A 115,343-nucleotide genomic window follows, 5' to 3' on the forward strand; every position below is an offset into this window, starting at 1 on the left:
AGTAGTCTTAAATACTTAATTTTAATTTCAAATATTTTTCTAACTAGTTCTTTTCTCTATGTATTTATAATTTCTTCAATGGTCGAACTCCTTCTCAGTGCAGTGGAAAATTAGCTTTCTACTTATTTTTATTTTAAATTCAAAAAAGCCGCAAAACTCAGTGTTTATCCTATTTCCAAAGAAATTCTTTTCTATTCTACCTAGTTAATTCTCTGATGAAACATCATAAAAAGCGTCCCAAAAGCAGGCAATGCACTGCTTTTGGGACGTCTTCATATTTTTTAATGATGATTTTACAACAATCTCCGTAATTCTTCTTTGAAAATTTCATCTATTGTTTCATCTGTCAATATTTCTTCAGGGTAGTATACTTTATGATCTGTTTTTAAGCGTCCTGCTATAGCGTCAACAAGTAAGCTTTCCTGTGATAGCTCACGTACTTCGCCGTTTGCCATTTGTAGCATAATTGGTAGCTTTCCTATTGCTACACCTGGTTGATATAAATCATATGGTAAATCAGAGGTTGAATCGTGTACGAGGTAGTAGGCTGTGTCAATTCCTATTTGTTGAAATAATTGCTGTAAGCGAGCAAAGCGCTGTGGTTCTTTCTTTGGATTCATATTAATATAGCCAAATAACTTGCGATTAATGAAACGGGTACTTAAATCACGTAATATGGCATCGTCCTCCTGCATCCAAAATTGAATATACGTCAGCATAATGCTTTCGTCTAACGCAATATAATCTTCTACAGTAATCGTATTATTAAAAAATGGTTGAAAGTGAACAGGTGCATGCTTAAATTGATAATTTTCCTCACTCAAAACTTTCACACGCTTTAATATATGATTCAAAATGACTTCCGCGCTGCGTGATACAGGGTGAAAATAAATTTGTAAGTACATTTGATAGCGTGACATAATATAATCTTCTACCGCATGCATACCGCTTTCCTTAATAACTACTTGATTCATGCGAGGTCGCATTACTCGCAAAATGCGCTCCATATCAAAATGCCCATAGCTCACACCCGTATAGTAAGCATCCCGCTGTAAGTAATCCATGCGGTCGGCATCAATTTGGCTTGAAATTAAGTTGATTACAAGTTTATTTGGATATGTTTTTTCAATAACTTGTGCAACCTTTTCAGGGAAATCGGGAGCTACTTTAAGTAGTACAGCATTTACCTCTGTGTCACCTAGCAAAATCGCACGTGTAAATTCCTCATGGTCTGTTGCAAAAACATTTTCAAATGCGTGGGAAAATGGACCATGTCCTAAATCATGAAGCAGTGCCGAACATAGCACTAATAAACGCTCTGATGCATCCCATTCAGGCCTACCTGCAAAAATATCATCAACAATACGGCGCACAATTTCATAAACTCCTAGCGAATGGTTGAAGCGACTATGCTCTGCACCATGAAACACTAAATAAGTCGTACCAAGCTGACGAATGCGGCGCAAACGTTGGAACTCTCTTGTGCCGACTAAATCCCAAATGACTTGGTCACGCACATGAACATAACGATGTACAGGGTCTTTAAACACTTTTTCCTCAACTAATTTCGCCGTTGCATAGCTCATTTTGCATCCCTCCTTTATTCTAATTAGTCATATTTTATCATTTTCTAATAGGAACGAAAAAGTTGTAGCATCACCTTTATACAAAAAAGAGCTGGCGCACCAGCTCTTTTTACTTTTTCAACTTTGCCAGAACTTTTTCCATTAACTCGTCTTCAGTTAATGCAGCAACTGGTCTACTATTCACGAAGGTAAATGTTTTTTTACGGCCAGGACCGCAATATGAATGACAGCCAATTTCAATCGTTGCTTCGGGATCAATTTCTTTTAATTTCGGAATTAACGTTTTTAAATTAACGGCCTGACATTCATCGCAAACTCGAAATTCGTTTGCCACTAGAGTCAACACCTTTCTATTTTCGCTTTTAATCTACTAGCTATTTTAGCTTATGGCGGGGCTTGCATTCAAGCGAAATCCTAATTTCTCCGTCAAAGATTTGAAAATTTATGTAGCCTTTGCATAAATCATTTGGGATTTGGTCATGCTTAGTAATGAACAATCAAACTATGAACATTATAGGAGGTAAGATTAATAATGAAAGTAAGACAGGATGCTTGGTTAAAAGAAAACGATGAGCTATTAGCAGAGGCGGTGTTACGTCATGTAAAAGAAGGAAGCACACAGTTAAATGCCTTTGATGAAGTTGGTGATGCACTAAATCGAACAGCGGCTGCCTGCGGTTTTCGTTGGAATGCAGTTGTTCGAAAAATGTATGAGGAGCAATTAACAGAAGCCAAAAGAGAGCGTAAAGAGAGATTGCGAGCATTGGGCAACCCATCTCGTCGCCGTGCACAACATATACTCGTTACAGCAGATAATGGTGATGCGAAATCTATCCCTTTATCGACGCTATCTTTAGATATTGTTATTGCTTATTTAATGCGTTTACAGCATAGTGCAGGTGACGCCGAAAGCTCGAAGTGGCGTTACTTAGCAAACACAGCAACTGAAAAAAATCGCGAGCTAGAGCAGGAGCTCGAAATGCTTCGCAAGGAAAACATCGCAATTCGTGAGGACTATGAGCAGTTTGTCCAAATTATGAATCGTGCGCGCAGATTTGTGGCACTAGATGAGGAGGAAGAGCGTATTGCACCGATTTTTAAAATGGAGCGTAACGGCAATTTAATTTCTTCCATCGAAAATGATGAAATACAAATGTGAGTGGAGGCTGTCCAAAAAGCCATGCATAGCTGGTGTTTTGGACAGCTTGTGTTTTTGCTAATGAAAAGTGTGAGAAACACTGGCTTTAGCGCTGTTACCATTAAATAAAAAGTAAGCGAGGAAAAGCTTGATTGCAATGCTTTTTCAAAATAACATGGACTTTTCGGACAATCTGTTTTTTAGAAAATCGACAACGAAAAAGCAAGCACGCTGGTTTCAGTGGTCTGAGATTCGCCATTGTTTATTTGCACGGTTCCCGAATATATTTGCGGGTCCCATTTTATTTGTGATATGCCTATGCTATTGGCGATTTTGCTGCAATCTATTGGCGATTACTTCGATTCTATTGGCACTTTTGCTTGTTCTATTGGCGTTTCGCTATTTTTTGTGCTATACGCCGTTCATTGGTGGCTTGCCCTGTTTTGTTCGCGGTGTTTTCAATTTTATCAGCAACTTAGTACAATTTATCAGCGATTTTCTTGATTCTATTGGCGATTTGCTTTTTTGGTTGATACGACTTGCTCGCAGCTTTTATTTCGCCAACATGCTTTGATTACGTTGCAAGACACGCTGTAAATAGTACATATATAACTCATTTTCAGTTGACTTCAAAGGTGTAAGCACCCAGTTAATGCCTCTTTGTTGTAACATTTGTTGGATGCGCAAATTTAGATCAACGACCGTCATATTGGTACCTGTCAGTTCCTGTAATGATGCCATAACACTTGGTTCAATGCGAGGATATTGAAATTTTGTTTCTTCCTGTTGTAGGCTTCTTTCATAAAATTGTTTAATAAGCTCTGCTCGCTCACTCCCACTACCCTCTATACATAAATAAATTTGCACTGCGATGCCACCTTGCATACGCCTTTGTGAAATTCCTGCGAATTTCTTTCCACCAATACTTAAATCATAGGAGCCAGGACAATAGGAGCCTACTATTTCATATGCCTCAATATCCTCAGCAATTTCTGGAAGCAACATTTTAATAAATTGTACCATCATTTCGAATGCTGAATTAATTGATAATGGCTGTTCTTTTTCGCTAATAACAAGAGATATATTAAGTACACCTGGATCGAGCACAACTGCCAAACCGCCTGAATTACGTACAATCGGCGTGTAACCTTGCGCATTTAGCAAGTGCATGCCCTGCTCGATAAATGGTAGGCGATGGTCTTGGATGCCTAACACAACAGATTCCTTATGTACCCATGTACGAATGGTTGGTGTAGTCATTTGATGTCCGACTAAATGACAAAGTGTATCGTCCATGGCAAATGACGCTAACGGAGAGCGCGATTGTAAATTTGATTCATCTACTAGTCTCCACTCACAAGTTTGAAAAAATTGTTCCATAATTGTTCTCCTTAATCTCACAAATTCAACTATCCTCTAGCATACACGAACAAGTTGTCACTGAAAAGTCATGACGAAATCGTGACAGTTAGCACTTAGGAATGTCTTATATAGAGGAAGTTGTGCTAAACTAATAGAGAATGATTTTCAATTAAAAGGAGTGTTTGATAAATGAACGAAGCAGCGATTACGTTAGATGGCTGGTATGCATTACATGATTTCCGCTCAATTGATTGGGCCTCTTGGAAGCTTGTTTCAGTAGAGGAACGTACTGCAGCAGTTGAGGAGTTTATCGCCTATTTAGAGAAATTAAATGAGGCGGATATTGCCAAAACAGGTGCACATGCTTTTTATGCAATTGTTGGGCAAAAAGCGGATTTCATGCTAATGACATTGCGTGAAACGATGGATGAGTTACAGGAATTAGAGGCGGAATTCAATAAATTGGCGATTGCTGACTTTACAATTCCGAGCTATTCCTACGTATCCGTTGTAGAATTATCGAACTATTTAGCAGGCGAATCAAATGAGGACCCTTATCAAAACCCACATGTTCGTGCACGCCTGTATCCTGAGCTACCACGTTCTCAATATGTATGTTTCTATCCAATGGATAAGCGTCGCCAAAACGACGATAACTGGTATATGCTATCAATGGATGAGCGTAAAGCATTAATGCGCTCACACGGCATGATTGGTCGTGGCTATGCTGGTAAGGTGAAACAAATTATTACAGGCTCTGTCGGTTTTGATGATCATGAGTGGGGTGTAACATTATTCTCTGACGATGTTTTACAATTCAAGAAGCTTGTGTACGAAATGCGCTTTGACGAAGTATCAGCACGCTACGGTGAATTCGGCTCCTTCTTTGTCGGTAACATTTTAGATAAAGAAAAGCTTGCAAAGCTTTTAACTGTATAATTAATGTAAAGAGATGAGCGTCCAAAAAGCCGTGCAGTTGCCGGCATTTTGGACGCTTTCGTTGGTGTTACTTCAAAAAGTTCACTTGGGTAGAATTACAAGAGGATTCTTTAAAAACAGAGGAAACACTGGGCCTATAGGGTTTTTTCTGAATAAAAGTAAATAAGCAGAAATTAATTTTTTACTGTCTACGCAAGACGGAGTTGTCCGAAAAGTCCATTTTATTTTGAAAAAGCATTGAAATCAAGGTTTTCATTGCTCCCCTTTTATTGAAGGAGTACACCGCTAAAGCCAATGCTCCTCCCATTTTTAAAAGAAGCGTTTTCTGTTTATATGAATCAACATTTTGTGAAACATCATCGCTACTGTCCAAAATGCCGGCTATGCACGGCTTTGGACAGCCCCGTTCTTATATTTTGTTGTTATAGCTCATCTGGTGCTCGTAAAATAATGATAACCAGTTGAATAAAGAAGCCGATGCAAACAATGAGAATGAATAAATACCAATGGAGTGGTTGTTCGTAGTAGGCCGCGATTAAAAAGGCTAAGACGGCACTGAACAGTATGCTAAATAGGCTACTTATGTTCATCACCTCTTCTTCTCTTGTCCCACATAGCATATGCATTTTTTGCATAAGCAATACAGGCCATTGTACTATTTTTATTAATGCGAAAAGAAAGGTGTTAGCACTAGTTCAGATTTTTCAAGCTGTTTGGTGGAAGTCAACCTAAAACCGTCACGTGGTGCATTATGCAGGTCTACCTTAGAAATCTATGACATTCGCCGGGGCCTTGGCAAACACGATATTGGTCATCCCGCCATTATCTTAGTATGTGATGTTCTTAGACTGAGCCCCTCTATTTCATCGGTGTCCCGCCACTTGGTGAAATAGTTCTAATGCTTACCGCCTATAGAAGGTAGGGACTTCTATATCTGTCGCCTCGCTATCGGTACAGGAAACATGTACTGAAAGAAGTTAAAAAAATGCTATAATTTAATAGTGGTAATATTTTCATATATAAAGATTTTCCTCTATAAGCTTTTTCTAATTTACACAGGGTACAATATAAAAACAGGAACTATATTATTTAACACTTTTCGTACCCACAGCGTACATAAGCTGCCGATTACTGAATTGCTATAAATTTAATGGCTTATGCGAAAAACTTCTTTCGTTATTCTCAACTATCAATATATAAAAAATCACAATTCATATAAAAGGAGTTCTTAAATGAATTTAGGAGCAAAAGTTACACAAAAGCAATTAATGGATATTTTATTAAACGTGGCTGTCATACGCCCCGTATTTATTTGGGGTGCACCCGGTATTGGTAAGTCAGCACTTGTTGAAGAGTTTGCGAAGCAAGTCGGGTTGCCGTGCGTTTCACTATTAGGAAGTCAGCTTGCACCAGAAGATATTATGGGTGTGCCACAAATTATTAACGGGAAAACAGAGTTCTGCCCGCCTACAATGATTGCCAAAGACGAGCCGTACTGCTTGTTTTTAGATGAGCTGAATGCATGCTCACAGGAAGTTCAAAAATCTTTTTATAGTTTAATTCATGACAGACGTGTCGGGAACTATACCCTGCCTGAAGGTTCCATCGTCATCGGTGCAGGGAACCGTGCGCAAGATAGCGCCATTGTTAAAACAATGAGCTCCGCCCTTATTAATCGCATGTTTCATACACAGCTACAGGTTTCTCAAAAAGAATGGCTTGAATGGGCTATGGACGCTGGCATTCACCCAATTGTCATTGAATATTTACAAGTTCGACCAGATCATTTATGGAAGCAGCCACCTAAGCATGAGGAGCCATTTTCAACACCGCGTAGCTGGCATATGCTCAGTGACGCTTTATATGAATACGGCGATGAAAATCTAACACCCGAAATCATCGGTATTTTAGCAGAGGGTTGTATTACACCACAACACGCCATTCAATTTAAAGCCTTTTATAAGCAAACTGATACGAAGTACTACTTAAATCGAATTTTAGCCGGTGAAATGAAATTCCCAAGTGAGCCCGAGGACCGTGATATTTTATATTTCCTCGTCCAAAGCTTCCGTGCGCAAATTGTAAAAGAGCTCCCTGCTGCAAACGATAAAATTACTGCAGCACAACGGAATTTTGCACATCAAGCAAAATCACTTATTAAAGATTTAGCCACGATTAGCCATGAAATGGCACAGCTTGTGGTTATGACACAAGAGGACGAGACCAATTTGCCGAAATGGTTTATGACGGAAATTATTCGAGACTTACCGCGACTTGTGGAGCGAAAGGATAAATAATATGGCGAAGAAGAAATTGCAGCAAACAGCTAGTGATAAAAGTTTTTCTGAGGCGCTGATTTATTTAGATGAGCACCCAATGTTTTCGAGAATGTTCTATAGTACATATATTCATCGTGAACATGGCTATAATGTTTCCAATCAGAGCTATGCCTTTGTCACGCAGAACGGTCACATCTATTGCCATCCTACGAAAAACTTATCGAAGGAGGAATGGATTTATGTACTTGCTCATTGTATGTTGCACTTAGGTCTAGAGCATTTTAAAAAAATGGAGCATCCTGCTTTTTGGAATATCGCCTGTGATGTTAGTATTGCAAGATTTTTATACGATATGAAAATTGGTCGCGCACCGAATGGCATGACACCCCCAACAGACCATTTTTCGAAGGATGAACATGCTCTTTATAAGCATTTCGTAGCGCATGGGAATGTGGAGCCGCAATATATAGGATGGGGAACATCTGGACAAAATGAGCAAGATTTATTTCTAGAGGATGAAGGCTATTTCGGTTATAAAAATTGGGGATTCTTACTGGCAGAAGGAATAGCGGACGCTGTTAGTCGTGCTGTTGATGTGGCGAGTGGTGTGGCGACAAGCTTTAGTGGAAAAAATACTGAAAAATCTGCTGCTGAGCAAGCGAAATCTTGGTTTATTAGCAGCTTCCCCCTACTCGGTTCATTAGCCTCCACCTTCACCATTGTTTATGACCTACGTATTTGTCAAAGCCTCGATATATCAATTGCCGCAATTGATGTAAAAAATCAGGAGATTTTTATTAATCCTGCTGCAAATTTATCCATGCAGGAGCTACGATTTGTGATGGCTCATGAACTACTTCATGCTGGATTATGTCACCATGAGCGTCGCCAAGGACGAGATTCATATTATTGGAATGTAGCCTGTGATTATGTAATCAATGGCTGGCTTGTTGACATGAATATCGGCGAAATGCCTGAGATTGGTGCACTATATGACCCTGAGTTAAAGGGGCTAAGCGCTGAAACAATTTATGATACGATTGTGGCGAATTTACGGGTTTATCGTAAGCTTTATACATTTCGAGGCCGCGAAGGCAAAGATTTAATTGATGATGGTACAGTAGATTTTTGGAAAATGCGAGACGGATTAACGTTAGAGGAATTTTATAAAAACTGTTTAGCGCAAGGATTAGAATATCATATTGGACAAGGTCGTGGCTTTCTTCCAGCAGGTTTAATTGAGGAAATACAAGCACTCAGCATGCCACCTATTCGTTGGGATGTAGAACTAGCAAAATGGTTTGATCAATATTTTCAGCCAATCGAAAAAAGACGTACTTTTTCTAGACTGTCACGTAGACAAGCAAGCACGCCTCATATTCCTCGACCAAGCTATTCAATTCCTGAAGATGAGCTAGAGAGTCGTACTTTTGCAGTCGTACTCGACACGTCGGGCTCAATGGACAAAAAGCTACTAGCAAAGGCGTTAGGTACAATCGCTAGTTACAGCACTGCACGTGAAGTAGTAGCAGTTCGCGTGATATTTTGTGATGCAGCAGCCTATGATGTAGGCTATATGCGTGTGGAGGATATAGCGAGTTCGGTAAAAATTAAAGGACGTGGTGGAACAATTCTTCAGCCTGCGATTGATTTAATTCAGAAAGCTGAAGACTTCCCTAAAGATGGGCCCATACTTATTATTACTGACGGAGGTACAGACCGACTAAGAATTAGCAATCCTCACGCTTTTGTGTTACCGAAAGGGAGACGTTTACCCTTCATTGCTAAAGGCGAAGTTTTTTATATTGACTAAGTCGAGAGCGTCAAAGATTTTTGAAGCAATGAAAATATAACTTTTACCTATTCATTTTAAATTCAGTGTTTATACAATATGAAATTGCTGAATCAAATTAAACGTGGCTGTCCAAAAAGCCGTGCATAGCCGGCATTTTGGACAGGAGCGATGATGTTTCACAAAACGTTGATTCATATAAAGTGAACCTTCAATCAGTGGGGGCTTTGCCCCCCACTGATTGGTAGTTTCACCATTCGGGTTTTTACAGGCTGTTTGATCCCCCACTTAAACATCTTGTTTTTATCTGCTGTTTTGAAGTGGGGGTATTACAGCCTGTTAATACGCGATAAACAGAAAACACCTCTTTTAAAAATGGGAGGAACATTGGCTTTAGCAGCGTACTCCTTCAATAAAAGGGAAGCGATGAAAACATTGATTTCAATGCTGTGTCAAAATAAAATGGACTTTTCGGACAAGTCCACTCCATTCAGCATGTGCACTTTTCTACTTAGCAATACAGGCGATTCTACATATTTTTTACTAGTTGATGCATACATTAGTGTCAAAAGGGGGTTTATTGTATCGCTGTCGTTCCAACAACTACGGCACAAACAGCCTTACTTGCCCGTTTAATGCGGGCTGAGGCTGAGGGAGACGGGGAATTAGGGATGTTGATGGTTGGCAATGTCGGTGTTAATCGTGTGAGAGCTGATTGCCTAGATTTTCCTGATATCCGAACGATAGAGGATATGGTTTTTCAAAGTCCCGGAGGCTTTGAGGCAACGACGAAAGGTTACTTTTATCAACGAGCAAGACAACAGGATATTCGCCTCGCTGAACGTGTGATTCGAGGGGAAAGATTCCACCCTGCTACGCGTTCACTATGGTTTTTCATGCCAAGTGGCGATTGCCCTGCCCAATGGTATGGTCAGTGGAATTCAGGTCGCTTTAAATCACATTGCTTTTTCTCACCAACCGAAAGTGAATGTCAAACTATTTAAAATGAAAGGATGTTCTTTTGACTTATTACTGGACACCGCCAATGCAACAAATGCCATCATCACCTAGACGAGAGGAATCTTATATTGAAAACATTTTAAGATTGAATCGAGGGAAGCCAGGTGTGTTCTATTTTTCATTCGATAACGCTGTAAATGGACAAAATACAAAAGCAGTTCGTGGGGTTGTGGAGGCAGCCGGACGCGATCATGCCATTATACGGGATTTGAAAACGGACCACCGCTTCCTCTTTCCGATGATTTATTTTGATTATGCAGAATTCGATGAGGAACTAGCTTATTTTTCGCAAACACCGTAGGAAAAGCGTCTGAAATGCAGCGATTAACACTGCATTTCAGACGTTTTATTCACGTTCCATGAAAACTTTCTTTGGACATGTAATAAACACTGCTTTTAGCAGCCTTCAGCTAAGAATTAATTATGCCTCTGCGAGCTGTAGTCCAGATTTTTTCGAGCTAATTGGTGAAAGTTGACCTAAAACAGTCACATCCTGTAATACCCGCTGTTAAAGAGGAATTCAGTCTAAGAACATCGTATTGTCCTAAAGCCTGCGGCAGATGTCAAGGACTTTGAATTGCGCAAGCGCAATTCAAAATCCCGACGCAACTACGGCGAAGCGTAATTGATTGCAAGTGCTTCGTTATAAACGGAACTTTTGTATTTCTAGTTGCAGCTCCTGGGCATTTTCACTCAAGCTAATAGCAACATCGCTTACTTGCCCCATTGTCGCAGATTGTTGCTGCATTGCCGCCGCAACCATTTCAATGTCAGTAGCAGATTCTGTTGCACCATTTGCGATACTGTTAACGGATGCCGATACTTGCTCCGCGCTTGCTGAGAGTTGCTGAGATGTTGCTGAAATTTCCTCGATTTGTGTTGTCATTTCCATAATTGCTGAGCCGATTGCTTGGAATGCCTCCCCCGCTTCCCCGACAATACGCACACCATCCTTTACGGATAGTAAGGATTCGTTAACAGCCCCTTCTACACTTGCTGTATCCGTTTGAATTTCTGCTGTTAATACGACAATTTTATTCGCTGAATTTTTCGATTGCTCAGCAAGCTTACGTACTTCATCAGCAACAACAGCAAAGCCCTTTCCATGTTCACCCGCACGCGCAGCTTCAATTGCCGCATTGAGTGCCAATAAATTCGTTTGCTCTGTAATATCCGTAATCACCTTTGTCATATCGCTAATTTCTTCTGTTTGCTGTGCTAATTTTTGGACTAGCTCATTTACTTGAATTGTCGAATGATTAATCGTTTCAATTTGCTCCTTCGCATGCTGAACAATAGAGCCGCCGTTAGTAGCTGTTATGCGAGCATTTTCTGAGCTTGAATGCAAGTCTTGCGCAAATTCAGCAATTCGTTGTACACCAACCGCTGTTTCATCCATTGCACGCGCACTTTCATTTGCTGCATTTGCAGCGCCTTGCGCACTCTCTGATGTACTCGATACACGACGTGTTACATCAGCCGAAGTAGCTGTTATTTGCTCGGTGCTTGCTGATAACTCCTCTGCTGCTGCACTTAATTGGTCTGTATTTGATTGAACATTGCCAAGTAAGCTTTTCAAACTATTTTTCATCGTATTAAATGCGTTAGCTAGCTGACCGATTTCATCCTTTGTCTGCATCTGTAAATCAGGCTCTGTCAAATCACCCGATGCGACAACATTCGTTGATTTCGTAATACGAACTAAAGGTAATGTAATCGCTCGACGAATGTAAAGAATTGCAATAATGCTCACAATAATAATAACGACTAACACAATAATCGATATTATTTTTGACATATTCATTGCTACATCCGATGCATCAACAGCTTTTTTTAGCTCCTCTTCCTGATAAGTCAATATGCTATCAGAAAATGCAGTAATGTCTTTATTAGTTTGCTGCAAATCGTTAATAACTAAACCGATTGCAAGGTTTTTATCTCCCTTACGAATAGCCGCTAAATACTGCTCTGCAACGCCATTAAACGACTCTACGGATGCTGCTAAATCTGTATAGTAGCCGCGCATTTGCTCGCTAATAATCAGTCCCTCTAAACGCTCCATTTCTTCATTTAGCAATGTATTAAAACGCACAAAATTATCATCATTTGCTTGTGTATACTCAATTACAAGTGCTCGTGCAAACAAGCCCTGAGATGCACCAGCAAGCTTGATTTGGTCAATTGAACGCACCGTTGCAACCCGTACATCTAACGCTTCATCTACCTTCTTTTCAATATTTACTAAATTCAAATAACCAAGACCAGTAGAAGCTATTAACAATACGATAATAAGTAGAAATACTAAATTTAACTTTTTTCCTATGCTCATAATTAATTCCTCCATTAAATTTTAACTGCACGTTTTAGAAAATCTTTTTCATTGCAAAAAAATCTTAAAATCAATTTATTTTCCTTTAAATTACATTACTTACTTAAAAAAATAAAGTAGTATTTATTTTCACTACTTTTAAAGAAAAAATATATTTGCAATTCCTCTTTTTTGAATATAACATCTTTTTCCGAAAATTTTAATAGATTGTAAATCGAAAAAGCCGTTCAAAAATGAAATCTTTTTGAACAGCTTTTTACATTACGCTTTTTTTAATGTTGCGACAATAATTAGCACCCATGACGTTAAAAATAAGACGCCACCAATTGGTGTAACCGCACCTAAAACACCGATGCCTGTTAATGCTAAAATGAATAAACTGCCTGAGAAGAAGACAATGCCTAAATTCAAGCAAATCATTGCAATTTTTAATTGCTTTATTTCACCGAATATTTTAGCGCTCATTAAAATGCCAATGAGAATCAATGCTCCAGCGTGGAACATTTGGTATTGCACTGCTGTATCCCAAATGCCAGTGCTATAATCGTCTAGTATATCTTCTAAGGCATGCGCTCCAAACGCACCGAGTGCAACAGCTAAAAAGCCATGAATTGCACCTGAAATAATAGAACCTTTCATTCAAATAACATCCTCTCGTAAATTACTAAAAATCAAAAATAGAATGACCATTTGCATCGTTTTCACGCAATGGAGTTGACTGCGTAGGCAATTGCGGTGTCCCCATTGCTATTTGTGCTGGCATTTGTGGCTTGCCATCTGAAGTCAATACGACTTCACATAGCGCGCGTACCGCTGTTAATTGCTCGCGCATTTCCTGTTCAGTTGCTGCATTTTTTGCTTGCATGACATGTTGCTCTAATTGCTTCAATAACACATCATATGATATCATCGCTTGTCCTCCTGCTTCGGTGTATATTTTAAACAGTCCATTCCAGAAGATCGCCTCACAACAGCTGAAGGAATTTGTTTTGTTTTAAAGCCATATGCCGTACAAGCTCTGGGATTTGCAGGCTCCCATGTGACACGAAAATAGCGACATTTAAAACAGTTCACTGTCATGATTTCCCTCCTTTATGCTTATAAGCTCCAATCAATTGGCTCTTTACCCCATGCAATTAGCTGTGCATTCACTTTAGAATAGGGCTTGCTGCCAAAAAAACCTCGATATGCACTCAATGGGCTTGGATGCGGGGCCTGTAATATAATATGCGGTGTTTTACTACGCTTAATAATAGATGTTTTTGCTTGTGCAGGTCTTCCCCATAAAATAAAAATAATTGGCTCTCCACGCTCTGCTAGCTTTTGAATAACTGCATCTGTAAATTGCTCCCAGCCTTTATCTTTATGCGAATGGGCTTGTCCAGCACGCACAGTTAACACTGTGTTTAGCAATAGTACACCTTGCTGTGCCCACTTCATTAAGTACCCATGATTCGGCATTTGATAACCTAAATCGTCCTGTAGCTCTTGTAACATATTGCGAAGGCTTGGTGGCTGTGGAATACCCGGCTGAACCGAGAAGCTCATGCCATGCGCTTGATTAGGTCCATGATATGGATCTTGCCCTAAAATGACTACCTTCACATCTTGATAGCTCGTTGCATGGAAGGCATTCATCACATCCTCCTGCTTCGGATAAACTATCCCTGTACTATATTCTTTTGCAATAAATGAACGCAGCTCATTAAAATATGGCTTATCTAATTCATCACCGATTACTTGCTGCCAATCGTTGTTAAATACTTGCTTTGCCATCAAACTCACCTCTATTTATTAGTATACTACAATATTCTTTAGCAACTGACACCAAAGAAAAAACTATTTCTGACTATTTTTATAAAGTCAGAATAAATGTATAGTTGTATGTAAATAATTTTAGAAGGAGTACTTAATTATGACATTAAAAAAGACATTAACAATTGCTGGCTCTGATACTTCTGCCGGTGCTGGTATGCAGGCGGATTTAAAAGCATTTCAGGAGCACGGCACATATGGGATGGTCGCTTTAACGGTTATCGTAACGATGGATCCAAATGGTTGGCATCATCAAGTGACGCCATTGCCAACAGAGCTATTACAACAGCAAATCGATACAGCATTATCAACAAAAGTAGATGCCATTAAAACAGGAATGCTTTCAACCGAGGAAATTATTAAAATAGCAAGCACAGCCATTCAAAAGTCTGGCACAGACATCGTTGTCATCGACCCTGTTATGGTATGCAAAGGCGAAGATGAGGTATTAAACCCTGGCAACACAACAGCCATGATTGACTACTTACTTCCATACGCAACCGTTATAACGCCAAATCTTTTTGAAGCGGGGCAGCTTGCTGGTACAGGCACACCAAAAACAATCGAGGAAATGAAAACAGCCGCAGCAAAAATTCATGCACTTGGCGCTAAAAATGTTGTTATTAAAGGGGGTAAAGCATTAGCTTCAGATAAAGCTGTTGATTTATTCTATGACGGCACTTCATACAAGCTGCTAGCCTCTGAAAAAGTAGCATCTACTTATAATCACGGGGCAGGCTGTACATTCGCTGCAAGCGTCTGTGCAAACTTAGCGAATGGATTTTCTGTAGAGGAGGCTGTTATCGAAGCAAAAGAATTTGTTTCAGCTGCTATCGCACATGGCTGGGCATTAAATGAATATGTTGGTCCTGTAATGCACGGCGCAAAATCACGCTTCGGTGCACCGGAAGTTACTGTTACGACGATTTAAAGTAAGAGGAGCTAGTTGTTTGCGACAACTAGTTCCTTTTTTGCCAAGAAGATTGAATTGGATGAATCGCTTCTTTAAACTATTTTTGCGTTGATTATTGTCTTTCCTAATGGTTATAACTTGCCTCCCAATTCATTTTTATTTTAAATAATCGCTATTTGTGAGACATCTTCTTTTCATTCTGAAAAAAATTCTACTATACTATCATTTAGATAGTTTAGAAAGGAGTTCCGATAAATGAAAGAGGTACATATCGAAACACTTCAGGAATTGCTTAACTCTTTTGCTAATAAAGATGTTTATATTCATTTAGAAACGACAAATGGGGCTTATGCAAGCCATTTTGACGCTAATGTTTTTAACGCTGGTGCTTTTATTCGCAATGCGAAAATTCGCTACGAGCTCGGCAAAATTGTCAGCGACACACCGCATCGTGTCGGCTTAAAAATGGAGCATGGCTGGGTATATGCACAAGGAATTACGCACTATGAGCTAGACGAGCATGGACGCTTATTAATGGCTGGTTTAGATTATACAGGTAAATTAGCCATTGCCTTGCAAATTAGTGAAACACCATTTTCTTATTAAGGAGTGAAAGAAATGACATTACCTTCAGAGCGCCATGTATTAATTATTTTCCCTCATCCTGACGATGAGGCCTTTTCTGTCGCAGGTGTCGCGAGACTCTATCATCAAATGGGTGTACCTGTTACGTATGCCTGCCTAACGCTTGGCGAAATGGGACGTAATTTAGGCAATCCACCATTTGCAACGCGAGAATCTTTACCTGATATTCGCCGTCAAGAGCTAATTGCTGCATGTGAGGCAATGGCTATTCCCGATTTACGCATGATGGGCTTACGCGATAAAACACTTGAATTTGAAGATGATGAAAAGATGGTACAGCTTGTCACATCACTAATTGAAGAATTAAACCCATCTGTTATTTATTCATTCTATCCTCGCTATGCTGTACATCCTGATCACGAAGCCACAGCACGAGCTGTAAAAGAGGCTGTACGTCGCATCGATAAGGCGACACGTCCCCGTCTACTTGGCTGCGCCTTTGCGAACAATACTTTAGAAGAGCTTGGTGAGCCACATATTACAGTGAATATCGAGAATGTTAAAGACTATAAAGTGAAGGCATTGCAAGCACATGCATCACAAACTGCTTGGATGATGGCAGAAACAGCGAAACGTATAGATGAAGGGCAGCCAATGAGTGAAAGCTGGTTAAATATAGAGAAATTTTATGTCGTTCGACAATCAGATGAGCTTAATACACCAATTCAACGAGTAGCTTATTAAGAGTTATATTAGAAAAGTCAATTTGAATTTATAGCTGTTAGGAAAATTGTTCCTAGCAGCTATTTTATTTTTAAGAACGCTTAAATGTATTTTTATAAATTATTTTAGTATAAAGTTAAAATAGGAGTAGATTTTTTCGTTTAATGTACTTATAATTATACAGGTATTAAAAAAGGAGTTTAATTAAGTTTATGAAAAAGCATTCGTTTTATATTTGGTTTCTGTTCATTGCATTATCTAGCTTAGGTGTTTTTTTATTTATCGTTCCTGTAGGTACAGAGAGCGGTATTAAAGTGCCTATAGCTGTACTTGCTAACTATCTTGCTAGCATTGTAGAGCCGTTTATTCATTGGTTCGCACTCGCAGTATTTATTATTGCAGCAGCAGGGGCACTCATTATTAAAGCCTTTCCTAAAAAGAATGGCCCATATACACTACTTGATTCACTATTCCGTGTTAATTGGTTTTGGACAATTGTACGTGTACTAGCCGTTGTGTTTGCCGCAATGTATTTATTCGATTTTGGACTTGAACAAGTTAATAGCGACGATACAGCAGGTATTTTACTTGACCCTGCTGGTGGTCTTGTGACATACATGTTTGTCCTATTTTTCTTTGCAGGTTTATTACTACCGCTATTAACAGATTTCGGCTTACTTGATTTCTTTGGCTCGATGATGGTCAAAGTGATGCGCCCATTATTTAAAATTCCAGGACGTGCTGCTATTGACTGCCTTGCTTCCTTCGTTGGTGATGGCACAATTGGCGTTTTACTAACGAATCGTCAATATGAGGAAAACAATTATACTGCACGTGAAGCAGCAACCATTGCTACAACATTTTCAGTTGTATCTATTACCTTCTGTTTAGTAGTTGTGGAAACAATTCGCATTGAACAATACTTCCTGCAATTTTACGGCACAGTCATTTTCGCTACAATTGTTTTAGCGGTTATTATGCCACGCATTTATCCATTAAGTAAAAAGCCTGACAAGTTTTATAATGGTAAAACACCTGTAGGAGAACGTGAAAAAGTGGAGGAAGGCTTTAACGTCTTTTCATACGGTTTGAAAAATGCATTAGAAAAAGCTGAGGAAAATAAAAATCTTGGTAAAATTTTCGCATCTGGCTCTAAAAACGTCTTAGAGATGTGGTTGGCTATTACACCAATTATTATGGCATTCGCTACAATCGCTTTAGTATTAGCTGAGTTTACAAGCTTTTTCCGTATTTTAGGTATGCCATTCGAACCGATTTTGGCACTTTTACAAATTCCTGAAGCTGGCGAAGCAGCACAAACAATGATTGTTGGCTTTGCTGATATGCTATTACCAGCTGTGCTAGGCTCAGGCATCGAATCTGATATGACTCGTTTCTTCATTGCAACCGTTTCTGTCACTCAATTAATTTACTTATCTGAGGTAGGTGGGTTAATTTTAGGAACGAGATTACCATTAAAGCTTTGGGATTTATTTATTATTTTCTTAATTCGTACAATCATTTCAATTCCAATTGTTGCGGTAATTGCACACTGGATTTTCTAAATTAAAAAAGGGGTATCCAGCTTCATTTCGTACTCCCCTCATCTCAAAGGACCGTCTCAAAATAACTTTTCAGACGGTCTTTTTCTATTTTTTTGAAACGTATGCGCTTTCATTGTGAACATTTTGTAAACACTTGAATTTACTAAATATTTTCAACATTTCGTCATTATTTTATGTTAGAATTAATGAATATTTTATCTGGATTTAGATAAAGCCTCAGATAAACAATAAGCTGAGGTGTAAACAATTATGGAGGTTACTATATATGGAAGAAGTTGCACAATCAAAAGCGGTCGCTGTTGAAAATATTTTAATTGCCCATCATTTTTTAAAGGATGTCGTTGCACATACCCCGCTTCAAAAAAATGACTATTTATCGGAGAAATATGAGGCAAATATTTATTTAAAGCGTGAAGATTTACAGCATGTTCGTTCGTTCAAATTACGAGGAGCATACTATAAAATAAAGCAAATTGAAGCTCAGGCGCGTGAGGTTGGGGTTGTTTGCGCAAGTGCAGGCAATCATGCACAAGGTGTTGCCTATGCGTGCGCTCATTTACAAATACAAGCAACTATTTTCATGCCAAAAACAACACCAAAGCAAAAAATTGACCAAGTTCGTATGTTTGGTCGTAACTATGCAGAAATTGTGCTTGCTGGTGATACATTTGACGACTCAGCAAAAAGTGCTTTAGCCTATTGCGAGGAGCACGAGAAAATCTTCATCCATCCTTTTGATGATTTCGATGTAATTGCTGGACAAGGTACAGTCGCTGTCGAGATTATGAATGATATTGAAGAGCCAATCGATTATATTTTTGGTAGCATTGGCGGTGGTGGTCTGATGGCTGGTGTTTCAACATATGTGAAAAACCTTTCTCCTTCTAGCAAAATTATCGGCGCTGAGCCAGCTGGTGCTAGCAGTATGAAGGCGGCGTTTGCTAATGATGCCCCTACTGCGCTCGAGACAATCGACAAATTCGTCGATGGTGCTGCCGTCCAATGCGTAGGCACAGAAACATATAATACATGCCGCAAATATTTAGACGATATCGTTCTTGTGCCAGAAGGTAAAGTATGTACAACCATTTTAGATTTATATAATAAACACGCTATTGTTGCTGAGCCGGCTGGCGCCCTTTCTGTTGCAGCACTAGATTTTTACGCGGAGGACATCAAAGGAAAATCGGTTGTCATCATTATTAGCGGCGGCAATAACGATATCGGACGCATGCAGGAAATTAAAGAGCGTTCACTTATTTACGAGGGCTTACTTTACTACTTTATCGTCAGCTTCCCTCAGCGCTCAGGTGCACTGCGCCAATTCTTAACATCCGTACTCGGTCCAAATGACGATATTACAACATTTGAGTACACCAAGAAAAACAACAAAGAAAGCGGCCCCGCGCTCGTAGGCATCGAGGTCACACAGCGTGACGATTATCAAGGCTTGCTAGAACGAATGCGGGAAAACGGCTTCGAATATAAAGAAGTAAATAAAGATAGCACATTGTTTGCGTTGTTAGTGTAGGAACAAGAAAATCCCCTTGCTGTGAAGTGACCCCTAAAAGTTAGACACGGTTATTTCGTTTAGGCAGCTTGGGTAAAATGAGTTCGGTACTGCACCGGACTCATTTTTAATTTTGCCTTCATACGTTTCGTGTTGTAATAGTTTATATAGTTTTCAAGTTCCTTTTTAAAATGCTCGACACTTTCAAATTCCTTTAAATAGAGAAATTCCGACTTCATGATGCCAAAGAAATTCTCCATGACAGAATTGTCGTAACAGTTGCCTTTACGCGACATACTCTGCACAATCCCTCTTGATTGAAGGGCGTGGCGATATGGTTTCATTTGATAATGCCAGCCTTGATCAGAATGCAGGAGGAGCTGATGTTCTTCTGGCAACCGCTCTAAAGCCTTTTCTACCATCTCTGAAACTAATGAATATGTAGGTCTAGAGCCAATTGTATACGTAATAATTTCGCCATTAAATAAGTCTAAAACAGGCGATAAATAAAGCTTTTCACCAAATAACTTAAACTCTGTAATATCTGTTACCCATTTCTCATTAGGCGCTTTTGCTGTAAAATGGCGATCTAAAATGTTAGGCGCAATTTTACCAACTGTCCCTTTATATGACTTATATTTTTTCATACGAACGATGCACTTTAAGCTTAGCGCTTTCATCAGGCGTTGCACTTTCTTATGATTCACTTTTTGCCCACGATACGCTAGCTCATTACGAATGCGACGATAGCCATAACGGCCTTCATGTTCCTTATAGATTTCTTGAATTTTGGCCTTTAACTCGGCATCTGGATCGGGACGATTCATCTTCTTTACTAAATCATAGTACGTGCTACGTGGAATTTCTGCGAACGCTACAAGCGCCTTCACCGAGTATTTATGCCTTAATTCATAGATGACTTTTACTTTGTCCTCTTTGGTGATTTTTTCTTGGCTTGAACTAAGGCGTTCAACTTTTTTAAATACTCGTTTTCCATACGTAGACGATTGATTTCTGCTTGAAGTGCTTCTGGTGAGCCTTCTACTGGTGCTTGTTTTGGCTGTTTATTTGTTTCTTTTTTCATGGATGGACGCCCCTTTCTCTTTGATTGAAGGGCATCGAATCCTTTTGTTTCAAATTGTTTTTTCCAAACACGAAGTGTAGAAGGAGTAGCTATATGAAAGATAGCTGCCGTTTCAAGTAAGGACGTACCGTTTTCAATCATATAGTTTAGTACGTCTAGTTTAAACTGTGCCGAATAATTTGTATATCGTTTTATAAATGTTTCTACGCCGTTATACTCATATTGTTTTGCCCAATTAAGAATTGCTTTGTGATCTGTTCCCATTGATTTAGCAATTTCATGTGAACTTTCTTTGCCTTCTAAGTAGCGTAGGACTGCTTGTAATTTTTCTTCTGATGTATATTTAGCCATATAAAAACTGCTCCTCCAATTGTTAGACGTGTCTAACAATTGGGGAGCAGTTCACTGTACGGGGGATTTTTTGATTTATTCCATGTTTTTCGAGATTTATTCCATGTTTTTTGAGGTTTATTCCATGTTTTTTAGACTTTATTCCATGTTACACTTTCAGGTATGATATATTCCCTCTTTTTTCTTTCTCCAATTCCCTCTAAATTAAGCTGAGCTAATAAATTGCCAGCCACCTTCACATCAGCAATACCAAAAAACTCCCGAAATGTGCGATTTGTCAGCCTTTCGCCAAATAATATTTTATAATCATGCAACCCTGTTAAAATCGCATCATCAAAACGTTTAGTACAGTAAGGGCATTGAAAGCTTTTGCCGCGCCAATGCTGTAAACGGACAGTAGGCTGGCAATGCGGACATATTGCACCTAGTACTGTTTCAGGCGGAATAGCTGGCCTGCTAAATGGTTTTCTTTCATAGTTTGCAAGCAATAATTCTTTTAAACTCGTTAGTTGTTCACTCGTTATCGTTGGGGAATACTTTTTGAAAATTTGCTGAAGTTTTGTGCGTAAGCCTGTCACGTGGAAAATTAAATATTGCGGTGGTGTCATACCGATATGAGATGAGGCGCTTGTCATGATAATTGCGGGTATTACAGGTAGTCGAATCCCCCATTTACGAAGAAGTATTTCGATGAAAAGTCGATGGCGTTCAATTTGGTCGATTGGATTGCGATAAACGTCCTGGGTGCCATCACTTTTAGTGCGGATAAATTGATGTGTTCGTGATTCAAAATCCAACCGCCCCATGATATGCTTTACTTCAAGAAGCAGCACAAAGGATTGGCAAATAAAAATGGTGTCAATCTGATGTGTGAAATTTGCTAGGTTCGTTATTTGATAATCATGAAAAAGATAATGCTTCTGCTCTAAAAAAATATCCGCCCATTCTCGGTCTACTCTACTTTCCCCCAAGTAGCCGACCTTCGTTCTTTGGTACAATTCATACAAGCTTGTATCCTGACTATTTCTTTGAAGCAAGGTTTCTAAATAAAGCAGATAATCTGGCATATTCCTTGCCATTACAATCACTAGCATCCCTCCTTTTTAGACAATATTATATAATATTCCCCAGGAAATTTCTTTTTATTTTAAAAATATTGGAGGTTAAAAAGCGCAGGGAATCATTATTTTCCTGCGCTTTTCCATCATTAGCCTAACAGCGCACGGTCGGAATTCATTTTTTCACCGCGGATGCGCTCGAATTCTGCCATTAGGTCTGGAATTGTTAAGCCTTGTTTTGATTGCTCATCTACTTGTAAAATGATTTGCCCTTTGTCCATCATAATTAAGCGATTTCCTAAATCTAAAGCTTGTTGCATATTATGTGTGACCATTAATGTTGTTAAATTATCCACCTCTACTAGCTCCTTTGTTAAACGGGTAATAAGCTCCGCGCGTGAAGGGTCTAACGCTGCGGTATGCTCGTCTAATAAAAGGATTGCGGGCTTTGTGAATGTTGCCATTAATAACGATAAGGCTTGACGCTCTCCGCCCGACAATAAGCCGACTTTTGCGTTAAGGCGATTTTCTAAATTTAAGTGTAGCCTCTCAAGCGATGTGCGGAAAAAGTCTCGACGCTCGCGGTCAACACCACGACGTAAAGTACGTTTCGCATGGCGTGAATAGGCAATGGCTAAGTTCTCTTCAATCGTCATAGAGGGTGCAGTTCCTGCCATCGGGTCTTGGAACACACGTCCAAGATATTGTGAACGCTTATATTCTGGTAAGCGTGTAACATCTGTATCCTCAATTGAGACAGTGCCATAATCAGGTGTTAACGCACCAGAAATCATATTCATCATTGTGGATTTTCCAGCACCATTACTGCCAATTATTGTGACAAAATCACCAGGAGCTAGGGATAAATTAATATCATTTAATGCTACCTTTTCATCTGGTGTGCCTTCATTAAAAATTTTATTAATCTGTTCTAATTTAAGCAAGTGGTTTACCTCCCTGCTTGGCTAATTGTCGCTCTGCTAAACGCTTTGTCTTATTTTTTTGCTGTTTACGCTTATTTACTATTTGCGGAATGACAAGCGCTAAAATAACAATTACTGCTGTAATAAGCTTCATATCACCTGTATCGAGCCAATCGATACGCAATGCAATCGCATAAATAATACGATAAATAATTGCCCCAACAACAACTGCTAAAGTCGTGCGGAAAATTGTTTTTGTGCCGAAAATCGCTTCGCCAATAATAACCGATGCAAGGCCAATAACAATCATCCCTATGCCAAGCCCAATATCAGCATATTTTGCATATTGCGCAATTAAAGCACCAGAAAATGCGACAAGTGCATTCGAAATGCCTAGCCCTAAAATAATTAATTTATCTGTATTAGCCGAAAAACTACGAATCATTCGCTTGTTGTCACCTGTCGCACGAATCGCAAGTCCTACCTCTGTTTTTAAGAACCAATCCACAATAAATTTAATAATAACCGTAATAATAATCACGACAAGCAACGTACCCCATGTTGAAGGTACTGGAGTAATGCCCATGCTCTTCAAAATATTATTGAGTGCATCATCAATACCCAAATTACGCCAAAAATCATAAAACTGTGTAAAAATTGTACCCTCATTTAATAAAGGGATATTCGAACGTCCGATTGAATTTTCAGCAGTTAACCCCATTATTCGCAAATTAATTGACCATAATGCGATCATCATTAAAATCCCAGAAAGCAGTGGATTTATTTTTCCTTTTGTGTGTAGTAAGCCCGTCATACATCCTGCAATAAATCCAGCCACAATTGCCACTAATGTAGCGATAATTGGATGATAGCCGAGCACAATCATCATCGCTGCTGTCGCTGCTCCTGTCACAAAGCTTCCATCAACCGTTAAATCTGGAAAGTCTAACACTCGGAATGTTAAATACACTCCGAGTGCCATAATTGCATAGATGATTCCTTGCTCCACTGAGCCAAATAATGCTGTAAACATATTGAATCATCTCCCAAAAAAATTATTTTACTTCAGCATTCCACGCATCTTCCAGTTCAATGCCTAATGAATCTGCTGTATCTTTATTGATTACTAGTTTTAAATTCGCAGGATATGCTGCAGGTACTTCGCTTGGCGATTTACCCTCTTGTAAAATTTTAATTGCCATCTGTCCTGCTTCATAGCCGATATCGTAATATTCAAAGCCATATGCACCTAAGCCACCGCGTGCAACTGAATCTAGCTCCCCTACCATCGTTGGTAGATTGTTTGCTTTTGCTACATCGATTACCGATTCTAATGCGGAAACGACTGTATTATCTGTTACGATATAGAGTGCGTCTACTTTTCCTACTAATGACTCTGTTGCTTGCTTTACCTCAGCAGATGTTGCTACTGATGCTTCAACTAATTCTAAACCCGCATCTGTTAATGCTTGCTTCACTTGCGCAATTTGTGCAACCGAGTTTTGCTCACCTGAATTATAAACTGTGCCGACTTTTGTTGCACCCAGCTCGTTTTTCATAAAGGCTATCGTGTTGGCGATAGTATCTGGATGTAAGTCAATCGTTCCTGTTACATTGCCACCCGGTGCTTCCATTGAATCTATTAATTGCGCATCCATTGCATCCGTTACAGATGTGAAAACAATCGGAATATCAGATGTTGCACTTTTTGCCGCTTGAGCAGATGGTGTAGAGTTTGCAAAAATTAAATCTACTTGATCTCCTACTAGCTTTTGTGCAATCGACATATTCGCATTATTATCACCATTTGCCGTGTTGTAAATAAATTCTGCTTCAATACCCGCATCCGCAAATGCCGCCTGGAAGCCTTTATATGCTGCATCTAATGAAGGGTGCTCAACAATTTGTGTCACCCCAATTTTATAAGTTTTTGCCTCATCTGAAGCATTATTATTGTTTGTCTCTGTATTAGTAGATGACTGATTATCTGAGCCAGTACCACATGCTGCTAGAAGCAAAAGTACTGCTACAAGTAAAAATGCTAGTTTGTTTCTCATAGTAAATGAATCCCCCCATAATTCTTGCCTCACTTCATTTGAATAAAGTGATAATTATCGTAATATTACACGTGACCTTTTACGTAGTCAATAATATTAAAAATGTTCCAATGACGAAATACATAAATATTCTTACAATTTGACGCTTTAAACCGCTAAACTAAAGCATTTTATAAATTGTGAACTTTTTATGTCTTTTTTGATTAATTGTGCACCAGCTAACTCTCACCCTATTTTTATAGCTTACAACGAGTTAGTAGTCTTTTAAAAATTAGTGGTGTTATTAAGTCTTTATGCCACTCAACTCCCGCTTTTCGTAAGGTAAAGTTTCACTCCTTCTAGAAAACATTCACTGAATTAAGATGACTAATTATTTTATGTTCTCTATTGCTCTAGTATAAAATTTTAGTTATAATATCTATTTGTGTTTATACACCGTGGTTCGCAACCATCCCACGCAAAAAAACTAGGAGGAATTCAATATGAAGGTAAAATTTTTAGCAGCGAGTGCCATTATTGCAGCACTGTATATCGCAGTGACAATGCTCGTTGCTCCTATTAGCTTTGGGCAAGTGCAGTTCCGCATTGCTGAAATGTTTAACCATTTAGTGGCATTTAACCCTCGTTACATGGTTGGTGTCGTACTTGGCGTACTTATTTCCAACTTTTTATTTTCTTCAGTTGGACCAATTGATTTAATTTTTGGCGTAGGACATACTGTTGTAACGCTGGGCATCTTTATTTTTATTTGTAAATATGTCAAAAATATTTGGGCTCGCTTAATCATCAATACGTTTCTATTTACGTTTACAATGTTTATTATTGCGTTCCAATTAAATTTAGTATTAGAGCTACCATTTTGGGAAACTTGGCTTGTCGTTGCAGTTGGTGAATTCACCGTGTTAGTGATTAGCGCCCCAATTATGTATTTATTGAACAAGCGACTTGATTTTAATAAACTAATATAAAGCTGTTGCGCGTGCGTGGCGCTCTAAGGCTGTGTCAGGAAAGGCTATCCGAAAAGATAAAATCTTTTCGAATAGCCTTCGCTTTTATATAAAAAAGTCTTTACCTCTGCAGCAGCCATTACTGCCTTCTTTGAAAATGCTTTTCAACTGCAATTTTTCCGCCTAATTTATCAGAATTGATTGACTTTTTTACACATACCTTTTACAATGGCACTACATCTTTGTTCGGGCATGGTAGCAGGTTGCGGGAGCGCGACCACCATAAGACGAGATGAGTAGAGTTTAGTTTGAGCTGAGAAAAATTGATGACTAAGAATAGTAACAATTGTTTTATGTTTGAGAGAGTGCATGGCTGGTGAAAATGTACCATAAACAATTGTGAATGGGCCTTAGGAGAGCTGTTGGCATTAGCTTGTTGACGGACGGAATTCCCCTACGTTATAAGGGGATTGAGTGGAAGCAAATATGCTTCAAGCTGAGGTGGCAACGCGGTATTTATCGTCCTCTACAAAAAAGGAAATTCCTTTTTGTAGAGGACTTTTTTTATTTTAGAAGGAGGAAAAAATATGCAAAAATTTTCACGGACAACGATTCGAAAAATAAATGGCGATTGTCTAACCCCTATTATTATTTTTAATCGGTTGCAAGGTACACAAAAGTTTTTATTAGAAAGTGCCATGAAGCACGAAACGGCTGGACGCTATTCCTTTATTGGTGCAAACCCACGCAAAACATATAGCGGTAGCGGTGATATTTTACAGGAAATCAATCATTTAACAAATCAAACCTATACGCATTATGGCGACTTAATTCAATCACTCAAGCAAATGATGCCGCGTATTTCTCAGCATACAGAATACCCTTTCATGGGAGGTGCTATCGGTTATATTCACGACAATGAGGTACTGTTTCAAGTGTATGATACTGTCATTATTTTTGACCATATGACAGACGAGCTGGCGATTGTTCATACAAATATCGAAATCGAGCAGCAAGCCCCAAATTTAGACCTACTAATTGAACAATTAACAAATGGCAACAACATGCACAGTATAAATGAAGCTTTTGCTGACTACCGTACATTTCGCGTAGAGCAAAGAGCAGCTTATTTATATTATGTAGAGTTTTCCAATGACATCTTGATTGGTTCATCGACAAATAGCGTCATTAACGTGAAAAATAGTACTGTCACAACGAAGATTCCTGAAGTGATTGGATGGGCTGAAGATGGGCAACTCCCTCCTTCTGCTCACTCGATTGATGCATTAGCTGAAGCAGCCAAAAACATTCCATCTATGTTAGGCTATATCGGCTTTAATGGGCAAATTGATTTTACAACGGAGGGGTGAATCAAATGGTATTACAACAATATATAGCGAAAGTTAAAAAAAATGAAAATTTAACGATTGATGAAATGAAGGACGCAGCAACGTTCATTTTTTCCGAGGCAACAGCAGCAGAGGATATTGCTGATTTTTTAATAAACCTTAGTGTCAAAGGAGAAACAGCACAAGAGGTTGCAGGTCTAGCAATGATTATGCGCGATAATGCGGTAAAAATTAATGTGCCTGAGGGCATTTATATCGATAATTGCGGTACAGGTGGCGATGGCTTGCAAAGCTTTAATATTAGTACAACAACAGCATTCGTTCTCGCTGGTGGCGGTCTGCTCGTGGCAAAGCATGGCAATCGTAAAATATCAAGTGCTGCTGGTAGCTCTGACGTATTGGAGGCGCTGCAAATTCGGCTGCTTCCTTCCGTAGAGGAAACAACTGAGTTGCTTGCACAGCATGGTATCGCTTTTTTACACGCACCTAATATGCATCCTAAATTAAAGCGTATCGGCGCAATACGTCAGGCTATCGGCAAACCGACTATTTTCAATTTAGTTGGACCTTTGACGAATCCTGTCCCATTAAAAACACAATTTGTCGGAATTAATCGCCCGCATTTTACGACAGATTATGCGCAAGTATTAGATATGCTTGGTCGCAAACGGGCAATTGTCGTATCTGGCACGAGAGGCATGGATGAGGCATCGTTAGAGGGAGAAAACACACTTGCATTACTCGACCTTGGCGACATTATCCCGTTCAAGCTACGTGCTGAGGATGTCGGCTTACGCGCTGCACCATTGTCAGCAGTTCGCGGGGGGAATGCACAGGAAAATGCAAAAATTATGCTTGATTTATTAAATGGACAGCAGGGCGCTTATTTAGATACAGTGCTGCTCAATGCAGGAATTGGTTTCTTTGCATACGGCTCCGCACAAACAATTAAAGAGGGAATCGAAATCGCCAAGGATAGCATTTTTTCAGGGCGTGCTCTCGAAAAATTACAGGCGGTTATTGCCTATTCGCAGCAAAAGGAGGAAATCCAATGACGATTTTAACTCAAATTATTGAGCATAAAAAAACCGAACTAGCTAATTTACGCACTGTAAAACCTAATTTTACTGAAACGGTAAAACGCCCCTCTCTTTACGAGCGGCTGCGTCAAGCTACAACTGTTCAGATTATTGCAGAGATGAAGCGCGCCTCCCCCTCAAAGGGCGATATTGCAACAAATGTTGAACCAGTAGAGCAAGCAAAAATTTATGAACAGGCAGGCGCTATTTGTATTTCAGTTTTAACTGAAGGGAAATTTTTCAAAGGCTCTTTTGCTGACTTACATGCGGTGGCACAGGCTGTTCATATTCCTGTACTATGCAAGGATTTTATTATTGATCCAGTGCAAATCGATTATGCAAAGGCTGCTGGTGCATCAGTAATTTTGCTCATTGTCGCTGCTTTAACAGATGAGGAGCTTGCCTCTCTACATGCCTATGCAACAGCTTTACAGCTCGATGTTTTAGTAGAGGTGCATGACATAGATGAGCTACAACGCGCATTGCAAATAAATCCAAAAATAATCGGTGTGAATAACCGTAATTTAAAAACATTTGAGGTTGATTTGGCACAAACCGCAGAGGTAGCACAGCATTTAACAAATGACGATATCGCCTTTATTAGCGAAAGTGGTATTTGGGGACCAGAGGATGTAGAAATTGTAGCGGCGGCTGGGGCTTGTGGTGTGCTTGTTGGCGAATCGCTCATGCGTAGCAATAACGTAGCTACTGATTTACAGGCATTGCAAATTCCATTAGCAAAGGCTGGTGAAATAGAATGACAATGGTCAAAATTTGTGGCTTAAAGACGGCTGAGCATGTCGAAGCAGCAGTGAAGGCTGGGGCGGATTTTGTCGGCTTCGTCTTCGCACCTAGCAAACGCCGTATTTCGATAGAGGAAGCAGCACTGCTCGCTAAACATATACCTGCACATATCAAAAAGGTTGGTGTCTTCGTTAATGAGGAGGCAGACGTTATTCAAACCATTGCAAAAGCTGTTTCACTTGATTATATCCAGTATCACGGCGATGAAACGAATGATTTTATTCAGCAGGTCGGCTTGCCTGCATTGAAAGCTTTTTCCGTGCGCAATGCTGATGATATTAAAAAGGCTGCCACCTTTGCTGTTGAATACTATTTATTTGATGCACCCGGCACAGATTTTCGTGGGGGTAGCGGACATACATTCGATTGGTCTTTATTAAAGAAAGCCAATATAGCACAGGAAAAAGTAATCGTCGCTGGTGGTTTAACGCCCAGCAATGTTGCCGATGCGATTCAATTAATTCATCCAGCGGCGGTGGATGTGTCAAGCGGTGTTGAAAAGAACGGTATAAAAGATGCTACCTTAATCCAGACATTTATTCGCAATGCGAAAGGAGCAATACAATGACAACTGTAAAAGGACGTTTCGGTGAATACGGTGGGCAATTCGTCCCCGAAACATTAATGACGCCTCTTCTTGAGCTAGAACAGGCTTATGAAAAGACCAAAAATGACCCTGAATTTTTAGCGCTATTTCATTATTATTTGCAGCAATATGTAGGGCGCGAAACGCCTCTCTATTTTGCGGAGCGCTTAACGGCTAAATGTGGCGGTGCGAAAATTTATTTAAAGCGCGAAGATTTAAACCATACAGGCGCACATAAAATAAATAATGCGATTGGGCAGGCACTCCTTGCAAAGCGTATGGGCAAAAAGAAAGTTGTTGCTGAAACAGGTGCAGGTCAGCACGGTGTGGCAACAGCTACTGCATGTGCTTTGCTTGATTTAGAATGCATCGTTTATATGGGTGCAGAGGATGTAAAACGTCAAGCATTGAATGTTTTCCGTATGGAGCTGCTTGGTGCAAAGGTCGTTGCTGTCGATAAAGGCTCGGCTACTTTAAAGGACGCAGTGAATGAGGCTTTACGTCACTGGGTAACGAATGTGGAGGATACACATTATATTTTAGGCTCTGCGCTTGGTCCACATCCTTTTCCAATGATTGTACGTGATTTCCAGCGCGTTATTGGTGATGAAACACGCACACAAATCATCGAGCAGGAAGGTCGGCTGCCAGACACGGTCATCGCTTGTATCGGTGGTGGTAGTAATGCCATTGGTATGTTTTATCCATTTGTTGAAGACCAAAATGTACAGTTAATTGGTGTTGAGGCGGCGGGTGCTGGACTTACTACAGACAAGCATGCGGCAGCGATTTACGGTGCGCAAAAAGGTGTACTACACGGTGCTTATATGTATTTATTGCAGGATGACAACGGCTTTATACAGGAGGCACATTCGATTTCAGCAGGGCTTGATTACCCAGGAGTTGGACCTGAGCATTGCTATTTAAACGATATCGGACGTGCTCTTTACGAAAGTGTGACAGATGTAGAAGCTTTGGAGGGTGTTAAATTGCTCGCTGAAACAGAGGGAATTTTACCTGCATTAGAAAGTGCCCATGCCATTTATTATGCGGCTCAGCTTGCTAGGTCGAAATCGGCTGATGAAATCATTGTCGTTTGTTTATCAGGTCGTGGCGATAAAGATGTCCATACATTAATTGATGCGATTGGAGGTAAAGAGGCATGATTCAACAAGCAATTGAACAGGTTTTAGCACGTGGTGACCGCGCCTTCGTTCCTTATATTATGGCAGGTGACGGTGGCTTAGCGACATTAAAATCAACTATTTTACGCTTACAGCGAATAGGCGTAACAGCGATTGAAGTCGGCATTCCCTTTACAGACCCTGTCGCAGATGGGCCAACAATTGAGCTAGCAGGACAACGCGCATTACAAAATGGTACAACATTAAAATCTGTCTTAGCGACATTGGCAAGCTTTGCAAATGAAATCACTGTACCTCTCGTTGCAATGACCTATTTGAACCCTGTTTTAGCCTATGGGGCAGAAAAATTCGCATATGATGCAAAGCAAGCTGGCATTCACGGTGTCATCATTCCTGATATGCCTTTAGAGGAACGCGCAATTATTTATAGCGCATTACAAAAGGAACAAATCGCACTCGTGCAGCTTGTCTCCTTAACAAGCCCTACTAAGCGTATCGCACAACTCGCTACAGCAAGTGAAGGCTTTATTTATGCGGTTACAGTTAACGGCATTACGGGTGCACGTAGTGATTTTGCAAACGAGCTAGAAGAGCATTTCGCCAAATTGAAAGCAGTCAGCTCCTTACCTGTCCTAGCGGGCTTCGGTATTTCCACACCTGAGCAAGTAAAAAAATTCGCTCGCTTTAGCGACGGTGTCATCGTTGGCAGTAAAATTGTCGACGCATTAGCAAATGGAGATTGGCAGACGGTAGAAGCATTAGTTAACGCCTCTAAGGAAAAAAAAGAAAGCCATTGAATGCAGTTTTGTATTAGCAACGCAATGAAAAAAATTGTTGCCTCTTGATTTTTACTAAGAATAAACACCGCTAAAGTCCGTGTTTCTCCCATTTTCAAACATAGCTTCCTAGCACCATAACACCAAACAACAGCGTCCAAAACGCCAGCAAACGCACGGCATTTTGGACGCCCTACTTATTTCAATTTCCCTAGCATATCAACAGTCATTGAAGCTAAATCGTATTGTGCGTTAAAGCCCCATTCAGCTTTTGCCGCAGATGAATCAATCGAGTTTGGCCAGCTATCAGCGATTGCTTGACGCACCGGGTCAACATCGTAGGCAATTTCAAAGCCTGGGATATGCTTCTTAATTTCTGCCGCAATTTGTGAAGGCTCAAAGCTCATCGCTGAAATATTGAAAGCATTACGATGCGCTAACTTCGAACCATCCGCCTCCATTAAATCAACAATCGCCTGCAATGCATCAGGCATATACATCATATCCATATACGTGCCTTCGGCGATATAAGATGTGTATTTCCCTTCTTCAATCGCTTTATAATAAATATCGACTGCATAATCCGTCGTTCCCCCACCTGGTGGCGTAGCGTAAGAGATTAAGCCTGGGAAACGAACACCTCGTGTATCCACACCAAATCTTGTGAAGTAATAATCACATAGCAATTCTCCTGCTACTTTATTGACACCATACATTGTTGTAGGACGCTGTAACGTATCCTGTGGCGTATTATCCTTTGGCGTAGATGGACCGAATGCACCAATCGAGCTTGGTGTGAAAAACTGCAAATTCAGCTCACGTGATACTTCCAATGCGTTCATTAAGCCACCCATATTCAAATTCCATGCAAAAACAGGATTTTTTTCAGCGGTTGCTGATAACAGTGCAGCCATATGAATCATCGTATCTGCACCAAAATCCTTTGCAAGCTCATGCATTCGCTTACCGTCTGTTACATCTAATATTTCAAATGGACCATCTTGCTGTGCTGCGCGAATATCTGTCGCTAAAACAGCATCAGTTCCATAAATTGTACGTAATTTCCCTACTAACTCTGAACCAATTTGACCAAGTGCACCTGTCACAATAATTTTTTTCATTCCCGTACCCTCCTGTGGCGTTATACATTTGTACACCCTAAAAATACATTTAAACATTGCAATGACGCGGTCCATTTGTACTTTTATTGAAATTAATTATAAAATGTTCTTTTGAAAAAGACAATCATTAATTTTCTTTTCATGTAAAAATGCTATCAAATCGAAAGCTTTTGAGGATAGCAATTTCATTTAGCTATTCCCCACAAAAAAGAGGCTATCCGAAAAGATGTACACTTTTCGAATAGCCCTTGCTTCTATATTCAATTACGCCTCCGCTTAATCATGTCGGGATTTTGAATTGTGCAAGCACAATTCAAAATTCCTGACATCCACCGAAGGCTTTAGGCCAACACGAGATGTTGGTCACTCAGTTGTTATCTTAATATGCGATGTTCTTAGACTGGGTTCATCTTTATCAGTGAGTGTTTGACACCAACTGGAATCGGTCTTATACTTGCATTCATCTCGTCTCCTATAAAGGTGGGAAACTTCTGTACCTGTCGCTTCGCTTTCAGCACAAAAAGGTCGTCTTAAAATGGCTTTTCAGACGCTGCCTTCACAACTCCCTCATATAAATTTGGTCTGCGGTCATCGTATACTGGGATGCGTGTCCGCACTTCGTCAACAATTGAAAAATCAACTTCAATAATCGCTAACTCTTCGTCCTCCGCACCTGTCCAAAGCACCTCGCCCCAAGGCTGAATAATCATCGATTGACCGTTGAAGTTTTCTACCTTATTTGCAATGCGATTAACTGCTATGACGAAGCATTGATTTTCAATGGCACGTGCCTGTAATAATGTTTTCCAATGGTCGATACGCGGCGTAGGCCATTGCGCTGGTACAAAAAGCACTTTAGCGCCTTGTAATGCATGTGAGCGTAACCATTCTGGGAAACGAATATCGTAGCAAATAACACCGCCTGCTTCTATATCGCCAAGTGCAAAGCGATTTAGCTTATCTCCAGCCTGTAAATATAAATGCTCGTCCATTAAACGGAATAAATGCGCTTTACTATACTCGCCAACAAGCTCTCCTTCTTTATTAAACGTGTACATCGTATTAAAAAATTCATCACCAACACGAATGGCAACAGAACCACCAACAATATGAACGGACAGTTCCTTGGCAAGAAAGCTTAAAAATTGCTTTGTGCGCTCGCCATTTTCATCTGCTAGCTCGGGCAATTTTTCAAGTGCATAGCCTGTATTCCACATTTCTGGTAGCACGATTATTTCAGCGCCACCTTGTGCAGCTTGACGAATAAATTGCTCTGCTCTCTCAAAATTTTCGTCGACTTTACCAAAGCGAACATTTAATTGAATACATCCTATTTTCATTGCTTCACTTCCTATATAGACATTTTAGAAAAAAAAGGTTACCATATTTCATTATATTCAGAAAACGAGGGATTTGCATGGAATTTTCAAAAAAACTACAGCAGCTACCACCGCAATTTTTCGCTTCACTCGTTCAAAACGTCAATGCAGCAATCGCTGAAGGACGAGATGTTATTAATTTAGGTCAAGGCAATCCTGACCAACCAACACCAGCACATATAATTGAAGCTTTACAGCAAACGGCCGAAAACCCACTTAGCCATAAATATCCCCCATTCCGCGGAATTGAGGAGCTACGCGAGGCAGCGGCAGCATTTTATTTACGTGAATACGGCGTGACAATCGACCCTAAAACAGAAGTCGCTATCGTAGGTGGCACGAAAATTGGGCTTGTTGAGCTGCCACTTGCATTAATGAATCCAGGTGATTATATGCTATTGCCAGACCCAGGGTATCCGGATTATTTATCAGGTGTTGCATTGGCAGATGTGAAATTTGATACGATGCCCTTGCTACCAGAAAATCAATTTTTACCTGATTACAACGCCTTAAATGACGAAATAAAAGAGCGCGCAAAGCTACTCTATATTAACTATCCTAACAATCCAACTGGTGCAATTGCAACCTATGGGTTTTTTGAAGAAACAGTCGCATTCGCCAAACAGCATAACATCGCAGTTGCACATGACTTTGCCTATGGTGCGATTGGCTTTAATGGGCAAAAGCCGATTAGCTTTTTACAAGTGGACGGTGCAAAGGATGTTGGAATCGAGTTTTATACATTATCAAAAACATTTAATATGGCTGGCTGGCGCGTTGGCTTTGCGGTCGGAAATGCCCAAATGATTGAAGCTATCCAGCTATTACAAGACCATCTATTTTGCAGTCTATTCCCAGCTATTCAGCATGCAGCCGCACATGCCCTTACAGTTGAGCAAAGTGCTGTCGAGCAACTACGCGCCACGTATGAAAACAGACGCAATGCATTAATTGATGAGGCCCATAAAATTGGCTGGCAGGTAGAAGCTCCCGCTGGCTCCTTCTTCGCTTGGCTACCTGTGCCAGAAGGTTACACGAGCGAGCAATTTACTAACCTGTTACTAAACAAAGCGAATGTTGCTGTCGCTAGTGGAAATGGCTTTGGACAATTCGGTGAAGGCTATGTACGTGTTGGCTTACTTGTAAATGAGGAGCGGCTACGCGAGGCAATGCAGCGAATTGCCGCACTGAATATTTTTTAACGAGGAAATTTCCGAATAAAATCATACATTAGAAAAGCGTTCGTCTAGCGCCGATAGACATTGGAAAGTACAGATGCAAAAATAAACGCTCACCACTTTTACATGAATACTTGAAATAACCGAGAGGCTGGCGTTTTAGCCTAAACACTGTTCAAATGCTAAAAACCTTTGCTTTCTTATTCTTTTGTAAAAAAACATATGCACTTCTGCGGTCACACCAAAATACGCCCGTAGAAGCGCTTGTTTTTCTCCAACATTGCAAAAGATTTAGCTTGTATTGTTTCCTTCCACAATATAAATGATAAAACATTAAAAAGTTTTAATAAAAAAATCTACTAAACTATTGAACCATGCCCCTAAGTTATATTTTATTTTCGCTGCCTTTGTATATTGATTTGTGAAAAGAACCTGCTGAGCCTCGTCTGTTATTTTTATATTTTCAATTACTGTATCGTATATATCATCCGCATATTGCTCATGCGTTGTATCCTTTTTTGAGTATGCTGCGCCGAAGCCAATTTGTGTACCTTCGATTGCATCGCTAATTGCAAGCGTTGTTACTAGCTCCTCATCAACAGCGAGCTTGATTTCACCTTGCCCTACTTGTAACGAAAAATGACGTCGATTTTTTAAATTGCGTGGATACTCTTCTTCATCAATACGTGAGCCTTGCTGTGTATCATGATAGGAATAAACCGTTGCCTTATTGAAAGCATAATCTTCACCGCTCCACACGATTTCCTGCAAAGAATGACGCTCGATTTCAGTCTCCGTTTTATTTAGTTGCTTTTCAAAAATAATTACCTCATTATCCTTTAGCATGATACGCATATAGCTCATATTCTTATGATAAATGTAAACCGACTGCTCTCCGACAACATTTCCGTGAAAATCAAATTCTAGATGATAGGCTGTCGGCATCCTTTGCTGTAAAATCATTGTCGCTTCCTCTGAAGGCAAGGAAGTTAAAATAATCTCATTATTTAAAAACTCTGCCGCCCCATTAGAAATTTCCCACTGTTCCGCAAGCTTTTTATCACCAATTACAAACTCAACACGCTGTTTGCTCGCCTGCTGAATTTTCATCATCAAATGATTTGTAGACCAATATGGTGAAACTTGAAGTCTGCTTAGATTATAAATATTTGCATCTGCGTCATTATAAGCACCTAGCTCTAAATTAAAATGCATTTTATATAATTTTTTAATATGTCGGTCATTGACGTTTTCCACGAGTGTATCCATATTATTATAAAGTGAATTGGCGTGCATAATCGCATAAGCCTTTGGCACTTCCTCAAGCGTATTCATATAAATTTCCTGCATCAATTCATAGTCACCTGCAATGCGTGCCTCCATCTCCGCTCTTGTTTCTGTAGGAATCATATATTCATCTCGAATAAAATCCATTAAATAATGATTGTAATACTCAATCATCATTTTATTAGGTACATCATTTTCATCAATAACACCTAACGACTGTCCCTCATCATTAAATATATTAATATATTTTAAGCGATAGCCATTCGAGCCGAGCTCCCAAAATCCGCTATCTTCCATTAACCTCAAATGCTTAGGCTTTAAAAATTTTGTATCTTTTGTATCCATTTTATTGGCATACGTATACATCGTTGCTTTATAATTCAATTTTTCTAATATTTTTTGAGCGAAAATACTTGAATCTGTACGCCCATCCTCAAATGATAAATATAAAGCTTTTTCAGGCAGCGGCTTCCCTAGCTCATAAAAATCAATAATATCCTGCTGGGAAATTGTTTCATAGCCTTGCTTTGCTAGTAGCGATAATTGCTTATCTAAATTGCCTTTTGTCACGTACTTTGGTGACTCACCACGACTCACCCCAAAATACGATAATGCAATAAAGCCTTCCGTATTTCCCATTGCTATTGCGCTATCTTCAAACTGATTTAACAAAAAGATTGTACGTATTAAAATTGTTGCAAGAAAAGCAATGATAACTGCTTGAATAATAGAGCGAATGATTTTTTTACGATTTTTTAATTGAGCATTTAATGCTACTTTCTTGTTATTCATCTTTATCACCCGCATCTTTTAATAGACGTTTTTCTTTGCGCCGCGCTTTTCTTTCTAGCTTCCTTTGTTTCGCTAATACATCCTGCGGCGTTTCCCGTGTACCCCATGTTGATTTCCAAAACGTTACCCAAGCAACAGGCATTTGCCAAAGCAATACAAACTCATAAAATAAAACAAAAATAAAACCGAATGACCAGAGCTTACTTCTTTTAAAATAAAGATGCGCTAAGCTCATTAGCATTGCCATTAATAATAGACCAACAAGAAACGTTCTAGGGAAAATCCCTTGAGTAAAAGGAACCCAAAGTAAATTATAAACAACGACAATGGGTGCTGCGATTGGCACAATTAAACCGATAATAAAAAACAAAAACATGAATGGCTCTTTTCTCCAAATAAATGTACAAGCCCGTAATGATTCCCTAAGCCACGAACGTTTCCAGCGCATTTGCTGTGATAAAAAGGCCATTGTGCTCGATGGAACGATTGTTGAGCAAACAGCGCTATCTTGATATGCTGTCCGATGTGTTTTTAAAATATAATTTGTCATACTACGGTCATCGCCAAACGTAGCAGGCTGCCCAAGAAACTTTTGATTAAGCCATGCTTCTCCATTTTGCAAAACAAGCTCCTTGCGATAGCAGGAGAGCGGGCCAGATAAACAGGTCACTGCATCAAACCATGATTCTGCCGCCTTCATAATACGAAATGCAACATAATAGCGAACTGTTTGTAATTTCGTTAAAGCATTGGTAAATTTATTTGCTACTTCCGTGCGTCCTGCTACACCACCCATTTTGGGGTCCTGAAATGGCTGCACTAAATTGCGTACAGCATGAGGCTCTAAGAAACTATCAGAATCAACAAAAATAACTAAATCATGCTTTGCCATACGTACTCCTGTCATTAATGCCTCACGCTTTCCACCGTTTTGTGGCAATTGATGCACAATTAAACGCCCTTTCGTTTTAAAGCGTTCACCTTCTTGATGAATAAGAGCAGCTATTTCTTCAGCCCTTTGCTTTGTTTGGTCAGTAGAGCAATCATCAACGATAATTACTTCAAGCTTGTCAACTGGATAGTATTGATTTATGCAGCTTAATATTGTACTTTGAATCCATTTTTCTTCATTAAAAACGGGAATAATAATTGATACACCGGGCTCATAATGAGGATTTATCACTAAGTTACGATAAAACATGCCAAATAAATAGCGACTTAGCAAAAATGCAGCAGCAATCATACTATATAAATATAAAGATTTATTAAATTTGAAATAAATTACACTTTCAGCCCGCATCAGCATAATCGTCAATGCAGCCGCCAGCAGTATGAGACTAGCAGTAAAGACAGACAGTCCCCAGCGTCTCTTGCTCAGATATTTATGCAATGGCTGTAAAAATTCGTATGCATAGTAATAGCGAATTTGCCCCTCTACCTCTTTTGTAAACGTGCGAATAACCCTTCCCTTTAGCTTGACATTAGCCTCGTAGCCTTCAGGCATTGCACCATCAGGTATTGTGAAGCGCATTCGCATCACCTCATCTATTTGGAACGCATTTGATATGTCACAAGAAATGAGAATGCCAGTTACAGAAATATCCTCACAAATAAACTTAGCTGAAACATCTGACTTTAAAATTTTCACAGGAAATGCCGTACTATAACGTAAGCTTAATGACTGAAGCCAAAATAATTCATTCACATCTGCTACATCTATTTCTGCTTGCTGATAGCTAGCTCCTCGACGGTCAACTAAGCTACGTGTATTTTCCGGGTCTGGAATATTCGATAAAATACGCCTATCTTGTTTTCTTACCATCAAAATTTCCTTTTTCACCACAATCAATCCACGCTTTCCTCGGAATGTTGTTCAATCCATGTAAAGAGCTTTTTAAAGAAATTGCCTTGTTGTTGTAGTTACACCGGCAATCTCCCAATCATTTTTGTTCTAATGATAATTTCCCTAGTGGCTACTAGGGTCATTATTACCCTGTGTAAAGCAATCTGTTTTCCAATCACTTTCGCTGTCTGCTCATCAATAAGGACTAACTTGATATATGCTAAAAAATATTAAAATATACTTTTTTCAAAAAGCTGAGGGGCAAACTAAATTATCTTTAATACAATAGACATCTTCATTTTAGTTATTTTAAAATCGGTATTTTAGACATCACTTTTCCTAATTCCACACAATAGCAAAAAAAATTGCCTGAAAAGCGCGCGTTCGCATGCTTTCCAGACAACCTTTTTAGTTTCTCTATTTAATTACGCCAAGCTCGCGACCTACTTTTGCATAAATCGCTAATGCGTCATCTAACATTTCTTTCGTGTGTGCTGCTGTAGGCATGTTGCGCACGCGCCCTGTTCCTTTTGGTACCGTTGGGAAGACAATTGATTTCGCATAAACACCCTCTTCAAATAAGCGCTTTGAAAACTCCTGTGTTAGCTTTTCATCTCCAATAATACATGGTGTAATTGGTGTTTCGGACTCGCCGATATTGAAGCCTAATTCAGCTAAGCCTTTTTTCAAATAATCGCCATTTTCCCACAGCTTATCATGTAGCTCTGTAGAGTCAATAATCATTTGCACTGCGCTTGTAATTGCTGCAACATCCGCTGGCGGTAATGCCGTTGAGAATAAAAACGGACGTGAGCGTACTTTTAACCAATCAATTAACTGCTTCTTCCCTGCTACATAGCCGCCAACAACGCCAATTGCTTTTGATAATGTACCGATTTGGAAGTCAATCTCATTTTCTAAGCCAAAATGCTTTACTGTTCCTTTCCCTTTACCTGTCACACCTGAACCATGTGCATCGTCTACGTAAGTAATAAGGTCATATTCCTTTGCGATTTCAACGATTTCTGGAAGCTTTGCAATATCGCCATCCATCGAGAACACGCCATCTGTAATCACCATTATTTTATTATATAGACCCGATTCCTTCGCTGCTTTTGCTTTTGTGCGTAAATCATCCATATCGGAGTGATTATAAGCAATAATTTTCGCTTTTGATAAGCGGCAACCATCAATAATTGAAGCATGATTTAATTGGTCTGATAAAATGGCATCATTTTTATCCATCACAGCCGAAATGGCTGCCATATTACAGTTAAAGCCTGATTGGTATGAAATAGCTGCCTCTGTACCTTTGAATTCAGCTAGCTTTTCCTCTAATTTCACGTGCAAATCAAGCGTTCCATTAATTGTACGTACAGCCCCCGCGCCAACGCCGTATTTATCGAGCGTCTTTTTCGCCACTTCTTTCAGCTCATCATTTGTAGCTAAGCCCAAATAATTATTAGAAGATAAATTAATTAAATTTTGACCGCGCACTTTAATAATCGGTCCATTTGCCCCTTCTACTGGATCGATTTCATTATATAACCCTTGCTCATGCAACGCTTGTAAGTTTTCTTCTAAAAATGCATCTAATATTTTTGACAAAGCACTTCATCCCTTCGTGTAAGATAAAATACGCCCCAGCCTTTGAAGTTAACTAGAGGCTTTATTTTGATTTTAACATAATTACATTATTTACTGTACTGACTCGCCAACTAGCTGCTCTAGCTTATTTCTAAAGAACGGCAATGCCCATTGAATAATTTGCCCCGTGCCTAGCGCGAGTATCACTGTTCCTACGCCAACCGGTCCACCAAGCAACCAGCCAGCTGTCGCCGCAAAAACCTCCATAATCGTCCTCGCCAAACGCACTGAACCTCCAAACTGCTCCACAATAATCATCATAATCGTATCGCGTGGCCCCGCCCCAACATTCGCTGAAATATATAAAGCACAGCCAACACTCATTACAAAAAATCCTGAGATAAAATAAGAAAGCTCACCTACAAAAGCGGATGTTGATGGCAACAACCAATTAAATAAGTCAATAAAGGAGCCAATTAACAGCATATTCAACCATGTTGCAACTTTCGGTAATCGGCGTAAAAAGATAGATGTACTCACAACAATAATTAGTCCAGTTAAAATAGACCAAGTTCCAATTGTCAAACCAAACTGCTTAAACAAACCAATATGTAATACATCCCAGGGACCCGTTCCAAGAGCATTCCCCTTAATTGTTAAAGAAATACCTAATGACATAACAGCGAGACCGATAAAAAAGAATGTCCACTGCCACGCAAATTTTTTTTGCATATAATTGCCTTCTTTCGTTAATAAAGGCATCCGAAAATCATACAAAACACTGCTTTTCGGATGCTTCGTTTGTGTTTTAATCTATTACACCTTAGCGTAATTGTGTCTGGATTTTCCCAGGCTATTTGCTGGAGTTAACTTAAAACCCTCACGTCCTGTGACATCTGCCAGAGGTTTTAGGGCAACACGATGTTGGTCACTCAGTTGTTAGCTTAGAATGTGAGTTCCTTTGATTCAGCGAGTGATTGGACACCTGCTGAAATCGGTCTACTGCTTGCATGCACCTCGTTACCTATAGAGGTGGTAGACTTCTGTACCTGTCGCCAGGCTAGCGATACAAATTAGATTTGTCGCTATGCTATCAGCACAAAAACATGTGCTCCTATGGTTACTCGTCGCAGTAAACATTGCTGAAAGACGTTAAACCGTTAGCTCTCCATATTTTGCATTCACCACTTTAAGCAAATGCGCTGGTGATAATTTCATTTGCATACCGATTTTTCCTGCGCTAACAATCATAAAATCTAGCTCCTCCGCTGACTGATCAATAAAAGTTGGAAAAAGCTTTTTCATCCCCACTGGCGAGCAACCCCCACGAACATAGCCTGTTAAGCCTAATAGCTCCTTCACCGCAATAAGCTCCACTTTCTTCTCACCCGCTATTTTTGCTGCTGCCTTTAAATCTAGCTCCTTTGCCACTGGAATGACAAATACATAAAACTGTCCTTTTCCGTTCGTTGCAATAAGCGTCTTAAATACCATTTCTATTTCCTGATTTATTTTTTGTGCCACTGATATCCCATCTACTGCGCTATCATCAATTGTATATTCTAGCACTTCATGTGGAATTTTCTGTTGCTCAATCATGCGAATCGCATTTGTTTTGGCTGTTTTCTTTGCCATTTGAAAATCCTCCTATTTTCGCGTACAAAAAAAGCTGTTCTAGCATACATACTAGAACAACTTTTCGATTTACGCAATTCTTGAAAATACCGACTCCGCACCTGCACGATAGCCATTCTTCACCATCTCGATATGACTTTGATATTGTATTTTCGCTTTATTATACGCTCTTTGTACAATTAAATTTTCTAATTCCTTACCGAAAACAGTTGGTGCTGTCACGTCTCGTTCAACTTCATTCATAAAATGCGCAGGCACACGAACAGTTAAATCTTCATCGGCAAATGGAGGCTCCTCTTGTAGCTCCTCCTCAACAGTCGTCCCTGTCTGCACCTGCTGAATTTGTGCTGTTGCGCTCGCTGCCACCCGCAAATCTTGTGGAGATGGCTGAGCTGGTGCTAACGCCGCCTTCCGTACTTGCTCTAATATTTTAATTGTTTCATCATCTGTGCCACTTGTAGGTACTTGAATCGATACTTCTCCACCACTCACGTAAAGCTGGTCGTCTGGTCCTTTCGTATACGTATACGAAACTGTTCCAGTCACACTTGCTCCTGCTGCCTTATGTGCTTGTTCATGCGCCTTCACTTCGTCCTCTGTCATTTGTAGCTGGCGCAAATGGGCTTTTGTTTCAGGTGTTTCTATCTTTTCTTGTATTTTGTCTTGTTGGAGATTGCTTGTTTTTGCATCTGCGGCTAGTAAATCCTTCTCCGTTTTACCAGACAATAAATTTTCTAGCGCCACTAGCATCGGATTTTGACTAGCCTTTGCGAACTGCGCTGTTCTTTTATAAGCCTCGCCCATTTCCCTACGCTGCAACGCTTTTTTACGATCCTCAAAATCTAGTAGCCTATTTTGCATCAAGCTTGCTATTTTCATAAATTTCACCTCTTCCCTCTTTATCAATTACGCATCGGCGTAATTGTGTCCAATTTTTTCTAAGCTGTTTAACCTAAAATCGTCACAGCCTGTGACCGCTGCTGAAATCGGTCTACTGCTCGCATTCATCTCGCCATCCGTAGAGGTGAGTGACTTCTGTACCTGTCGACTTGCTATCGGTATAAATATAATTTGTCGCTACGCCTTGCGCACAAAAAACATGTGCTCCTACAGTTACTCGTCCCAGTAAAAATTGCCGAAAGACGTTAAAGCTCCGATTGATGAATCTAACAGTTTGAGGGAAATAAAGCCCTTCACATACCGCTAGCCTCACTTTATTAAGACGATTATATCAGATAACAGCGCTTTCTTTCATTAAATAAAACGATAATTGGTTCGTAAGTAATATTGCTTTAATAAATTTCAAAGTTCATTCTTGAAAATAGCTTTTTGAAACCTAGATTTTCATTATAAAGTGCAACTTCAATTGGGTTTTTTACGGGCAGTAAGACTCCCACTTATCCTCAAGCCGCTCTTCACTTAAGTCTTGAAGTGGGAATCTTACTGCCCGCTAATGCGTGATAAATTTGAAACAAAATTAGGACTATCCAAGTAGCAATACGCATACTTTGGATAGTCCTAGCTTATTTCGTATCAATTACGCCTCGAGTAAGCAACCTAAAATTGTCATGATACGTGCCAACAGTTGACTGACCAGCACCACGCAAGCTGTAGTTGTCCGAAAAGTCCATTTTGTTTTGCCACCGCATTGAAATCAATGTTTTCATCGCTTCCCTTTTACTGAAGGAGTACACTGCTAAAGTCAATGTTCATCCCATTTTAAAAGAGGCGTTCTCTGTTTATCGCGTATTAGCAAATTTGTTTGCGACGAGTAATCGCAGGAGCAGGCTGTAATACCCCCACTTCAAAACAGCAGATAAAAACAAGATGTTTAAGTGGGGAATCAAACAGCCTGTAAAAACTAAGAATGAGGCCAACACGATGTTGGTCACACAAGCGTTTTCGCAGGATGCGAAGATTCTAGCTTGTGTTCCTCTATCACCAATCAGTGGGGGCAAAGCCCCCACTGATTGAAGGTTCACTTTATAGGAATCAACATTTTGTGAAACATCATCGCTCCTGTCCAAAATGCCGGCTATGCTCGGCTTTTTGGACAGCCCCGACTTCTACTAAAAGACATTAAATGATGGCTTATGTTTTAATGCGGAATCTACATTCACGAACTCCGCCAGCTTGAAATCACTTTTTCACATCAAAATCCTTCAATAATGCTGCAAATGCGTTATTTAATGGCTCTGCTTCTTTATCCTGCTGCTTCATATATTTTTGAACAGCACGCTTATCGACTTTGCCTGTGCCTTCCTTTTTGCGGCGCGCTTCAAATGCAGATAGCTTTTCACGATAACCACATTTACATACGAAAATTTGACCCTCTCCCTCACCACGTAACTCAAGTTTCTTCTTGCATTGTGGGCAACGTGCATTTGTCGTACGTGAAACATTTTTACGATGGCCACACTCACGGTCTTGACAGACAAGCATTTTACCCTTTTTACCATTAACCTCAAGCATTGGCTTTCCGCAGTCTGGACATGTTTTTGTTGAAATATTATCATGCTTATATTTTTTATCGCTATTTTTAATATCTGCTACAATTTCCTTCGTATGCTCCTTCATTTCATTAATAAAGACATCCTTTTGTAGCTTGCCTTTAGCAATTAATTCAAGCTTCTGTTCCCACTCGGCAGTTGTCGCGGGTGAACGCAGCTCCTCCGGTGCTAAATCGAGTAACTGACGACCTTTTGAAGTAATAAAAATATCCTTGCCACTGCGCTTTTCAATCATAAATGAGTTAAAAAGCTTTTCGATAATATCCGCACGCGTTGCTACAGTACCAAGCCCACCTGTTGATTTTAATGTATCCGCTAAGCGCTTGTCTTCTTTTTCTAAATATTTTGCTGGGTTTTCCATCGCTGATAAAAGCGTTGCCTCTGTAAAGCGAGCTGGTGGCTTTGTTTGACCAGATGTCCCAGCAATTAAGCGTGTTTTTAAAATATCCCCTTTATCAAGTCGAGGTAAAAGCTGCTCCTTAACATCCTCATGAGCGTCCTCATCTTCAAATCGATTCTCATATACTTCCTTCCAGCCTGAACTAAGCACTGTTTTACCCTTCGCAATAAACTTCTCTCCGGCAATTTCAGCCTGTACCGTTAATTGCTCGTATTCATGGGCTGGCAGTAGCACTGCTAAGAAGCGCTTTACAACTAAATCATAAATTTTACGCTCCTTATCAGAAAACGCCGATAAATTTACATATGCCTCTGTTGGAATAATCGCATGGTGGTCGCTTACTTTGCTATCATCGACAAAGGCCTTCGTCGCTTTAATTGGTTTTGTTGCAAGTCTGTTCGCTATCATGCGATAATCTCCCACTGCACACGCCTTTAAGCGCTCCGGCAATGTAGCCACAATATCCGATGATAAATAGCGTGAATCTGTACGTGGATATGTGAGCACTTTATGTGATTCATAGAGTTTTTGCATAATATTTAATGTTTCCTTCGCAGAGTAGCCATAAAACTTGTTGGCATCACGCTGCAGCTCTGTTAAATCATATAAAGCTGGTGCGAAGGATTTCTTCGCTCTACGCTCAACATTCATAATTTTTGCATCTTGGCGACCAAGCTGCTTAATAATCGTATCGACTTTTTCCTTATTAAAGCTACGGCTATTGCCATTAGCATCCTGCCATGTCAATTTGATTGAATCCGTTTGCGCTTCAATGCCATAATAAGTTTGTGCTTTAAAATTTTTTATTTCATCTTCACGCGCTGCAATCATTGCCAAAGTAGGTGTTTGTACACGCCCACAGTTAAGCTGGGCATTATGCTTTGCTGTTAACGCTCGCGTTGCATTTAAACCTAGATACCAGTCCGCCTCTGAGCGCGCAATTGCCGCGTGATATAAATGCTCATACTGCTTGCCTGGCTTTAAATTGGCAAAGCCCTCTTTAATTGCTTTATCTGTCACAGAGGAAATCCATAAGCGCTTTACTGGCTTATTAATTTTTGCTTTCGCTAATATCCAGCGTGCGACGAGCTCCCCTTCACGTCCAGCATCCGTCGCAATAATAACTTCATTCACATCACTGCGGCTTAACTGTGCCTTGACTGCATTAAATTGCTTACCAGACTGCTTAATAACCGTTAACTTCAAACGCTCTGGTAGCATTGGTAAATCCTCTAAATTCCATGTTTTATATTTCACATCGTAGCTTTCTGGGTCTGCTAATGTTACTAAATGCCCTAAAGCCCATGTCACAATATATTTATCCCCTTCTATAAATCCATTACCCTTTTTATGACACTTCAGCACATTCGCAATATCGCGTGCGACTGAAGGTTTTTCTGCTAACACTACACTTTTTGCCATTTGATTACGCTCCTTTTATTTATGTACAGCTACTATAACATGTTAATTGGGTGCCAGGCACTCACACAATTCTCACACAATTTAAAAAAACTGTCCCAAAAGCCGTGCGTGGTGGGTATTTTGGGTAAAAGCCATTATGTTTAACAAAAACATTTGCTCATATAAATAGCGTGAGTCTCTTTTGAAAGTGTGCTGAACAGTGGCTTTAGCACTCTTTACCTTCAACTAGAAATGAAGCAGTGAAAACCTTTCTTTCAATGCTTTGTCCAAACAAAATAGATTTTACGCACAGCCTGAAAACGATTTCTTTTCGTCTCTCGAAATATAGTTAGCGACTTTCTAGAAAGAATGTGGTACGATACATGTTGTTTTGAATTGATATTACAAAGAAAAGAGGCTTTTTATGGCTAAAAAAAGCAAGGAGCTTGGTCTATTTCAATTAACTTGGCCACTCTTTTTAGAGCTATTTTTATTTATGCTAATGGGGCTTGCAGATACGTTGATGCTTAGTGCAGTTTCTGATGAGGCTGTTGCTGGGGTAGGAGCGGCCAATCAATATATCCAAATTGCCATTTTAATATTAGGTGTCGTTGGTTCAGGCGCATCAATTGTCGTTTCACAATATTTAGGCTCGAAGCGCTTGAAGGAAGCGTCTAAAATTTCAGCATTGTCTGTTTCACTTAATCTTTGTGTCGGCATTGTAATGAGTATTCTCTTCATTTTATTCTCAAATAATATTATGAAGATGATGAATTTACAAGGTAACGTACTGATATTTGCACAAAGTTATCTAGCTATTGTTGGGGGCTTTATTTTCTTACAGGCTTTAATTAATTCGCTCTCAGCTATTATTCGTGTTAATGGCTGGACAAAGCAAACGATGTACGTCTCGCTCGGGATGAATGTTATACACTTAATTTTGAACTATATTTTGATTTTCGGGAAATTCGGTGCACCTGCAATGGGTGTAGAAGGGGCCGCTATTTCCTCAGTGATTAGCCGCGCACTTGCTGTCATCGTATTTTTCTGGCTGCTCTATCAAGCGCTTGAGGTCCGTGTGAAATTACAATATTACTATACTTTCTCTAAAGACTATATTAAGAAGATTTTACAAATCGGTATTCCTTCAGCTTTGGAGCAAGTATTATATCAAACAGCGCAAATCGTCTTTTTATATTATGTTACGTATATAGGAGCAGCCTCTCTTGCTGCACGTCAATACGTCGTCAATATTTCGATGTTTACCTATTTATTTGCCATGGCTATCGGAATGGGAACTGCCATTTTAATAGGTCGTCATGTTGGGGCTGGAGAGCAAAACATCGCCTATAAGCGCGGCTGGTTTAGCGTGAAAACAGCTTTAATATTTACGCTTGTAATGGTTGCGGCCGTCACAATTTTCCGTGAGCAACTTGTTGGACTATTTACTAAAAACCCAGAGATTATAGCAATTGGTTCATCTGTATTACTTTTAAGCATTTTGCTAGAAACAGGGCGGACGATTAATATTACAATTATTAACGCATTGCGTGCTTCAGGCGACGCACGCTTCCCCGTAAAAATTGGCTTTATTTCGATGATTTGCATGAGCCTACCACTTGGCTATTTATTCGTCTTCGTATTGGATATGGGACTTGTCGGCGTCTGGCTAGCAATCTCCGCAGACGAATGGCTACGCGCAATACTTGTACTACTACGTTGGAAAAGCCGTAAATGGGAGCGCTACGCCATCGTCACAGCAAAAGCATAGGTGCCAGGCACCCACACAATTTACACACAATTTAGAAAAGGGCGTCCAAAATGCCGGCGATGCACGACTTTTGGGATGCCCCTCTTAAATTTCTGCCCTATGAAAATTGCTGCTGCAATGAATAGCTTAGTTCCCCAAGCTCTTCAATTTCCTTATCAATTTGTTTCGCTGATTCAGTTTGATTTTCACCGATAGCTCTCAATTTCTCTACTGCACCGAATCCTTTTTCAGTTACAGCTAAAACTTGCTGCATATTTTCCGTTACATCACTCGTATCTTGATGAATGTTTGTCATTCTATTATTCATTTCGAAAATATAGTTAAGCATTTGTTGAATCATGTGATGCATCTTTCCAAAATCTGTAGCGAATGATTCAATATTAGTCGCTGATTGCTGAATAGCTTCTTGTCCGGTGTTTACGTGGGTAACATTGGCTTCGCTTTCTTGACCAATCGTTGTAATAATAGCTTGGATTTCCTCTGCTGCACTTCGACTTTGATCAGATAATTTGCGAATCTCATCCGCCACAACTGCAAATCCTTTGCCATGCTCCCCTGCTCTCGCCGCTTCAATCGATGCATTTAATGAAAGCAAATTGGTTTGGTCAGCAATTGCTTGAATAAGGCTTGTCATGCTTTGTGCCTCGACTGTGGCTTGCTGTAACGATTGCATAGATGAAACGATAATGGAAGTTGCTTGTAAGACATTTTGGTTTTGCCCTTGAATTTTCTCAATCATTTTATAGCTTTCAGTTACTGCTTTTTCTGTTGTCCTTGCCTCTGTCTGAATTTCCTCGAAAGAATCGAATGTTTTTTCAATTGAATGATGAATGCGTCCAAGATTATCATTCATATGTTGGATTGAATCAATTTGCATGGACATTCCTCCTGTCACCTCGTCAAATGACTGCTCCATCGCTATATTAAATTTCAAATTTTGTTCGGATTTATTTGATACATTCTTCGAGGCGGATTGAATGCGCTCGGACAACTGTTCAACCTGCTGCACTAAAAGAAGTAAGCGCTCTTCTTTTATATTTTTCTCTTCCTCCAATTGCTTTGTAATCGCATTTTTCGATAAAATTTGCTTAATCGTCGCATAGCTCGTTACTAATAAAAATATCGCATGTATAGCGAGCATTAAAAAAGGATACTCATCTGTTCCAAACACAAGCTGCGGAATGAACAAATAGCCTGCAATATGCTGTATAGCAAATAGAACAGTCATTAACATCATTAATCGCACTTGCTCATAGTAGGCGATAATTGCCAACACCATAAAAATCGAAAAGTGGAACTCCACGCCACCCCCAGCACTGCTTATAATCGCCATACTGCCAAATGTTTGAACTAATGTATTAATCAACGGCAATAAATGATGCGCTGAATTTTTTACATAAAGTACAATACTCCATGCTAAAAATAAGAAGGGGATAATAAAAAATATATATCTGCCAACGATAATAGCTGTTGTTACTTCAGCAATCGTTCCGTGTGAATTATGTCCTTCAAATAAATGAAAAAACTTCGCTAGTATAAAAACAAGCAAATTGATTCCAGTTGTCAAAATGGCTAGCTGCAGCATTAAATAATTCTTTTTATTTTGCACAAATTCCCTCACCTTTCATTTATCTAAATTTGCAAAAATATATGCAACTACTACTTTTACTTTCAAAAGATAGACAGACAGTATTTTAATATATTAAGCTCAACAAATTCTAAGCAAGGGAAATAACGCAAATAGGCTGTTCGGATACTAGATATTAATCCGTCTCCCAACAGCCTGCTAAGTCTTCAATTATTGCTTTTCATATTACTAAAGAAGATATGCCCGAGCTTTTCAGCATTATTTGATTATCTTCCAATAATTTTGTAAAAAACCCCTATCAGTAGTCTTGCAAATGGCGTAGTAAGAGGAAGCAATATAATAGCATAGATTGTACCCCAGACTAATGTACCCTCAATGTTTATCGTTTCCATCCCACCTCTAACGATAGTCTCACCAAAAATAGCTCCAATTGTTCCGCTGTATAAGGTGACTAAAAATGCACATAGAAGACTTATAAGCCATAGCCTTTTATTTGATAAACCTTTTTTATTTTGGAAATATCCGCCTAATATTGAAAAAGCAATCGCAAAAGGAATTATTACAGAGAAGTACAACCAACTTTCTCCCCAAAAAGAGGTTATCCCGCCAGCCCAAGCTTGTCCTATTAGCATAAATAACAATGCAGTTACAAATGAAAGCACAACACCAAAAATGAGACCTTTTATCCAAGAAAAATTTTTCACTACCTAATCATCCCCCACTGCTTACTTTTACATTATTCTAACAGAATATGTGAAATATCGAGATTACGCTCAGACCACAATCTTTAAGGGTACAGCACTAGAAGAAACATTTCTTTCACAGGATGACCCTACTGCGTTATTTGTCACAGTGCTTCGTATAGCAATTTTCTAAGGATAAGCCTTAACAATATAGAATTCAATGAGCATACTGAAGTTTTGTGCGCTATTTTTCCTTTTCATGTTTAGACCACCTTGAGTAGTAAAGAAAGATGCCTATTTGCAATAGCAAGAGACATAAAAAAATGTTACTGTACCTAATACTGTTTTGAGAATGATTCAAGGGATTCCATATTTGTAAAAATTGCATATCGACCATTTTACTAAAAATAGCGGCGGCTATGGCGTTAGAGATAAAGTTCAACATAGCTAAAAGACCCATCCCAAGTCCAGCTTCTTGTGCCGAAAGGGTTCTAGATATTGCATTGAATAAGGCAATTGTAATAAAGGTGTGACCTAAGTTTCCAAAAATAAGAAATAACGAAATAAATATATGCGACGCTCCAACAAACAAAATTACGAGAAGAAAAAAAGTCACTAACAGGGCTGTACCTATATTAAAAACATAGGCATTTCCTTTTGTATCCGCCAATTTACCACTCTTAAAGCTGAATAAAGCCGTTACAAGTGCAGCAGGTACCATTGTCAAACCAATTAAACCCGGGTCTAAATGATTCACATTAAATAATAACAAGGGGCTGAGAAAGAAAATAGAATAGCCCGTACCATTCGTCAAAAAAGCGATTGCAAGCCCTAAAGTATAACGCTTATTTTTCAAAAGTGTCGGTTGAATGAAGGGGTCTGCCGCCAAATGTATTCTGATGATAAACAAACTAAGCATTACTATACCTATAAGAGCAAACTGCCAAACTTCCTTTGTTATACTCAGCATAACAAGTGCTATGGCAGCAGCGAAAATACCACCTCCTTGCCAGTCGAATCTAGTTCTTTTCTTTTGGTCATCTTCTAAATATTTACGAAAAAAAGGGATTGTGAACAAAAATAAAATTGATATATAAAATAACCATCTCCAACCAAAAACACTTACCGTTAGTGCGGAAACAATCGGCCCCACTACAGAGCCAAGTGCAGTACCTATCGAGGCAATGCCTAAAGCTCTACCGCGTTCTTCCTGACTAAAATAACGAACCGGAATAATCATTGCTATTGCCGGGCTAACAGAGGCGCCTGCTGCTTGGATGAAACGACCAGTCAAGACAAGTGGAAACACCTGTGCGCTTGCGCCAATAATAGAACCAACAGCACATAATATAAAACCAACTGTCACTAGATTTTTTAATTTATAGATATCAGCCAGTTTGCCATATATTACTGTTCCAATAGCAAAAACAAGAATATAAATTGAGGTAATCCAACTTCCCTGTGCTGTAGTCATACGAAACGCTTCGCTTACTTGCGGAATAACAATATTAAAGGCAGTCGCATTCATTACGGAAATAATAAGTGTAAACATTAATGTAATGAGCAGCTTATCCCTATGTCTTTTTAAATGTGTATTCTCCATTGTCATCCCCCTCCCCTAAAGTTGCTAGTATTTTTGATTTATTCTACAATCTTTTATAAATAATAAAAAATACAATTTTACAGATGAACTTATAACATTAAAGTTATTAAGGGGGGCTGAATAAATGGAATTATTACAGCTATATTATTTTCGAAAAGTCGCGCAACTAGAGCATATGACCAAGGCAGCAGAAGAGCTTCATATTGCTCAACCTGCCCTTAGCCAAATGATTGCACGACTTGAAAGTGAATTAGGTGTACAATTATTTGATCGAAAAGGTCGAAAAATACAGCTTAACTCTATTGGGAAACAGTTTCTACAAAGGGTAGATGCCGCTCTTAAAATTTTAGAGGAAGGAAAAAGAGAGGTGGCAGACCGTGCTGGAGTGGGACGGGGAAGTATATACGTTGTCGCTTCACAAATCGACCGATTAACGAAGCCAATGAATCGTTTTCTTTCCCTATATCCTGATATAAATTTTCGCATATCACAAGCTTCTATGGATTCAATGTTACAGCTTATTGATGACCCTGATGTAGACTTCCTTTTTACACCAGCCAAAATACAAAGGATAGATGTTACAGCAATTCCTATATTAAGTGAGGTAATTTATTTAGGTGTCCCGCGTGGTCACAGATTTGCCGAACGAGACAGCATTTCTTTAAAAGAGGTAACAGAGGAAAACTTTATTAACTACAGAAAAGGACATCCACTTGAACAAATGAATAAAATACTTTGTCAAAAAGCTGGATTCACACCCCATGTTGTCTGCGAAGCCGATGATGCTGAATCGATTGCAAGTCTTGTACGTGCAGGGCTTGGCATCGCCTTTGTTGGTTCCTGCAAAATGGATGATGATCTTGTGAAACTAAAAATAACCGACCCAGTTTGCCGCAGAACTTATGAATTGGTTGAATTAAAAGGACGCTATAGAACAGCAGCAGCTCAGGAATTTTGCACTTTTCTTATTGAGTATTTTTCAAAATCTATTGAAGCATAGAGCATTTTTAGTACATTTCAAAAAGAGTTATAAGAAAAGTCCATTTTGTTTTGACACTGCATTGAAATCAATGCTTTCATCGCTTCCCTTTTATTGAAGGATAACACTGCTAAAGCCAATGTTCACCCCATTTTTAAAAGAGGCGTTCTCTGTTTATCCCGTATTAACAAATTTGTTTGCGACGAGTAACCGCAGGAGCAGGCTGTAATACCCCCACTTCAAAACAGCAGATAAAAACAAGATGTTTAAGTGGGGGGATCAAACAGCCTGTAAAAACTAAGAATGAGGCCAACACGATGTTGGTCACACAAGCGTTTTCGCAGGATGCGAAGATCCTAGCTTGTGTTCCTCTATCACCAATCAGTGGGGATAAGACCCCCCACTGATTGAAGGTTCACTTTATCCCGTATTAACAGGCTGTAAGACCCCCATCTCAAAACAGCAGGTGAAATCAAAATGTTTAAGAGGGGGTCAAACAGTCTGTAAAAACCCGAATGGTGAAACTACCAATCAGTGGGGATAAGACCCCCACTGATTGAAGGTTCACTTTATATGAATCAACATTTTGCGAAACATCATCGCTCCTGTCCAAAATGCCGGCTATGCACGGCTTTTTGGACAGCTCCTTTGCATTTTGAGTAGCTTGAATAACCACCATTTATTTTGTTTGTCCCAAAATCTCTAAATAGCGCTTTTCACGCTTATCGAAAGTGACTAATGAAGAAACACCTGCGCTTTTCAATTGCTGTGCATTGTCAAATGTGTACTTCCCTAAATCATCTGGAAAATGCGAATCGGATGAAACAGTAAACTCAACACCGTGCGCTAATAACACTTGTAAAAACTGTGGACCTGGGCACATTTCTTTTACGGGATAGCGATAATACAAGCCTGCATTAATTTCTGTCGCCGTTTTTGTCGTCACAAGTGCCTTAGCAATCCGCTCATATGCCGCACCTAAAAATGCCTCGTCCTGCACCTTATAATTAAACACTTTAAAATTATCTAAATGTGCAACGAAATCGAATAGCTTGGACTTAATCATACTTTCAACCGTCGTAAAAAAACGCTCATAATAACACTGTAATGTCACATCATCCATGCCCTCAAAAACATACGCTGTCTGTGGATTATCGAAGCCCCAACCATCCACAAAATGGACCGAACCAATGACAAAATCCCATGGATATCCTTGTAACAGCCCAGCCAACTCCTCTTCGCCGCCAATAAAATAATCAGCCTCGATGCCTAGCTTTAGCTCTACACCTTGTTCACGCCATTTTGTTTTGGCATGCTGAATTGCTACTACAAATGGCTCTATATTTTCCGTCATAACTCGCTCTAACCAATAACGCTGCAATCCACCATATTCATGCTGCTCATCTAATACCATATGGCGCTCAAAATAAGCACGGGTTTCTTTAAAGCGATATAAATGGTCTACAATGCCAACCTCACGCAAGCCTAATTGCTTTGCTTGCTGTAAATATAAATCGAGCCATTCCTCACTATAGCACCCCTTTTGTAATCGCTCGGATAATACTTGCACTTGGCGCTCTATCGTTTGACGATATCCTCTACCCTCCCCACAAGTCTGTAGTGCTTGTGCAGTACGCTCTAACCAGCGAAACGAGTAGGGCCCCTCCTCCAAATGTACATGATAATCAATCATCCGAATTTCCCTCCATGACATAACGTCCAAATTTCCTCATATGCTTGCCACATTGTTGGACAAGCTTGATCACATATCACCTCTGCACACGCGTCCAACTGACAAATTTGATAAAAGGATTTGCTATTTAGCTTCGTAGCATCTGCTAATATATAGCTTTTTTTACTTTGCTCTAGCATCTTTTTAGAAACTAACGACTCATCTAAATCATAGTCATAAACGATTCCATCACTAATTCCTCCACAAGATAAAAAGGCTTTATCAAAATTCATCTTGCTTAGCATCTCAATAGTCATCGCACCTACTAATGATGATTGCGCCGGATTTGTCATCCCACCAAGCACAATCACCTTCCCTGTCATACGACGTTCTTCAATTGCTAAATTAAATTGGACAGCCGCTGCTATAGAATTTGTCACAACCGTTAAATCATCAACTGCAAGCAAGAAATCTGCAATATGAACAGTCGTTGTGCCTGTATCGACAACAATCGTATCGCCATTCTGAATACGACTAGCTGCCGTACGTGCAATTAGGCGCTTTGCCTCCATTTGCATTTGCAGCTTGCGTAAAAAAGCAGGCTCGTTCCTGACATTCGTATATTTAACAGCGCCTCCATGCACTCTCGTTAATAATTTTTGCTGCTCTAATTCATCAAAATCTCTGCGGATGGTTTCAGGAGCTACTTGCAACGCCTCTGCAATATTAGCAACGATAATTTTCCCTTCTACCTCTAGCTGTTTCACAATATATTCAAGGCGTTCAATTTTTGCGTACGTCATGATAATGCAACCACGTCTTCCTTTGCAACATAGCAAGTATATTTTTGTCCAATCGTTATTTTATGCTCACGCTGATGTAGCTGCTCCATTAAAAACGCGCCTTCACCTTCAAATGTTGTACGAATCACATTCCCACTCATTAATGAGTGCTGCGCTATACCTGTAATCCCTATCTCTCCGTTTTTCTGTTCAAGGTGAATGGCCTCTGGACGAATCGCAAACTTCTCACCTGTCACAGGCAATGCTGTACCGACCATTTTTTCTAATGCTTGGCGCGTAAAAACATTATAATGTCCGATGAAATTCGCTACGAATTCACTTTTTGGCCTTGTATAAATCTCCGTTGGTGTACCGCTCTGTGCAATCCGCCCATTATTCATCACAAAAATACGGTCTGAAATCGCCATCGCCTCTTCTTGGTCATGCGTAACTAAAATCATCGTCATCTCAAGCTGCTGTTGAATATGGCGCAAGTCCACCTGAAGCTTTTTGCGAATTTGTGCATCAAGTGCACTTAATGGCTCATCTAGCAGCAGCACTTTGGGACGGACAATTAGCGCACGTGCCAAGGCGACGCGCTGCTGTTGTCCCCCAGACAATTCTTTCGGATAAGAACTGGCTTTTTCCGTTAATCGAACAATTGCTAACATCTCCTGTACACGATTATCAATTTCCGCTGGAGCAATCTTTTGCATACGTAAACCAAATGCCACATTTTCATAGACTGTCATATTTGGAAATAGCGCATAGGATTGGAACACCATACCGACCTGTCTTTTCTTAGGCTCCACACCCATCATATTTTTTCCATCAATTTCAATAGCACCTGCTGAGGCATCTGTTAAACCTGCCAATATGCGCAAAATTGTACTTTTTCCACAGCCACTGGGCCCTAATAATGTAATAAACTCACCCTTGTTAATTTGCATATCAATTTCTGTTAAAACAGTTATTTCTCCAAATTTCTTATGCAGTTTTTCAATCGTTATATAACTCATACATTTGCAGCACCTTTCGTCTTTTTCGTTACTTTCGCAATGATGAACGTTAATACGCCCATTAGCACGATATAAACAAATACAACCGCACTTGCAATATGTCCGCTTGTGCTAAGCTTTTTCATTAAGTAAATTTGTACTGTTTCAAAGCGAGAGCCGACAACAAGATTAATTAATACAAATTCGCCAAACAATACGGAAAACGATAATAAAGCACCTGCAAATAAGCCCGGATAAACAGCAGGTAGCAAAATTTTTGTAAATGCCTGTATTTTAGAAGCGCCGAGTAACTGCGCGGCATCCAACAATTGGCGTGCATCAATATTACGTAAGCTATTGCGCGTACCTTGGTAAATATATGGCAATATACTAATCACATAAGCCCCTAGCACAACTAAAATCATCGATATGCCAAACTTACTGTAAACGCGAATCAACCCGACTGCTAAAATGATACCCGGAAATGAATACACCATTACAACAGCGGCTTGAATCCATTTTTCGTATTTTGGAAAATAGAGCACAATGACAAAAATAGCTGGTACAATTACTAACAGTGCAATAATAACAGCACCGCCTGAAAGTAGCACAGAGCGTCCAAATGCCTGAATAAAGGCTGGGTCTTGGAATAAGGTCTTAATCCACTTCAACGTCAGCCCTTCTGGTAACACTGTTTTATTCCATTTATCCGCAAACGCATAAAGCATCGTCGCCGCAACTGGTAAAACAATATATAAAGCGAACAGAAGGAAAAATAAATCCGCAAAGCTACGTTTTTTCATTATAGTTTCCTCCTCGTTTTCGCAATACTCCACTCACTTAACAGCATCGCCAATACCATTGCCACTGCAAGCAACACTGCAATAGCACTTGCTAATTCCGGCTGAGCGAAAATATCCCCTTTAATTAATGCACCAATGCGAATGGCTACTAGGTTATAGCTACTATTCGTCAATGCATAGGCAGAAGCATACGCCCCCATCGCATTCGCAAAAAGCACACTAAATGTCCCAACAACTCCCGGTAATATAACTGGAAGCCCAATTTTCAGCCAAAATTGAAAAGGCGAAGCACCAAGCAGTGCCGCAGCTTCTTTCCATTGCTGCTGTATCCCATCATAAATCGGATATAGCAGCATTAACGCTAATGGCATCTGGAAATAAATATAAATAAGCAATAATCCAGCCCAGCTATATAGCGAAAAAGATGATAAAATGCCAATTCCCCATTTATCAAACAACAGCGTAAACAATCCACTATTCCCAAGTAACACGATAAAGGCAAAGGCGAGCGGAATACCTGAAAAATTTGATGTTAAATTCGTTAAAATCAAAATCCGCTCACGCATACGCTCCGAAAAATTCATAATGGCATACACAGCAAACAGCGTCACAACTAATGCAATTACAGCCGACACAACAGATAGCGTAATACTATTTTTAAAGCCCTGTAAAATATAGCTATTCGATAAAATCGTTTCATACTGCTGCAATGTAAACGAACCATTATTTTGAAAGCTCGTAATAAGCATATAAAGCAGCGGTATTAAGAAAAACAAAAATACTAGCACTAAAAAAGGAGACAGCCATAGAAAGGCTTGGCGTTTCGAAATCAAAACCATTCCCTCTTTCTTTTGTATGTATAGGATGGGGCGTCCCGAAAGCAGTACTTTGCCTGCTTTCAGAACGTTTTATGAAAATGAATTCCTTTGTAAACTATCTTTAAAGGAGAGTAACGCTGCATTCGCTTGAATTGAAAATTAAAACAATAAATCTAGCGGCTTTCCTTTTATTAAAGTTAAGGCACCCTTTTCGCCGCCCAAAGGCGCAAATTTACCAAAACTAGCTTAAATTTATGATTTATTCTACGTTCTCCAATCTTAAGCCCTCAAACCATCCAACAATAATGGCGGCATGCTTTCCGCTGGCTCAATACCAAGCAAGTGACAGCAAAGCGGCGCTACTTGCAATTGTGACACGATACTATCCCGAATACCTGGCTTGACCGCATTTGAAATAACAAACATCGGTACATGTCGGTCTTCATCCGCTGTCCCACCATGATTACCATCACTCGTCATACCGTGATCCGCAGTAACAACCACCTCGTAGCCTTGCGTTAAACATTTAGGAATAAACAATGATAATAAATTATCAGTTGCTAGCACACGATTACGATACTGACTTGATTCTGCTGTATATTTATGCCCATCATCATCCACATTCATTGGATGAATATATAAGAAGTCAGGCTGTTTATGATCAAGCAGCCATGCCGCATCCGCAAATAAATGGCTATCTGGGTAATGATCCTCAAAATAAAACAGACCGTTATTAATCGGGAGCTCTTTATCTAGCTGGATACGGTCCTCCATATGAACAAACGGCGCTCGATTATACAGCTCACTCACCCAATAATACGCAGCAGCAGCTGTTGTTAAGCCATTTGCTTGCGCTACATGGAATAAGCTTGTCTGTGTTGATAAACGCACAATCATATTGCTCACTACCCCGTGCACAAGCGGTGGTGTAGCGGTTAAAATCGTTTCGTACAAAGGTCTTGATAATGCGGGCACTTCCGAACAAACTTTATAGCGCGCAGCCATCTTTTGTTCAACTAAATGATGCATAAAACCCATATGTGAACAAGCCGTATCAAAGCGCAGTGCGTCAACAACAATCAAAACGACTTTGTTATTTTGCATGAATTAACACCTGTTCTTGATATAATTGGGGAATTTGCTTCGTTGTCTCTTCCCATTGCTTTTGATCCTTTATTGTTTTAGTATTTTTATACATTTCAGCTGGTAATAATAATGCTTTTACTTCATCTGATAGTTTTACATTTTCACGAATCGGACGTGCATAGCCCTTTGCTAAATTTTCTTGTCCCGCATCCGATAAAATATATTCACGCGCAAGCATCGCAGCATGTGGATTTTTCGCATATTTATTAATAACCGTTGCATAACCAGATGTTACAGAAGACTCAGCTGGAATTACTATATCAAAGCGGCTTTCATCGATTTGGCTACGATAGCCTAGTGCATTGAAATCCCAAACAATCGCCACTTCGATTTCCCCCTTTTCTAAAGTTGCCACGTTTGGATCGCCACCTTGCAAACGATCCTCCTTCGCTAGCTCAGCAAAGAAATCAATACCTGGCTGAATATTTGATTCATCACCACCAAAAGCCATCGCTGCCGCTAAAATAGCAAAATGCGCTTGGTTCGCCGTTAATGCATCGCCAATACTTACTTTATAATCGCTATTCTTTAAATCTTCCCATGATTTAGGTGGGTTTTTAACATTGTTTTTATCTGTAATGAATGAAATTGTTCCCGTATACCCTACAATCCAGTGCCCCTCATCATCTTTTGCCCACCCCGGAATCTCATCCCAGTAAGATGTTTTGTATGGTAATGTTAAGCCCTTCTCTTTTGCAATCGGTCCGAAAGCAATACCTACATCTCCTATATCAGCTGTAGCATCATCCTTCTCAGCCTCAAACTTCGCTAACTCCTCTGCGCTCGACATATCTGTATCTGTATGCTTAATACCGTACTCAGTACCTAGCTCTTCCCATGTTTCCACCCAGTTTGCCCAAGTATCTGGCATCCCTACAGAATGAACCTCGCCTTCCTCTTTCGCCTTGTTAACAACTTCCTCTAGCGATAAATTACTATCCACTTCTTTATTTGCAGAAGATGAACCATCAGAACAAGCTGCTAACATCGCAATTGCTAAAGCCCCAACCAAGCCTTTTTTCCACCATTTTTGAATCGTCATCGAATTGGACCCTCCATTTGTTTCCCTTTATTTTTATTTGCTTACAATTGATATAGTACGAAACAAACATTAAGCAAGTATGGACGAACTAAAAAGGTTATGTAAAAAGTGTAAAGGGGGGGTAAAGGGTTGAGGATACTATTTGATATTTCAAGAAATAACTTAATAGCCTGATTTAGAAGGGTATTTGCTTATTAGAAGTAATTCTACTAAAATAGGTACAAACTATCATCAATTTATACATATATTGAAAGTTAGGGTGTTGTAAATGAAGAAAACAATTCATGTAGTAGGAGCTATTATTGAAAATGAGCAGAAGGAGATTTTTTGTGCTTTACGCAGCAAACAAATGTCATTGCCTAACCTTTGGGAATTTCCGGGTGGAAAAATAGAAAAAAATGAAACACCTGAAGCAGCACTCCATAGGGAAATATTAGAGGAATTTAACTGCGAAATTATTGTAAAAGAAAAAGTAGAAGATACTACTTATGAATATGAAACATTTATTGTCCGCCTCGAAACATATATGGCGCAAATTGTTAAAGGTCATCCTCAAATTACTGAGCACGCTGACGCTAAATGGGTTAAGCGTGAAGATTTATATTTACTTGAATTTGCCCCGGCAGATATACCAGCAGTAGAGAAATTGGTATCCCAAACTAACTGTTAAAGGGTGATGTTAATGATGGAGCTACTTATAAAGAAGATGCAAAACTCCTTGCACAATGGATTTATTGATAAAAATATTCCTGTATCTAATCAATTCAAACCAAAGTTATTAATAAATAAACGTCATGAAAACGTCCTTGCAACTATCTCACAAGAGTTAAAATCCTGTAATTCTTTTATTTTTTCAGTCGCCTTTATTACAGAGGGTGGTTTAGCAACATTGAAATCTATCCTACAAGATATTCAGAAAAAAGGGATTAAAGGACGAATTTTGACATCTACTTTTTTAAACTTTAATCAACCTAAGATGTTTAAAGAACTATTAAAGCTTGAAAATGTGGAAGTTCGATTATCCGATATTAAAGGATTTCACTCAAAAGGCTATATATTTGAACATACTAATTATTACTCCTTAATAGTCGGAAGCTCCAATTTAACTGATAGTGCTTTAAAAACAAATTTTGAGTGGAATATTTTCTTAACTTCTCTCGAAAATGGCGAGGTTATTCACCATTTTAAAAATCAGTTTGAGGACGCATGGGAAGCATCCGTTTCACTATCGAAGGAATGGATTATTCAATATGAAGAAATCTATAAAAATGAATATGAAAATTCAAACATAAAATCTTCAAATATAATCGAATTAGAATCTACATATTCTACTAATTCATTACAAAAGGCTCTATTAATTCAACCAAACAAAATGCAATCTGTCGCTCTTGAGCAATTAAAAAGTTTACGAGCAACAGGGGCACAAAAAGGATTAATAATTTCAGCTACTGGTACAGGAAAAACATATTTATCAGCTTTAGATGTGCGAAATTTTGCACCTAAGCGAATGTTGTTTGTTGTTCATCGTGAACAAATTTTAAATAAAGCAATGGAAGATTATAAAAAAATACTTGGTGGAAACGATGAAGATTATGGTATTTTATCTGGAAATTCAAAAGATATAAACGCTCGTTATTTGTTTGCCACAGTCTTTACTCTTTCTAAAAACACTTATTTAAACACATTTTCTCCTGAGCATTTTGATTATATTCTAATTGATGAGGTACATAGAGCTGGTGCAGATTCATATTTGAAAATAATAGAATATTTTAATCCAAGATTTTTACTAGGTATGACCGCCACGCCTGAGCGAACAGATAACTTTAATATCTATTCTTTATTTGATTATAATATCGCATATGAAATCCGACTACAGGCCGCACTTGAAGAAGATATGCTTTGTCCATTCCATTATTTCGGCGTAACAGATTATGAATATGATGGAGAAATTATCGATGATACGACATCATTAAGTCGTCTCATCGCTCCAGAAAGAGTACAGCATATTATCGAGAAAATAAATTACTATGGATATTCAGGTGAAAAGCTGCGCGGTCTTATTTTTTGTAGCTCCAAAGAGGAAGCTAGAGAGCTTTCCTATCTTTTAAATCGAGAGGGATTAAAAACACTTCCCCTCACAGGTGACCATACGCAATCAGAAAGAGAAGCAGCGGTTAAGCTTTTAGAGAAAGGAAAACTTGAATATATATTAACCATTGACATTTTTAATGAAGGAATTGACATTCCATTTATTAATCAAATTGTTATGCTACGTCAAACACAATCAAGCATTATTTTTATTCAACAGTTAGGTAGAGGCTTACGCAAGCATAATGATAAAGAGTATTTAACAGTTATAGACTTTATCGGTAACTATAAAAATAATTATCTCATTCCAATTGCATTGTCAGGTGACAATTCAATGAACAAGGATAATATTCGTCGCAAAACAGTTAATACAGATTATATTCAAGGTGTATCAACCGTTAATTTTGAAGAAGTTGCTAAAAAACGTATTTATGAAGCCATTAATAACACAAATTTATCAACTTTAAAAATTCTTCGTGATGCATATAATGAATTAAAAAACCGCATTAATCGTGTACCGATGCTTTACGATTTTATTGAACATAATTCTATAGACCCTGAAGTAATAATTCATTATGCTGGTAGTTACTACAATTTTTTATTAAAAATAAAGGAAGAGGTACAACCACTCTCTGAGTATGCTAATGCTGTTTTAACAATGATTTCGTCTGAATTTCTTAATGGAAAAAGAGTTCATGAATTACTACTACTAGAATTATTGTTGCAAAAAAGTGTTGTTACAAAAAAAGAATATATAGAAACATTAAAGCATCATGGCACATATATAAATAGCGAAACAATTACGTCTGTTGAAAATATGCTAACATTACAATTCCATACGAAAAATGACAAAAAAAAGTTTGGTTCAAATCCGTTAATTATAATTCAAGACGCAACATATAGCTTCAATGAGGAAATCCAAAACTATATGCAAAATGAACTTTTCAAAATATTTATTGGAGATATTTTAAAATGTGCTTTGTATAATAATCAAAAATATAATATCGAAAAGCCCTTCACGTTATATGCAAAATACTCACGTCGTGACGTATGCCGTCTTTTAAATTGGAGTACGGATTCATCGTCAACTATTTATGGTTATCGCACAAAACATAATACAACACCACTTTTTGTAACCTATCATAAAAAAGATGATGTCATTTCCAGCCAAGCATATGGTGATGAATTTTTATCACCTGACGTCTTTAAATGGTATAGCCGAAGCCGCTTAAACTTAAATTCAAGTGAAGTTCAAACAATTTTATCTTCCGACAAAATAAACTCATCAATTTACTTATTTGTAAAAAAGGATGATGGTGAAGGAAGTGACTTTTACTATTTAGGTCAGCTTAAAGTTATTGATGGTAGTGCACAAAATGGAACGATGCCTGATGGTAAATCTGTAGTAACAATGAATTTTTTATTAGAGCAACCCGTTCAATACGATATCTATCATTATTTAGTAGAAGAATGAACGAGTTAAACTAACTTTCATTTCTTAAAGAATGCAATGTAACACCAAACTAAAGCACAAAAGCAACAATCAGTACATCAAAGCCTGCTCTTCACACACCGCATAAATAAAAGCACCAGAAACACAAGTTTCCACTTGGATTTCTGGTGCTTTATTTTAATTTATACATCACTTGGATGTGTTTGTTTATATAGCAGTTCTAGTCGTTTGGATAGCTTGCTGTAGGCAGTTTTCCAGGCTTTTCGTTTCTGTTCATCGCCATTTGCTGGTACATATAGTGCATGTACATCTGCAACCTTTTTCAAGTCACTTTCTGCTTCTGTTAGCTTTTTGTAGTTTTTGATTGTTTTTTTGTCGCTGGCGTTTAAGCTATCGTAAATTGTGCGTAGCTCTTTTACTTTAGTCTCTAGATTGGCGATGTATTCGCCTTTGATAAGTAGCCCATCAATTGATTCGATTAATGTAACTACGACCTCGGAGGATTGGAGCTCTTTTTCCTTGGTAATGATTGCTTGTCGAATTGCTGGACTCACTAGACTTGCTTGCTTCGTTGTGAGCTTTGAAAAAGCTTTAATGACAGTGCTCGGATTCGAAGCAAATGATTTTTCGTATTGTGCTATAAATGTTGTTGCTTTTTTAGCATCCGATACAGCTGCTTTTAAAATAGGATAGTTGGTTACTGTTTTTTTATCAGCAGCACTTAATTTATTGTATTGTGTCGATAATTCATTGATTTTTTCAACTGATATGATATACATATCGTTTACTATTATTGCGGCAATGTCATTATTTAATTGCGCCAAGTTTGGTGCATTTTTATCAACTAAGCGATTTGCTAATAGGTCCTCATATTGCTGCTTTGCTAAATATTGTTGGTTAGCAGGGAGCTTGTCATATGCTTTTTGAACTGACTCGATTTTTTTAGACTGCTTTTTCACGTCAGTTTCTTCTCTTGCAGCCTGCACCTTTTTGTGGAATGATTTGGCACCAGAAAGGTCCTTGCTAGCAGCCGTTAAAATAGAATAGTTTGTCACATACTTACGCGCACTTGAGGATAAGTTTTTATAAATCGTTGATGCTGAATTCACCGCATCTTCAAATGTTGCAAATGTGTAATTTTTAATATTTGCAAGCTTATCAATATCAGAAACGAGCTTGTCAGCTGCAGCCTTATCGGTAGGCTCTTGTTTACCTGGGTCAACAGATGCTGTTGGAGCATTTTTCAAAAATTCATCGGCATTATATACAAGTGATTGCTGTAAGCTTGTTAATTTATTATATGCCTTTAATGCGCTCGTATAAGTCGATTGGAGCTTATTACTCGCCACACCTTTTGTTTCTGAAAGCTTTTGGTAGGCATCAATGCTTTGAATCACTTTCAGTGCTGTTTTCAAATCCTTTTGCAGCGTTACTAGCTGACTGTATCCGATAATTTGTGTAGTTGAATTTTTCGTTAATCCTTTATATTCAGCAACAAGGCGGTCAACATTGTTAACATGGCTTTGCCACGAAGTGCTTGAAGGATTTATTAGATAACGGCTACCAAGGTTTCCTACATAGTCTGCAATTTCACTATTTAATTGTGCAATTTGCTGCTCCTCCGCGCTTTCTGCATGCCATAATAAAGCCATCCATTCGTCTGTTACTAACTGTGCTTGCCTATATGTTAGCTTCTCATAGGCTGTGCGAATTGATTTTGCAGTCGTTACTTGCTTATTTGGCGTATCCTTTAATGATAATTTATCGAATGACTTTATAAATTGCTGCACTTTTTTAATATCCTGCTTTGCGTCTTGTAAAATGGCTTGGTTACGCACAGCAGCCTGTGCGTTTTGTGATAATGCAGCAATATCTTTATCAAGGGTATCAATCATCGCTTGCAAGCTCATAACATCTGCCGCATTGTACTTTACGTAAGATGCTTCGTATACTAATAAGGCTTGGATTGCTTCATTAATTTTTCTTACTTCTTTAAATTCCTCGTTCGTACGGTTATCGAGTAAGTTTTTAATATCTGTATATAGAGCTTCTTGTGGATCAAGGCTTCGCTGTAATAAATCTAACTTATTGTAAGCTTCCTCAATATCTTGTATATATTTCGCCTTGTCTTTTTCTTCAATTTCATCTACTTTATTTACTTTTTCATATAGCTTCTCAATCGTCTCTACATCTGCTAATGCGCGTTTTAGCGCCGAATAGTTTGTTATATTCTCTTTTGCGGCTGCTGATAACGCTTGATATTTACTCTCTAAAGAAGTTACATCCGCTTTGAATGATGAGAGTGATGTAAAATTATATTTATAATCATTAACAAAAATCTCTTGGATTTCAGCAATCATTGAATCTACGGATTCATTGGAAATCGTTAGTGTGTTTGAAATATCAGACTCGATAACAGCGCTTCCTACCTTCGCCTTTACCCTCACGATAAGATGCTGTACATCTTTATCAAGTGCATCTTTTGCAATTGTATAGGTGCTGTTTGTTGCGCCATCAATAATCGTAAATGATTCTCCGACCTTGTAAAACCATTGATAGCTGTATGTAATTTGCCCACTTTCAAGCTTTGCTCCCATAGCATCTGTTACACTTGCCCCTGAAGCTTTTATCGTTTCGCCCGGTACAGCGTAATCATTTAGCCTCGGTGCTGTAATCTCTAGCTGCAGCTCATTAATTTTGACAGACTCGCTTTTATATTTAATTCCCTCTGTTGTCGTCGCCTCTACAAAAATAGAGCGTCCAGCCGCCTCTACTGGTACTTTTAGTGCCGCTGTTGTGGCACCGATTATCGGCTTATATGTAGAGCCGCTTGAATTTTCACCAACCACACTTTCTGCATAATACCATTGGTAGCCCTTAACAATCGATTTGGCAGGTAGGTTTTCAATTGTCGCCTTCAATGTTGCATTAACAATTTTATCTCCTGTAAGCGATACAGTTTGTATTTCTTCACCATATGCAATAGTAGGTGCTATCATCACGATAGGCACTGCCCCCAAAGTAAAAAATAGTTTTTTATTCATTTTCCAACCTCCTCTACTTCATCATCTATATCGGGTAAATTCCTTTGCACTTTAATATTTTTCTAAAAAATAGGAATTTGAACACTCTTCACAACCTGCTTGATTGTCCCATAGCTTGGCGTTAATCCCCCCGCATTAATAGCGGAAACTAACTCTAATCGATTCGCCCCATAGACCTCAGTAATTTTTGCATCCTCTTCATTTAATACAATTGCTTCAATTTTACTCATTATTCCCCCCTTTTCATCACTTTAGCGTAGTTGCTATGTGAAAACAGAATTTGAAGGGGACGTTAAAATAGTAAGAGGGTTCTTGAAGAACAGCAAAAACACTGAATTTGCAGCTTTTTTTTGAATTTAAAATAAGCGTAAAGTGTATTTTTGACTGATGAGGAAAGCTTGGCTTTTGAGATAGCTTCAAAAGTAGTAACTATAGCATCGTTCAACACAATCATTCCATCCTCCCCTTTCTTAATCGGTTGTAAAATCCTAAAATACAGCTTTTTATATGCTAATTTTCAACACAAAAAAGGCGTCCAAAAGCTATTTTGGGACGCTTTTTTTGTAATCTCGTATTGTACAAATTGGTTTTAGTGAATATTTAGTCTGTAAACGAAGGAGTTGTCCGAAAAGTCCATTTTGTTTTGACATCACATTGAAATCAATGTATTCATCGCTTCACTTTTACTGAAGGAGTACACTGCTAAAGCCAATGTTCATCACAATTTTAAAAGAGGAATTTTCTGTTTATATGAATCAATATTTTATGAAACATCATCGCTACTGTCCAAAATGCCGGCTATGCATGGCTTTTTGGACAGCCTCCTTTATTGCTTAATTATGGTGTATCTACCGGCTCCTTGCATAAGCCTTTGCTCATTTCACAATATTGAACGAAAACGCGTGCAAGCTCTCGAAGGCGATTGTGCACATCGTTATCAATAATATTATTGTCTGCATCAAAATGGTCTGCGTGTGTATAAACATAGTTCGGTGTCACTAGACATCGGAAATAATCTAAAATTGGCTTGAGTTGATTTTCGATTACTAAATGATGCTGATATGTGCCACCGTTAGCAATCATTGCGACTGGCTTGTAGCGCATTGCTTTTGGACTAATCATATCAAAAGCATTTTTCAATACGCCCGGGATAGATGCTTGGAAAATTGGAGATGCGATAACATAGCCATCTGCTTCCTCAAATTTCTTAATCATCATTTGCATATCCTCATTTAGAGGGCTACCATCTAAAATTTGGTGCTTTAAGTCTGAGAAATACAACAGCTCTAGCTTTAAGTCTTTGTTATATTCCTGAATATATTTTTCAACTTGTTGCAGAACGGCGCCTGTTTTGCGACCAAAGACTGTACCGTCAACGAGTAAAATTTTCATTTTCCAACCTCCGCTATTCCTTGTTAACAAATCGGTATTTACTACGTCACCTATTGTAGCAGATGCAAACGTTGTCGAACAGGGTACTGATTTGGAAAAACATAATTTCAGTCTTTTGGCGTATCCTGCTTCACCTTGTATTTTTCCATTTTAGATTTGTCGAATGTAAGCTCCTCATTTAATGGTTCTAGCTCATTCGATTTAAGCTTGTCCCAATTGAACACATCCTCACGCTTTATTTCTAGTTCCTTCTCTGGTTCAGGCATCACCATTTGTGCAAGCTCATTTGATGGGTAGATTGCTACTTTCAATTTTTTGCCCTGTAGTGCAATAACCATCATGGCAAGTGCTACCTGCTTTGCCGCAATAGAGCGATACTTCTTTAGAGGACCTATTAATATTGGATTTAGCACTGCTAATGCAGCTTCCCCTATTTTTTCACCTAGGCGAAACTCCGAGCGATTGCCTACTAACAGTGATGGACGGATAATTGAAAGTTGAGGTAACTCAATCTCAATCAGCTCTTTTTCCATTTTGCCCTTCACTCGATTATAGTATGCAAAGGATTTTTCATTCGCGCCCATTGCTGATATGACAAGCATATGTTGGATGCCACGATTTTTTGCAAGTGCTGCAATTTGTACAGGGTATTCAACATCAATCTTCTCAAATACTTCACGCGAGCCAGCTTTTTTTATCGTTGTGCCTAAGCAGCAAAAGATTTCATGCGCAAATTCCATATCACTTTCCGCAAGCTCTTCAAATGCGCGTACTTTCACAACTAATTTGGGGTGCGAGTAGTTTAACGCTCTACGCGCAATAACTGTCACCGCTACATATTCATCACTTTCACATAATTGTTTTACAAGCTCTGAGCCGACTAGTCCTGTCGCACCTACAACGATAGCTGAGCGCATCCCCATAAGTTCTCCCCCTCTTTTTCTCCTATTCTTTTAATTTTCACACATACTTCAGGAAATTTCACCATATTTTATGTAGAAACGAGAAAGGATGGATAAGCTATGCAAAATGAACAACAAAAAAACATCGCCTTCATTTTAGAATATAGTGAGTGGAAAGGCTATTACCCATTTGAACGAGTAGCTATTATGCATGACTTGCTAGCAGCAGAGCATATTTCGATTTTTCTAAAGGGCAATGAAAGTCATCTTTTAGAGCTGTTAAATAGCTCCCCTACCATTTTTAAAAATTATAATGAGCTTGCAAATAAACTAGCACAGCAGCATTTTGATTTAATTATTTATGATGGCAATGATTCTACTGTAGAGCAGGTGCAGTTGCTCAAAGCTCATTGCCATACGCTTGTGCATTTTGATGATCGTGGCGAAGGAGCAGAGCTTGCTGACTGCCATATCGTTGCGTTGCGCGAGGAAACACAGGAGATGATTCCAGCCAATATGCTAGTTGGCAACTTTGCCTTTGCGACACCGAGTGAGCTATTACAAATCTCCTTTGAGGACAAGCTAAAAAATGACTTACCACATATCGTCATTGCATTTGAGGATGGCGATGAGAACAATTTGACTTATCGCACACTACGCCATTTAACACAGCTACACATTCCACTAAAAATTTCTGTCGCTATCGATGAAAACTACCGTCATTCCGTAGAAGATTTACAAATGATGGTACTGAGCCGTCGCCACACTTCCATTCACCAACATCCAAACGCACTTTTATCGCTGCTTCCTACTGCGGATATTGTTATTTGCAACGCTAATTACACACCTTATAAAGTTGCCACAATTGGCATTCCATGCATTACAGCGGCACAAAATGAACGCGAGCTATCGAATAACTTAAATCGCGAGCATAATGGCTTCGTTCATTTAGGTCTTGGACGCAAAATGAAGCAATCAACAATCCAAAACGCAGTGATGGAATTTGTCTTACATGAGGCACGATGTGAACGTGCAATTTATAAGCAGCGCACACTCGATTTACGCACAAGTAATGAAGCATTAAAGCAGCTTCTACTCGATTTAGCATACGCACGTCATGAAATTATCCACATTTGAGTATAGTGCTTTTTCTATGCTATAATTTACGATAGCAAATATTGAAGGTAGGTTAATATCCATGCTAACAAAAGCTCAAATACAGCAACAAATTGCCGAACTAAAAATGGATTATGTTAATTTACAAGGTGATATGGAGAAGCTTGAATCATTAGGTCATGAGGATTCCGTTAAACAAGCATTAACACGTCTAGAAAATATGGAAGCACGACTTGCAGAATTGAATAAGCAGCTCGCGGCGTTATAAAACCCGCGAGTTTTTTTCTTCATTCATATTATTAAAACTCACATTAACTATCGGGGGAAACGATATGGCAATACTAACAGTTGAAAACTTAGGTCATTCATTTGGTGACCGCACACTTTTTAAAGATGTATCATTCCGCATCGTAGAGGGCGACCACATTGGTCTTGTCGGTGCAAATGGTGTAGGTAAATCTACATTAATGGGCATCATTACAGGTCAGCAAATTCATGATACAGGAAAAGTAGAATGGTTGCCTGGCACACACTATGGCTACTTAGACCAGCATGCCGTATTAACGGCTGGACGCACAATGCGCGATGTACTGCAGGATGCTTTTTTACCACTTTATAAAAAAGAGGAAGAACTCAACGAAATCGCAGCTAAAATGGGCGAGGCTACGCCTGAGGAGCTAGAAAAATTATTAGAAGACATGGCAGAGGTCCAAGATGCGCTTGATGCAGGTGATTTTTATACATTAGATATGAAAGTGGAAGAGGTTGCTCGCGGACTTGGTCTAGATGCAATCGGCTTAGAGCGTGATGTTGCTGCACTTTCTGGTGGTCAACGCACAAAGGTGTTACTAGCAAAGCTACTTTTAGAAAAACCAAAAGTATTATTGCTAGACGAGCCGACAAACTATTTGGATGAAGAACATGTTTCTTGGCTGAAAAACTATTTAAAGAGCTATCCATATGCCTTTTTATTAATTTCACATGATACAGAGTTTATGAACGAGGTTGTCGATGTTATTTTCCATTTAGAATTTTCAAAAATGAATCGCTATACAGCAACCTATGAGAAGTTTTTAGAGCTTGCTGAAATTAATAAGCGGCAGCATATTGAAGCGTATGAAAAGCAGCAAGAATTCATTAAAAAACAAGAGGATTTTATCGCTAAAAACAAGGCACGCTACTCAACAACTGGTCGTGCAAAATCGCGTGCCAAGCAGCTTGATCGCCTTGAGCGCATTGACCGTCCTGAAACGGCAGTGAAGCCGGAATTCGGCTTTAAGGAGGCACGTTCCTCTAGCCGTTATGTAGTAGAAGCAGAAAGCTTACTAATCGGCTATGACAAGCCGTTACTACCGCCACTCACATTCCAGATTGAGCGTGGGGAAAAAATCGCGCTTGTTGGAATGAACGGTGTCGGAAAATCTACTCTATTAAAAACGATGCTAGGTAAAATTAATCCACTTGGCGGTAAAGTTATTCGTGGTGACTATTTATACCCTTCCTACTTTGAGCAGGAGGTAAAGGCTGAAAAAATAACACCCATTGACGATGTGTGGAATGCCTTTCCATCAATGGAGCAAGCACAAGTACGTGCAGCTCTTGCCCGCGCAGGCTTAAAAACAGAGCATATTACACGCCCACTTAACTCATTATCAGGGGGCGAGCAAGCAAAGGTTCGCCTTTGCAAGCTGATGATGAACGAAGCCAACTGGTTAATCTTTGACGAGCCAACGAATCATTTAGATGTAGATGCTAAAGAGGAATTAAAGCGTGCAATGAAGGAATTCAAAGGCACAATCGTTCTCGTATCACATGAGCCAGATTTTTATGAAGGTCTTGCCACAAAAGTTTGGAATGTACAGGACTGGTTTACAACAGGCCGTACAATTGAATTAGAAGAAGAATAAAACAAGCTAAGGCGTCCGAAAAGCAATGCCTTTCGGACGTTTCGTTTTTTATTAAAAAGCTGTAAACAGTGAATCTAGCACCATGCTTTTGAATTTATATTGAACTATATTGATAAACGCCTCTATACATCCCCTTTCCCCATATCCTCTCTTATTTTTTTCATATTCTATGAAACTTTTTTATCTTTTTGACGTATATATTAGTAACAAAGCGGGTATACATTAATTAGGTAATCAAAGGCATATATTCTACCATTGCGGAATATACAAATAAACAGCCATTTTTCTCAAAATTTTTCCTTGCTTACTCGGGGAGAATTTGAATAAAAGTTAGCTGTGACGTAATTTTAAAAAATAAAAAAAATTATTGCATTACAATTAACTTAGTTGTAAGATATAAATATAAGTAATTACCTTACAAGTAAGTTACCAATGTAAAGGAAGAGAGGAATTCATTATGTCAGTAACAATTTACACGCAATCAAGCTGTTCCTCATCACGAAAAGCACTTAAATGGTTAAACGAAAACAATATTTCATATAATGAGAAACGCATCACTTCTCAGCCGCTAACATTAGCTGAGTTTAAAAATATTTTAAGTATGACTGAAGATGGAACAGATGAAATTATTGCAACAAACTCGAACGATTTCAAAAATCTTGATATTGATATCGAGCAACTTTCAATTCAGGAGCTCTATGCATTAATTCAAAAATACCCACGTATGCTGCGTAGTCCTATTTTACTCGATGAAAAACGCATTCAAGTTGGTTATAATGAAATGGATATTCGTCGCTTCATCCCACGTAAAGTACGTGCGTTTGAGCTGAATGCTTTGCAAAAATTGGCGGTTGAATAAGTCGCCTTTTTTTGTATGAAAGAAAATTTGGAGATGACAAACATGGGTGATTATAAACATGAGCATTTAACACCACTTTTCGAAGCAGTAGCTGCCTTAGAACGTAGAATTGCAAATGAATGGAATAGCTTAAATGAACTTGGCTTTTCCAAATCACATATTTTAATTTTAGATTTTTTAGCAAATGAAGGGCCAAAGCGCCCCTCTGCTATTGCCGAACATTTAAAAGTAACAACAGGTGGCGTTACCGTATTAACAACAAAGCTTTTAAAATCTGGCTTTATCGAAAAAGCACAAAACGAAAACGATCGCCGCGCCTCGCAAATTACGATTACAGCATCTGGCAGAGATGTATTAAATCAATCGCGCGAACAAGTAAACACCTTAATCCATCAACTTTTCGGCATGCTATCAGAGGAAGAAATCGAAAGCTTACGCCGTATCTTTATCAAATGCGCAAATTTTAAATAACAAAGCGTCCAAAATGCCGCGCCATTGCCGGCTTTTTGGACGCTTTTGTGTGCTGCTATCTCACAGCAACGTGCTCTATTTGATTGAATCGCCTTATTTATTCTACGTTTTTCAGGATTTATTCCATGTTTTCCAGAGTTTATTCCATGTTTTTTCGAATTTATTCCACGTTCGTCTCAAAACCCAAGTTAAAAAATCGCCCTACCCTTTAAGCAGGTAGGACGACATCTACTAGTTTATGATCTGCTAATAGCATTTCTTTTAAGCGTGCTTTCGCGCGGAATAGGCGCGATTTAACAGTACCAATGGATACCTTCATTAATGCCGAGATTTCAGCTAATGAATATTGGTCTACATAGAAATACCATAATGTTTTTTGATAAATAGCATCAAGCTCGTGCATTTTCTCTTGCACAATCTTTGTGATTTCCACTTTCTCGACTTGCTCCTCTGTTGAAACCTCATTATTGGGAACCAAATCTAAAATCGGAACGTCTAATTGTTCAGGTTGGTTCATCATATACTTACTACGTCTTACATTTTTGCGATAGCGGTCGCGGAATGTATTCATTGTAATTGTTGTTAGCCATGCTTTGACATGGTCAACTTGTTCAATCGTTGCTTCATAGCGTACTACCTTTACCCATACTTCTTGCATTAAATCTTCCGCCTCTATTGTGTTGCGTGTAAGCTTTAAGCAAAGATGGTATATATAGCGATTATATTCGTCATAAACTTTCGTTAACATTTCATTCATTAGTTATTGCCTCCGTTCATTCTGCTTCATTAACCTCATTTTCGCAAAAATGTTCCTTACGCTCTATCGGATTTACTTTCAATTTCCTTACAATCATGTAAGCTTCCATGTCACCTACAAATTATGTATGCCTTCTTCGTCAAGTTATACCTCTATTCAAAAATCCTTATACCCTTTTTTAAAAATTTTATTCCTTCAAAGGAGGAATTTGCGTCCATTTCATTGAATATATATTCAATGAAAATAAATTTAATAAAGAGGTTATCAATATGAACACTAGACAACAACAAAAAGAACAAAGACGGCAGCTTATTTTACAAACAGCCTTAGATTTATTTATTCGTAAAGGCTATGGAGAAACAAAAATCGCTGATATTGCCAAAGCCGCCAATATGAGTATGGGATTGCTCTTCTATTATTTCGAATCAAAAGAAAAATTATATGAAGCTTTAATTCGAATTGGAAGTGAAAAATTGAAAATGGAGCTACATGCCGCAGCGGTATCTCCATTAAGAACTTTTCAATATGTTGCTGAGGACATTTTCCAAACAATTAGCGCTAACCCTTTTGCAGCTAAAATGTTTGTCTTAATGGAAAACGCACAGCATTTAGATTCTTTGCCATCAGACATCAAAGAAATGCTGGCTGAAGCAGATAAATTAATTACCAAAAGTATTTCACTTATTGAGGAAGGTCAACGTTTAAATGAAATAAAGGATGGTAACCCACAAGCGCTAGCTATCGCCTTTTGGAATTCCTTACAAGGCATAGCACAGCATATCGCCTTACATCCCAACGCCCCTTGTCCTGATGCAGAGTGGATTATCGATATTATTAGGAGGTAAAAAAAATGCAAACGAAAAGAAATATCATTATTTTTGTTGTAATTGCTTTACTATGTGGCTGGCTCGGTGTGATAATTGACCATTTTATACCTGAGCAACCTAATGGCAACACACTTGGAATGGGTATTTGGCTAGTTTTACCTTTGCTTACTACGATTTTTTTACGAGCATTTGCAGGTGATGGCTGGAGAGATATGGGGCTTGCACTAAATTTAAAAGGTAATGCGAAATGGTATCTTGTAGCATTTCTAATTTACCCCATTACAACATTTCTTTTATTATCATTTGGCTATCTAACTGGATGGATGGATTTTTCCAATTTCAATTTTCAAGCTATTAGTTCTGCTTTCGTTAGTGTATTTTTCATTCAATTTATAAAAAATATTTTTGAGGAATCTGTTTGGAGAGGTTATTTAACGAGTAAACTGCTTCAATTTAAACTAAATGATTTCTGGCTTTATGTTACAGTTGGAGTCGTTTGGGGGGCATGGCATATCCCTTACTTCCTTGTATTTTTATCAGATAGTGATATTGCGAGTGTACTCCCCGTTAATCGGTTGGTCTTTGCCATTATCGGTATTGTAACAATGATTGTCTGGACAATTATGTATACAGAAATTTATTTAATAACACGAAGTATTTGGCCACTTGTTCTTATGCATGCCACAGAGGATGCCCTAATTAATCCATTGATGCTAGACGGTTACATTTCAATTGCACAGAACAAGGAATTTTTCGTCTCACCAACAGCAGGGATTGTGACGACATTATTGTACTTAGCAATTGGTTTAGCTTTGCGAAAGATAAGAAAAAGATATATCCCTTCATTACGCTGATATATTAATACTTTCTAGCCTCCTTATGCTATACTATTTCCATATTCGAAATAAAAGGAGGCTTTCTTTTTATGAGTCATTTAGAGAAATTAGATGCTTATTTTGCAGAGCATCGTGAGCGTCATTTAGCAGAGTTGGATGAATTTTTACGTATCCCAAGTATTTCAGCATTATCAGATCATAAAGTGGATATGAGAAATGCAGCAAATTGGCTAGCAGACCATTTGAAATCGTTAAATATTGATAATGTAGCAGTGGAAGAAACTGCGGGACACCCTGTTGTGTACGGTGAGTGGTTGCATGCAGAGGATAAACCAACGATTTTGTTCTACGGTCACTATGATGTGCAGCCTGTAGACCCATTGCATTTATGGGAAACGCCGCCTTTCGAGCCAGCAATTCGTGATAATAAATTATTTGCACGTGGCTCATCTGATGATAAAGGCCAAGTATTTATGCACTTGAAAATGATTGAGGCATTATTTGCCACTGAAGGTACACTTCCAGTAAACGTGAAATTTATTTATGAGGGTGAGGAGGAAATTGGTAGCCCCTCTCTTCCGAAATATACAGAGGATAATAAAGAAAAATTAGCTGCTGATTTAATTTTAATTTCTGATACAGGCCTTTATGCAAAAGGTAAGCCTGCTGTTTGCTACGGTTTGCGTGGCTTAACAGGAGTACAAATTGATGTGCGCGGAGCAAAGGGTGACTTACACTCTGGTCTTTATGGTGGCGGTGTGCAAAATGCTATCCATGCACTAACAGCGATTTTAGCATCGTTCCGTGATGAGCACGGAACAATTCAAGTTGAAGGCTTCTACGACAAAGTCCTTCCATTGTCTGAGGAAGAGCGCCAAGCTTATCGTGACTTAAACTTTAATGAGGACGAGCTAAAAGAAGAGCTACAGGTGAAGGAGCTATTCGGTGAGGCGGGCTATTCTTATTTAGAGCAAACTTGGTCACGCCCAACATTAGAAATTAATGGTGTATTCGGTGGATTCTCTGGCGAAGGAATTAAAACAGTGCTACCTGCTGAAGCGGGCGCAAAAATCACATGTCGTCTAGTACCAAACCAAGACCCTGAAGAAATCGTTGCACTATTAAAGACACATATTGAAAAGCATAAGCCTGCTGGTGTCGAAGTAACTATTTCTGAATTCGATAAAGGAAAACCATACTTAACACCATTCGACCATCCAGTTATCCAAGCAGCAGGTCGCTCTTATGAAAAGGTTTATAAAGTGCCGACTGCTTATACACGTGGGGGCGGTTCAATTCCAATCGTAGCAGCCTTCGATGAAATTTTAGGTTTACCTGTCGTATTAATGGGCTTCGGTCTTTCGAACGAAAACTTCCATGCACCAAACGAACATTTCCATTTAGAAAACTTCGATAATGGTCTCCGCGTATTAGGCGATTATTTACACGAGGTTGCAGGGTTAAAGCTATAAGAAAAGGTCTGCCTGATTAGGCAGACCTTTTTATAATGCTTGTAAAATCAATCCGACAGATGAATAAATAATTACTGTAGCAAATAATACTGTCATATGAATTAATGAGTAGGCAAACATTTTATTTGCCCACGTTCTCCCCTCCATTTTGCGATAGCCAACAAAGCTTAGCCATAACCAAATGCCGCCAAGAACTAGGGATACAAGCGTTAACCCTAAGCTTAATGGAAGGAATAAAAAGCTTGTGAAAATAAGTACAACTAAATAAATATTCGTTTGGATATATGTTCTACGCTGCCCTTTTGCCACAGGCAACATTGGAATATTGGCAGCAGCATAATCATCACGCTTACGAATAGCAATTGCATAAAAATGCGGCATTTGCCAAATAACCATAATAATAAACAATGCCCAACAAGCAGGATGCCAAATATCTGGTCCTACAGCCGCCCAGCCAATTAATGGCGGCATTGCTCCTGAAATACTGCCAACCTCAGTATTCCAAATTGTACGACGCTTCGTCCACATTGTATAAGGCACAACATAAAAGAACACACCTAGAAAACCTAAAAACATCGCAAGTGCCGTTGTGAAAGCCAACGCTATTAACCCTAAAACAAAAAAAATAATTCCAACAATTAACACTGTCCGCGTGCTAAGCTCTCCAGTTACAGTAGGCCTTGTTTTTGTACGAGGCATAATCTCATCTATATCACGATCATATAAATTATTGAAAATGCCTGCTGCCGCAATAACAAATGCTGAACCCACTATCGCCAAAATAATATTTGGGATGTTTTCGACAAAATTTAGTTCGTACGTATAAAGCGCAAGCATAAGTCCAGCAAACATCGGAATCAAATTCGACTTAATGATGCCCGTCTTAACAGCCTGTGCCCATAAATTTATAGTAGATTGCTTTTGCATAATAATTTACCCTCTGCTACCCCTCTTTATAGTCACTATTTATTAGTATACCTTATAGTAGGCACTATGCGCTATGGTACTAGCTGTTTTTTCGGAGAACCGTCATAATTCGATACATAAAATGGTATTTTTCGCATATGTCGGATATATCAGTGACTTTCCCTAACTGTCTAAAATAATCTGATATTTTCTTCCCTTATTTGCGCCAACATACGGGAAATCAAGTTTTAGTAATAAACGCTTCGCACTATCCGCGGAATCTACACCTACAAACGCCCGAAACTCCTCATTTGGAATCCATTCACCTACTAAGATGCCATTATCTTTGTAGTGATACTTGGGGGCTGTCCAAAAAGCTGTGCATAGCCGGCATTTTGGACAGCAGTGATGATATTTCATAAAATGTTGATACATATAAACAGAAAACGCCTCTTTTAAAAATGGGATGAACATTGGCTTTAGCAGTGTTATTTTTGAGTAAAAGTGAAGCGATGAAAACATTGATTTCAATGCGGTGACAAAACAAAATGAACTTTTCGGACAACTCCGTAATGATAATGCATTTGCACATAGGCCTGACACTGTACGCAAAGCACACCTGTACGGATTTTTGTTTGCTCAATTTGTAACTGGGGTTTTTTAATTGTATGCATTTGCATTAATTTCGTAGTTAAGTTTTGGAGCTCTGTTGAGGTTAATTGTGCGGTGTTATGGTGTGCGAGGAGCTTTCTAATGTGGAATTCTAGCCCGCTACAATGGAAGATCGGCTCTCCTTTTGGGATATGGCCAATGATGGTTTTCGGATGGGAAAAAACAATCGCATATAATACAGGTAAATTGCGAACTACCGCTCGCAGCATTCTTTGATGGCACCGCACTTGGTCCAGTAGATTGCGGAAGCCATGGACTGTGCCATCCTCAAGCTTTCGAGTGAATTGATAACGCGCCTCGTCAAAATCAACGCGCCCTGCAATATTTTTAATTTCCACTAGCAAAATAAACTTATCACAAAGGAAGATGCTATCTATTTGATGGGCATTTGTTTGAAAGTCATGCAGTAAATAATGCTGTTCTTCTAATTGCATATCCTGCCAACAGCCGTATCAACTCATCTTTAAATTTATGAAAACCTCGCCGAACTGCGGCTTGTAGCACCAACTCCTTTAGTGCTTTTTCACGTTGTAAAGCAATTATCCATTCGCCTTCTTTTTGATTTTCAAGCAAGCTCTCTCCATTTTTTCAAACGCATCCCCTTTAAATCGAACTACAGCTTGAAAAGAATTTCATCACTACTGCCCAAAAGCCGGCAACCGCACGGCTTTTGGGACAGTTCTATCCTATTTCAGCAGCTCATCAATCCAACGTTGTACTTTTAAGCCTTCTTCAAACGATACAATTAATGCATCCTCGCCTTGGAGTTGTGCTCGGCAAGCATCCAACAATGCTGCTGGTTGCACACTTGGTGCTATTTTTTGTGCTTCTTCATATGCTGCACTTAGCCACAGCTCAGACCAGTTGCGCAATGTCATTACCTTTCCCGTACCGAATACTTTAAATTCTATGCGCTCCTCTTGTCCGATGCCAGATAAACCATTTAGCACAACAGGTAGGCCGCTTTTCGTTTTTGCTAAAGCGGATACACCTGTTTCGCATAAACTCACGTCGGCAGGGTATGTTGTTTGATGTGATAAAATCTCAATATCTCCAAATAAATGATGCATTAATTGTAAGTAGTGTGGGAATACCTCACGAATAAAGCCACCTTGCTCCCGTGATGCAATCCAAGGATTTTGCTGCCATTTCCTTGGCCACTCTGGGAAATATGTGTGAAGCTCGACACGCACAACTTCTCCTAGCTCCTTATTAGCTAAAGTTTGCTTTAATTGATGTACTGCTGGGCTATACATTAATGGGAAATGCATCGCTGTATGCACATCTGCTTCACTTGCTACTTGCACCATTTCTAGACCACCCTGTGCATCATGTGCCAGCGGTTTTTCAGAAAGAATATTTAATCCCTGTGCTGCAATTTTCTTCGCAAGTGGCGCATGGCTAACCGGTGGCGTCCCAATATATACCCAATCTGGGCGTGTCGCTAATAAATCCTCTAATGTTGTAACAGCAGGAATACTATATTTCTCAGCAATTTCCTGCAAACGTTCTTGATTTCCGTCGAAAATTGCCGCAATTTCGCAATTTGGATGCGCTAAAATTTGATTAATAATGCGCTCTCCTACAATACCTGTACCAATTAATGCAAATGTTGTTTTTGTCATAAAACTATCCCCTAAACTTAGTAAAGTAAATTTTCTCATCTGGGCTGCCTAGAAAGTCAGCATTCTCTCTGATACAGTTTTGCTTCTTCGCTTTCATGTGAAAACAAAGACGTGAATCAAGTGTTTTCAATCTTATAACACCTGCATTCATTTCTCTAAATAAATTACATTCCAATAAGCAGCAAGCATTGTTTGAAAGATAGCACGATGGACTACTTTTCTAACACACCCATTTGATGCGAATTTATTAAATAGTCTAACATCTTCATAGTTTAACCGCTACTTTTTTAGTAAACAGACGAATCATTACTAACATAGCGACTACAATTGCAATAGCTAGCGCAAATGCAAGCACACTTGGAATTGTATCTATTGATGGCAGCAAGTTAGCTACAGGTAATCCCAATGCAATACTCATCAATTCGTCATATAGCAAAAATAGAACAATTACTAGTGGAATTGAAAGAAGCCCTAGTGTCGTGCCCAAACGGTAAAAGCTAACACTGATAAACCACCCTGCTACATAATAACAAAATATATTTAAAGCAAAAATAACCATCGCGCTAATGCCGCCATTCGTCATATCAATAAACGGGGAAAACAAAATATTTTGTATTACCTGACCAATGATTTCATCATCAGCCTTCATTATTTTTGTACTATCTGCAAATTGTAGTGGTAGTATTTTCGTTACAACGACTTCAATCATTAAAATTATTTTTATAATAATCGGAATTACTACAGCTACCCCAAATGAACCAATGGCTGCTCCGATAAAATAATTTTTGCGCGTTACACCATTGCTGACGAAATATTGAAGGAAGCCATATGCTGCGATAATTCCGATAACGAACATGAAAATATTAGAGGAATAAAAGATTAAGGTTGAAAAACTATCCATTCCCCCTTCATTCGCTAGCGTTTTAATCATTTTTGTAATAAAATTATTTGCCTCCATATTACCTATAAAAGATGCCACAGCTCTTACTGAAAAAATGAGCAACATAACAAATAAATAGCCCGATGCCCAAGTCATCTGTGTCAAAAACATATCTAGTGCAACCTTCACGGAGCTGGATTTTTGCATATTAATCATTTCCTTCCTCTGTCAAATAAATAAACAAGTCTTGTAAGGCAATCGGGCCGATTTCTAGCCCTCGCCTTGCCGCTTCTTTATATTGCTGCTCTGATAAATCACCATAGACCATAACAGCCTTCGTACCACCTAGCTGCTGTGTATTGAGTTGACGCATTGGTTGAACGAATACCTCTACGTCTTCCACTCGCCCTGTCACTGTTACACCTTTAGAAATAAGCTCCTCATATGCTTCATGCAAAATCATTGTACCTTTGTGTAAAATCAGTACTTCATCAAATAGATATTCCATTTCTGAAACAAGATGCGTAGACATTAGTATCATTCTTGGGAATCGCTCCTGAGATTTTAATAGCTCCTCATAAAAAATTGTTCGAGTTGGTGCATCCATCCCTGCATAAATCTCATCAAAAATCGTCACTGGTGCATTGCTTGCTAAGCCTATTACGGCATCAACTGCTGCTTGCATTCCTTTTGATAATTGTTTAATTTTTTTATCCTGTGGTATTTTAAAACGTGCTAGTAAATGCTGTGCATATTCCATATCAAAATTAGGACGATATTTTGCAATACCCGCTAGTAAATTTTTTACTTGGTCAGATTCTTCTTTGTAGTCTTTATTGTAAGCAAAAACTACTTGCTGCATTATTTCAGCGTTTTCAAATGGAGCTTGCTCTAAAACGGTTAATGTGCCGGTTGTTTGCTCCTGAAAAGATGCAATAATACTCAACAACGACGTTTTTCCAGCGCCATTCCTACCTAATAGACCATATATTTTATTGCCCTCTAGCTGAAACGAAATATTTTGTAATGCTGTATGCTGTCCGTAATCTAAGCCGATATTTTCCGCTTTCATCTTCATCATTCGCTTTCACGCTCCTTCACTTGTTTGATTAACTCAATAATTTCCTGCTCACTTATTTCAAGCTTATTTGCCTCTTGGATAAGAGCCACCACGTACTGGTCAACAAATGCTTCTTTTCTTTTTTTCATTAGCTTCTCCCTCGCTTCTGCTGCAACAAACATGCCGATTCCGCGCTTTTTATAAAGAATACCTTCCTCCACCAATTGATTAATTCCCTTTGAAACGGTCGCATGATTAATTTTGTAAAAGCTAACAAGCTGATTTGTGGAAGGTGCTTGTTCTTCTTCTAGTAGCTGACCATTGACAATTTGGTCCTCAATTTTTTCACGAATTTGTTGGTAAATCGGTTTATCTTTATCAAATAGATGATTCAAATATTTCACCACCCTCTACAGTAATATGGTTATACACTTATGTATATAACCATAAATGACAAAAAAATATTTGTCAATTTTTTATTTTTACTTCTTTTGAGAAAGTGCAATAATGAAAGCATTATTTCGTTCAAAAAGGTCTCTCTTGCGAATTAGAATAAAGTGAAACTTCAATCAGGCTTATACGGGCAGTTCATCTCACACTTACCCTTAAGCCGATTTTTACTCAAGTATCGAAGTGAGAGGCTTACTGCCCATTTATGCGAGATAAAATCTGGATGTGATTTTCAAAAATCGAAGGAGAAGGAGCAATGACTTTATTTCTTATTATTTTGCCTGCACTCGTCATTTTTTCGATTGGCTTTATCGCTCAAAAGTTTATCGGATTTGATATTAAGTCGATTTCTGCGATGTCGCTATACATACTGTCCCCCTGCCTAGCATTTAGGACATTTTTCACAAACGATATAACACTGGACTATGTGTATATGATGCTAGCTGCACTTGCATTAAGCTTTTCATTATTAGTAATTACATACATCGTTGCAAAACTATCGCGGGCGAACCAATCTGAAAGCTCCGCACTCATCTTAAGTAGCGTTTTTATGAATAGCGGAAATTACGGGGCACCTGTTGTACTATTTGCACTTGGCCCAGCAGGCTTTGATTACGCGGTTATTATTATGGTGTTGCATTCTCTGTTAATGAATACGCTTGGGATTTTCTTTGCAGCACTTGGAGGACATGGGGGTGGGGGACATAAGCAAGCATTACAGAGTGTCATTCGTATGCCTGTGTTGTATGCTGCAATACTAGGCATGCTCTGCCATTATATTGGCTTAGAGCTATCCGCTCCTTTTCAAGATGCACTTAACCTTGTAGCAGAAGCGACAATTCCTATTATTATGCTTGTACTAGGAATGCAGCTCGCAGTTATTTCACGTAAAAAGGTAACATATCGCTTCGTTGTAGAGGCAAGTATTATACGTATGATTGCCTCACCTATCATAGCCGCATTCATTTTATCATTTTTACCTTTAAATGATTTGGCAAAAACTGTATTTATTATACAAGCGGCAATGCCCTCGGCAGCTAATACAACGATGCTTGCGCTTAAATACGATACAGAACCTGACCTCGTATCGTTTACAACACTTGTGACAACAGCAATTAGTGTTATTTCCTTACCTATTGTGTTGTATTTAGTAATTTAAGGGGAATCGGAATACATTTTGTACACTTTGAAAACTTTTTAAATCGGATTGAAGTGGATAAGTAAAATTTAAAAAATAACTGCCCAGAAAATAATGCACTTTCTGGACAGTCTTTTTCTTTTATTCCCCAAAAATAGTGACAATATCAGTAGCCGGCTTACGTTCCTTCGCCTTTGGCAGCTCATCAAAATAGCCTAATTGCAGCATAGCGATAACGCGTTCACCCGCTTTTACATTTAATGCTTCGCGGAATTTAGGCATATCTAAAAAGCCTGGCGTTTTCCAGCATGAGCCGATGCCTTTATCCCATGCAAGTAGCTGCATATTTTGCAAAAAGCTTGCGGCTGCAGCATAATCCTCTAAGCGCTCTTTTTGACGCGCATCTTCAGGCACAATCATAAATGCATAGCCACCTGGTAAAGTGAATTTCTGCATTTGTGCAACTAACATTTCTTCAGACAGCTCTTGCCATTTTGGTATCGCTAAGTCACGCAAAAGCTCATGTAGTTTTGGTAATTGTTCTTCGCATGCAACTACTAAACGCCAAGGTTCCCGTGTACCATGGTTTGGCGCCCAAGCCGCATCACCAATGATGCTTAGTAAATCTTCGCGCTTCACAGGCTGCCCGTTAAATTTTTTTATTGAACGACGAGTTGTAATGGCTTCTCGTACTGTTAATGCTTTTGTCATTATGCTATCTCCCCTTCTACAATTGATGCTCCTTCTCAATTATAAAGCTTTCATCACGAAAATACATCTGCTATATGAAAGTAATAGTAACGCATATTAGGAGTAGCTGCTGTTGAATCTCGATAATGATATGGTCTATCTGCACTATTTGATGTGTGCGCGTGAACATATGGAATACCACCTTGGATGCTCGTGACAATTGTCGTATGATCAATGCGGCTATCTCCGGAAAAATCGTAGGCTATGACATCTCCAATTTCAAGCTCTGTAGGTGAATAGACACGTGTTGCAGTAAGCCCCTCTTTTGATGTTTCTAAATACCAACGCAATGAATGAGCTACAGACCAACTAAAACTCCATATTCCTTGCTCAGGTAGCATCCACCAGCCTGTTGATTGATTAGGTGCGCCTCTCATCGGTGCACCCCCAGCATATAAACATTGTGATACAAAATTTGTACAATCATCTTGAAATGAAGGAAAGGCGGGGTTACGCCCATTCCACCACATCCTTGCATAAGCGACCGCTTGCTCACGATTATAGCGCATCGTTTCTCCCCCTATTTACATATTTTTTCATTCATCGTGTCTAAAGCTCCCATATTCGCTCATGTTTTGTTACACTATTCTGTAATAGCATTATGCGAGGGGGATGATTTTTATGAGGCTAATTGCAGAGCGTGAAGTGACGGTTCCAACACCATTGTGTGATAAAAAGGGAAATTTGAATCCTGCTGCAATTGGTTTTGCAAGAAGACCATTGATTGATTGTAATGTTACAGGTCATTATTTACGGAAGAAAAAGTGGAATTACTGGTGTGTTTACGGTGAAGATATATTATTTTCAGCTACAATAAGCCATTTAGATTATGCGGCTGTTTGTTTTGTCTATTTTTTAGAATATGAAACACAGCGCTATTTTGAAAAAACAATAACAGTTCCGCTTGGTACTAGTGTAAAAATGCCAACACAAGTACTGGAATCTGTGCAATTTGTACATGACGAGCTAAATATTCGCTTTACTTATAACAATGGCACAACACAGCTCTCAGTTTCTATACCTGACTTTGATAATGAACATTTGCAGGCAGACTTAACGATTCAACATCCTCAGCATGATGAATCATTGAATGTTGTCATCCCCTGGAGCAGACAAGTTTTCCAATTTACTGCCAAACATCATACATTACCTACTTCTGGTACAGTTCAAATCGGTCAACGGAGCTATTCTTTCAATACAGAGGAATGCTTTGCAGTGCTTGATTACGGACGCGGTGTGTGGCCGCGGAAAGCAACATGGAATTGGGGAATGGCTTCACAACGCATTCGAGGAAGACGTATTGGGCTGAATTTCGGCGGTCAATGGACAGATGGAACAGGAATGACAGAAAACGCAATTTTCATTGATGGTAAAATGACAAAAATCGGTGAGGATGTAGCCTTTACATATAATCGCGCTAATTTTATGCAGCCGTGGGCAATCCATTCTAAGTCAAGCAATCAAGTAAATTTAACATTTACACCTTTTTTTGAGCGAATAGCAAAAACAGACGTAAAATTGGTTACGTCTGAGGTACATCAGCTCGTAGGCTATTATCACGGAACAATTGCATTGCCTGATGGAAAAATATTAACAATTCAACAAATGTTAGGCTGCATTGAGGAACATGTGGCGAAGTGGTAGATAAGGGCGTCCAAAAAGCCTTGCCTTGCAAGCTTTTAGGACGCCCGCTCTTTTAGGCATAAGAATGTAACCCTGCTATTACTAAATTAACGAACACCTGATTAAATACGATAAGCCCAAAGCCGATAATCGCCAGCCATGCTGTACGCTCCCCTTCCCATTCTTTTGTTAAGCGAAGATGCAGTAAGGCTGCATAAAATAACCATGTAATCAATGCCCATACCTCTTTCGGGTCCCAGCCCCAATATCTGCCCCAAGCAATTTGTGCCCAAATCATGGCGAAAAACAAACCGCCTAATGAGAATAAAGGAAAACCAATTAAAATTGAACGATGAGAAATTTCATCAAGTAATCTCAAATCAATACGTGATATAAATGGCTTCAGTATCTCACAAAGTGCTTTGCGCATCGTTAGTCGAATAATTAAATAGAGCAAACCCCCTACTAAATAAGACCATATAATTGTATTTAATTTTTGTGCATCAACACTTGCAGATAACGTAAACAAGCCTACCTCTGCTTTATTTGAGATAATTATAGGCAATGTATATGTAGCACTAATAATTTGTCCTTTTTTATTCGCAAACTCAATCACTTGAGAGCTGAAAAACAAACGGCAAAATGTGGATATTAAAATAAACCCCACTACTACAACAAGATTAAATAATACAAGCTCTAACCATTTTGCACCACGTGTTTTTGCTTCCGTATTTATTGTTTTTAACAAGTACATTACACTTGTTATAAAGGCTACAGATAAAATGGCACTTGAAGCAGCTACTGTAATAACATGTACTGCTAGCCAATGACTTTGCAAGCTAGGTATTAATGGTGCAGCTTTATTTGAAAATACACTGCCATAGCCTAAAATTATGAGCGCAATCGGGATTGCAAAGAAACCAATTGACCATTGCTTATAAAGATAGCTCATTAGCAATACGGCTCCTATTAACATAATGCCGAAAAACGTCATAAATTCATACATATTACTTACAGGAGCATATCCTATTGCCTTCCATCTACATGTGAAATATATTATTTGTAAAATAAAAGCAAGCCATGTTAATGCTAATGCACTTCTCCAGCTTATAACGTGTTTTGTTTTTGTCGCAAAGCCAAATGGAATAATGGCAATTAGCAATAAAAGAAAAGAAAACAATAATGTATTGCTGCTTAATAATAAGTAATTCATCCATTTCCCTCTTTCTGTTACGTAAATGCTATACTGTTCATTGTAGAAACTTACGCTAGAAAAAGCTGAACTTTATCTCAAGCGTTAGAAAATTCCTCTTGAACGTCTTATGATTTGGAAGGATGTATTTAATGGACTCACTTTTTTGGGTTTTTAGTATATTAAATTACTTCATTGTATTTGGCTCTTTATTTTATTTATTAGATATTCGCCCCACTGCTCAGGCTATTGCTATTACTTTATTGTTCAATGGGTGCATTGCACTACATGCCATCTATTTTGCTGACTACCCTTGGGTTGCGTTAATTTTAAGCATTTGTTTGAGTAGCACTTACTTTTTTTATATAACGAAACAAAGCATCGTCTTTTTGCATAGTGTAATTGTTTTATTGTTATCTATTCTTGTGGAATATGCTAGCCTGCTGTTAATAGAGTCGCTTCAGTTCTCGACAACCATCCATGCAGCACTGCTCATTATATTATTTATGCTAGTGCTTTATTGTTATAAATCATTTATTAATAAGACATTACGGCAAATACCACTGCCATTAAAAATAGAGTTATTCTTAATTTTCATGGCAATAACAACAATCATTATATTTTATGTAACAGTCTTTATTCCTTCGAGTGAGGGAAATATATCATTCTCATTATTTAATTTTAGTCTGCTGCTTTGTTATTTTCTCTTTCTTTTTTTAACAACCCAAGTAATGATTCAAGCTGTTAAAAAAGAAGCGATTATAAAACAAAAGGAATTAGCACAGCATTCTTTCTACGAATATATGACTCAGTTGGAGCAAATGAATCGGGAAATTCAGCAAGTACAGCATGATTATTCTAATATACTATTAGCAATACGAGGCTATATAGAAAATGAAAATATAGAGGGGCTAAAATCTTATTTTGAAAAGGTCACTTCAATTACTCAATCTCCATCTATTCGTAGTCTACAACAACTTGAAAATATCAAATTAATTGAATTAAAAGGTCTTCTTAGTTCCAAAATTGTCAAAGCTCATAGCCTCTCAATTAATATCAATGTAGAAATACCTAACAGCATTAAAAACTTATTTATCGAATCAATCGATTTAGTAAGAGCAATTGGTATTTTATTTGATAACGCTATTGAGGCATGTACACAGCATCCTATGCCACAAATACAATTCGCTATTTTACCTATTGCTTCAGACCAGCAAATAATTATTCTTCGAAACACAACGACTCAAAACTATATTGATATAAAAAAATTATTTGAAGAAAACTATTCAACTAAACGAAAAAATCGAGGCATAGGTTTATATAATATTAAGCAATTATTAAATCACTACCCGAACGTCACACTCAATACATATGTAGAGGAAGATTGGTTTGTGCAAGAAATGCTAATAGAGAGGAAGGAACTTTATGCGAGTAGCCATATGTGAAGATGATTCCTACTATCAAAAACTAATTGTAGATTCAATAAGAAATTATTCGTTATTTCAAGCGCCTAGTATTTCAATCGCATGTTGCACAAATGAGCCATCTATCTTATTGAGAGAGATGAAAGAAAAGCAAATCGATTGTTACATACTAGATATTGAGCTCAATAGTACGACAAATGGTTTAGATATTGCTCAAGCAATACGCGAGCAGGACCCACTTGCCCATATTATTTTTATTACAACTTATGCAAATTACTTAGCTTTGACTTTTAAATATAAATTAGCTGCACTTGATTTTATTGTGAAAGATACATCATCCCAAATACAGACTGATATTACCGATGCATTGCAAGCAGCATTTACTAAATACAGGCAGTTCGGTACAACAAATCAAGATAAATGGTTTCAAATTAAAATTGGAGAAAAAATAAAAAATATAGCACTAACTGATATTTATTATTTCGAAACAGCCTCACAGCCACACAAAGTCGAACTTCACGAACGCAACGGCTGTTATTCATTTTATGGCACTTTAAAGGAGCTAGATTATTTGGGAGAGGATTTTTTCCGCTGTCACAAAAGCTTTTTAGTACATCTAAAAAAGATAAAGGAAGTTAATTTTAAAGAGCGTCGTATTGTCATGGAAAATGGAAGCCATTGCCCTATAGCCTTTCGTTCAATTACAGCTCTTCAAAGGGCATTAAAAAATAGTTATTCATAATATCAATTACATCTCGGCGTAATTGTGTCTGGAATCTGTGAAATTCGCACATACCTACTGCTTCGCTTTCAGTATAGAGAGGGGCTGTCCGAAAAGTGTATATCTTTTCAGACAGCCCCCTACTTCTTTATTAAATATTCGCTAAAAATATTTACTCCTTCGGTAGTCACAATAAATTGTCACTATCCTTGTCTCAAAATAATTTTCAGACGCCCCTTCTCTTCTAAAACCCTCTATTAAGCCTCTTCCGGCTCTACTGCTTCTTCTTCTGTTTCAGTTGCTTCTTCCTCAACAGTTGGTGGTGAAACAGTAACTAATACTTCTTCATCTTGATTCAAAATATCATACTCATGCTGTGTACGAATATCGCCAACAGTCAACGAGGAACCGATAGCCAAATCCGTCACATCTACTTCAATCGTTTCAGGTATGGCATTTGGCTTAACTTTAATTGTAATATCACGAATCGGCTGTAGCAGTAGCCCGCCTTCTGAAACACCAACAGCGTTACCTGTAATAGCTACTGGTATACTTACTTCCAAATCCTCTGACATGTTGATTACTTGGAAGTCTACATGTTTAACAAAGCCTTTTAAAGCATCGCGCTGTATTTCCGATAAAACGGCATTCACTTTTTTGCTCTCTAGTTCAAGCTGAAATATGCCATTGCTTCCGTTTTCTGATAATGCTTTTGCAAATTGTTTTGCATCAATTGAAATTGGTGTAGACTCAACTTGATAGCCATACACTACTCCCGGGATTGCCCCTTGCTGGCGCAACTGTGTAAGTGTTGAATGCTGCCCCTTTGTGCGTTTATTAGTAGATAAAGCTGTACTCATTGTATCTTCCCCTTTCTATGTTTTTATGTATACCCAGTAATAATTACTTTTAAACATCTTCTACTACTTGCCTACTACTTCTACAATTTGGTAAGATGAGTTTCTGACTTACATATACGATTGGAGGAATGGACCAAATGCAACATCCTGATTACCAAGACGAGGTACAACGATTAGAACAGACAAAGGCATATATGCATGACATTTTATATGCATCTGAGCGCGACTTACAGGCGGCGCAGCAAAATATTCGTTCTGCCATGGCAAATCTTGAATACATTGATTCCAGCGATAGTTTTTTGAATATTTTAACAAATGCTCGTTTTTTTGAGATGGCTCGTACACAAAAAGAAGGACTAGAGGCTGTTATGCAAAAGCCTTATTTTGCACGTATCCATTTCCAACGTACTGGTGAGCAAGAGGAATTTTTATATATCGGGAAAACTTCGCTCTTTGATCGCGAAACGAATGAACCAATTATCGTTGATTGGCGCTCACCTGTAGCAAATGTTTATTACGATGGGCGACTCGGCGACATGACGTATCGAGTTCGCGAGGAGGAGCATACTGGTCATTTATTCGCTAAGCGACAATATAAAATTGAGCAAGGACAATTACTCGATTTTCAGGATGTGGATTTAACGACAAATGACGAATTGCTACAGGAGGCACTCGCTGGGAAAGCTGATGTCCGCCTAACGGAAATTGTTTCAACTATTCAAAAGGAGCAAAATGAAATTATTCGTGCCCATTTGCGCCAGCCCATATTAGTACAAGGCGCTGCTGGTAGTGGGAAGACAACAATTGCTCTACATCGTATCTCTTACTTCCTTTACACAATGGGCGAGCATTTTAAGCCTGAGCAGCTTATGATTTTAGCACCAAGCAAATTATTTATCGAATATATTGGCGACGTGCTACCAGAGCTAGGGGTCGATAAAATTTGTCAAACGACCTATGCAGAATATGTGCAAAATGCAATTGGTCTTAAGCTAAAGCTGCAAAATCCAAATGAACAATTAGAGGATATTATCGAAAACAGCAATGCTGTACTCCCTACATTTTCAATCCCACAAATGAAAGGCTCGCTCATCTACCGCGATATAATGGAGCGCTATGTAAAACGACATGAGGGGCAGCTCGCCTCTTTATTTGAAGATATTTTTTTAGAAAAGTATCGAATTATTCGAGGTGCTCATTTACAAAAACTTTTTTTACATGAATTTGCCTATATGCCAATCGAAAAAAGGCTGGAGCGTATTAAACTCGTTATTCAAACAGAGGTAAAACGCAAAACGACCGCTGTATTAAATACTTTAAATAGTCGTTATGAGGAGGCAATTGGACGAGCTTTAAACGGTATACGCGATGCAGAAAATCGCCGTCGCATCGTCACAAAATATATTGATGAACGAGATGCACGTATCCCCAAAATTAAAGCATTAGCCAAAACAGTTACATCCTCTTATATGAAACGCTTTACTAAACTGAAAATTAAAGTAGCTTATCGCGATATCGTGACAAATCGTTTATTATTACAAGATTTAGCACTTGAATGGACATTACAGGAACAGGAGCAATTTTTACAGGCACATATAAAAGAACGCTGGGCATTAGAGGATTTAGCAGCTCTTTACTATTTACAGGCGCGCCTCAAAGGGATTGATGAGCGTTGGAAAATGCGAGTTGTCTTTATTGACGAGGTGCAAGACTATAGCATATTTCAGCTCGCAGCTTTAAAGATGGGACTTGAAACAGATATGTTTACAATGGTAGGAGACTTAGCGCAAGGCATTCATAGCTATCGTTCTGTAACAGAATGGGCATCTGTGCTAGAGCTATTTCCAAGAGCGACATATGCCACATTACAAAAAAGCTACCGCACAACAATCGAAATTATGGAAGTAGCTAATAAAGTTTTGGCGAAAATGCAGGAAGATTTACCATTGGTTGAACCTGTTGTACGCCATGGAAAAACACCTACTTTTATTCAAGCGAAAAAATTTGATGTTGCCACAATTGCAAAAACTTACGCATCAATTCAAGCCGCTGGCTATCGCTCAGTTGCGCTTATTTGTAAAACCTCGAAGGAGGCAGGTAAGTTTGTTGCATTGCTCCAAGCTCACTCAATTCACGCAGCAGAGCTAGATGAAAACTCTAGCATTGATCAAGCAACATTGCTCGTTATACCATCCCATTTAGCAAAGGGGCTAGAGTTTGATGCGGTAATAATCGCTGCTTTCGATATTCCGTTTTACAATCATGCAATCGATCGTAAGCTACTTTACGTAGCATTAACTCGTGCAATGCATGAACTATACTTAATTGGACCAGCTAAAGAAACATTTCTATTATAACAGCTACTCACGGGGTGGCACTTTAAAAAACGGCCTTTTCACAAACCATTTTTGAAAGAGCTTTTTACGCAACCTTTGGAAAATAGTCCTCTTTTCTGCTTCATTTCGGTTTTTAGGTAGTGCAGGCATACGCATTATAAAGTGAACCTCCAATCGGTGAGGAGCTTCTTATTCCCGCTGATTGGTAGTGTCACCAATCAGTTTTTGCAGGCTGTCTGTTCTCCCACCTAAATATTTTGTTTTGCTAACTCTCGTCCAGATTTTTTAAGCTATTTGGTAGAAGTTAATCTAAAAGCGCCATATCCTGTGACATCCACCGAGGCATACAGCCTGTTAGTACAGGATAAAATCTCCTTTTCAACGATGAAGGCTGTCGGATAATTTTTTCCAACAGCCTTCTTTTACTATATTTATATGAGAGAAAAAGTGAGATTATGCTTTATTTACATAGACATAATAATCGATTTGCGTTGATTTAATGAATCCACCCTTTTCATAGATGGAGAGGGCACGTGCATTATCAATTTCAACATCTAGTAGCACATGCTGCTGTCCTTCATCAAATGCTAGCTGCTGCACCCATTTTAATAGCGTTGAACCAATGCCACGCCCCGCATACTGAGGGTGTACAGCTAATGCAGTCAACCATTGGACTGCATTTTCCTCGCGAGTTGTCACAGTTCCAACAACACTGCCCTCCATCACTGCTACCCATAAAATTAAATTTTCGGCTGCTGTATTGTATGCAATTAAATCTTGTGCCTCTTCTACCGTATCTCCAAATGCCGCCATAAATGTTTCGATTAATATTTGCTGGTCCGCTTGCTCATAGCGACGGATAACAATATTTTCTTGCTGCTCGCTAGCCTTTGCCTCTCCTTGCATCGTCACCTCAGAAAAGCTATATTGATAGCCATTGTTCGCTAAAAACCTTGCGCCGAATGGGGCCTGCTCTAATGTTAAAGCAAGCTCACCTTCAGCCTCGCGCATAGACAGCCCTTTATATACTTCCTGCAATAACGACTGTCCAATACCAAGTTGACGATATGTTGGCGCCACAACAATGGACCATTCATATGTTTTTAACCCCATCATATCAACCGCACTTGCCAAGCCGACAAGCTTATTATACTCATCATCATAGACGAGCACGCAAAAGCCTGACATTTCATAATTTTTGGCTGCTTGTATGTTCATAATAAGCTCATATCGTACAGCGTCAGCCAGTGCAGCTTCCTCACATAGCTTAAGTATTTCTTCAAATGTTTCCATATCGATAGGAAACGACACCGTTACTGCTGAAAAATTCATAATACCCATATTCCTCTCTTTCGTTTAACCTACCATCGAAGCGTAAATACCATTTTTCGCAATTAACTCCTCCTGTGTGCCAGCCTCTACAAGCTCACCTTGTTGCATCACAAAAACAATATCCGCGTTTCGAATCGTATTTAAACGATGCGCAATAACAAAGCTTGTTCGCCCCTCCATTAATACTTCAAGCGCCTCTTGAATTTTCATTTCAGTTACTGTATCGATACTGCTTGTTGCTTCATCTAATAGTAAAATAACAGGATCAGCTACAAAGGCACGTGCAATAGATAGCAATTGCTTTTGCCCTTGTGATATTTCGCTTCCATCGGCTGTTAATAATGTATTATAGCCTTCTGGCAATTGCATAATAAAATCATGCGCATTGGCTTTTTTAGCTGCTTCTTCTATTTCTTCATTTGTTGCATTTAAGCGACCGTAGCGAATATTTTCATAAACTGTTGCCTCAAATAGAAAAGGCTCTTGCAATACGAATGCCATTTGACTACGTAAAGCCTCACGTGTAAAATCACGCACATTCATACCATCAAACAGTACCGCACCTTCATTTGTATCATAAAAGCGAGAAATTAGCTGCATAATTGTCGTCTTTCCAGCACCTGTTGCCCCTACTAAAGCGGCTGTCTGTCCTCGCTCTACAGCAAAGCTTACATTTTTTAATGTATGCCCTTCCTCTGTTTGCTCATATTTAAAGGAAACATTTTGGAAAGCAACTGCCCCCTTTAGCTGATGCCCCTTTTCGATATATCCTGTTTCTATCTCGTCCTGCTCATCCATTATAGAAAACACGCGCTCTGCTCCTGCGATTGCGGACAGCACCGTATTGAATTGGTTAGCCAAATCATTCAATGGACGCGTAAATTGGCGAGCGTATTCAGTAAAAATAACAATCATCCCAATTGAAGCATGACCATTTAAAGCGAGTAAGCCCCCAACGCCTGCTACAATTGCAAAACTTGCGTTATTCAGTCCATTCATTACCTTCGGAATATAGCCCGAGTAAGCTAATGCCCAAAAGCCTACTAGTCTTAGACGACCATTCCTCTCTTGAAACTCCTCTTTCACGCGTTCTTCCTGCGAAAATGCTTTGACAATGCGCTGTCCTGATATCGTTTCCTCAATCATTCCATTAAGTGCACCTACGGCTGCCTGTTGTTCCTTAAATAGCTTCCCTGTTCTACGTGTAATCCAACGCATTGCTACAAACATTGCAGGAATAATAATCATTGTCAACAATGTTAAAAGCGGGCTTAAATAAAGCATAACAACTACTGTCCCCGTCAATGTTAAAACACTGGAGAACACTTGAATAAACGCACTATTTAGTGTTGCACTTACCGTCTCAATATCATTTGTTGCACGGCTCATTAATTCTCCATGCTGCCTTTTATCAAAAAAGCTAATTGGCAGGCGTAATAATTTATTAAACACACCGACTCTCATGCGATAAATTGTCTGCTGTGCAACACCAATCATCCAATAGTTTTGCAAATAGAGTGATAATGCAAGTACAACATAAATCGCTATAAGCAAGCCAATCATAAAGAGCATACCGTCAAAATCACCTGGCACAATATAATTGTCAATTATTTTTCCAATTAAAAACGGACCAATTAATGCTAAAGCTGAGCTCACAACAACCATTACAAGCACCATTACTAATAGAAAACGCTGCTCATCAACAATTTTCCAAATGCGGGCTAGCGTTGACTTCCAATCATTCGCACGAGGTCCTTTTTTCTTCTCTGTTGTTTGCCGCAAATCTGCCTTCGTCAATACACGCTCGTAGCCAAAAGGTTTGTCTAGGAATTTCATAGCTCCTCCCCCTGTTCCTGCTGTGATTGTGCAATTTTTTTATATAAATCGCTTGTTTGTAACAGTTCATCATGACTGCCAAAGCCTACAACGCGTCCTGCATCTAATAGCAATATGCGGTCTGCCCCGCGCGCTGTACGAATCTTTTGGGTTACGACAAGCATTGTTGCTCGTTCCTTCTCTAAAGCAGCCCATAAAGCGGCCTCGGTTTTAACGTCTAATGCAGAGGTGCTATCATCCAATAATAATATTTGTGATTTTCGAATAAGCGCACGCGCAATCGACAAGCGTTGCTTTTGTCCACCAGATAAGTTAACACCTTTTTGCCCAACACGTGTCTCATAAGCATTCGGGAAGCTTTCTACAGATTCATGTATTTGCGCCTGTCTCGTTGCTGCCTCTACCTCTGCTAAGCTAGCATCGACCTTGCCCCAACTGACATTTTCCAAAATAGAGCCTGTAAAAAGAAGCGATTGCTGTGGCACAAATCCTATCATGGCACGCAAATCATCCAAATCCCATGCCTTAACATCACGTCCATTGACAAATACTTGCCCACCTGTTGCTTCATAAAAGCGTGGAATTAAATTTAGCAGTGTCGACTTACCTGCTCCTGTCGCCCCCATAATCGCTAGCTTTTCACCTTGTTTTACATCAAAGGAAACATTATGTAATACATTTAGCTCACCATTATATGAAAATGATACATTATCAAAACGCACCGTTCCTAATTGCGCTTCATTAAGTTCCTCTTCTTGACCGGCACGAATTTCAAGCCCGTCCTCGATAATTAAAATTTCCTCCATACGTTCTGCCGAAGCCTTCGCACGAGCAAAAGCGATAATAATAAAGGCAAACATAGAAAATGCACCTGTCATACGCATCGCATAGTTGACGATGGCTATTAAATCCCCTACTTGTGCATTGTTACTATTCACTTCTGCTGCACCGAACCATAGAACTGCAAGCAAGCTTAAATTCATGACAAGCAGTAAAACGGGCATAATTAACTCCATCGTACGCAAAGCTTTCACCGTATCAATCTTTAAGCCTTCTGCCACTTTATTAAAGCGGCTTGCCTCATAATGCCCGCGCATATAAGCCTTTACTAAACGCATCGCCTGTAAGCTCTCCTGCAGCACGCGGTTTACTCGGTCAAGACGTCCTTGTACCTCACTAAAATAAGCCACTCCACGCTTTACCATAATCGCTAAAAAAATAACTAAAATCGGTGCACCAATCATTAAAAATAAGGCAATTTTAGCATTTACGATAAAAGCCATCACCATGCTGCCAATAACCGAAAGCGGCGCACGTAGCATAATACGCAAGCTCATGAAAAAGACGTTTTGTACTTGCGTAATATCACTTGTTAAACGTGTAATTAAACTAGAAGTGGGAAACTTTAAATAGGTAGCCATTGTAAATGACTGAATTTTACTAAATAAAGCATTGCGCAAATCATAGCCAAAGCTTAGAGCAGCATGTGAGGCAAAATATGAATTAATAATCCCTACCACTAAGGCTAATAGTGATAGAGCAAGCATGACTAGCCCCCAATACCATATCGCTTGTCCATCCTGCGCCAAAATCCCATCATCAACTATTCTCGCCATAATTAACGGCTGCGCAAGCTCAACAATTAACTCAATCAACATGAGAGCGAGAGCTATGAGCGCAGGCCATTTATACGGCTTTACATAAGAAAATACCGTTTTCATCTTAACACCCCTTACCACTTTTGCACTGAGATAGAAAGAACCGCTACCTCTGTGAAAGCAAACAACTAGCTGGAATAAAGTAACCCCTCAATCAGTGAAGGTTTATTTCGTCTTCCACTGAATTAGTAGTTCCACCATTCGGGTTTTAACAGACTACTTATCCCCCAATTGAATATTTCATTTTACAGCCTGTTAATACGGGATGATCGTATTCCCTCAAGTTGTCACACTATTTTATTTTGTAACTCGAAATATAATTATGCCACAATATTCTTAAAAATTAAACTTTGCTTTGTTTTGAATTAGTATCCTCTAAAATTAGAGGTAAATCAGTGAAGATATGATTGATTGAATCGACATATAGTAAATATGAAATAAATAGCTTTCTATTTTTAATGAGAAATTATTCTCTCTTTTCTTTTACAAAATAAACAATTGTAACGTCCTTTAGAAAATTTTTTCAAAATACACCCACATACCGTTTCAAAAGATATATAATATACTCAATTGGAAAAATTATATTCATACTTTATACCTAAAACACTTTATGCACATCCCTTTTTAATCTAAAAATAGAGGAGGACCATTCGGTATGAAAGGATTACAACTATCTAACATTAATAAAGAACTATTGGACCAAACGCAGTTCCCTTCCTTTATTATTGATAAGCGCGGGTACTTATTACAATGGACAGCAGCCTGTGAAAACTTATTAGGATATGCGACACAAGACTTTTCTTCTGGGTCAGCTATATTTACTGAACAATTATTTTCCATGGCCCCCCCGCATATTTATGAAACAATTTTAAAGAGTAAGGAAGCGATAAAGCTTGAACCTTTACAGCTATTAACGAAAACGGAGCAATTAATTGAAGCTGCACTTATGGCATCACCTTGCCAATTTGAAGAGCAACAAGGAATATTGATTACCTGCATTCCAATGAAAAATATCCGCACATTCCACCATGATGGTGATATGCTTGTTCATTTGAAAAACAGCATTATGTCTTATTTCATGGTTGTGACAGTTGATTATGAAGGTCTTATTACACAATGCAATGATTTATTTTTAAAAACAAGTCACTGGACACCGAAGCGCGTTATCGGAAAGTCCTTTTGGCAGCTATTCCCAAAATCCTCTACAGGCATGCAAGCTGCTGAGGAAATTTGGGAAACACTGCAGAAGGGCAATATGTGGAAGGGCGAGGTAGAAAAAATCACAAAGGATGGTATGCTCTATTGGACTGATTTATTAGCCATCCCGATAGCAGGCAATCGCTCATTTTTATTGATTGAAAAAGATATTACACGCGATAAAACGATACAGCTACAGCTTGAAAAAATCGCTTATATTGACACAGAAACAGGCTTTATGAATGTACATCGTCTGGAGCAATTAATAGATGAAATGATACAGGAAGATCGCCGATTCTCTTTTGTTTATATTAGCATCGATAAGTTTTACACGCTGAAGGGCTTGTCAGAGTTTAATGCTACGCAAACGCTAGCCGCAGATTTTGCAAAGCGCATTAAAATGTATTTTCAGGACAGTACAGCGGCGCGCATTAATGCAAGTGATTTTGTTGTTATCACACCTTTACCAGAATGGTTTATTCAAGGGTTTTTAGCATATTTACAACAAAATCCTATTTACAACGATAATATCGCCGTTCCACTTTCAATTAGTGGTAGTATCACACGTTTTCCAGAGGACCAATTATCTTTCGCTCAGATGATGAAGGCCTCTACTAGAACAATAACAAATGTACGCAAAGCAGGAGGTAATAGCATTATGTCGCTTTCTAAAGAAGCGCATAAAGCTTTAAGTCGACAAGCAATTATTGAAAAGCGCCTTCTACTGGCTCTTGACCAAAAAAACTTAAATGTGCTATATCAGCCACAGCTAGATATGCAAACAGGAGCAATTGTTGCGGCTGAGGCACTTGTCCGCTGGATGGATGAGGAAATTGGGGTTGTCACACCAGATGAATTAATACCAATAGCTGAAGAAACAGGGCTTATCCACTCCATTGGTTCTTTTGTTTTAGAGCAAGCATGTGAGCAAGCTTTAGCATGGCAAAAGCAGGGGATTCCATTAAAAGTAAGTATCAATGTTTCGATTCGTGAATTCCGAGACAAAAATATGGCTCGCTCCATTTTAGAAACATTGGAACGTACAAAATGCCCTGCCCACTTAATTCAAATCGAAATTACTGAGAAATTTGCATTAGAGGCAGAAAGCGAAACAGCAATCATGAAGCAAATGCGTAAACTAGAGCAGGAGGGTATCGCTTTTGTGCTCGATGATTTCGGCACAGGCTATGCTTCTTTCCGCTACATGCAATTATTGCCTCTTAAAACAATAAAGATTGATGCAACATTTATTCGAGCAATGACACAATCTGAAAAAACAGAGCATCTTGTACGCGGTATTATACAGCTAGCTAAATCGATGCAACTTACGATTTTAGCAGAGGGTGTTGAAACCGCAGAACAATTTAAAATATTAAAAAGCTCGGGCTGTGATTTAGTACAAGGCTTCTATGTATGTAAGCCAACAACTGCTGATGATGTGAGGGCACTGTATTACAATAAAATATAGAAGGAAAACATTAAGACGAGTGGGGGGCTGTCCAAAAAGCCGAGCATAGCCGGCATTTTGGACAGTAGCGATGATGTTTCACAAAATGTTGATTCGCATAAAGTGAACCTTCAATCAGTGGGGCTTCGCACACCCCCACTGATTGGTGATAGAGGAACACAAGCTAGAATCTTCGCATCCTGCGAAAACGCTTGTGTGACCAACATCGTGTTGGCCTCATTCTTAGTTTTTACAGGCTGTTTGATCCCCCACTTAAACATCTTGTTTTTATCTGCTGTTTTGAAGTGGGGGTATTACAGCCTGCTCCTGCGGTTACTCGTCGCAAACAAATTTGTTAATACGGGATAAACAGAAAACGCCTCTTTTAACAATGGGATGAACATTGGCTTTAGCAGTGTTATCCTTCAGTAAAAGGGAACATTGATTTCAATGCAGTGTCAAAACAAAATAGACTTTTCGGACAACTCCCCGCTACAAAGTTTATTCTACGTTTTTACATTCGAAGCCTATCTTTTCACTTTCACAAATGATTGGATAGAGGTTTTTCCTTTTCGTAGCATGCTAAACAAAATTTGCATTATAACTTCAGCAAATACGAGCCCCATCGCGATGGCCCCTGAAATCATAAAGACGCGCATTCCATTTTGCATTCCTAATGCATAATCTAGCTCTACAATGCTGCGCATCGTATTGTAGGCAACCCCTCCTGGAACGAGCGGGATAATGCCTGATACACTATAAATAATCATTGGCATGCGGAATCTTCTTGCTAATGCTTGAGCTAAAATAGCTACAACAAATGCGCCAGCAAAGGAGGCTTTCACCTCGTCCACCCCATGCGACCCAAGCTCATAGTAAATGAGCCAGCCGATTGCTCCAACGGCCCCACAATATGGAATAGCTTTAATTGGTGCATTAAATATTACACCAAAACAGGCTGTTGCTATAAAGCTAAAAATTATTTGAATGATATACTCCATCTATTCCCCTCCGTTACCATGCCATCACAAGTGCAATGCCTGCACCGATTGCAAATGCTGTTAAAAAGGCTTCGGCGCCCTTTGCCATCCCAGCGGTAAAATGCCCTGCCATTAAATCACGTACCGCATTTGTAATAAGAAGACCGGGTACAAGTGGCATAACAGAACCAATTATAATTTTATCTATTTGTGTACCATAACCGAAATAAAGCGCTAGTGAGGCAATCATTCCAACTACAAGTGTAGCAACAAACTCAGAGAAAAATTTTACCCGAGTTAGCTTCTGCATCATTGTTGCAACATATAGCCCCGCGCCGCCTGCTATGAAGGCTGCCGGCATATCTCCCCATATTCCACCAAATAATATTAAAAAGCTAATACTAGCAAAGGAGGCTGCTAAAACTTGTATAATAATTGGTAGAAAATAATTTGTTTTTTGTATCTTATTTAACTCGTCATATGCTTGTTCTAATGTTATGATGTGAGATGTAAGCTTTCGCGACACATTATTAACAAGTGCAATACGGTGTAAATCTGTCACTCTTGTTGAAATGGCTGAAATACGTGTCGGCTGTGTTTTACCAAGAGAAAATATAATACCAGTTGGAGTTACATAGCTTTGGGCATCATTCATATTTTGTGAACGCGCCATTCGAAGCATCGTATCCTCCACTCGATATGTTTCTGCTCCACTTTCCATCATAATGCGACCAGCCAATAAGAAGCAATCAATGGCTAGTTCGTTTTGTTGGGGCTTCTCTATCATCTTTCAAACCTCCCTTGGTATTTTAACTGAACTAAAAGCAAACTTTATCTATTTCTCTTAATAGTAGTGACTACTATCTTTATATTCAAGTCGTAATAGATTAAATCAGGCGTATTGATTAGCCTTTATTTTATAAACAACGCCTAACAATTCGTTGATTTCCATTACCGGGGACACTTTTCTCGGAGTGCGGCTTCAACTAGGTTTTTTCGAGCATGCTTGAAAACCCCTCTTCAAAAACTAAAGTCATTAAGTTGATTATATACATATTAGCGTGTATTTGATTATCCGCCTAAATAAAGTGAAACTTCAATCAGTAGGGGTTCCCCTCATCTCTCACTTATCCTTTAGCGTATTTTCACTTAAATCTTGAAGTGGGCATCTTACTGCCCGTTAATGCGGGATAAAATAATCAACATTTTTTCAAAATCTGTCGTCTTTTTTCAGCGCTTATTCGTCTATATTTTATAACAGAAAGGAGCCCTTAACGCAACATGAAAACTGAACGTAGAAAAAGACGTGGACCATGGATTGACCTAATTCTTATTGGGGCAATCGTCGTTTTAGCAGCAGCCATTGTATTCTTTACAATTATTAACCCAGAGTCAAAGTTCCAACAAGTGAACGAGCCCGAACAAACTGAAACAGATGCTTTACAAGGAGAAGTATCAGAAAGCCAATCTAGCTTCCCCGGTATTCGCATTGTGACAGATATTTCAAACGATAAAATAATGCCATATGCTATTCAATATCCTCAATCAAATTCTGATTCCTTTAACGAGGCGGTAACTGAATTTATTGCAGCCTCGAAAAAAAATTACATAGCGGAAATGCGTTTAGAAAAAAATGTTGATAATAATGAAATCGAGCCTGGCGAATTAAATATTATCTTCGAAACATACCCATATAAAGAGCATTACTATTCGTTTGTGCTAAAGAAAAAATTACGAACAAATAACAGTGACGAAATGACGGTTACAACTTATTTTTATAATAATGAAACTGGTGAACTCCTAGATATTCGTGCTATTTTAGGAGAGGACTTGAAAAACCTAGAAGTGTTTTCAACACATATACGCTCACAAATTACAGATAGTATAGAATTTGAAGGTCATTTATTAGAAGAAGAAATGCTGGCGAAAACTGAACCAAAATGGAGATTATTCGAGCGCTTCTCCATTCAAAATGAAGCATTAGTTTTATATTTTGATTCAGGTGAAATTGCTAGCCCTGAAATGGGTATCTCTACTGTAACTACCTCTCTTTCATATATTAATCCTATTCTTGCTGAGCAATTCCAAGAACAAATGGTAAGCACTGATACGATTATCTCAAACCCAGATACGTCTACAGATTCAGTTGAGCAGGATCATATTAAGCGCGTTGCCCTAACGTTCGATGATGGACCAGACCCTAAAGTAACAAGACAGGTTTTACAGCTTTTAGAGCAATATAATGCTAAGGCTACGTTCTTTATGCTTGGTAGCCGCGTACAATATTATCCAGAAATTGCACAAGAAGTATATAATGCAGGGCATGAAGTAGGAAACCATTCTTGGAGCCACCCCGTTTTAACAAAGCTTACTTCTAAGCAAGTTTTAGCAGAGTATAACTCGACGGAACAAGCCATTAAGCAAGCAATCGGACAATCGGCCACTGTATTTCGTCCCCCATATGGTGCTACAAACCAGCGGGTTAATGGACTTATCCCAATTCCTTCTGTCAATTGGACGATTGATACATTAGATTGGAAGCATCGCGATGCCAAACAACTGTTGCCGATTATAAAAAATCATATGCACAATAATGCGATTATTTTAATGCATGATATCCATGCTTCAACTGCGGATGGTCTTGAGGCCGTGCTTCAATATTTAATTGAGGAAGGCTATACATTCGTAACAGTAAGCGAAGTTTTAAAATACCATTAATGGGGGAGCGTCTAACATGCCGTGCGGCGGCTGGTATGTTGGACGCTTTCGTTTGTGCTTTGATGCGGGATAAAATGCTTGCTCGTTAAAAGAGCAAGAGGAGGATTCTTTGAAAACGACAAGAACACTGGGTTTAGCGGATTTCCTACCGAAGGAAAGAGATAAAGTGCAAATTGGATTTTCTTAATTGTCCAAAAAAAGAAGCTGCCTATTCGGACAGCTTCCCTTTTTTATTTTGCGAAATTCACTTTGCTTAATTTCTCAAAAGTATTTAAGTCATAGCTAACAATACCGCTTTGTGAAATTGTATATAGTGAATTATCAATATAAATCATACGGCGAACCGTCTTATCCCATTCCTCGTACATTTGGGTCGCTTGTGCTGGCTCGATTAAGTCAGCTTTCAACTTAATTCCTTTCGTTGTCACTTCATATACTTGTGAGCCTGTGCCTTTGTAAATCATTTCATTGGCATTTTTCTCTTCGTATAAAGTTACAGGGAAGCCATAATAGCCTTTCTCAACATGACGAAGCAATGCTTTATGGTCGTACTGCACATCAGAATATGTGCCACGCCCTCCAATGATAACTGCCGACTTTTCTTTCGGATTCGCTAAATCACTTACATCAAATAGCGCTAGCTTCATGCCTTTTGTTATGACAAATGGCTCTTTAGAATATTCATTCATACGAATTTCTGTGTCATAGCCAATACCGATTAAATGTTTATCATCAAGCGGGTGTAAATAGTTACTAAAGCCAGGAATTTTTAGCTCACCTAACAATTTCGGCTTTGCTGGATTTGCCACATCTATTACAAATAGCGGGTCCACTTCTTTAAATGTTACGATATACGCTTTATCACCCATAAAGCGCGCTGAGAAGATACGCTCACCTCTTGCTAAATCTGTTAATGCCCCAACTTGCTTTAAGTTACTATCTAAAATAAATAGATGGTTTTTGGAATCGGCATTACGCCCCCATGCAAAGCCCTCTGTTGTAGCAATGCGGAAGTACCCTTCGTATTCATCCATTGAGAATTGATTTAATGTCGTTCCTTTTACTTCTGCTTGCCCTACTAATTTGATTGCCGTTTGGTCAATAGCAAATTTATAAATTTGCGTATTTGAAGCCGCTGGCATAATCATCATATCTGTCATAGCACGATTGGATGCTGCTGGAGCCGCATAATCATATTTAGGTGCTGTCACATAAATTGCCTTCTGTGACATGTATAATTGAGAGCCACTACCTAAATAACTTTCTGTTTTCACTTCATTTTTTGCCAAGTCCTTTAAATCAATTGCTGATAATGTTGTATAATTTGGCTCTGTATTACCAGGGAAAATTGAAATTTTTTCGATTGGCATTGGCTCCGATGTATTTTGGCTATTGCTGTCATATGTGTATGGACGTAATTCTACGTCAACTCCCTCACGCAGTAACCAATAATTAGGTGATGAATTCGTTACCATATATAACACATCACCTTGTTTACGAATGCCTGCAATATGACCTTCTTGCCCAATTTCACGCAGCAATTTTGGGCTATCAGCATTTTCCACATCAAAGAAGGCAAACTTGGATAACGATATCGACTGCATATAATCTTTTCCTTCTAGAGGACGTTCCTCATAGCTATCATACGCAACAATTAATAATGAATTGTGTAAAATGAGCTTTGTTAAATATTGATTATCCTTAAATGCCTTTTTGGCAACAACCTTTATATTTTTAGGGTTTTTCGCATCTGTAATGACTAGCTCATTTTCAACAATTGCATAAATATAGCGCCCATCTGTAACAACAATATCCCCTTCTTCAATGCCCTCTACTTGATTATTCGTTGTCGAATGGTCTGAAGATTTGCCACTTGCCGCGCTATCAGCGACAGATTCGGATGTTTCCATCATTTCATTTTGAACACGACCATAACCAAAATTTTGATTGTTTAATACCGTTTCAAAATAAGTTACTAAATCCTTTGTCGACTTTATTTGCTCGACCGCTTTCACAACATTAAACTTAACAGACTTTTTCTTGTTGTTAAATGTCAATTTTTTAGACGCCCCTTTTTCAACATATAGCGTATATTGCCCAGGGCTTAAATCCCAAACAATAATAGCATCAGACGTTTCGTTTAATGTCAAACGCGCATCTACCTTTTTTCCTGCAGCATCTGTAACATATACCTTGCCATTGGTTAAGCTTGCAGCTTCGATGATTTCTGAAAATTCAGCATAAAATGGCTTCCCTTCTAACACCGCTGTAGCTGTACTCGCAGCTGCCGTTTTTTCATTTCCGAACAAAGCAATCGCAGTTATTAGTAAAATAGCTACAGCAAATAAAGTGCCTATTGCTCGTATTTTTTTCATGCTTTTCTCCACTCCTTTTTATGGTTTTATTTCCATGTCATTAAATAAGACGGTACATCACCAATTTCGTTACAGTTTTTTTAGATAAAGTGAAACTTCTTTCAGTGGACGCCCTTCCCCACTGAATGTTAGTTGAACCATTCGGGCTTTTACGGGCAGTTAATCTACCACTTATCCTTAATCCGACTTCACTTTAGATTTGAAGTGGGAGTTTTACTGCCCGTTAGCGGGATAAATCTGAAAATCAATTACACCTCGACTAATGCTAGTCCATGTTTTTCTCGAAACAACTAAATAGGGGAATGCATAATCGATATTTTGGATGCTGTAGGTAGTGCTTTCTTCAAAGAATTCACTCGTTAAAATAAGCATAGAGCTAATTTCCAACTGCACTTAGGGAAAATTGAAATCTTGAGAAAGGCGCTTCCCTCAAAATAAATATGGCTGCAGGAGAAATCACTTTCCCTACAGCCATACCCCATTTTACCATTTTACAATCATTGCGGAGCGATGTGAGGTTTCTTTAATATCTACACCGCGCTTTGCCATTTCCTCAATATATGTTCCACCTGGCACAATGGACTCTGGTGCGAAAACACCTCGCTCTGAAATAACGCCATTGCCAAGCATTTGCGCCACAACCGATGCTGTATTTGCTGTAGCACGAGCCATTGCAGTTACGCCTGTCTCTAAATCTTTTTTCACAACCATTTCGTACTCATATGTGACTTGCTCTTCTGATTTTTCACCCGCTATAATAGCACGTAATAATACTGCATCTACTTTCTTGCCTAGCTCTAACTTTTTCTTTAAAGCTTCACGTACAACTTCACGCACGCTTATTTCATGGTTGCCTACCTCTACCATATTATCTTTGCTTAAGAAATCTAAGTCTGCTAAAAGCTTGAATTTTTCAACATGCCCTTTATAGCGAATTGTTTTATATTCCAGTGTTTTTACATGCGGGAATGTTTGGTGCAATGTCGAGATACCCCCAGATGTATAAAATGCCTCCAACACCCCAAATTCATCAAAGTAAATTGGCTCTACACCCGTCAAAGATTCTACCTCGGTTAATTTGCTATCTTGAATCATTTTTGATGGCTCTGTATAATGGTCAAAAACCCCTTCTAACGAGAATACATGTGTGTAGTGCAGCGGTGGCTTCGGCTCTGTCGGAATACCGCCTACATAAAGTTTAATTGATTCCACCTTATCTAATTTAGACGCTCCGTATCCTGCCAAAATATTAACCATCCCCGGCGCAACCCCTAAATCCGGTATAATCGTAACGCCTGCCGCCTTTGCTTCATCTGCCATTGCAAGTACATGCTCTGTCACACCGCCAATATGTCCACCTAGGTCAACAGAGTGAACCCCTGTAGCAATCGCTGCCCTTGCTACCGCTTCATTGAATTCATAAAATAATGCGTTGATTGCAACATGACCCTTTGACATAACATTGCGCAATGATTCGTCTGATGTTGCATCTAATGCAATAACCTCTACTTTATTTGTATTTAATGTAGCGACAAATTCCTCTGCCGCATCTACTACTAAGTCTGCTAAGTATACTTTTTCAACCGATTCACTTGCTACTAAATCTCGTGCTACTTCTTTCCCCATTAAACCTGCACCTAGAACTACTACTTTCATGTAATCCAACCCCTTTTATTTAGTATGTCATGTGGGACTGTCGGAAAAGCAGGTAAATACTAGATTTCCCAACAGCTGTACGCACTTTTCTTGAAGTAAATGAAAATTATTAAAGCACTGCACTTAGAAGAATTTATTCGTATTAAAAATGATAGAATAGCTGAGTTTAAGCGTTACGTATCAATTTGCGCCCTTTGTAAAGTACCGCTATAGTCTACATAAATGCTTTTCCATTCTGTGTAAACGTCAAGAGCAGCCTGACCTGAATCTCTGTGACCATTACCCGTCCCCTTTGTACCACCAAATGGTAAATGGATTTCAGCTCCTGTCGTTCCCGCATTCACATAAACGATACCTGTATCTAAAAGCTGCTGTGCTTTAAATATCGTATTCACATTACGTGAGAAAATAGAACTTGATAAACCAAAGCGCACACCATTATTTACTTCGATTGCCTGCTCTAGACTATCAATTGCAATAATGCTAACAACAGGTCCAAAAATTTCTTCCTGTGCAATAATCATATCTGGTTGCACATTCGTGAAAACGGTTGGCTCAAAATAAAAACCTTTATCATATGGTGTGTCCGTTAAGATGCGGCCACCTGTTAATAATGTTGCCCCTTCTTGCTTCCCAAGCTGAACATAATGATTAATTTTCTCAAGCGCTTGACGATTTATAACAGGACCTACTTTAACCTTCGAATCAAGCCCATCACCGATTGTAATCGCTTGCATTTCTCTTAGTAGCTTTTCTTCTAGCTCTTCCTTCACATCGCGATGCACAATAATACGACTGCATGCCGTACAGCGCTGCCCTGCTGTTCCAAAAGCACTCCAAACAATTCCTTGTACAGCTAAATCAATATCTGCATCATCCATAACGATAACCGCGTTTTTACCGCCCATTTCAAGCGAGATTTTCTTTAAATGTTTCCCCCCAAGTTCCGCCACCTTACTACCAGTAGCTGTTGAGCCCGTAAAGGAAATCACTCGTACATCAGGATGCTCAATCATTGCTGTGCCAATTGTTGGACCTGTACCAAATACAACATTCGCTACCCCTTTAGGCAAACCGACCTCTTCGAAAATCTTTGCTAGCTCATAGGCCATCATCGGCGTTTCATTGGAAGGCTTCCAAACAAATGTGTTGCCTGCTACGATAGCGGGAAACGCCTTCCATGTTGCGATAGCAATCGGGAAATTCCATGGTGTAATTAATCCAACTACGCCAATTGGTGAACGTACACTCATCGCAAATTTATTGGCTAACTCTGATGGTGTTGTTTCACCAAATAATCTACGTCCTTCACCAGCCATGTAAAGTGCCATATCGATGCCTTCCTGCACCTCTCCACGTGCCTCTTCAATGACTTTTCCCATTTCCTTTGTCAAAACTTGAGCTAAATGTTCTTTTTTCTCCTTCATTTTAAAACCAATTTCATATAAATAATCTGCACGTTTCGGTGCGGGCAACAACGCCCAACTCTTCTGTGCTTCTTTTGCAGCTTGAACAGCTACATCAATTTCTGTTTTTGTTGAGAGTGGCACTGTACCTAGTTGCTCACCTGTTGCTGGATTAATAATAGGCATTGCCTGCAATCCGCTTTCCACCCATTCACCAGCTATAAAGTTTTTCAGCTCCATTTAATCTCTCCTTTCCGTACGCAAAAACTTCTATTCTTGTGTTACATTACAAATTATTCGACATTCTCTGCTTCAAACCCTTTTTTTCTAATTTTAAAAATATTTTTAGTATTTTCGAAACTTCTTTTATTTACACTGCGTACATATAGTAAATTATATTTTTTTGATTGGACAAGAATTAAATCAAAATAAAGCCTTCGATGAATATATGTGGACGCCATTTCACCTAGGCTTAATGACAGGAGGAGCAAATAATGAACAATCACGAAATCGATTACAAGCTTTACGGAGATGATATGCAATTTGTAGAGGTCGAGCTTGACCCATCTGAAACAGTTGTAGCTGAGGCTGGTAGCTTAATGATGATGGAAGATGACATTCGTATGGAAACGGTATTCGGTGATGGCTCTGCACAGGGCGGCGGTGGTTTAATGGATAAGCTTATGGGAGCAGGTAAACGCTTGTTAACAGGTGAAAGTTTATTTATGACAACATTTACAAATACGGGCTATGGCAAACGCCATGTTTATTTTGCAGCACCTTATCCCGGAAAAATTATCCCGATTGATTTAAGCCTTTGGAACGGAAAAATCATTTGTCAAAAGGATGCTTTTTTAGCAGCTGCTAAAGGAGTATCTGTTGGCATTGAATTCCAGCGTAAATTAGCAACAGGCTTCTTCGGTGGAGAAGGCTTCATCATGCAGAAGCTTGAAGGCGATGGGATGGCATTTATTCATGCAGGGGGCACCATTCACCGACATGATTTGCGACCAGGTGAAACATTGCGTATTGATACAGGCTGTTTAGTCGCTATGACAAGGGATGTTGACTACAATATCGAAATGGTCAGCGGCGTAAAAACTGCCTTATTCGGTGGAGAGGGTCTATTTTTAGCAACACTGAGAGGTCCGGGTACAGTCTGGGTACAATCGCTACCATTTAGCCGACTAGCAAGCCGTGTATTCGCAGCAGCTCCAGCTAGCAAAGGTGGTGGCGGTAAGTCAAGCGATGAAGGCGGTATCGGTGGATTATTCGACCTATTTAATAAATAGGCATAGGAGTTATCTGAAAAGCTGTGTGTTCCCATTGCTTTTCAGATATTTTTTTGCCTTTAAGTGAAATGGTCAAAATAGAACCTCAAAAGGAGATTGAAATACTATGAAAAAAATGTTTTTTGGGTCAACTATTCTTTTATGTGGGACAATAGGATTGATTTCAATTATAGTACTTTCAGTAAATAACCCTTGGGATTATAATGGAATTACTGGAATTTATGGATTTTTACTTGGTTCTCAAACATTGTGGGCTTTCATTTTATTTTGTTTAATGTTTATTTCAGGTGCATTTATTTCCTTTTACGAAGCATATTTTAGCAAAGTTAAATAATTAATCTATGTTTTAATGATACTATACATAACTATTTTTCTATTTGAATGGGAGGTATTTTCATGGAGGGCGCATACCACGCTGGTGATATTATTGCAACAATACTCTTTGTACTTTTTATATGTGCTACGATTACTGCGGTTATAATTTTCTTCAAACGAGTAAGCAGTACAACAACACAACAGAAAGAAATAATTACGAAACTAGACACGATTATCGAACTGTTGAAACAGAAATAATGAGAGCGTCCAAAAAGCAGTCTTATGCACTGCTTTTTGAACGCTCCTCCTTATAAATACAACACAACAAGCAATAATGCCGCAAGTGCGATACGATAAATAGCAAACGGTGTTAACTTAACACGTGAAATTAATTTTAAGAAGAACTTAATAGATAACAATGCGAAAACAAAGGCGCTAATAAAGCCAACCGCATAGAACATAAAATGATCTGGGTTAATATCTTCCCAATGCTTAATTAAAGATAATCCACTTGCTCCTGCCATAATTGGTACAGCCATAATAAATGTAAAATCTGCTGCTGTTTTATGGTCTAAGCCTAAAAGTACCCCACCCGAAATCGTTGCGCCTGAGCGTGAGAAGCCCGGCCATAATGATAAACATTGCACAAGACCAATTTTCAATGCTTTGCCGTATGAAATTTGGTCTAATGATGTAATTGCAGGCTTTTTCGGTCCAAACTTATCTGCAATAATCATCAAAATTGCTCCAATAATTAAACCGATAATCACTGTTTCCATTCGAAATAAATGCTCATCAATCATATCTTCAAACAAGACGCCAAAAATCCCAGCTGGAATAATCCCCGCAATCACATGTCCTAAATGGAAACGCTGTGTCGAAGTTTGTCCTTCTATTTTATATAAGCCTACTAAGCTTAAAATGCGCTTCCACATGACAACAACTACAGCTAAAATAGAGCCAAGTTGAATAACAATTTTAAATGTGTTGGCAGAGCTTGAACCTAAAAATTCTTGCGTTTTCAACCACATATCATCGACGATAATCATATGTCCTGTCGATGAAACAGGGGCGAATTCTGTCATTCCTTCTACAAAGCCTAACAAAAGGGCTTTTAATAGTTCAATCAAATCCATTCCATAATTCCTCCGATTTACTTACTTTCCACATGAATAACCCATAGCTCTGAGCGACTACCGATACGCATTGGCGGTCCCCAAAAGCCGAAGCCACTTGAAACGAGCGCATGCATCCCCTCTTTATTTTTATAGCCATAGTCTAATTCAAATATTTTACGTGTAATATATTCGTTTGGCCATAGCTGCCCTAAATGGGTATGCCCCGATAAATGCAAATCAACGCCCGCATTTGCAGGTGCATTCAAATCATCTGGCGTATGATTCATTACAACCCAAGGCTTATCTCGTTCAATTGGGGCTAAATCTGCAATTTGCTTTCTTGCTTTATTCGTTTTATCTTCCTGCCCTGTTAAATAAAAACGCTCTCCTACTAAAATAGTTTCATCTAACAACATTTTGACATTCGCTTTTTCCAGTTCATCTACAATTAATTGCAGCGCATTCCCGTAATACTCATGATTGCCTAGCACCCCATATACACCATATGTGGATTTTAGCTGTGCCATCACCTCGCCCATACCCTTCTTAATAAATAAATCTGGCTTGTCATCCACTAAATCTCCGACTAAAAGCACAACATCAGGATTTTGCTCATTGGATAATGTCACAAATCTCTGCAAATGTGCCTTATTGGACAGCACGCCTAAATGAAAATCTGACGCAACAACAAACGTCATTGGCTCATCGACATCTAGCTTCACTGTTGTTTCTCTCACAACAGGCGAATAAGCATTGTATGTACCATAAATAAAAAGCACAATAAAAATAATGACAGCCACACTGCCTGTCGTGCGCGCTGTTAATGGCGTAATAAAAACAACGATATTCGCAATAATACATAAAATCAATCCGTATTCAAAAATGAACATCCAATAATTACCTAAAACTGATAAAGGACGTAATAATTCATGAATTCTACCCAACACAAAGCCAAATGCTACTACATAAAGAAGAGGCCAAAAAATAAGATTCGATATATGTATATTTATAGATGCTAGCCACAAATTGAAATTCCAACCTATGTAAAATGTCATACCGCTATAAATAACAACAATTACTATACCAATTAAATATTGCAATGATAGTATCCTCCTATATTTTATCCCGCATTAACGGGCAGTAAGACGCCCATTTCAAGATTTATGTGAAATTGGCTTAAGGAGAAGTGGGAGACCAACTGCCCGTAAAAGCCCGATTGGTTCAACTAACATTCAGTGGGAAGAACGTCCACTGAATGAAGTTTCACTTTATCCCGCATTAACGGGCAGTAAGACGCCCATTTCAAGATTTATGTGAAATTGGCTTAAGGAGAAGTGGGAGACCAACTGCCCGTAAAAGCCCGATTGGTTCAACTAACATTCAGTGGGAAAAGCGTCCACTGAATGAAGTTTCACTTTATCATGCAAAAGTATAACATTACTTTCTCTATGTAGAAAAATATAAGTCTCAGAAAATCAAAAATGCCTTACCTAACACAATTCAAGACTATCAAAATGCAGCTCCATTTTGTAGTAGAAACGCATTGAAAGAAAGATTTTCATCCCTTCTCCATTATTTAAAAGTAACTCCGCTAAAGTCAATGATTCTCTCATTTTCAAAGAAATCCCCTCGCTATTTTCCTCGAAGAAATACTTTGAAAAGACACCATCAAAAGCGTCCCAAACACCGTGCAGTTGCCGGTGTTTGGGACGCCCTATTTAAAATGCTACTTGTACAGCAACCGTTACCTTAAATAAATCGCCATCTACTTCAATTTTCATTCGTGCACCATGCAAGTCAACAATCGACCCTGCGATAGCAAGCCCTAAGCCAGAGCCTTCTGTATGACGAGATGTATCGCCACGTTTAAAGCGCTCCGTCAGTTCCTCTACATTTTCAACAAGCTCATACTTCGCAATATTTTTCACTACAAGCTCCGCCTCTGCTCCTTGCTGTTTAAGTGTAACATAAACGCGTGTACCCTCTAATGAATACTTTTGGGCGTTGACAATTAAATTATCAATAACACGCCACCATTTTTGTCCGTCTACATAGGCAAAAATAGGCTGGCTTTCAATATTGACTCGTAAATCTAATTTTGCCGTAGTAAAAGCTTCTTCATGCTCACCAATTGCCTGCTGTAATAGCTGTGCTAAATCAACTCGTTGCTTCAAAAGCTCGACATTCCCACTTGCCATTTTCGATACATCAAATAAATCCTCAATCAATGTTTTCAAACGTGCCGATTTTTTATCAAGTATGTCGATATATTTGCTACGCTCTTCTTCAGATAAGTTAGGCTTTTTCAATAAATCCGTGTACGTAATAATAGATGTTAACGGCGTACGTAAATCGTGGCTAACATTTGTAATCAGCTCCGTTTTTAAACGTTCACTTTTTGCCTGCTCTGTCATTGATGTTCGAACACCATCTCTTAATTTATTTAAGTTTTGAGCATGCGCTGCAATCGGTGATTTCCCCTTCACCTTCACATCAGTCGTTAAACGCCCCTCTGCCAT

Annotated in this window: 102 protein-coding genes, 1 riboswitch and 1 other annotated feature (1 of these 104 running past the window's edge); of the genes, 41 read left to right on the top strand and 61 right to left on the bottom strand. The window is 38.9% G+C overall.

Features of this window, described 5'->3' with window-relative positions:
• Nucleotides 1-293: 293 nt before the first annotated feature.
• Nucleotides 294-1,586 (bottom strand): HD domain-containing protein, encoded by a 1,293-nt coding sequence (locus MHH70_RS09085; RefSeq protein WP_342471328.1) that lies wholly within the window; start codon nucleotides 1,584-1,586, stop codon nucleotides 294-296.
• A 109-nt stretch (nucleotides 1,587-1,695) separates the two neighbouring features.
• Nucleotides 1,696-1,920, bottom strand: coding sequence for a DUF1450 domain-containing protein (locus MHH70_RS09090; protein WP_042470727.1), 225 nt, complete (start codon nucleotides 1,918-1,920; stop codon nucleotides 1,696-1,698).
• 195 nt (nucleotides 1,921-2,115) lie between these two features.
• Between MHH70_RS09090 and MHH70_RS09095 the strand changes: the two genes are divergently transcribed.
• Complete coding sequence (locus tag MHH70_RS09095) at nucleotides 2,116-2,745, top strand: RsfA family transcriptional regulator (protein WP_066168140.1); 630 nt, start codon at nucleotides 2,116-2,118, stop codon at nucleotides 2,743-2,745.
• Between the two features lie 531 nt (nucleotides 2,746-3,276).
• Here the strand turns inward: MHH70_RS09095 and MHH70_RS09100 are convergent.
• Nucleotides 3,277-4,104, bottom strand: a complete 828-nt coding sequence (locus MHH70_RS09100; RefSeq protein WP_342471329.1) for a lipoate--protein ligase family protein — start codon at nucleotides 4,102-4,104, stop codon at nucleotides 3,277-3,279.
• A gap of 171 nt (nucleotides 4,105-4,275) precedes the next feature.
• Between MHH70_RS09100 and hemQ the strand changes: the two genes are divergently transcribed.
• Nucleotides 4,276-5,025, top strand: a complete 750-nt coding sequence (gene hemQ / locus MHH70_RS09105) for a hydrogen peroxide-dependent heme synthase (RefSeq protein ID WP_066168134.1) — start codon at nucleotides 4,276-4,278, stop codon at nucleotides 5,023-5,025.
• Between the two features lie 422 nt (nucleotides 5,026-5,447).
• Here hemQ and MHH70_RS09110 read toward each other — a convergent pair whose 3' ends face one another.
• Nucleotides 5,448-5,618 (bottom strand): hypothetical protein, encoded by a 171-nt coding sequence (locus MHH70_RS09110; RefSeq protein WP_161485096.1) that lies wholly within the window; start codon nucleotides 5,616-5,618, stop codon nucleotides 5,448-5,450.
• 639 nt (nucleotides 5,619-6,257) lie between these two features.
• Between MHH70_RS09110 and MHH70_RS09115 the strand changes: the two genes are divergently transcribed.
• The 4 genes from MHH70_RS09115 to gerQ all read left to right on the top strand — a co-directional run bounded on the left by MHH70_RS09115 (nucleotide 6,258) and on the right by gerQ (nucleotide 10,417).
• The gene (locus MHH70_RS09115) at nucleotides 6,258-7,322 is read left to right on the top strand and encodes an AAA family ATPase (RefSeq protein WP_107942008.1); all 1,065 of its coding nucleotides are present in this window, start codon (nucleotides 6,258-6,260) and stop codon (nucleotides 7,320-7,322) included.
• Nucleotide 7,323: 1 nt separating this feature from the next.
• Complete coding sequence (locus tag MHH70_RS09120; RefSeq protein WP_342471330.1) at nucleotides 7,324-9,117, top strand: VWA-like domain-containing protein; 1,794 nt, start codon at nucleotides 7,324-7,326, stop codon at nucleotides 9,115-9,117.
• A 614-nt stretch (nucleotides 9,118-9,731) separates the two neighbouring features.
• Entirely contained in the window at nucleotides 9,732-10,100 is a 369-nt protein-coding gene (locus MHH70_RS09125; RefSeq protein ID WP_153061585.1) for a cell wall hydrolase, read from the top strand.
• 41 nt (nucleotides 10,101-10,141) lie between these two features.
• Nucleotides 10,142-10,417, top strand: a complete 276-nt coding sequence (gene gerQ, locus MHH70_RS09130; protein ID WP_066168444.1) for a spore coat protein GerQ — start codon at nucleotides 10,142-10,144, stop codon at nucleotides 10,415-10,417.
• 342 nt (nucleotides 10,418-10,759) lie between these two features.
• Here gerQ and MHH70_RS09135 read toward each other — a convergent pair whose 3' ends face one another.
• The 5 genes from MHH70_RS09135 to MHH70_RS09155 form a co-directional block, all read right to left on the bottom strand.
• Nucleotides 10,760-12,445, bottom strand: a complete 1,686-nt coding sequence (locus tag MHH70_RS09135; protein ID WP_342471331.1) for a HAMP domain-containing methyl-accepting chemotaxis protein — start codon at nucleotides 12,443-12,445, stop codon at nucleotides 10,760-10,762.
• Between the two features lie 261 nt (nucleotides 12,446-12,706).
• Entirely contained in the window at nucleotides 12,707-13,084 is a 378-nt protein-coding gene (locus MHH70_RS09140; protein WP_066168119.1) for a DUF423 domain-containing protein, read from the bottom strand.
• 25 nt (nucleotides 13,085-13,109) lie between these two features.
• Nucleotides 13,110-13,355 (bottom strand): YwdI family protein, encoded by a 246-nt coding sequence (locus MHH70_RS09145; RefSeq protein ID WP_066168114.1) that lies wholly within the window; start codon nucleotides 13,353-13,355, stop codon nucleotides 13,110-13,112.
• On the bottom strand, nucleotides 13,352-13,525 hold the full coding sequence (locus MHH70_RS09150; protein WP_066168112.1) for a uracil-DNA glycosylase: 174 nt from the start codon (nucleotides 13,523-13,525) through the stop codon (nucleotides 13,352-13,354). Before MHH70_RS09150 ends, MHH70_RS09145 begins: the two co-directional genes overlap by 4 nt.
• Nucleotides 13,526-13,543: 18 nt before the next feature.
• On the bottom strand, nucleotides 13,544-14,221 hold the full coding sequence (locus tag MHH70_RS09155; RefSeq protein WP_066168109.1) for a uracil-DNA glycosylase: 678 nt from the start codon (nucleotides 14,219-14,221) through the stop codon (nucleotides 13,544-13,546).
• Nucleotides 14,222-14,360: 139 nt separating this feature from the next.
• On the opposite strand from MHH70_RS09155, the gene thiD reads away from it, so the two are divergent.
• From thiD to ilvA, 5 genes are all read left to right on the top strand, one after another.
• A complete protein-coding gene (gene thiD, locus MHH70_RS09160; RefSeq protein WP_066168106.1) occupies nucleotides 14,361-15,191 on the top strand; it encodes a bifunctional hydroxymethylpyrimidine kinase/phosphomethylpyrimidine kinase in 831 nt (276 codons plus the stop codon).
• 237 nt (nucleotides 15,192-15,428) lie between these two features.
• Nucleotides 15,429-15,779 carry a YojF family protein gene (locus MHH70_RS09165; RefSeq protein ID WP_066168103.1) on the top strand — a complete coding sequence of 117 codons (351 nt, stop codon included), beginning with the start codon at nucleotides 15,429-15,431 and terminating at the stop codon, nucleotides 15,777-15,779.
• Between the two features lie 12 nt (nucleotides 15,780-15,791).
• The gene (gene bshB2 / locus MHH70_RS09170; RefSeq protein WP_342471332.1) at nucleotides 15,792-16,502 is read left to right on the top strand and encodes a bacillithiol biosynthesis deacetylase BshB2; all 711 of its coding nucleotides are present in this window, start codon (nucleotides 15,792-15,794) and stop codon (nucleotides 16,500-16,502) included.
• Nucleotides 16,503-16,693: 191 nt separating this feature from the next.
• Complete coding sequence (locus MHH70_RS09175; RefSeq protein WP_342471333.1) at nucleotides 16,694-18,046, top strand: YjiH family protein; 1,353 nt, start codon at nucleotides 16,694-16,696, stop codon at nucleotides 18,044-18,046.
• Between the two features lie 265 nt (nucleotides 18,047-18,311).
• Entirely contained in the window at nucleotides 18,312-19,577 is a 1,266-nt protein-coding gene (ilvA, locus tag MHH70_RS09180) for a threonine ammonia-lyase IlvA (RefSeq protein WP_342471334.1), read from the top strand.
• 59 nt (nucleotides 19,578-19,636) lie between these two features.
• On the opposite strand, the gene MHH70_RS09185 is transcribed toward ilvA, so the two are convergent.
• From MHH70_RS09185 to MHH70_RS09205, 5 genes are all read right to left on the bottom strand, one after another.
• Nucleotides 19,637-20,991 (bottom strand): IS3 family transposase gene (locus MHH70_RS09185; protein ID WP_342471335.1). Its coding sequence is split into 2 segments (ribosomal slippage): nucleotides 19,637-20,538 and nucleotides 20,538-20,991, totalling 1,356 coding nucleotides; the frame shifts between segments, so codons are not numbered across the junction.
• 131 nt (nucleotides 20,992-21,122) lie between these two features.
• Nucleotides 21,123-22,070, bottom strand: a complete 948-nt coding sequence (locus tag MHH70_RS09190) for a nuclease-related domain-containing protein (protein WP_342473180.1) — start codon at nucleotides 22,068-22,070, stop codon at nucleotides 21,123-21,125.
• 128 nt (nucleotides 22,071-22,198) lie between these two features.
• On the bottom strand, nucleotides 22,199-22,993 hold the full coding sequence (locus MHH70_RS09195) for an ABC transporter ATP-binding protein (RefSeq protein ID WP_107942000.1): 795 nt from the start codon (nucleotides 22,991-22,993) through the stop codon (nucleotides 22,199-22,201).
• Nucleotides 22,986-24,005 carry an ABC transporter permease gene (locus tag MHH70_RS09200; protein WP_107941999.1) on the bottom strand — a complete coding sequence of 340 codons (1,020 nt, stop codon included), beginning with the start codon at nucleotides 24,003-24,005 and terminating at the stop codon, nucleotides 22,986-22,988. The genes MHH70_RS09195 and MHH70_RS09200 overlap by 8 nt, the downstream gene beginning before the upstream one ends.
• Before the next feature lie 22 nt (nucleotides 24,006-24,027).
• Nucleotides 24,028-25,029, bottom strand: coding sequence for an ABC transporter substrate-binding protein (locus MHH70_RS09205; RefSeq protein WP_342471336.1), 1,002 nt, complete (start codon nucleotides 25,027-25,029; stop codon nucleotides 24,028-24,030).
• Nucleotides 25,030-25,460: 431 nt separating this feature from the next.
• Nucleotides 25,461-25,505, top strand: a riboswitch (PreQ1 riboswitch).
• Nucleotides 25,506-25,511: 6 nt separating this feature from the next.
• Here MHH70_RS09205 and MHH70_RS09210 point away from each other — a divergent pair.
• From MHH70_RS09210 to trpA, 7 genes are all read left to right on the top strand, one after another.
• Nucleotides 25,512-25,997 carry a QueT transporter family protein gene (locus MHH70_RS09210; RefSeq protein ID WP_342471337.1) on the top strand — a complete coding sequence of 162 codons (486 nt, stop codon included), beginning with the start codon at nucleotides 25,512-25,514 and terminating at the stop codon, nucleotides 25,995-25,997.
• 296 nt (nucleotides 25,998-26,293) lie between these two features.
• Nucleotides 26,294-26,506: a binding site (T-box leader), on the top strand.
• 57 nt (nucleotides 26,507-26,563) lie between these two features.
• Nucleotides 26,564-27,346, top strand: a complete 783-nt coding sequence (locus MHH70_RS09215; protein WP_342471338.1) for a metal ABC transporter ATP-binding protein — start codon at nucleotides 26,564-26,566, stop codon at nucleotides 27,344-27,346.
• A gap of 5 nt (nucleotides 27,347-27,351) precedes the next feature.
• The gene (gene trpD / locus MHH70_RS09220; RefSeq protein ID WP_107941995.1) at nucleotides 27,352-28,380 is read left to right on the top strand and encodes an anthranilate phosphoribosyltransferase; all 1,029 of its coding nucleotides are present in this window, start codon (nucleotides 27,352-27,354) and stop codon (nucleotides 28,378-28,380) included.
• Nucleotides 28,377-29,165 (top strand): indole-3-glycerol phosphate synthase TrpC, encoded by a 789-nt coding sequence (gene trpC / locus MHH70_RS09225; RefSeq protein ID WP_342471339.1) that lies wholly within the window; start codon nucleotides 28,377-28,379, stop codon nucleotides 29,163-29,165. Before trpD ends, trpC begins: the two co-directional genes overlap by 4 nt.
• Nucleotides 29,162-29,776 (top strand): phosphoribosylanthranilate isomerase, encoded by a 615-nt coding sequence (locus MHH70_RS09230; protein WP_342471340.1) that lies wholly within the window; start codon nucleotides 29,162-29,164, stop codon nucleotides 29,774-29,776. The genes trpC and MHH70_RS09230 overlap by 4 nt, the downstream gene beginning before the upstream one ends.
• Nucleotides 29,773-30,960, top strand: a complete 1,188-nt coding sequence (gene trpB, locus MHH70_RS09235) for a tryptophan synthase subunit beta (RefSeq protein WP_342471341.1) — start codon at nucleotides 29,773-29,775, stop codon at nucleotides 30,958-30,960. Before MHH70_RS09230 ends, trpB begins: the two co-directional genes overlap by 4 nt.
• Entirely contained in the window at nucleotides 30,957-31,736 is a 780-nt protein-coding gene (trpA, locus tag MHH70_RS09240; RefSeq protein ID WP_107941991.1) for a tryptophan synthase subunit alpha, read from the top strand. The genes trpB and trpA overlap by 4 nt, the downstream gene beginning before the upstream one ends.
• 176 nt (nucleotides 31,737-31,912) lie before the next feature.
• Here trpA and MHH70_RS09245 read toward each other — a convergent pair whose 3' ends face one another.
• On the bottom strand, nucleotides 31,913-32,836 hold the full coding sequence (locus MHH70_RS09245; protein WP_107941990.1) for an L-threonine 3-dehydrogenase: 924 nt from the start codon (nucleotides 32,834-32,836) through the stop codon (nucleotides 31,913-31,915).
• A gap of 530 nt (nucleotides 32,837-33,366) precedes the next feature.
• Nucleotides 33,367-34,176, bottom strand: a complete 810-nt coding sequence (locus MHH70_RS09250; protein ID WP_107941989.1) for a carbon-nitrogen family hydrolase — start codon at nucleotides 34,174-34,176, stop codon at nucleotides 33,367-33,369.
• Nucleotides 34,177-34,253: 77 nt separating this feature from the next.
• Here MHH70_RS09250 and MHH70_RS09255 point away from each other — a divergent pair, with 77 nt between their 5' ends.
• Complete coding sequence (locus tag MHH70_RS09255) at nucleotides 34,254-35,417, top strand: pyridoxal phosphate-dependent aminotransferase (RefSeq protein WP_342471342.1); 1,164 nt, start codon at nucleotides 34,254-34,256, stop codon at nucleotides 35,415-35,417.
• A 309-nt stretch (nucleotides 35,418-35,726) separates the two neighbouring features.
• Here the strand turns inward: MHH70_RS09255 and MHH70_RS09260 are convergent, their stop codons facing one another.
• The 7 genes from MHH70_RS09260 to MHH70_RS09290 form a co-directional block, all read right to left on the bottom strand.
• Nucleotides 35,727-37,472 carry a polysaccharide deacetylase family protein gene (locus MHH70_RS09260; protein WP_342471343.1) on the bottom strand — a complete coding sequence of 582 codons (1,746 nt, stop codon included), beginning with the start codon at nucleotides 37,470-37,472 and terminating at the stop codon, nucleotides 35,727-35,729.
• Nucleotides 37,465-39,294: a glycosyltransferase gene (locus MHH70_RS09265; protein ID WP_066168441.1), complete on the bottom strand. Its 1,830-nt coding sequence runs from the start codon at nucleotides 39,292-39,294 to the stop codon at nucleotides 37,465-37,467. Before MHH70_RS09265 ends, MHH70_RS09260 begins: the two co-directional genes overlap by 8 nt.
• A gap of 438 nt (nucleotides 39,295-39,732) precedes the next feature.
• Nucleotides 39,733-40,923 (bottom strand): glycine C-acetyltransferase, encoded by a 1,191-nt coding sequence (locus MHH70_RS09270; protein ID WP_066168037.1) that lies wholly within the window; start codon nucleotides 40,921-40,923, stop codon nucleotides 39,733-39,735.
• Between the two features lie 90 nt (nucleotides 40,924-41,013).
• Nucleotides 41,014-41,634: a hypothetical protein gene (locus tag MHH70_RS09275; RefSeq protein ID WP_066168034.1), complete on the bottom strand. Its 621-nt coding sequence runs from the start codon at nucleotides 41,632-41,634 to the stop codon at nucleotides 41,014-41,016.
• Nucleotides 41,635-42,054: 420 nt separating this feature from the next.
• Nucleotides 42,055-42,537: a Cys-tRNA(Pro) deacylase gene (ybaK, locus tag MHH70_RS09280; RefSeq protein ID WP_066168032.1), complete on the bottom strand. Its 483-nt coding sequence runs from the start codon at nucleotides 42,535-42,537 to the stop codon at nucleotides 42,055-42,057.
• A 69-nt stretch (nucleotides 42,538-42,606) separates the two neighbouring features.
• Nucleotides 42,607-43,416: a putative metalloprotease CJM1_0395 family protein gene (locus MHH70_RS09285; RefSeq protein ID WP_342471344.1), complete on the bottom strand. Its 810-nt coding sequence runs from the start codon at nucleotides 43,414-43,416 to the stop codon at nucleotides 42,607-42,609.
• 1,260 nt (nucleotides 43,417-44,676) lie between these two features.
• Nucleotides 44,677-46,869, bottom strand: a complete 2,193-nt coding sequence (locus tag MHH70_RS09290) for a DNA topoisomerase III (RefSeq protein ID WP_342471345.1) — start codon at nucleotides 46,867-46,869, stop codon at nucleotides 44,677-44,679.
• Between the two features lie 403 nt (nucleotides 46,870-47,272).
• On the opposite strand from MHH70_RS09290, the gene MHH70_RS09295 reads away from it, so the two are divergent.
• Complete coding sequence (locus MHH70_RS09295) at nucleotides 47,273-48,619, top strand: MATE family efflux transporter (protein WP_066168023.1); 1,347 nt, start codon at nucleotides 47,273-47,275, stop codon at nucleotides 48,617-48,619.
• Between the two features lie 97 nt (nucleotides 48,620-48,716).
• Here the strand turns inward: MHH70_RS09295 and MHH70_RS09300 are convergent, their stop codons facing one another.
• From MHH70_RS09300 to MHH70_RS09310, 3 genes are all read right to left on the bottom strand, one after another.
• Nucleotides 48,717-50,228, bottom strand: coding sequence for a methyl-accepting chemotaxis protein (locus MHH70_RS09300; RefSeq protein WP_066168021.1), 1,512 nt, complete (start codon nucleotides 50,226-50,228; stop codon nucleotides 48,717-48,719).
• Between the two features lie 245 nt (nucleotides 50,229-50,473).
• On the bottom strand, nucleotides 50,474-50,911 hold the full coding sequence (locus MHH70_RS09305) for a hypothetical protein (RefSeq protein WP_066168018.1): 438 nt from the start codon (nucleotides 50,909-50,911) through the stop codon (nucleotides 50,474-50,476).
• Nucleotides 50,912-51,134: 223 nt separating this feature from the next.
• Nucleotides 51,135-52,493, bottom strand: a complete 1,359-nt coding sequence (locus MHH70_RS09310) for an MFS transporter (RefSeq protein WP_342471346.1) — start codon at nucleotides 52,491-52,493, stop codon at nucleotides 51,135-51,137.
• A gap of 124 nt (nucleotides 52,494-52,617) precedes the next feature.
• Between MHH70_RS09310 and MHH70_RS09315 the strand changes: the two genes are divergently transcribed.
• A complete protein-coding gene (locus MHH70_RS09315) occupies nucleotides 52,618-53,493 on the top strand; it encodes a LysR family transcriptional regulator (protein ID WP_066168012.1) in 876 nt (291 codons plus the stop codon).
• Between the two features lie 658 nt (nucleotides 53,494-54,151).
• Here the strand turns inward: MHH70_RS09315 and MHH70_RS09320 are convergent.
• The 7 genes from MHH70_RS09320 to MHH70_RS09350 all read right to left on the bottom strand — a co-directional run bounded on the left by MHH70_RS09320 (nucleotide 54,152) and on the right by MHH70_RS09350 (nucleotide 60,733).
• Nucleotides 54,152-55,165 carry a histidinol phosphate phosphatase domain-containing protein gene (locus MHH70_RS09320; RefSeq protein ID WP_107941978.1) on the bottom strand — a complete coding sequence of 338 codons (1,014 nt, stop codon included), beginning with the start codon at nucleotides 55,163-55,165 and terminating at the stop codon, nucleotides 54,152-54,154.
• Entirely contained in the window at nucleotides 55,162-55,947 is a 786-nt protein-coding gene (locus MHH70_RS09325) for a DeoR/GlpR family DNA-binding transcription regulator (RefSeq protein WP_107941977.1), read from the bottom strand. Before MHH70_RS09325 ends, MHH70_RS09320 begins: the two co-directional genes overlap by 4 nt.
• Complete coding sequence (locus tag MHH70_RS09330; RefSeq protein WP_342471347.1) at nucleotides 55,944-56,945, bottom strand: ABC transporter ATP-binding protein; 1,002 nt, start codon at nucleotides 56,943-56,945, stop codon at nucleotides 55,944-55,946. Before MHH70_RS09330 ends, MHH70_RS09325 begins: the two co-directional genes overlap by 4 nt.
• On the bottom strand, nucleotides 56,942-57,727 hold the full coding sequence (locus MHH70_RS09335) for an ABC transporter permease subunit (protein ID WP_107941975.1): 786 nt from the start codon (nucleotides 57,725-57,727) through the stop codon (nucleotides 56,942-56,944). Before MHH70_RS09335 ends, MHH70_RS09330 begins: the two co-directional genes overlap by 4 nt.
• Nucleotides 57,727-58,566 carry an ABC transporter permease subunit gene (locus MHH70_RS09340; protein WP_107941974.1) on the bottom strand — a complete coding sequence of 280 codons (840 nt, stop codon included), beginning with the start codon at nucleotides 58,564-58,566 and terminating at the stop codon, nucleotides 57,727-57,729. Before MHH70_RS09340 ends, MHH70_RS09335 begins: the two co-directional genes overlap by 1 nt.
• 258 nt (nucleotides 58,567-58,824) lie before the next feature.
• Complete coding sequence (locus tag MHH70_RS09345; protein ID WP_342471348.1) at nucleotides 58,825-59,649, bottom strand: alkaline phosphatase family protein; 825 nt, start codon at nucleotides 59,647-59,649, stop codon at nucleotides 58,825-58,827.
• Entirely contained in the window at nucleotides 59,639-60,733 is a 1,095-nt protein-coding gene (locus tag MHH70_RS09350; protein WP_342471349.1) for an extracellular solute-binding protein, read from the bottom strand. The genes MHH70_RS09345 and MHH70_RS09350 overlap by 11 nt, the downstream gene beginning before the upstream one ends.
• 268 nt (nucleotides 60,734-61,001) lie before the next feature.
• On the opposite strand from MHH70_RS09350, the gene MHH70_RS09355 reads away from it, so the two are divergent.
• On the top strand, nucleotides 61,002-61,403 hold the full coding sequence (locus MHH70_RS09355; RefSeq protein WP_342471350.1) for a (deoxy)nucleoside triphosphate pyrophosphohydrolase: 402 nt from the start codon (nucleotides 61,002-61,004) through the stop codon (nucleotides 61,401-61,403).
• Between the two features lie 15 nt (nucleotides 61,404-61,418).
• Nucleotides 61,419-64,295 (top strand): DEAD/DEAH box helicase, encoded by a 2,877-nt coding sequence (locus MHH70_RS09360; RefSeq protein ID WP_342473182.1) that lies wholly within the window; start codon nucleotides 61,419-61,421, stop codon nucleotides 64,293-64,295.
• Between the two features lie 161 nt (nucleotides 64,296-64,456).
• Here the strand turns inward: MHH70_RS09360 and MHH70_RS09365 are convergent, their stop codons facing one another.
• The 4 genes from MHH70_RS09365 to MHH70_RS09380 form a co-directional block, all read right to left on the bottom strand.
• Nucleotides 64,457-67,318, bottom strand: a complete 2,862-nt coding sequence (locus tag MHH70_RS09365) for a hypothetical protein (protein WP_342471351.1) — start codon at nucleotides 67,316-67,318, stop codon at nucleotides 64,457-64,459.
• 62 nt (nucleotides 67,319-67,380) lie between these two features.
• Complete coding sequence (locus MHH70_RS09370; protein WP_342471352.1) at nucleotides 67,381-67,548, bottom strand: copper homeostasis protein CutC; 168 nt, start codon at nucleotides 67,546-67,548, stop codon at nucleotides 67,381-67,383.
• Between the two features lie 607 nt (nucleotides 67,549-68,155).
• On the bottom strand, nucleotides 68,156-68,710 hold the full coding sequence (locus tag MHH70_RS09375) for an NADPH-dependent FMN reductase (protein WP_066167966.1): 555 nt from the start codon (nucleotides 68,708-68,710) through the stop codon (nucleotides 68,156-68,158).
• Between the two features lie 107 nt (nucleotides 68,711-68,817).
• Nucleotides 68,818-69,633, bottom strand: coding sequence for an NAD(P)H-binding protein (locus tag MHH70_RS09380; protein WP_342471353.1), 816 nt, complete (start codon nucleotides 69,631-69,633; stop codon nucleotides 68,818-68,820).
• Nucleotides 69,634-69,732: 99 nt separating this feature from the next.
• Here MHH70_RS09380 and MHH70_RS09385 point away from each other — a divergent pair, with 99 nt between their 5' ends.
• The 5 genes from MHH70_RS09385 to MHH70_RS09405 all read left to right on the top strand — a co-directional run bounded on the left by MHH70_RS09385 (nucleotide 69,733) and on the right by MHH70_RS09405 (nucleotide 73,965).
• Nucleotides 69,733-70,749 (top strand): CMP-N-acetylneuraminic acid synthetase, encoded by a 1,017-nt coding sequence (locus tag MHH70_RS09385; RefSeq protein ID WP_342471354.1) that lies wholly within the window; start codon nucleotides 69,733-69,735, stop codon nucleotides 70,747-70,749.
• 61 nt (nucleotides 70,750-70,810) lie between these two features.
• Complete coding sequence (locus tag MHH70_RS09390; protein ID WP_066167958.1) at nucleotides 70,811-70,996, top strand: SE1832 family protein; 186 nt, start codon at nucleotides 70,811-70,813, stop codon at nucleotides 70,994-70,996.
• 64 nt (nucleotides 70,997-71,060) lie between these two features.
• A complete protein-coding gene (locus MHH70_RS09395; RefSeq protein ID WP_107941966.1) occupies nucleotides 71,061-72,635 on the top strand; it encodes an ABC-F family ATP-binding cassette domain-containing protein in 1,575 nt (524 codons plus the stop codon).
• 457 nt (nucleotides 72,636-73,092) lie between these two features.
• A complete protein-coding gene (gene spx, locus MHH70_RS09400) occupies nucleotides 73,093-73,494 on the top strand; it encodes a transcriptional regulator Spx (protein ID WP_066167952.1) in 402 nt (133 codons plus the stop codon).
• Nucleotides 73,495-73,536: 42 nt separating this feature from the next.
• A complete protein-coding gene (locus MHH70_RS09405) occupies nucleotides 73,537-73,965 on the top strand; it encodes a MarR family transcriptional regulator (RefSeq protein ID WP_066167949.1) in 429 nt (142 codons plus the stop codon).
• A gap of 208 nt (nucleotides 73,966-74,173) precedes the next feature.
• On the opposite strand, the gene MHH70_RS09410 is transcribed toward MHH70_RS09405, so the two are convergent.
• Entirely contained in the window at nucleotides 74,174-74,722 is a 549-nt protein-coding gene (locus MHH70_RS09410) for an RNA polymerase sigma factor (RefSeq protein ID WP_066167946.1), read from the bottom strand.
• 269 nt (nucleotides 74,723-74,991) lie between these two features.
• Here MHH70_RS09410 and MHH70_RS09415 point away from each other — a divergent pair, with 269 nt between their 5' ends.
• From MHH70_RS09415 to MHH70_RS09425, 3 genes are all read left to right on the top strand, one after another.
• On the top strand, nucleotides 74,992-75,567 hold the full coding sequence (locus MHH70_RS09415) for a TetR/AcrR family transcriptional regulator (protein ID WP_066167943.1): 576 nt from the start codon (nucleotides 74,992-74,994) through the stop codon (nucleotides 75,565-75,567).
• Nucleotides 75,568-75,572: 5 nt separating this feature from the next.
• Nucleotides 75,573-76,403 carry a CPBP family intramembrane glutamic endopeptidase gene (locus tag MHH70_RS09420; RefSeq protein ID WP_066167940.1) on the top strand — a complete coding sequence of 277 codons (831 nt, stop codon included), beginning with the start codon at nucleotides 75,573-75,575 and terminating at the stop codon, nucleotides 76,401-76,403.
• 71 nt (nucleotides 76,404-76,474) lie between these two features.
• On the top strand, nucleotides 76,475-77,857 hold the full coding sequence (locus MHH70_RS09425) for a dipeptidase (protein WP_342471355.1): 1,383 nt from the start codon (nucleotides 76,475-76,477) through the stop codon (nucleotides 77,855-77,857).
• 30 nt (nucleotides 77,858-77,887) lie between these two features.
• On the opposite strand, the gene cyoE is transcribed toward MHH70_RS09425, so the two are convergent.
• The 8 genes from cyoE to MHH70_RS09465 all read right to left on the bottom strand — a co-directional run bounded on the left by cyoE (nucleotide 77,888) and on the right by MHH70_RS09465 (nucleotide 83,395).
• Entirely contained in the window at nucleotides 77,888-78,784 is an 897-nt protein-coding gene (gene cyoE, locus MHH70_RS09430; protein ID WP_066167927.1) for a heme o synthase, read from the bottom strand.
• Nucleotides 78,785-78,946: 162 nt separating this feature from the next.
• Nucleotides 78,947-79,198, bottom strand: a complete 252-nt coding sequence (locus tag MHH70_RS09435; RefSeq protein WP_342471356.1) for a hypothetical protein — start codon at nucleotides 79,196-79,198, stop codon at nucleotides 78,947-78,949.
• Nucleotides 79,199-79,290: 92 nt separating this feature from the next.
• Complete coding sequence (locus MHH70_RS09440) at nucleotides 79,291-79,869, bottom strand: nuclease-related domain-containing protein (protein ID WP_342471357.1); 579 nt, start codon at nucleotides 79,867-79,869, stop codon at nucleotides 79,291-79,293.
• Nucleotides 79,835-80,008, bottom strand: a complete 174-nt coding sequence (locus MHH70_RS09445) for a hypothetical protein (RefSeq protein ID WP_161485095.1) — start codon at nucleotides 80,006-80,008, stop codon at nucleotides 79,835-79,837. Before MHH70_RS09445 ends, MHH70_RS09440 begins: the two co-directional genes overlap by 35 nt.
• 113 nt (nucleotides 80,009-80,121) lie before the next feature.
• Nucleotides 80,122-81,060, bottom strand: coding sequence for a Gfo/Idh/MocA family oxidoreductase (locus MHH70_RS09450; protein ID WP_342471358.1), 939 nt, complete (start codon nucleotides 81,058-81,060; stop codon nucleotides 80,122-80,124).
• Nucleotides 81,061-81,325: 265 nt separating this feature from the next.
• Entirely contained in the window at nucleotides 81,326-82,156 is an 831-nt protein-coding gene (locus MHH70_RS09455) for a hypothetical protein (RefSeq protein WP_342471359.1), read from the bottom strand.
• Nucleotides 82,149-83,021, bottom strand: coding sequence for an ABC transporter ATP-binding protein (locus MHH70_RS09460; protein ID WP_342471360.1), 873 nt, complete (start codon nucleotides 83,019-83,021; stop codon nucleotides 82,149-82,151). Before MHH70_RS09460 ends, MHH70_RS09455 begins: the two co-directional genes overlap by 8 nt.
• Complete coding sequence (locus MHH70_RS09465; RefSeq protein ID WP_066167912.1) at nucleotides 83,018-83,395, bottom strand: GntR family transcriptional regulator; 378 nt, start codon at nucleotides 83,393-83,395, stop codon at nucleotides 83,018-83,020. The genes MHH70_RS09460 and MHH70_RS09465 overlap by 4 nt, the downstream gene beginning before the upstream one ends.
• Before the next feature lie 311 nt (nucleotides 83,396-83,706).
• Here MHH70_RS09465 and MHH70_RS09470 point away from each other — a divergent pair, with 311 nt between their 5' ends.
• A complete protein-coding gene (locus tag MHH70_RS09470; RefSeq protein ID WP_342471361.1) occupies nucleotides 83,707-84,609 on the top strand; it encodes an AEC family transporter in 903 nt (300 codons plus the stop codon).
• A 120-nt stretch (nucleotides 84,610-84,729) separates the two neighbouring features.
• On the opposite strand, the gene MHH70_RS09475 is transcribed toward MHH70_RS09470, so the two are convergent.
• Both MHH70_RS09475 and MHH70_RS09480 read right to left on the bottom strand, forming a co-directional pair.
• Nucleotides 84,730-85,302: a nitroreductase gene (locus tag MHH70_RS09475; RefSeq protein WP_342473184.1), complete on the bottom strand. Its 573-nt coding sequence runs from the start codon at nucleotides 85,300-85,302 to the stop codon at nucleotides 84,730-84,732.
• A 50-nt stretch (nucleotides 85,303-85,352) separates the two neighbouring features.
• On the bottom strand, nucleotides 85,353-85,847 hold the full coding sequence (locus MHH70_RS09480; protein WP_066167904.1) for an amidase domain-containing protein: 495 nt from the start codon (nucleotides 85,845-85,847) through the stop codon (nucleotides 85,353-85,355).
• 112 nt (nucleotides 85,848-85,959) lie between these two features.
• Here MHH70_RS09480 and MHH70_RS09485 point away from each other — a divergent pair, with 112 nt between their 5' ends.
• Nucleotides 85,960-86,982, top strand: a complete 1,023-nt coding sequence (locus tag MHH70_RS09485; protein WP_342471362.1) for a DUF2804 domain-containing protein — start codon at nucleotides 85,960-85,962, stop codon at nucleotides 86,980-86,982.
• A gap of 52 nt (nucleotides 86,983-87,034) precedes the next feature.
• Here MHH70_RS09485 and ccsB read toward each other — a convergent pair whose 3' ends face one another.
• Nucleotides 87,035-88,174 carry a c-type cytochrome biogenesis protein CcsB gene (gene ccsB / locus MHH70_RS09490; RefSeq protein WP_342471363.1) on the bottom strand — a complete coding sequence of 380 codons (1,140 nt, stop codon included), beginning with the start codon at nucleotides 88,172-88,174 and terminating at the stop codon, nucleotides 87,035-87,037.
• A gap of 131 nt (nucleotides 88,175-88,305) precedes the next feature.
• Between ccsB and MHH70_RS09495 the strand changes: the two genes are divergently transcribed.
• Nucleotides 88,306-89,598 carry a GHKL domain-containing protein gene (locus MHH70_RS09495; RefSeq protein WP_342471364.1) on the top strand — a complete coding sequence of 431 codons (1,293 nt, stop codon included), beginning with the start codon at nucleotides 88,306-88,308 and terminating at the stop codon, nucleotides 89,596-89,598.
• Nucleotides 89,579-90,319 (top strand): LytTR family DNA-binding domain-containing protein, encoded by a 741-nt coding sequence (locus tag MHH70_RS09500; RefSeq protein ID WP_342471365.1) that lies wholly within the window; start codon nucleotides 89,579-89,581, stop codon nucleotides 90,317-90,319. Before MHH70_RS09495 ends, MHH70_RS09500 begins: the two co-directional genes overlap by 20 nt.
• Nucleotides 90,320-90,555: 236 nt before the next feature.
• Here MHH70_RS09500 and MHH70_RS09505 read toward each other — a convergent pair whose 3' ends face one another.
• Nucleotides 90,556-91,158, bottom strand: coding sequence for a 50S ribosomal protein L25/general stress protein Ctc (locus tag MHH70_RS09505; RefSeq protein ID WP_107941953.1), 603 nt, complete (start codon nucleotides 91,156-91,158; stop codon nucleotides 90,556-90,558).
• A 137-nt stretch (nucleotides 91,159-91,295) separates the two neighbouring features.
• Here MHH70_RS09505 and helD point away from each other — a divergent pair, with 137 nt between their 5' ends.
• Nucleotides 91,296-93,515, top strand: a complete 2,220-nt coding sequence (gene helD, locus MHH70_RS09510) for an RNA polymerase recycling motor HelD (protein WP_342473185.1) — start codon at nucleotides 91,296-91,298, stop codon at nucleotides 93,513-93,515.
• A gap of 432 nt (nucleotides 93,516-93,947) precedes the next feature.
• On the opposite strand, the gene MHH70_RS09515 is transcribed toward helD, so the two are convergent.
• Genes MHH70_RS09515 through MHH70_RS09525 form a run of 3 tightly spaced genes read right to left on the bottom strand, consistent with a single transcriptional unit; the run spans nucleotide 93,948 to nucleotide 98,383 of the window.
• The gene (locus MHH70_RS09515; RefSeq protein ID WP_342471366.1) at nucleotides 93,948-94,826 is read right to left on the bottom strand and encodes a GNAT family N-acetyltransferase; all 879 of its coding nucleotides are present in this window, start codon (nucleotides 94,824-94,826) and stop codon (nucleotides 93,948-93,950) included.
• Between the two features lie 24 nt (nucleotides 94,827-94,850).
• Nucleotides 94,851-96,662, bottom strand: a complete 1,812-nt coding sequence (locus MHH70_RS09520) for an ABC transporter ATP-binding protein (RefSeq protein ID WP_342471367.1) — start codon at nucleotides 96,660-96,662, stop codon at nucleotides 94,851-94,853.
• On the bottom strand, nucleotides 96,659-98,383 hold the full coding sequence (locus tag MHH70_RS09525; protein WP_342471368.1) for an ABC transporter ATP-binding protein: 1,725 nt from the start codon (nucleotides 98,381-98,383) through the stop codon (nucleotides 96,659-96,661). Before MHH70_RS09525 ends, MHH70_RS09520 begins: the two co-directional genes overlap by 4 nt.
• Before the next feature lie 592 nt (nucleotides 98,384-98,975).
• Here MHH70_RS09525 and MHH70_RS09530 point away from each other — a divergent pair.
• Complete coding sequence (locus tag MHH70_RS09530; RefSeq protein ID WP_342471369.1) at nucleotides 98,976-100,985, top strand: EAL domain-containing protein; 2,010 nt, start codon at nucleotides 98,976-98,978, stop codon at nucleotides 100,983-100,985.
• Nucleotides 100,986-101,491: 506 nt separating this feature from the next.
• On the opposite strand, the gene MHH70_RS09535 is transcribed toward MHH70_RS09530, so the two are convergent.
• The gene (locus MHH70_RS09535) at nucleotides 101,492-101,965 is read right to left on the bottom strand and encodes a threonine/serine exporter family protein (protein WP_066167877.1); all 474 of its coding nucleotides are present in this window, start codon (nucleotides 101,963-101,965) and stop codon (nucleotides 101,492-101,494) included.
• Nucleotides 101,966-101,978: 13 nt separating this feature from the next.
• Nucleotides 101,979-102,731: a threonine/serine exporter family protein gene (locus tag MHH70_RS09540; RefSeq protein ID WP_107941948.1), complete on the bottom strand. Its 753-nt coding sequence runs from the start codon at nucleotides 102,729-102,731 to the stop codon at nucleotides 101,979-101,981.
• 494 nt (nucleotides 102,732-103,225) lie between these two features.
• On the opposite strand from MHH70_RS09540, the gene MHH70_RS09545 reads away from it, so the two are divergent.
• Nucleotides 103,226-104,662 carry a polysaccharide deacetylase family protein gene (locus tag MHH70_RS09545; RefSeq protein ID WP_342471370.1) on the top strand — a complete coding sequence of 479 codons (1,437 nt, stop codon included), beginning with the start codon at nucleotides 103,226-103,228 and terminating at the stop codon, nucleotides 104,660-104,662.
• Nucleotides 104,663-104,892: 230 nt separating this feature from the next.
• On the opposite strand, the gene MHH70_RS09550 is transcribed toward MHH70_RS09545, so the two are convergent.
• The 3 genes from MHH70_RS09550 to MHH70_RS09560 all read right to left on the bottom strand — a co-directional run bounded on the left by MHH70_RS09550 (nucleotide 104,893) and on the right by MHH70_RS09560 (nucleotide 110,339).
• Nucleotides 104,893-107,037 (bottom strand): beta-propeller domain-containing protein, encoded by a 2,145-nt coding sequence (locus tag MHH70_RS09550; protein WP_342471371.1) that lies wholly within the window; start codon nucleotides 107,035-107,037, stop codon nucleotides 104,893-104,895.
• A 483-nt stretch (nucleotides 107,038-107,520) separates the two neighbouring features.
• Nucleotides 107,521-108,693: a saccharopine dehydrogenase C-terminal domain-containing protein gene (locus MHH70_RS09555; RefSeq protein WP_066167866.1), complete on the bottom strand. Its 1,173-nt coding sequence runs from the start codon at nucleotides 108,691-108,693 to the stop codon at nucleotides 107,521-107,523.
• Between the two features lie 173 nt (nucleotides 108,694-108,866).
• A complete protein-coding gene (locus MHH70_RS09560; RefSeq protein WP_342471372.1) occupies nucleotides 108,867-110,339 on the bottom strand; it encodes an aldehyde dehydrogenase family protein in 1,473 nt (490 codons plus the stop codon).
• A 254-nt stretch (nucleotides 110,340-110,593) separates the two neighbouring features.
• Here MHH70_RS09560 and MHH70_RS09565 point away from each other — a divergent pair, with 254 nt between their 5' ends.
• From MHH70_RS09565 to MHH70_RS09575, 3 genes are all read left to right on the top strand, one after another.
• Nucleotides 110,594-111,391 carry a TIGR00266 family protein gene (locus tag MHH70_RS09565; RefSeq protein ID WP_342471373.1) on the top strand — a complete coding sequence of 266 codons (798 nt, stop codon included), beginning with the start codon at nucleotides 110,594-110,596 and terminating at the stop codon, nucleotides 111,389-111,391.
• Between the two features lie 106 nt (nucleotides 111,392-111,497).
• Entirely contained in the window at nucleotides 111,498-111,725 is a 228-nt protein-coding gene (locus MHH70_RS09570; protein ID WP_066167857.1) for a hypothetical protein, read from the top strand.
• Between the two features lie 62 nt (nucleotides 111,726-111,787).
• Complete coding sequence (locus MHH70_RS09575) at nucleotides 111,788-111,964, top strand: DUF4083 family protein (RefSeq protein ID WP_342471374.1); 177 nt, start codon at nucleotides 111,788-111,790, stop codon at nucleotides 111,962-111,964.
• A gap of 50 nt (nucleotides 111,965-112,014) precedes the next feature.
• On the opposite strand, the gene MHH70_RS09580 is transcribed toward MHH70_RS09575, so the two are convergent.
• The 3 genes from MHH70_RS09580 to MHH70_RS09590 form a co-directional block, all read right to left on the bottom strand.
• Nucleotides 112,015-112,842, bottom strand: coding sequence for an undecaprenyl-diphosphate phosphatase (locus MHH70_RS09580; protein ID WP_066167854.1), 828 nt, complete (start codon nucleotides 112,840-112,842; stop codon nucleotides 112,015-112,017).
• Nucleotides 112,843-112,859: 17 nt separating this feature from the next.
• Nucleotides 112,860-113,924, bottom strand: a complete 1,065-nt coding sequence (locus MHH70_RS09585; RefSeq protein ID WP_066167852.1) for a metallophosphoesterase — start codon at nucleotides 113,922-113,924, stop codon at nucleotides 112,860-112,862.
• 618 nt (nucleotides 113,925-114,542) lie between these two features.
• On the bottom strand, nucleotides 114,543-115,343 hold the 3' end of the coding sequence (locus MHH70_RS09590) for a HAMP domain-containing sensor histidine kinase (protein WP_235615991.1). 1,527 nt of this gene lie beyond the right edge of the window; only the last 801 of its 2,328 coding nucleotides appear in the window; the start codon falls outside the window, past its right edge — the gene reads right to left on this strand; the stop codon is at nucleotides 114,543-114,545.

The sequence above is a fragment of the Metasolibacillus sp. FSL H7-0170 genome (assembly GCF_038593115.1).
GTDB classification, from domain to species: Bacteria; Bacillota; Bacilli; order Bacillales_A; family Planococcaceae; genus Metasolibacillus; species Metasolibacillus fluoroglycofenilyticus.

What these genes read in the sequence shown, in the direction of transcription:
- trpB (WP_342471341.1), top strand. Translation starts at nt 29,773, where the DNA reads ATGACAACTGTAAAAGGACGTTTCGGTGAATACGGTGGGCAATTCGTC.
- MHH70_RS09365 (WP_342471351.1), bottom strand. Translation starts at nt 67,318, where the DNA reads ATGAATAAAAAACTATTTTTTACTTTGGGGGCAGTGCCTATCGTGATG.
- ccsB (WP_342471363.1), bottom strand. Translation starts at nt 88,174, where the DNA reads ATGAATTACTTATTATTAAGCAGCAATACATTATTGTTTTCTTTTCTT.
- spx (WP_066167952.1), top strand. Translation starts at nt 73,093, where the DNA reads ATGTCAGTAACAATTTACACGCAATCAAGCTGTTCCTCATCACGAAAA.
- MHH70_RS09390 (WP_066167958.1), top strand. Translation starts at nt 70,811, where the DNA reads ATGCTAACAAAAGCTCAAATACAGCAACAAATTGCCGAACTAAAAATG.
- MHH70_RS09115 (WP_107942008.1), top strand. Translation starts at nt 6,258, where the DNA reads ATGAATTTAGGAGCAAAAGTTACACAAAAGCAATTAATGGATATTTTA.
- MHH70_RS09385 (WP_342471354.1), top strand. Translation starts at nt 69,733, where the DNA reads ATGCAAAATGAACAACAAAAAAACATCGCCTTCATTTTAGAATATAGT.
- helD (WP_342473185.1), top strand. Translation starts at nt 91,296, where the DNA reads ATGCAACATCCTGATTACCAAGACGAGGTACAACGATTAGAACAGACA.
- bshB2 (WP_342471332.1), top strand. Translation starts at nt 15,792, where the DNA reads ATGACATTACCTTCAGAGCGCCATGTATTAATTATTTTCCCTCATCCT.
- hemQ (WP_066168134.1), top strand. Translation starts at nt 4,276, where the DNA reads ATGAACGAAGCAGCGATTACGTTAGATGGCTGGTATGCATTACATGAT.
- MHH70_RS09120 (WP_342471330.1), top strand. Translation starts at nt 7,324, where the DNA reads ATGGCGAAGAAGAAATTGCAGCAAACAGCTAGTGATAAAAGTTTTTCT.
- MHH70_RS09575 (WP_342471374.1), top strand. Translation starts at nt 111,788, where the DNA reads ATGGAGGGCGCATACCACGCTGGTGATATTATTGCAACAATACTCTTT.
- MHH70_RS09460 (WP_342471360.1), bottom strand. Translation starts at nt 83,021, where the DNA reads ATGATGAAGATGAAAGCGGAAAATATCGGCTTAGATTACGGACAGCAT.
- trpA (WP_107941991.1), top strand. Translation starts at nt 30,957, where the DNA reads ATGATTCAACAAGCAATTGAACAGGTTTTAGCACGTGGTGACCGCGCC.
- MHH70_RS09245 (WP_107941990.1), bottom strand. Translation starts at nt 32,836, where the DNA reads ATGAAAAAAATTATTGTGACAGGTGCACTTGGTCAAATTGGTTCAGAG.
- MHH70_RS09125 (WP_153061585.1), top strand. Translation starts at nt 9,732, where the DNA reads ATGCGGGCTGAGGCTGAGGGAGACGGGGAATTAGGGATGTTGATGGTT.
- MHH70_RS09260 (WP_342471343.1), bottom strand. Translation starts at nt 37,472, where the DNA reads ATGAATAACAAGAAAGTAGCATTAAATGCTCAATTAAAAAATCGTAAA.
- MHH70_RS09405 (WP_066167949.1), top strand. Translation starts at nt 73,537, where the DNA reads ATGGGTGATTATAAACATGAGCATTTAACACCACTTTTCGAAGCAGTA.
- MHH70_RS09420 (WP_066167940.1), top strand. Translation starts at nt 75,573, where the DNA reads ATGCAAACGAAAAGAAATATCATTATTTTTGTTGTAATTGCTTTACTA.
- MHH70_RS09345 (WP_342471348.1), bottom strand. Translation starts at nt 59,649, where the DNA reads ATGCAAAATAACAAAGTCGTTTTGATTGTTGTTGACGCACTGCGCTTT.
- MHH70_RS09210 (WP_342471337.1), top strand. Translation starts at nt 25,512, where the DNA reads ATGAAGGTAAAATTTTTAGCAGCGAGTGCCATTATTGCAGCACTGTAT.
- MHH70_RS09085 (WP_342471328.1), bottom strand. Translation starts at nt 1,586, where the DNA reads ATGAGCTATGCAACGGCGAAATTAGTTGAGGAAAAAGTGTTTAAAGAC.
- MHH70_RS09205 (WP_342471336.1), bottom strand. Translation starts at nt 25,029, where the DNA reads ATGAGAAACAAACTAGCATTTTTACTTGTAGCAGTACTTTTGCTTCTA.
- MHH70_RS09360 (WP_342473182.1), top strand. Translation starts at nt 61,419, where the DNA reads ATGGAGCTACTTATAAAGAAGATGCAAAACTCCTTGCACAATGGATTT.
- MHH70_RS09550 (WP_342471371.1), bottom strand. Translation starts at nt 107,037, where the DNA reads ATGAAAAAAATACGAGCAATAGGCACTTTATTTGCTGTAGCTATTTTA.
- MHH70_RS09375 (WP_066167966.1), bottom strand. Translation starts at nt 68,710, where the DNA reads ATGAAAATTTTACTCGTTGACGGTACAGTCTTTGGTCGCAAAACAGGC.
- MHH70_RS09455 (WP_342471359.1), bottom strand. Translation starts at nt 82,156, where the DNA reads ATGATTAATATGCAAAAATCCAGCTCCGTGAAGGTTGCACTAGATATG.
- MHH70_RS09580 (WP_066167854.1), bottom strand. Translation starts at nt 112,842, where the DNA reads ATGGATTTGATTGAACTATTAAAAGCCCTTTTGTTAGGCTTTGTAGAA.
- MHH70_RS09370 (WP_342471352.1), bottom strand. Translation starts at nt 67,548, where the DNA reads ATGAGTAAAATTGAAGCAATTGTATTAAATGAAGAGGATGCAAAAATT.
- MHH70_RS09505 (WP_107941953.1), bottom strand. Translation starts at nt 91,158, where the DNA reads ATGAGTACAGCTTTATCTACTAATAAACGCACAAAGGGGCAGCATTCA.
- MHH70_RS09540 (WP_107941948.1), bottom strand. Translation starts at nt 102,731, where the DNA reads ATGATAGAGAAGCCCCAACAAAACGAACTAGCCATTGATTGCTTCTTA.
- MHH70_RS09200 (WP_107941999.1), bottom strand. Translation starts at nt 24,005, where the DNA reads ATGTTTACAGCATTATTTGGCTCAGTGGAGCAAGGAATCATCTATGCA.
- MHH70_RS09145 (WP_066168114.1), bottom strand. Translation starts at nt 13,355, where the DNA reads ATGATATCATATGATGTGTTATTGAAGCAATTAGAGCAACATGTCATG.
- MHH70_RS09485 (WP_342471362.1), top strand. Translation starts at nt 85,960, where the DNA reads ATGAGGCTAATTGCAGAGCGTGAAGTGACGGTTCCAACACCATTGTGT.
- MHH70_RS09435 (WP_342471356.1), bottom strand. Translation starts at nt 79,198, where the DNA reads ATGTATCAACATTTTATGAAATATCATCACTGCTGTCCAAAATGCCGG.
- MHH70_RS09310 (WP_342471346.1), bottom strand. Translation starts at nt 52,493, where the DNA reads ATGGAGAATACACATTTAAAAAGACATAGGGATAAGCTGCTCATTACA.
- MHH70_RS09230 (WP_342471340.1), top strand. Translation starts at nt 29,162, where the DNA reads ATGACAATGGTCAAAATTTGTGGCTTAAAGACGGCTGAGCATGTCGAA.
- cyoE (WP_066167927.1), bottom strand. Translation starts at nt 78,784, where the DNA reads ATGCAAAAGCAATCTACTATAAATTTATGGGCACAGGCTGTTAAGACG.
- MHH70_RS09450 (WP_342471358.1), bottom strand. Translation starts at nt 81,060, where the DNA reads ATGACAAAAACAACATTTGCATTAATTGGTACAGGTATTGTAGGAGAG.
- MHH70_RS09340 (WP_107941974.1), bottom strand. Translation starts at nt 58,566, where the DNA reads ATGGTTTTGATTTCGAAACGCCAAGCCTTTCTATGGCTGTCTCCTTTT.
- MHH70_RS09275 (WP_066168034.1), bottom strand. Translation starts at nt 41,634, where the DNA reads ATGCAAAAAAAATTTGCGTGGCAGTGGACATTCTTTTTTATCGGTCTC.
- MHH70_RS09530 (WP_342471369.1), top strand. Translation starts at nt 98,976, where the DNA reads ATGAAAGGATTACAACTATCTAACATTAATAAAGAACTATTGGACCAA.
- MHH70_RS09470 (WP_342471361.1), top strand. Translation starts at nt 83,707, where the DNA reads ATGACTTTATTTCTTATTATTTTGCCTGCACTCGTCATTTTTTCGATT.
- MHH70_RS09295 (WP_066168023.1), top strand. Translation starts at nt 47,273, where the DNA reads ATGGCTAAAAAAAGCAAGGAGCTTGGTCTATTTCAATTAACTTGGCCA.
- MHH70_RS09380 (WP_342471353.1), bottom strand. Translation starts at nt 69,633, where the DNA reads ATGGGGATGCGCTCAGCTATCGTTGTAGGTGCGACAGGACTAGTCGGC.
- MHH70_RS09415 (WP_066167943.1), top strand. Translation starts at nt 74,992, where the DNA reads ATGAACACTAGACAACAACAAAAAGAACAAAGACGGCAGCTTATTTTA.
- ilvA (WP_342471334.1), top strand. Translation starts at nt 18,312, where the DNA reads ATGGAAGAAGTTGCACAATCAAAAGCGGTCGCTGTTGAAAATATTTTA.
- MHH70_RS09350 (WP_342471349.1), bottom strand. Translation starts at nt 60,733, where the DNA reads ATGACGATTCAAAAATGGTGGAAAAAAGGCTTGGTTGGGGCTTTAGCA.
- MHH70_RS09265 (WP_066168441.1), bottom strand. Translation starts at nt 39,294, where the DNA reads ATGGTAAGAAAACAAGATAGGCGTATTTTATCGAATATTCCAGACCCG.
- MHH70_RS09425 (WP_342471355.1), top strand. Translation starts at nt 76,475, where the DNA reads ATGAGTCATTTAGAGAAATTAGATGCTTATTTTGCAGAGCATCGTGAG.
- MHH70_RS09395 (WP_107941966.1), top strand. Translation starts at nt 71,061, where the DNA reads ATGGCAATACTAACAGTTGAAAACTTAGGTCATTCATTTGGTGACCGC.
- MHH70_RS09320 (WP_107941978.1), bottom strand. Translation starts at nt 55,165, where the DNA reads ATGATTGATTATCATGTACATTTGGAGGAGGGGCCCTACTCGTTTCGC.
- MHH70_RS09500 (WP_342471365.1), top strand. Translation starts at nt 89,579, where the DNA reads ATGCGAGTAGCCATATGTGAAGATGATTCCTACTATCAAAAACTAATT.
- MHH70_RS09535 (WP_066167877.1), bottom strand. Translation starts at nt 101,965, where the DNA reads ATGGAGTATATCATTCAAATAATTTTTAGCTTTATAGCAACAGCCTGT.
- MHH70_RS09545 (WP_342471370.1), top strand. Translation starts at nt 103,226, where the DNA reads ATGAAAACTGAACGTAGAAAAAGACGTGGACCATGGATTGACCTAATT.
- MHH70_RS09515 (WP_342471366.1), bottom strand. Translation starts at nt 94,826, where the DNA reads ATGAATTTTTCAGCAGTAACGGTGTCGTTTCCTATCGATATGGAAACA.
- MHH70_RS09190 (WP_342473180.1), bottom strand. Translation starts at nt 22,070, where the DNA reads ATGGCAAGGAATATGCCAGATTATCTGCTTTATTTAGAAACCTTGCTT.
- thiD (WP_066168106.1), top strand. Translation starts at nt 14,361, where the DNA reads ATGACATTAAAAAAGACATTAACAATTGCTGGCTCTGATACTTCTGCC.
- MHH70_RS09525 (WP_342471368.1), bottom strand. Translation starts at nt 98,383, where the DNA reads ATGAAAACGGTATTTTCTTATGTAAAGCCGTATAAATGGCCTGCGCTC.
- MHH70_RS09290 (WP_342471345.1), bottom strand. Translation starts at nt 46,869, where the DNA reads ATGGCAAAAAGTGTAGTGTTAGCAGAAAAACCTTCAGTCGCACGCGAT.
- MHH70_RS09285 (WP_342471344.1), bottom strand. Translation starts at nt 43,416, where the DNA reads ATGAAAATAGCAAGCTTGATGCAAAATAGGCTACTAGATTTTGAGGAT.
- MHH70_RS09440 (WP_342471357.1), bottom strand. Translation starts at nt 79,869, where the DNA reads ATGCAATTAGAAGAACAGCATTATTTACTGCATGACTTTCAAACAAAT.
- MHH70_RS09325 (WP_107941977.1), bottom strand. Translation starts at nt 55,947, where the DNA reads ATGACGTACGCAAAAATTGAACGCCTTGAATATATTGTGAAACAGCTA.
- MHH70_RS09135 (WP_342471331.1), bottom strand. Translation starts at nt 12,445, where the DNA reads ATGAGCATAGGAAAAAAGTTAAATTTAGTATTTCTACTTATTATCGTA.
- MHH70_RS09250 (WP_107941989.1), bottom strand. Translation starts at nt 34,176, where the DNA reads ATGAAAATAGGATGTATTCAATTAAATGTTCGCTTTGGTAAAGTCGAC.
- MHH70_RS09315 (WP_066168012.1), top strand. Translation starts at nt 52,618, where the DNA reads ATGGAATTATTACAGCTATATTATTTTCGAAAAGTCGCGCAACTAGAG.
- MHH70_RS09560 (WP_342471372.1), bottom strand. Translation starts at nt 110,339, where the DNA reads ATGGAGCTGAAAAACTTTATAGCTGGTGAATGGGTGGAAAGCGGATTG.
- MHH70_RS09565 (WP_342471373.1), top strand. Translation starts at nt 110,594, where the DNA reads ATGAACAATCACGAAATCGATTACAAGCTTTACGGAGATGATATGCAA.
- MHH70_RS09570 (WP_066167857.1), top strand. Translation starts at nt 111,498, where the DNA reads ATGAAAAAAATGTTTTTTGGGTCAACTATTCTTTTATGTGGGACAATA.
- MHH70_RS09165 (WP_066168103.1), top strand. Translation starts at nt 15,429, where the DNA reads ATGAAAGAGGTACATATCGAAACACTTCAGGAATTGCTTAACTCTTTT.
- MHH70_RS09355 (WP_342471350.1), top strand. Translation starts at nt 61,002, where the DNA reads ATGAAGAAAACAATTCATGTAGTAGGAGCTATTATTGAAAATGAGCAG.
- MHH70_RS09480 (WP_066167904.1), bottom strand. Translation starts at nt 85,847, where the DNA reads ATGCGCTATAATCGTGAGCAAGCGGTCGCTTATGCAAGGATGTGGTGG.
- MHH70_RS09100 (WP_342471329.1), bottom strand. Translation starts at nt 4,104, where the DNA reads ATGGAACAATTTTTTCAAACTTGTGAGTGGAGACTAGTAGATGAATCA.
- ybaK (WP_066168032.1), bottom strand. Translation starts at nt 42,537, where the DNA reads ATGGCAAAGAAAACAGCCAAAACAAATGCGATTCGCATGATTGAGCAA.
- MHH70_RS09150 (WP_066168112.1), bottom strand. Translation starts at nt 13,525, where the DNA reads ATGACAGTGAACTGTTTTAAATGTCGCTATTTTCGTGTCACATGGGAG.
- MHH70_RS09330 (WP_342471347.1), bottom strand. Translation starts at nt 56,945, where the DNA reads ATGAGTTATATAACGATTGAAAAACTGCATAAGAAATTTGGAGAAATA.
- MHH70_RS09555 (WP_066167866.1), bottom strand. Translation starts at nt 108,693, where the DNA reads ATGAAAGTAGTAGTTCTAGGTGCAGGTTTAATGGGGAAAGAAGTAGCA.
- gerQ (WP_066168444.1), top strand. Translation starts at nt 10,142, where the DNA reads ATGCAACAAATGCCATCATCACCTAGACGAGAGGAATCTTATATTGAA.
- MHH70_RS09520 (WP_342471367.1), bottom strand. Translation starts at nt 96,662, where the DNA reads ATGAAATTCCTAGACAAACCTTTTGGCTACGAGCGTGTATTGACGAAG.
- trpD (WP_107941995.1), top strand. Translation starts at nt 27,352, where the DNA reads ATGGTATTACAACAATATATAGCGAAAGTTAAAAAAAATGAAAATTTA.
- trpC (WP_342471339.1), top strand. Translation starts at nt 28,377, where the DNA reads ATGACGATTTTAACTCAAATTATTGAGCATAAAAAAACCGAACTAGCT.
- MHH70_RS09175 (WP_342471333.1), top strand. Translation starts at nt 16,694, where the DNA reads ATGAAAAAGCATTCGTTTTATATTTGGTTTCTGTTCATTGCATTATCT.
- MHH70_RS09255 (WP_342471342.1), top strand. Translation starts at nt 34,254, where the DNA reads ATGGAATTTTCAAAAAAACTACAGCAGCTACCACCGCAATTTTTCGCT.
- MHH70_RS09155 (WP_066168109.1), bottom strand. Translation starts at nt 14,221, where the DNA reads ATGGCAAAGCAAGTATTTAACAACGATTGGCAGCAAGTAATCGGTGAT.
- MHH70_RS09495 (WP_342471364.1), top strand. Translation starts at nt 88,306, where the DNA reads ATGGACTCACTTTTTTGGGTTTTTAGTATATTAAATTACTTCATTGTA.
- MHH70_RS09215 (WP_342471338.1), top strand. Translation starts at nt 26,564, where the DNA reads ATGCAAAAATTTTCACGGACAACGATTCGAAAAATAAATGGCGATTGT.
- MHH70_RS09140 (WP_066168119.1), bottom strand. Translation starts at nt 13,084, where the DNA reads ATGAAAGGTTCTATTATTTCAGGTGCAATTCATGGCTTTTTAGCTGTT.
- MHH70_RS09410 (WP_066167946.1), bottom strand. Translation starts at nt 74,722, where the DNA reads ATGAATGAAATGTTAACGAAAGTTTATGACGAATATAATCGCTATATA.
- MHH70_RS09335 (WP_107941975.1), bottom strand. Translation starts at nt 57,727, where the DNA reads ATGAAAAAACGTAGCTTTGCGGATTTATTTTTCCTTCTGTTCGCTTTA.